Annotated in this window: 97 protein-coding genes and 2 pseudogenes (1 of these 99 only partly in view); 58 read left to right on the forward strand and 41 right to left on the reverse strand. The window is 69.9% G+C overall.

The window, feature by feature from the left end:
• Positions 1 to 137, reverse strand: the 5' end (the start) of a protein-coding gene (locus tag AB0B61_RS34185) for a carboxymuconolactone decarboxylase family protein (RefSeq protein ID WP_358440807.1). 349 nt of this gene lie to the left of the window's left edge; the window shows 137 of its 486 coding nt (coding positions 1-137); its start codon is at positions 135 to 137; the stop codon falls past the left edge of the window.
• Between the two features lie 197 nt (positions 138 to 334).
• On the opposite strand from AB0B61_RS34185, the gene AB0B61_RS34190 reads away from it, so the two are divergent.
• Together AB0B61_RS34190 and AB0B61_RS34195 are read left to right on the forward strand one after the other, a co-directional pair.
• Positions 335 to 1,261, forward strand: coding sequence for an RNA polymerase sigma-70 factor (locus AB0B61_RS34190; protein ID WP_358440810.1), 927 nt, complete (start codon positions 335 to 337; stop codon positions 1,259 to 1,261).
• Between the two features lie 30 nt (positions 1,262 to 1,291).
• On the forward strand, positions 1,292 to 1,738 hold the full coding sequence (locus tag AB0B61_RS34195) for a hypothetical protein (RefSeq protein ID WP_358440812.1): 447 nt from the start codon (positions 1,292 to 1,294) through the stop codon (positions 1,736 to 1,738).
• A 14-nt stretch (positions 1,739 to 1,752) separates the two neighbouring features.
• Here the strand turns inward: AB0B61_RS34195 and AB0B61_RS34200 are convergent, their stop codons facing one another.
• On the reverse strand, positions 1,753 to 2,286 hold the full coding sequence (locus AB0B61_RS34200) for a TetR/AcrR family transcriptional regulator (protein WP_358440815.1): 534 nt from the start codon (positions 2,284 to 2,286) through the stop codon (positions 1,753 to 1,755).
• On the reverse strand, positions 2,216 to 3,172 hold the full coding sequence (locus tag AB0B61_RS34205; RefSeq protein ID WP_358440817.1) for an NADP-dependent oxidoreductase: 957 nt from the start codon (positions 3,170 to 3,172) through the stop codon (positions 2,216 to 2,218). Before AB0B61_RS34205 ends, AB0B61_RS34200 begins: the two co-directional genes overlap by 71 nt.
• Before the next feature lie 28 nt (positions 3,173 to 3,200).
• Here AB0B61_RS34205 and AB0B61_RS34210 point away from each other — a divergent pair, with 28 nt between their 5' ends.
• Positions 3,201 to 3,434, forward strand: a complete 234-nt coding sequence (locus AB0B61_RS34210) for a hypothetical protein (protein WP_358440819.1) — start codon at positions 3,201 to 3,203, stop codon at positions 3,432 to 3,434.
• Between the two features lie 58 nt (positions 3,435 to 3,492).
• A complete protein-coding gene (locus tag AB0B61_RS34215) occupies positions 3,493 to 4,038 on the forward strand; it encodes a DinB family protein (protein ID WP_358440822.1) in 546 nt (181 codons plus the stop codon).
• 333 nt (positions 4,039 to 4,371) lie between these two features.
• On the opposite strand, the gene AB0B61_RS34220 is transcribed toward AB0B61_RS34215, so the two are convergent.
• Complete coding sequence (locus tag AB0B61_RS34220; protein WP_358440824.1) at positions 4,372 to 5,160, reverse strand: integrase; 789 nt, start codon at positions 5,158 to 5,160, stop codon at positions 4,372 to 4,374.
• Positions 5,161 to 5,307: 147 nt separating this feature from the next.
• On the opposite strand from AB0B61_RS34220, the gene AB0B61_RS34225 reads away from it, so the two are divergent.
• The 6 genes and pseudogenes from AB0B61_RS34225 to AB0B61_RS34250 all read left to right on the forward strand — a co-directional run bounded on the left by AB0B61_RS34225 (position 5,308) and on the right by AB0B61_RS34250 (position 7,304).
• Complete coding sequence (locus AB0B61_RS34225) at positions 5,308 to 5,685, forward strand: DUF2089 domain-containing protein (protein WP_358440827.1); 378 nt, start codon at positions 5,308 to 5,310, stop codon at positions 5,683 to 5,685.
• A complete protein-coding gene (locus tag AB0B61_RS34230) occupies positions 5,682 to 5,942 on the forward strand; it encodes a hypothetical protein (RefSeq protein ID WP_358440830.1) in 261 nt (86 codons plus the stop codon). The genes AB0B61_RS34225 and AB0B61_RS34230 overlap by 4 nt, the downstream gene beginning before the upstream one ends.
• Before the next feature lie 11 nt (positions 5,943 to 5,953).
• Positions 5,954 to 6,382 carry a hypothetical protein gene (locus AB0B61_RS34235; protein WP_358440833.1) on the forward strand — a complete coding sequence of 143 codons (429 nt, stop codon included), beginning with the start codon at positions 5,954 to 5,956 and terminating at the stop codon, positions 6,380 to 6,382.
• A 227-nt stretch (positions 6,383 to 6,609) separates the two neighbouring features.
• Positions 6,610 to 6,849 (forward strand): annotated as a pseudogene (locus AB0B61_RS34240) (ATP-binding cassette domain-containing protein); the annotation flags it as partial.
• A gap of 34 nt (positions 6,850 to 6,883) precedes the next feature.
• Positions 6,884 to 7,069: an ABC transporter permease gene (locus tag AB0B61_RS34245; protein WP_358441064.1), complete on the forward strand. Its 186-nt coding sequence runs from the start codon at positions 6,884 to 6,886 to the stop codon at positions 7,067 to 7,069.
• A 55-nt stretch (positions 7,070 to 7,124) separates the two neighbouring features.
• The gene (locus AB0B61_RS34250; RefSeq protein WP_358440835.1) at positions 7,125 to 7,304 is read left to right on the forward strand and encodes a DUF1707 domain-containing protein; all 180 of its coding nucleotides are present in this window, start codon (positions 7,125 to 7,127) and stop codon (positions 7,302 to 7,304) included.
• 7 nt (positions 7,305 to 7,311) lie between these two features.
• On the opposite strand, the gene AB0B61_RS34255 is transcribed toward AB0B61_RS34250, so the two are convergent.
• On the reverse strand, positions 7,312 to 7,941 hold the full coding sequence (locus tag AB0B61_RS34255) for a TetR/AcrR family transcriptional regulator (protein ID WP_358440838.1): 630 nt from the start codon (positions 7,939 to 7,941) through the stop codon (positions 7,312 to 7,314).
• Between the two features lie 80 nt (positions 7,942 to 8,021).
• Here AB0B61_RS34255 and AB0B61_RS34260 point away from each other — a divergent pair, with 80 nt between their 5' ends.
• The 3 genes from AB0B61_RS34260 to AB0B61_RS34270 all read left to right on the forward strand — a co-directional run bounded on the left by AB0B61_RS34260 (position 8,022) and on the right by AB0B61_RS34270 (position 10,517).
• Positions 8,022 to 8,690, forward strand: coding sequence for an alpha/beta fold hydrolase (locus tag AB0B61_RS34260; protein WP_358440841.1), 669 nt, complete (start codon positions 8,022 to 8,024; stop codon positions 8,688 to 8,690).
• Between the two features lie 90 nt (positions 8,691 to 8,780).
• Entirely contained in the window at positions 8,781 to 9,917 is a 1,137-nt protein-coding gene (locus AB0B61_RS34265; RefSeq protein ID WP_358440844.1) for an adenylyl-sulfate kinase, read from the forward strand.
• A 90-nt stretch (positions 9,918 to 10,007) separates the two neighbouring features.
• The gene (locus AB0B61_RS34270) at positions 10,008 to 10,517 is read left to right on the forward strand and encodes a hypothetical protein (RefSeq protein WP_358440846.1); all 510 of its coding nucleotides are present in this window, start codon (positions 10,008 to 10,010) and stop codon (positions 10,515 to 10,517) included.
• Here AB0B61_RS34270 and AB0B61_RS34275 read toward each other — a convergent pair.
• The gene (locus AB0B61_RS34275) at positions 10,502 to 11,329 is read right to left on the reverse strand and encodes a cupin domain-containing protein (protein ID WP_358440849.1); all 828 of its coding nucleotides are present in this window, start codon (positions 11,327 to 11,329) and stop codon (positions 10,502 to 10,504) included. The two genes, AB0B61_RS34270 and AB0B61_RS34275, sit on opposite strands and share 16 nt — an antisense overlap.
• Before the next feature lie 69 nt (positions 11,330 to 11,398).
• On the opposite strand from AB0B61_RS34275, the gene AB0B61_RS34280 reads away from it, so the two are divergent.
• The 6 genes from AB0B61_RS34280 to AB0B61_RS34305 all read left to right on the forward strand — a co-directional run bounded on the left by AB0B61_RS34280 (position 11,399) and on the right by AB0B61_RS34305 (position 19,505).
• Positions 11,399 to 11,977 (forward strand): helix-turn-helix domain-containing protein, encoded by a 579-nt coding sequence (locus AB0B61_RS34280; RefSeq protein WP_358440852.1) that lies wholly within the window; start codon positions 11,399 to 11,401, stop codon positions 11,975 to 11,977.
• A gap of 84 nt (positions 11,978 to 12,061) precedes the next feature.
• Entirely contained in the window at positions 12,062 to 13,453 is a 1,392-nt protein-coding gene (locus AB0B61_RS34285) for a selenium-binding protein SBP56-related protein (protein WP_358440855.1), read from the forward strand.
• Entirely contained in the window at positions 13,441 to 14,049 is a 609-nt protein-coding gene (locus AB0B61_RS34290; protein WP_358441061.1) for a hypothetical protein, read from the forward strand. The genes AB0B61_RS34285 and AB0B61_RS34290 overlap by 13 nt, the downstream gene beginning before the upstream one ends.
• A gap of 75 nt (positions 14,050 to 14,124) precedes the next feature.
• Positions 14,125 to 15,003 carry a sigma-70 family RNA polymerase sigma factor gene (locus tag AB0B61_RS34295; RefSeq protein WP_358440858.1) on the forward strand — a complete coding sequence of 293 codons (879 nt, stop codon included), beginning with the start codon at positions 14,125 to 14,127 and terminating at the stop codon, positions 15,001 to 15,003.
• An 84-nt stretch (positions 15,004 to 15,087) separates the two neighbouring features.
• Positions 15,088 to 16,287, forward strand: coding sequence for a sensor histidine kinase (locus AB0B61_RS34300; RefSeq protein ID WP_358440860.1), 1,200 nt, complete (start codon positions 15,088 to 15,090; stop codon positions 16,285 to 16,287).
• Positions 16,288 to 16,355: 68 nt separating this feature from the next.
• Positions 16,356 to 19,505: a BTAD domain-containing putative transcriptional regulator gene (locus AB0B61_RS34305; protein ID WP_358440862.1), complete on the forward strand. Its 3,150-nt coding sequence runs from the start codon at positions 16,356 to 16,358 to the stop codon at positions 19,503 to 19,505.
• Here AB0B61_RS34305 and AB0B61_RS34310 read toward each other — a convergent pair.
• Positions 19,489 to 20,250 (reverse strand): ABC transporter permease, encoded by a 762-nt coding sequence (locus AB0B61_RS34310; RefSeq protein ID WP_358440864.1) that lies wholly within the window; start codon positions 20,248 to 20,250, stop codon positions 19,489 to 19,491. The genes AB0B61_RS34305 and AB0B61_RS34310 overlap by 17 nt on opposite strands.
• Positions 20,247 to 21,191: an ATP-binding cassette domain-containing protein gene (locus AB0B61_RS34315; RefSeq protein WP_358440866.1), complete on the reverse strand. Its 945-nt coding sequence runs from the start codon at positions 21,189 to 21,191 to the stop codon at positions 20,247 to 20,249. The genes AB0B61_RS34310 and AB0B61_RS34315 overlap by 4 nt, the downstream gene beginning before the upstream one ends.
• A gap of 106 nt (positions 21,192 to 21,297) precedes the next feature.
• Between AB0B61_RS34315 and AB0B61_RS34320 the strand changes: the two genes are divergently transcribed.
• The 3 genes from AB0B61_RS34320 (at position 21,298) to AB0B61_RS34330 (ending at position 24,930) form a co-directional block, all read left to right on the forward strand.
• A complete protein-coding gene (locus AB0B61_RS34320; RefSeq protein ID WP_358440868.1) occupies positions 21,298 to 22,497 on the forward strand; it encodes a cytochrome P450 in 1,200 nt (399 codons plus the stop codon).
• Between the two features lie 110 nt (positions 22,498 to 22,607).
• Complete coding sequence (pstS, locus tag AB0B61_RS34325; protein ID WP_358440870.1) at positions 22,608 to 23,678, forward strand: phosphate ABC transporter substrate-binding protein PstS; 1,071 nt, start codon at positions 22,608 to 22,610, stop codon at positions 23,676 to 23,678.
• A gap of 37 nt (positions 23,679 to 23,715) precedes the next feature.
• Positions 23,716 to 24,930, forward strand: a complete 1,215-nt coding sequence (locus AB0B61_RS34330) for a hypothetical protein (protein WP_358440872.1) — start codon at positions 23,716 to 23,718, stop codon at positions 24,928 to 24,930.
• On the opposite strand, the gene AB0B61_RS34335 is transcribed toward AB0B61_RS34330, so the two are convergent.
• The gene (locus AB0B61_RS34335; RefSeq protein ID WP_358440874.1) at positions 24,878 to 25,597 is read right to left on the reverse strand and encodes a gamma-glutamyl-gamma-aminobutyrate hydrolase family protein; all 720 of its coding nucleotides are present in this window, start codon (positions 25,595 to 25,597) and stop codon (positions 24,878 to 24,880) included. The two genes, AB0B61_RS34330 and AB0B61_RS34335, sit on opposite strands and share 53 nt — an antisense overlap.
• A 70-nt stretch (positions 25,598 to 25,667) precedes the next feature.
• On the opposite strand from AB0B61_RS34335, the gene AB0B61_RS34340 reads away from it, so the two are divergent.
• Entirely contained in the window at positions 25,668 to 26,522 is an 855-nt protein-coding gene (locus AB0B61_RS34340) for a LysR family transcriptional regulator (RefSeq protein WP_358440876.1), read from the forward strand.
• 48 nt (positions 26,523 to 26,570) lie between these two features.
• A pseudogene (locus AB0B61_RS34345) lies at positions 26,571 to 26,705 on the forward strand (ATP-binding cassette domain-containing protein); the annotation flags it as partial.
• A gap of 262 nt (positions 26,706 to 26,967) precedes the next feature.
• Here the strand turns inward: AB0B61_RS34345 and AB0B61_RS34350 are convergent.
• The 4 genes from AB0B61_RS34350 to AB0B61_RS34365 form a co-directional block, all read right to left on the reverse strand.
• Positions 26,968 to 27,159 (reverse strand): hypothetical protein, encoded by a 192-nt coding sequence (locus tag AB0B61_RS34350; RefSeq protein ID WP_358440879.1) that lies wholly within the window; start codon positions 27,157 to 27,159, stop codon positions 26,968 to 26,970.
• A 388-nt stretch (positions 27,160 to 27,547) separates the two neighbouring features.
• Positions 27,548 to 28,894, reverse strand: a complete 1,347-nt coding sequence (locus AB0B61_RS34355; protein WP_358440882.1) for a serine hydrolase domain-containing protein — start codon at positions 28,892 to 28,894, stop codon at positions 27,548 to 27,550.
• An 18-nt stretch (positions 28,895 to 28,912) separates the two neighbouring features.
• A complete protein-coding gene (locus AB0B61_RS34360; protein ID WP_358440885.1) occupies positions 28,913 to 30,460 on the reverse strand; it encodes a hypothetical protein in 1,548 nt (515 codons plus the stop codon).
• 172 nt (positions 30,461 to 30,632) lie between these two features.
• Positions 30,633 to 30,995 (reverse strand): hypothetical protein, encoded by a 363-nt coding sequence (locus AB0B61_RS34365; RefSeq protein ID WP_358440888.1) that lies wholly within the window; start codon positions 30,993 to 30,995, stop codon positions 30,633 to 30,635.
• A 243-nt stretch (positions 30,996 to 31,238) separates the two neighbouring features.
• On the opposite strand from AB0B61_RS34365, the gene AB0B61_RS34370 reads away from it, so the two are divergent.
• The 5 genes from AB0B61_RS34370 (at position 31,239) to AB0B61_RS34390 (ending at position 35,991) form a co-directional block, all read left to right on the forward strand.
• Positions 31,239 to 31,442, forward strand: a complete 204-nt coding sequence (locus AB0B61_RS34370; protein WP_358440890.1) for a hypothetical protein — start codon at positions 31,239 to 31,241, stop codon at positions 31,440 to 31,442.
• Between the two features lie 258 nt (positions 31,443 to 31,700).
• Positions 31,701 to 32,132: a hypothetical protein gene (locus AB0B61_RS34375; RefSeq protein WP_358440893.1), complete on the forward strand. Its 432-nt coding sequence runs from the start codon at positions 31,701 to 31,703 to the stop codon at positions 32,130 to 32,132.
• 136 nt (positions 32,133 to 32,268) lie between these two features.
• Entirely contained in the window at positions 32,269 to 34,485 is a 2,217-nt protein-coding gene (locus AB0B61_RS34380; RefSeq protein ID WP_358440896.1) for an ATP-dependent RecD-like DNA helicase, read from the forward strand.
• Positions 34,486 to 34,645: 160 nt separating this feature from the next.
• Positions 34,646 to 35,827 (forward strand): Ig-like domain-containing protein, encoded by a 1,182-nt coding sequence (locus AB0B61_RS34385; protein ID WP_358440899.1) that lies wholly within the window; start codon positions 34,646 to 34,648, stop codon positions 35,825 to 35,827.
• Positions 35,803 to 35,991, forward strand: a complete 189-nt coding sequence (locus tag AB0B61_RS34390; RefSeq protein WP_358440902.1) for a hypothetical protein — start codon at positions 35,803 to 35,805, stop codon at positions 35,989 to 35,991. Before AB0B61_RS34385 ends, AB0B61_RS34390 begins: the two co-directional genes overlap by 25 nt.
• A gap of 98 nt (positions 35,992 to 36,089) precedes the next feature.
• Here AB0B61_RS34390 and AB0B61_RS34395 read toward each other — a convergent pair whose 3' ends face one another.
• Positions 36,090 to 36,869 carry a maleylpyruvate isomerase family mycothiol-dependent enzyme gene (locus AB0B61_RS34395; RefSeq protein ID WP_358440904.1) on the reverse strand — a complete coding sequence of 260 codons (780 nt, stop codon included), beginning with the start codon at positions 36,867 to 36,869 and terminating at the stop codon, positions 36,090 to 36,092.
• A 362-nt stretch (positions 36,870 to 37,231) separates the two neighbouring features.
• Here AB0B61_RS34395 and AB0B61_RS34400 point away from each other — a divergent pair, with 362 nt between their 5' ends.
• The 3 genes from AB0B61_RS34400 to AB0B61_RS34410 all read left to right on the forward strand — a co-directional run bounded on the left by AB0B61_RS34400 (position 37,232) and on the right by AB0B61_RS34410 (position 39,005).
• Entirely contained in the window at positions 37,232 to 37,750 is a 519-nt protein-coding gene (locus AB0B61_RS34400) for a hypothetical protein (protein ID WP_358440907.1), read from the forward strand.
• Between the two features lie 252 nt (positions 37,751 to 38,002).
• Positions 38,003 to 38,551 (forward strand): EF-hand domain-containing protein, encoded by a 549-nt coding sequence (locus AB0B61_RS34405; RefSeq protein ID WP_358440910.1) that lies wholly within the window; start codon positions 38,003 to 38,005, stop codon positions 38,549 to 38,551.
• Between the two features lie 10 nt (positions 38,552 to 38,561).
• Entirely contained in the window at positions 38,562 to 39,005 is a 444-nt protein-coding gene (locus AB0B61_RS34410) for a cupin domain-containing protein (RefSeq protein WP_358440912.1), read from the forward strand.
• A 25-nt stretch (positions 39,006 to 39,030) separates the two neighbouring features.
• Here the strand turns inward: AB0B61_RS34410 and AB0B61_RS34415 are convergent, their stop codons facing one another.
• Positions 39,031 to 39,756, reverse strand: a complete 726-nt coding sequence (locus tag AB0B61_RS34415; protein WP_358440915.1) for a TetR/AcrR family transcriptional regulator C-terminal domain-containing protein — start codon at positions 39,754 to 39,756, stop codon at positions 39,031 to 39,033.
• A 122-nt stretch (positions 39,757 to 39,878) separates the two neighbouring features.
• On the opposite strand from AB0B61_RS34415, the gene AB0B61_RS34420 reads away from it, so the two are divergent.
• Complete coding sequence (locus AB0B61_RS34420; protein ID WP_358440920.1) at positions 39,879 to 40,472, forward strand: NAD(P)H-dependent oxidoreductase; 594 nt, start codon at positions 39,879 to 39,881, stop codon at positions 40,470 to 40,472.
• 6 nt (positions 40,473 to 40,478) lie between these two features.
• On the forward strand, positions 40,479 to 42,017 hold the full coding sequence (locus AB0B61_RS34425; RefSeq protein ID WP_358440922.1) for an MDR family MFS transporter: 1,539 nt from the start codon (positions 40,479 to 40,481) through the stop codon (positions 42,015 to 42,017).
• A gap of 180 nt (positions 42,018 to 42,197) precedes the next feature.
• Here the strand turns inward: AB0B61_RS34425 and AB0B61_RS34430 are convergent, their stop codons facing one another.
• Complete coding sequence (locus tag AB0B61_RS34430) at positions 42,198 to 42,554, reverse strand: nuclear transport factor 2 family protein (protein ID WP_358440924.1); 357 nt, start codon at positions 42,552 to 42,554, stop codon at positions 42,198 to 42,200.
• 508 nt (positions 42,555 to 43,062) lie between these two features.
• Here AB0B61_RS34430 and AB0B61_RS34435 point away from each other — a divergent pair.
• On the forward strand, positions 43,063 to 43,986 hold the full coding sequence (locus AB0B61_RS34435; protein WP_358440926.1) for a TauD/TfdA family dioxygenase: 924 nt from the start codon (positions 43,063 to 43,065) through the stop codon (positions 43,984 to 43,986).
• Between the two features lie 21 nt (positions 43,987 to 44,007).
• On the opposite strand, the gene AB0B61_RS34440 is transcribed toward AB0B61_RS34435, so the two are convergent.
• Positions 44,008 to 45,249, reverse strand: coding sequence for a cytochrome P450 (locus AB0B61_RS34440; protein ID WP_358440928.1), 1,242 nt, complete (start codon positions 45,247 to 45,249; stop codon positions 44,008 to 44,010).
• A 39-nt stretch (positions 45,250 to 45,288) separates the two neighbouring features.
• Entirely contained in the window at positions 45,289 to 46,242 is a 954-nt protein-coding gene (locus tag AB0B61_RS34445; RefSeq protein ID WP_358440930.1) for a radical SAM protein, read from the reverse strand.
• 186 nt (positions 46,243 to 46,428) lie between these two features.
• Here AB0B61_RS34445 and AB0B61_RS34450 point away from each other — a divergent pair, with 186 nt between their 5' ends.
• The 3 genes from AB0B61_RS34450 to AB0B61_RS34460 all read left to right on the forward strand — a co-directional run bounded on the left by AB0B61_RS34450 (position 46,429) and on the right by AB0B61_RS34460 (position 47,678).
• The gene (locus AB0B61_RS34450; protein ID WP_358440933.1) at positions 46,429 to 46,752 is read left to right on the forward strand and encodes a multidrug efflux SMR transporter; all 324 of its coding nucleotides are present in this window, start codon (positions 46,429 to 46,431) and stop codon (positions 46,750 to 46,752) included.
• 81 nt (positions 46,753 to 46,833) lie between these two features.
• The gene (locus AB0B61_RS34455) at positions 46,834 to 47,388 is read left to right on the forward strand and encodes a GNAT family N-acetyltransferase (RefSeq protein ID WP_358440935.1); all 555 of its coding nucleotides are present in this window, start codon (positions 46,834 to 46,836) and stop codon (positions 47,386 to 47,388) included.
• Positions 47,376 to 47,678 carry a DUF952 domain-containing protein gene (locus AB0B61_RS34460; RefSeq protein ID WP_358440937.1) on the forward strand — a complete coding sequence of 101 codons (303 nt, stop codon included), beginning with the start codon at positions 47,376 to 47,378 and terminating at the stop codon, positions 47,676 to 47,678. The genes AB0B61_RS34455 and AB0B61_RS34460 overlap by 13 nt, the downstream gene beginning before the upstream one ends.
• Positions 47,679 to 47,900: 222 nt before the next feature.
• On the opposite strand, the gene AB0B61_RS34465 is transcribed toward AB0B61_RS34460, so the two are convergent.
• Both AB0B61_RS34465 and AB0B61_RS34470 read right to left on the reverse strand, forming a co-directional pair.
• Complete coding sequence (locus AB0B61_RS34465; RefSeq protein WP_358440940.1) at positions 47,901 to 49,961, reverse strand: S8 family serine peptidase; 2,061 nt, start codon at positions 49,959 to 49,961, stop codon at positions 47,901 to 47,903.
• Between the two features lie 146 nt (positions 49,962 to 50,107).
• Positions 50,108 to 51,742: a phospholipase A2 gene (locus AB0B61_RS34470; protein WP_358440943.1), complete on the reverse strand. Its 1,635-nt coding sequence runs from the start codon at positions 51,740 to 51,742 to the stop codon at positions 50,108 to 50,110.
• 545 nt (positions 51,743 to 52,287) lie between these two features.
• Between AB0B61_RS34470 and AB0B61_RS34475 the strand changes: the two genes are divergently transcribed.
• Positions 52,288 to 52,827, forward strand: coding sequence for a DUF1062 domain-containing protein (locus AB0B61_RS34475; protein ID WP_358440946.1), 540 nt, complete (start codon positions 52,288 to 52,290; stop codon positions 52,825 to 52,827).
• Between the two features lie 251 nt (positions 52,828 to 53,078).
• Here AB0B61_RS34475 and AB0B61_RS34480 read toward each other — a convergent pair whose 3' ends face one another.
• The 3 genes from AB0B61_RS34480 to AB0B61_RS34490 are packed head-to-tail and all read right to left on the reverse strand — an operon-like array spanning position 53,079 to position 55,605.
• On the reverse strand, positions 53,079 to 53,915 hold the full coding sequence (locus AB0B61_RS34480) for an ABC transporter permease (RefSeq protein WP_358440949.1): 837 nt from the start codon (positions 53,913 to 53,915) through the stop codon (positions 53,079 to 53,081).
• On the reverse strand, positions 53,915 to 54,673 hold the full coding sequence (locus AB0B61_RS34485; RefSeq protein ID WP_358440952.1) for an ABC transporter permease: 759 nt from the start codon (positions 54,671 to 54,673) through the stop codon (positions 53,915 to 53,917). Before AB0B61_RS34485 ends, AB0B61_RS34480 begins: the two co-directional genes overlap by 1 nt.
• Positions 54,673 to 55,605, reverse strand: a complete 933-nt coding sequence (locus tag AB0B61_RS34490; protein ID WP_358440955.1) for an ATP-binding cassette domain-containing protein — start codon at positions 55,603 to 55,605, stop codon at positions 54,673 to 54,675. Before AB0B61_RS34490 ends, AB0B61_RS34485 begins: the two co-directional genes overlap by 1 nt.
• A gap of 65 nt (positions 55,606 to 55,670) precedes the next feature.
• Between AB0B61_RS34490 and AB0B61_RS34495 the strand changes: the two genes are divergently transcribed.
• From AB0B61_RS34495 to AB0B61_RS34520, 6 genes are all read left to right on the forward strand, one after another.
• On the forward strand, positions 55,671 to 56,045 hold the full coding sequence (locus tag AB0B61_RS34495) for a nuclear transport factor 2 family protein (protein WP_358440957.1): 375 nt from the start codon (positions 55,671 to 55,673) through the stop codon (positions 56,043 to 56,045).
• 854 nt (positions 56,046 to 56,899) lie between these two features.
• The gene (locus tag AB0B61_RS34500) at positions 56,900 to 57,154 is read left to right on the forward strand and encodes a hypothetical protein (protein WP_225292743.1); all 255 of its coding nucleotides are present in this window, start codon (positions 56,900 to 56,902) and stop codon (positions 57,152 to 57,154) included.
• Between the two features lie 13 nt (positions 57,155 to 57,167).
• Positions 57,168 to 57,821, forward strand: coding sequence for a GNAT family N-acetyltransferase (locus AB0B61_RS34505; protein WP_358440960.1), 654 nt, complete (start codon positions 57,168 to 57,170; stop codon positions 57,819 to 57,821).
• A 718-nt stretch (positions 57,822 to 58,539) separates the two neighbouring features.
• Positions 58,540 to 60,243, forward strand: a complete 1,704-nt coding sequence (locus tag AB0B61_RS34510; protein WP_358440963.1) for an enoyl-CoA hydratase-related protein — start codon at positions 58,540 to 58,542, stop codon at positions 60,241 to 60,243.
• A gap of 16 nt (positions 60,244 to 60,259) precedes the next feature.
• Entirely contained in the window at positions 60,260 to 61,789 is a 1,530-nt protein-coding gene (locus AB0B61_RS34515) for a UDP-N-acetylglucosamine 1-carboxyvinyltransferase (RefSeq protein WP_358440965.1), read from the forward strand.
• A 71-nt stretch (positions 61,790 to 61,860) separates the two neighbouring features.
• Positions 61,861 to 62,871: a tyrosine-type recombinase/integrase gene (locus AB0B61_RS34520; protein ID WP_358440968.1), complete on the forward strand. Its 1,011-nt coding sequence runs from the start codon at positions 61,861 to 61,863 to the stop codon at positions 62,869 to 62,871.
• A 109-nt stretch (positions 62,872 to 62,980) separates the two neighbouring features.
• On the opposite strand, the gene AB0B61_RS34525 is transcribed toward AB0B61_RS34520, so the two are convergent.
• On the reverse strand, positions 62,981 to 63,673 hold the full coding sequence (locus tag AB0B61_RS34525) for a TetR/AcrR family transcriptional regulator C-terminal domain-containing protein (protein WP_358440971.1): 693 nt from the start codon (positions 63,671 to 63,673) through the stop codon (positions 62,981 to 62,983).
• Between the two features lie 53 nt (positions 63,674 to 63,726).
• Here AB0B61_RS34525 and AB0B61_RS34530 point away from each other — a divergent pair, with 53 nt between their 5' ends.
• Positions 63,727 to 64,941: an NAD(P)/FAD-dependent oxidoreductase gene (locus AB0B61_RS34530; protein ID WP_358440973.1), complete on the forward strand. Its 1,215-nt coding sequence runs from the start codon at positions 63,727 to 63,729 to the stop codon at positions 64,939 to 64,941.
• Positions 64,942 to 65,438: 497 nt separating this feature from the next.
• Here AB0B61_RS34530 and AB0B61_RS34535 read toward each other — a convergent pair whose 3' ends face one another.
• Positions 65,439 to 65,693 carry a helix-turn-helix transcriptional regulator gene (locus tag AB0B61_RS34535; protein ID WP_357645069.1) on the reverse strand — a complete coding sequence of 85 codons (255 nt, stop codon included), beginning with the start codon at positions 65,691 to 65,693 and terminating at the stop codon, positions 65,439 to 65,441.
• A 64-nt stretch (positions 65,694 to 65,757) separates the two neighbouring features.
• Here AB0B61_RS34535 and map point away from each other — a divergent pair, with 64 nt between their 5' ends.
• Positions 65,758 to 66,525: a type I methionyl aminopeptidase gene (gene map / locus AB0B61_RS34540; protein ID WP_358440976.1), complete on the forward strand. Its 768-nt coding sequence runs from the start codon at positions 65,758 to 65,760 to the stop codon at positions 66,523 to 66,525.
• Positions 66,526 to 66,820: 295 nt separating this feature from the next.
• Here map and AB0B61_RS34545 read toward each other — a convergent pair whose 3' ends face one another.
• The 5 genes from AB0B61_RS34545 to AB0B61_RS34565 form a co-directional block, all read right to left on the reverse strand.
• Complete coding sequence (locus tag AB0B61_RS34545; RefSeq protein WP_358440979.1) at positions 66,821 to 67,693, reverse strand: 5'/3'-nucleotidase SurE; 873 nt, start codon at positions 67,691 to 67,693, stop codon at positions 66,821 to 66,823.
• Positions 67,694 to 67,884: 191 nt separating this feature from the next.
• A complete protein-coding gene (locus tag AB0B61_RS34550) occupies positions 67,885 to 68,397 on the reverse strand; it encodes a GyrI-like domain-containing protein (RefSeq protein ID WP_358440982.1) in 513 nt (170 codons plus the stop codon).
• On the reverse strand, positions 68,394 to 69,275 hold the full coding sequence (locus tag AB0B61_RS34555) for a MerR family transcriptional regulator (RefSeq protein ID WP_358440985.1): 882 nt from the start codon (positions 69,273 to 69,275) through the stop codon (positions 68,394 to 68,396). The genes AB0B61_RS34550 and AB0B61_RS34555 overlap by 4 nt, the downstream gene beginning before the upstream one ends.
• Positions 69,276 to 69,328: 53 nt before the next feature.
• A complete protein-coding gene (locus AB0B61_RS34560; protein WP_358440987.1) occupies positions 69,329 to 69,628 on the reverse strand; it encodes a DUF6204 family protein in 300 nt (99 codons plus the stop codon).
• Between the two features lie 12 nt (positions 69,629 to 69,640).
• The gene (locus AB0B61_RS34565) at positions 69,641 to 70,279 is read right to left on the reverse strand and encodes a TetR/AcrR family transcriptional regulator (RefSeq protein WP_358440990.1); all 639 of its coding nucleotides are present in this window, start codon (positions 70,277 to 70,279) and stop codon (positions 69,641 to 69,643) included.
• Between the two features lie 74 nt (positions 70,280 to 70,353).
• Between AB0B61_RS34565 and AB0B61_RS34570 the strand changes: the two genes are divergently transcribed.
• Both AB0B61_RS34570 and AB0B61_RS34575 read left to right on the forward strand, forming a co-directional pair.
• Positions 70,354 to 71,133 (forward strand): ATP-binding cassette domain-containing protein, encoded by a 780-nt coding sequence (locus AB0B61_RS34570; RefSeq protein ID WP_358440993.1) that lies wholly within the window; start codon positions 70,354 to 70,356, stop codon positions 71,131 to 71,133.
• Between the two features lie 21 nt (positions 71,134 to 71,154).
• Entirely contained in the window at positions 71,155 to 71,907 is a 753-nt protein-coding gene (locus AB0B61_RS34575; protein WP_358440995.1) for an ABC transporter permease, read from the forward strand.
• A gap of 7 nt (positions 71,908 to 71,914) precedes the next feature.
• On the opposite strand, the gene AB0B61_RS34580 is transcribed toward AB0B61_RS34575, so the two are convergent.
• Complete coding sequence (locus AB0B61_RS34580) at positions 71,915 to 72,949, reverse strand: DUF4037 domain-containing protein (protein WP_358440998.1); 1,035 nt, start codon at positions 72,947 to 72,949, stop codon at positions 71,915 to 71,917.
• A 222-nt stretch (positions 72,950 to 73,171) separates the two neighbouring features.
• On the opposite strand from AB0B61_RS34580, the gene AB0B61_RS34585 reads away from it, so the two are divergent.
• Both AB0B61_RS34585 and AB0B61_RS34590 read left to right on the forward strand, forming a co-directional pair.
• Positions 73,172 to 74,245 carry a M4 family metallopeptidase gene (locus AB0B61_RS34585; RefSeq protein ID WP_358441001.1) on the forward strand — a complete coding sequence of 358 codons (1,074 nt, stop codon included), beginning with the start codon at positions 73,172 to 73,174 and terminating at the stop codon, positions 74,243 to 74,245.
• A gap of 121 nt (positions 74,246 to 74,366) precedes the next feature.
• Positions 74,367 to 74,630 (forward strand): protealysin inhibitor emfourin, encoded by a 264-nt coding sequence (locus AB0B61_RS34590; RefSeq protein WP_358441004.1) that lies wholly within the window; start codon positions 74,367 to 74,369, stop codon positions 74,628 to 74,630.
• A 59-nt stretch (positions 74,631 to 74,689) separates the two neighbouring features.
• On the opposite strand, the gene AB0B61_RS34595 is transcribed toward AB0B61_RS34590, so the two are convergent.
• From AB0B61_RS34595 to AB0B61_RS34605, 3 genes are all read right to left on the reverse strand, one after another.
• A complete protein-coding gene (locus AB0B61_RS34595) occupies positions 74,690 to 75,115 on the reverse strand; it encodes a GNAT family N-acetyltransferase (RefSeq protein ID WP_358441007.1) in 426 nt (141 codons plus the stop codon).
• A 423-nt stretch (positions 75,116 to 75,538) separates the two neighbouring features.
• On the reverse strand, positions 75,539 to 76,969 hold the full coding sequence (purB, locus tag AB0B61_RS34600; protein ID WP_358441009.1) for an adenylosuccinate lyase: 1,431 nt from the start codon (positions 76,967 to 76,969) through the stop codon (positions 75,539 to 75,541).
• 68 nt (positions 76,970 to 77,037) lie between these two features.
• Complete coding sequence (locus AB0B61_RS34605; protein WP_358441012.1) at positions 77,038 to 80,265, reverse strand: efflux RND transporter permease subunit; 3,228 nt, start codon at positions 80,263 to 80,265, stop codon at positions 77,038 to 77,040.
• Positions 80,266 to 80,362: 97 nt separating this feature from the next.
• On the opposite strand from AB0B61_RS34605, the gene AB0B61_RS34610 reads away from it, so the two are divergent.
• A complete protein-coding gene (locus AB0B61_RS34610; RefSeq protein ID WP_358441015.1) occupies positions 80,363 to 80,812 on the forward strand; it encodes a MarR family transcriptional regulator in 450 nt (149 codons plus the stop codon).
• Between the two features lie 78 nt (positions 80,813 to 80,890).
• On the opposite strand, the gene AB0B61_RS34615 is transcribed toward AB0B61_RS34610, so the two are convergent.
• The 6 genes from AB0B61_RS34615 to AB0B61_RS34640 form a co-directional block, all read right to left on the reverse strand.
• A complete protein-coding gene (locus AB0B61_RS34615; protein WP_358441018.1) occupies positions 80,891 to 83,182 on the reverse strand; it encodes an ATP-binding domain-containing protein in 2,292 nt (763 codons plus the stop codon).
• Between the two features lie 200 nt (positions 83,183 to 83,382).
• A complete protein-coding gene (locus tag AB0B61_RS34620; RefSeq protein ID WP_358441021.1) occupies positions 83,383 to 84,471 on the reverse strand; it encodes a mandelate racemase/muconate lactonizing enzyme family protein in 1,089 nt (362 codons plus the stop codon).
• A gap of 14 nt (positions 84,472 to 84,485) precedes the next feature.
• Positions 84,486 to 85,364: a carbohydrate ABC transporter permease gene (locus AB0B61_RS34625; RefSeq protein ID WP_358441024.1), complete on the reverse strand. Its 879-nt coding sequence runs from the start codon at positions 85,362 to 85,364 to the stop codon at positions 84,486 to 84,488.
• Positions 85,361 to 86,284: a sugar ABC transporter permease gene (locus AB0B61_RS34630; protein WP_358441027.1), complete on the reverse strand. Its 924-nt coding sequence runs from the start codon at positions 86,282 to 86,284 to the stop codon at positions 85,361 to 85,363. The genes AB0B61_RS34625 and AB0B61_RS34630 overlap by 4 nt, the downstream gene beginning before the upstream one ends.
• A complete protein-coding gene (locus tag AB0B61_RS34635) occupies positions 86,284 to 87,636 on the reverse strand; it encodes an extracellular solute-binding protein (RefSeq protein ID WP_358441029.1) in 1,353 nt (450 codons plus the stop codon). The genes AB0B61_RS34630 and AB0B61_RS34635 overlap by 1 nt, the downstream gene beginning before the upstream one ends.
• The gene (locus AB0B61_RS34640) at positions 87,623 to 88,912 is read right to left on the reverse strand and encodes an alpha-L-fucosidase (RefSeq protein WP_358441032.1); all 1,290 of its coding nucleotides are present in this window, start codon (positions 88,910 to 88,912) and stop codon (positions 87,623 to 87,625) included. The genes AB0B61_RS34635 and AB0B61_RS34640 overlap by 14 nt, the downstream gene beginning before the upstream one ends.
• A gap of 119 nt (positions 88,913 to 89,031) precedes the next feature.
• On the opposite strand from AB0B61_RS34640, the gene AB0B61_RS34645 reads away from it, so the two are divergent.
• On the forward strand, positions 89,032 to 89,733 hold the full coding sequence (locus AB0B61_RS34645; protein WP_358441035.1) for a GntR family transcriptional regulator: 702 nt from the start codon (positions 89,032 to 89,034) through the stop codon (positions 89,731 to 89,733).
• A 17-nt stretch (positions 89,734 to 89,750) separates the two neighbouring features.
• Here the strand turns inward: AB0B61_RS34645 and AB0B61_RS34650 are convergent, their stop codons facing one another.
• Entirely contained in the window at positions 89,751 to 90,647 is an 897-nt protein-coding gene (locus AB0B61_RS34650; protein WP_358441037.1) for a LysR substrate-binding domain-containing protein, read from the reverse strand.
• A gap of 139 nt (positions 90,648 to 90,786) precedes the next feature.
• On the opposite strand from AB0B61_RS34650, the gene AB0B61_RS34655 reads away from it, so the two are divergent.
• The 5 genes from AB0B61_RS34655 to AB0B61_RS34675 all read left to right on the forward strand — a co-directional run.
• The gene (locus AB0B61_RS34655; protein ID WP_358441040.1) at positions 90,787 to 92,148 is read left to right on the forward strand and encodes a VOC family protein; all 1,362 of its coding nucleotides are present in this window, start codon (positions 90,787 to 90,789) and stop codon (positions 92,146 to 92,148) included.
• Positions 92,149 to 92,190: 42 nt separating this feature from the next.
• Positions 92,191 to 93,774: an aldehyde dehydrogenase family protein gene (locus AB0B61_RS34660; protein WP_358441043.1), complete on the forward strand. Its 1,584-nt coding sequence runs from the start codon at positions 92,191 to 92,193 to the stop codon at positions 93,772 to 93,774.
• Positions 93,775 to 93,986: 212 nt separating this feature from the next.
• Positions 93,987 to 95,096: a hypothetical protein gene (locus AB0B61_RS34665; protein ID WP_358441045.1), complete on the forward strand. Its 1,110-nt coding sequence runs from the start codon at positions 93,987 to 93,989 to the stop codon at positions 95,094 to 95,096.
• 8 nt (positions 95,097 to 95,104) lie between these two features.
• Positions 95,105 to 95,884, forward strand: a complete 780-nt coding sequence (locus AB0B61_RS34670) for a TetR/AcrR family transcriptional regulator (protein WP_358441048.1) — start codon at positions 95,105 to 95,107, stop codon at positions 95,882 to 95,884.
• A 98-nt stretch (positions 95,885 to 95,982) separates the two neighbouring features.
• The coding region (locus AB0B61_RS34675; RefSeq protein WP_358441050.1) for a phosphotransferase at positions 95,983 to 96,439 on the forward strand (457 nt) is incomplete at its 3' end.

Genomic DNA, 96,439 nt, shown 5'->3' on the forward strand with positions numbered 1-96,439 from the left:
TGGCTGGCGCGCAGCATCACCAGGTCCTGGATGGACTGGGGGAGCGACGACTGCTGGATCGCCAGGGCGACGTTGTAGATCCGCTTGGCGATCTTGGCGCCGAGCTCGTTGGCCATCAGATCCATACGCTGTTCCATGATGTGGTCCTCATTCGTGGTGGTGCGGGCCGCGTCGATCGTTGGCGCGGCGTCCTGGCGAACAAGAGATCCCGGCGACCCGATCCTTGTGACAGCGCGGCGATGTGACGTGCATCACCGATCCCGGGTGTCACAAAGCGGTGGGGACCGGGATCTCATACGTGGCACGGTCGAGAACGAACAGGCAGGAACCAGCGATGAGCGAACGCAACGAGAAACCGACGGACACGGCAGGGCCCCTCGCTCGTGACAGCCACGTGGACCCCGCCACCGAGGCGTTCCTCACCCACCGCAACCTGCTCTTCACGGTCGCCTACGAGATGCTCGGCTCGGCCGCCGACGCCGAGGACGTGCTGCAGGAGACGTGGTTGCTGTGGGCGGGCGTCGACCTCGGCACGGTGCGGGATCAGCGCGCCTACCTGGTCCGGATCACCACCCGGCAGGCACTGAAACGGCTGCGTACGCTCGGCCGGCGCAAGGAGTCCTACGTCGGCCCCTGGCTGCCCGAGCCGCTGCTGACCGCGCCCGACATCGCCGAGGACGTCGAGTTGGCCGACAGCGTCTCGACGGCGATGCTGCTGGTGCTGGAGACGCTTCAGCCGACCGAGCGGGCGGTGTTCGTCCTGCGCGAGGTGTTCGATCTGGACTACGACGAGATCGCCGACGCCGTCGGCAAGAGCCCGGCCGCGGTCCGCCAGATCGCCCACCGGGCACGGGGACACGTCGCCGCGCGCCGGCCACGCGACGTCGTCTCCCCGACCGAGACCCGAGCGGCGATCAAGGCGTTCCAGAGGGCGATCGAAACAGGCGATCTGCAGCGCCTGCTCGACATCCTCGCGCCGGACGTCGTCCTCCTGGCAGATGGCGGCGGACTCAAGCAGGCCGCGCTGGCGCCCGTCGTGGGGGCCGACCAGGTGGCCCAGCTGCTGGGCAACCTCACCCCCGTGGCGTCGCTGCAGCCGGCACAGGTCAACGGCCACCCGGCACTGATCGTCCGGCTCGACGGCATGATCGACACCGTCGTGACGGTACGCATCGACGGCGGCCTCATCACCGGGCTCTACGCCGTACGCAATCCCGAGAAGCTGTCGCGCATGGAGTGGGAGACCACGGTGAGCCGCTGAGACCGGGAACGATGCCCTAGGCCATTCATAATGAGACATTCACATCTCATAACGAGTCGCACGCGACTGACCGGCTACGCGCAGAAGGCGGTGGCCGCCGCCGACCAAGTGATCCCGATCCCGGCGGCGGTGTCCACCACCGACGCGGTGGCGCTGCTCGACGAGGTGCTCGTGCGACGGCGGGCGATCCACTCGCTCGCCCTGGAATTCCAGGCGTTCGCCGCCGAGACCGGCCAGCGCTTCCTGGGCTCGCTGGAGCCGCTGCTGCGCCGTGCCATCGACGCGAGAGCGGTGCGCCCGGAGCTGGAGGTCCGGGATGTGGTGGCGGTCATCGTCATGACCATGGCCACCGTACATCCCGGGGATCCGGCGGGAGCCGGCCGCAGACGCTACTTCGCCCTGCTCACCGAGGGGTTGCGCCCCTCTCCGGTCGCCCTTCCCCCGCTCCCGTCACACGAGCCCGCCTGCGGGCAATGATCACGAACGCGGACCTACTCGGGCTTGCGTGCGCCGTTGAGGAAAATCGTCACAGCGGTCTCGGTGGCTTCCTCGGGTGTCATGGCCTGGCCGAGGGTCAGCCAGAGGGCACGTTCCATGATCGCGGAGAACATGGCCAGCACGGCGTCGGGGCGCAGGTCGTCGCGGAGCACCTTGTCGCTGATGCCGCGAGCGATGACCTCGCGGATGGGCCTGACCGTGCGCTCGATGGCGTCATGGTCGCAGAACTGGTCGGCCCGGCCGATCACCGCCGCGTATTTGGCGCCGTTACGCAGGTACACAGCGATGATCCTGGTGATCGCCCGGTCGGCCGGAAGCTCCTCGAGGTTCGCGGCCGCGAAGGCCGCCACGAGTTCGGCCATCCCGACCTCGGCCACACCGCGCAGCAGGGACTCCCGCGTCGGGAAATGCCGGTACAGCGTCGCGCGTCCCACACCGGCCTCGTCGGACTCGTCCCTAGGCGACCGTGAGCACGATCTTGCCTTGGATGTGCCCTCGGGCGGCGCGCTCGTGTGCCGCCCGGGCATCCGCGAGCGGGAACGTGCTGTCGATCGCGACGCGAACCGTGCCCGCGTCGAGCAAGCGTCCCAGTTCGGCGAGCTGCGCGCCGTTCGAGCGGACCTGGGTGCCCGAGACCGTGACGCCCAGCTTCGCGGTCTCCTCGTCATCGAAGTCGCCGGGGAGCACCGGGTACAATGCGCCGCCGCGCTTGAGCGTACGCAGGAAACGACTGCTGTCGCGACCACCGACGGCATCGAGCACGAGATCAAGGTCGTGTACGAGTTCCTCGGGACGGCTCTTGGTGTAGTCGATGAACTCGTCGGCGCCGAGCTCGCGCAGGAACGACTCATGCGCGCCCGATGCCACCGCGACAACGCGGGCACCTTTCCCCTTCGCCAGCTGCAGCGCGAAGTGCCCCACGCCGCCGGCGGCGCCGTTGATGAGCATCGTCGTCTCAGCGTTCAGTGTCATCGGGCGATGCGGCGCCGCTTGGAAGGGCGTGGGGTGATCGTGTCCGAGCTCGATCAGGAACTGCCACGCGGTGAGCCCGGCCATGGGCGCCCCGGCGGCGTGCACGTGATCGACGCGAGCCGGCTTGCGGGCGAGGTCCAGGGCGGGCGCGGCGACGTACTCGGCATACGCGCTGCCCTCCAGAGTGGGAAAGCGAAGGAGGCCGAAGACTTCGTCGCCGACGGAGAGGCCGTCGACATCCGCGGCCACGGCCGCGACGACGCCCGACACGTCCGTCCCCGGAATCATCGGCAAGCTCAGCTTCGGCCTCATCTCAGGAGGCACGTTGGACATTCCTTCGCGCACATACCAGTCGGGGGGATTGACGCCCACCGCGTGGACGCGAACGAGCACCTCACCCGGTTTCGGCTCGGGAACCGGCACCTGCTCGTAACGCAGCACCTCAGGATCACCGTGCTCGTGCAGCCGGATGGCCTTCATCATGTTCGTCGGCATTGCCGTCACCCTTCACAACAAATGGGATATCGTTCCGGAGCAGTGCTCCAAATATATCCGGGGCACTGCTCCGGTTGTCAATTCGGGAGGGAGGCATATGCGAGCCGACGCCAGGAAGAACCACGACCAGCTCCTCGCGGTCGCGCGTACCGTCGTGGCCGAGCAGGGCGCCGACGCATCGCTGCGCCGAGCTGCCGCATCGTGCTGAACGCGGCCGACGCCCGATGAGCAGCCCACAGTCCACCCGTCGACCCTGGAGAGAGCACATGTTCGAGATCGCGGAACTGCTGGCGGAGTACGACCGGGCTCGCGCCTACACCGACGAGCTCTGGCGCGACCTGACCGCCGAGGAACTGCACTGGCGGCCCGAGCAGAACTTCAGCCCCATCGGCTGGCACCTCGGCCACCAGGCCCACGTGGCCCATTTCATGGTCCGCAACCTCACCGCGGCCGAACCGAGCCCCGCACCTGACCTGGACGACCTCATGGACTCGGCCAACCCGGAAGCCAACCGGTTGCCCCTGCCCGACCCCCGGCGACTGGCCGACTTCCGGGCCACCGTCGGCGAACGGGTCCACGCCCGCATGGACGCCATCGGAGCCGGAGACGTCGGCGCCCCGGCCCAGCTCAAGATCATCGCGCAGTCCCTGCTCATGGCGATCATCAACCACGAGTACCAGCACGACCGCTGGATCGGCGAGGTTCGCAACCGCGACCTCGGCCACGCCCTGCCCGACGACCCCACCTCCGATCGCATCACCACCATCGACGGGTACCTGGTCGTGTGCGGATGGGACCCACTTGCGCCGTAAACAGACCGGCCGCCGTCTGGGCGCTTGCTCAGTTGATCGACGGCGGGTACGTCACCTCCAGCGAGTCTCCGAGCGCCAGCCGCCGCCACGCCGCGACGGCCTCCCAGATCCCGACCCGCACGGCGGGCAGCGTCGTGGTGGTGAGCACGTCCGGCCGGCCAGGCCCTTCGCGGGCATGCCCCGGGTCATGCGGTCGGCCTCGGCGCTGAGGAAGCCGAAGTCGACGACGTCGGCGACCAGGTCCCAGAATCCGTTCCGCAGGGGAAGGTAGCCCTCGATGAGGAAGTGCATCAGATCATGGGGAGGCTGGCCGCCGGTTTTCTGCCGTGACCCTCATGCCTGACCGAGGCCGGTGCAGTAGGTGATCGTCGCGTCGTCCGCCGCCACCGCGTGGCGCGTCTCCGCCTGCCGGACACGATGGATGATGTCGGCGGGCCCGCTCGACGCCAGTACGGCCATGACCCCCGGCCAGTCGGCGAGCTGGAAGGGGTCCACGATGCGGCTGGCTCCATTGCTGAGCAGGACGGCGCCGTTCAGCTCGGAGATCGGGCAGGTTCCGGTGATCGCCTCGTCCGCCGCGCGCGGGTCGTCCTTGGCCACCCAGAAGCCGCCCGGCTGGTTCCGGTGGGCACGCAGGTCTCGGAGGATGCGGTGGTATTCGTCGCTGCCCGCGGCGGCGGCCTTGAGCATGGGCTCGTACGACCGGCTGATGATCACCTCCCGGGGATCGGAGACGACGAGCGGCGGGCCGTCGGCTCTGTCGAGCACGAGGACCGCGTCACCGAGCACCAGGTACTCGATGAGGCCGCCGGACAGGCGCAGGACGGCCACGGCCGCCGACGGACTGATGGGGTCGGCGACGTCGCAGGTGTCGCGGTGATCGTCCGTCACCTGCTCGATGGCCTCGGCGAGCAGCGCCGGAAGGCCGCGGTCCCGCACGAGTGACACCAGGGTGAGGAGGCTGCCTCCCAGGCGGCCGGCGTACCAGGCCACGCCGTGCCGGCAGGTCGAGTCGCCGCCGGGGATGCCGGCGCCGTCGACCAGCACCGCTGCCGTCGGTACGGCGCCGGTGAAGTCCTCGTTCACGCGGCCGATCCGTGCCGCGGCGCTCGTCATTGTCACCCGCATGTCCTCGCGCCTCCCGCCGATGGGGCAAGGATCATAACAACCGCGGCCAGGGACGGGACGGGTGCCCGAAAGAAGCCAGGCCTTAAGAAAATTAAGATCAACATCTTGAAAGTTTAATATTCACCGGGTATGACTTTAGATATGGCAGAGCAGGCGATGGACTGGCAGGAACTCACGAACCTGACCCGGGGCCAGCCGTTCGTCGTCGAGCGGGTGCGCCTGGCGGACAACGGCATCGCGATCGAGGGCGATTTCGAGCTACCCCAGCTGGCTCAGCTCACCGTCGAGGACCAGGTCTTCGTCACGGCGTTCGTGCGGTGCCACGGGTCCATCAAGGAGATGGAACGGATCTTCGGGGTGAGCTACCCGACGATCAAAGCGCGACTGAAGCGGATCACGCAGCTGCTCGACTTCGTCGAGACCGATCCGGCGCCGTCGCGGGCCGACGTCATCGATCGGTTGCGGCGCGGCGAGATCACCGCACAGCAGGCATTGTCCGAATTGGAGGGGCCAACATGATGCCCCAGTTAGTGACCGTACGGGTCAAACGCCCGGACCGTCATGCCGTCCGGATCTGGGTTCCGGTGCTTCCCGTAGTGCTCGTGCTCTCACCGGTCGTGGCCTTGGCCCTCCTGGGGGGAGCCGTGGCCTGCCACATCTACCGCATCGACGTGGTGCGGGCACTCGGCACCGGCTGGCGCATCGTCTGCGCGTTGCCCGGCAGTCGGTTCGACGTCGAGTTCGACCGTACGGCCGTGCTGGTCGCCATCCGATAGGGGAGGTTCCGATGAACGAGCAGCGCAGGGACGTCCTCGGCATGCTGGCCGAGGGCAAGATCACCGCAGACGAGGCAGAGCGGCTCATCACCGCGCTCGAACGCGACCAGCCGCCGCCGATGGCGGCCAGTCCCGCCGCCCGGCCGCGGGGCAAGGCGAAGTACCTGCGGGTGGTGATGGAGTTCCTCGAGGAGAGCGGCGAGGCGGGGCGGCTCAACGTGCGGGTGCCGCTGCAACTGCTGCGGGCCGGCGTACAGCTGGCGGCGCTGATCCCGCCGCAGGTACTGGATCGGGCCAACACCGAACTGGACAGGTCGGGCGTGCCGCTCGACCTGAAGCAGCTCAAGCCCGAACAGCTCGAGGCGCTCGTGGAGCATCTCGACGAGACGATCGTGGAGATGGACATGGAGGATGGCCACTTGCGCGTCTACTGCGAGTAGGCGCCGTCCCGTTCGACGGACCCCCGAGAGGCCGTGCCCGCTACAGCGGAGCGCGGTTGAACGACCAACCTGTGATCTAGCCGCTCATCGGCGCGCCCCGGCCGTCGACGAAGACCCGGTGGAGTCCGCCGAGGCGTTCAACTGTGGATCAGCCGAGAACGGCTGACCGACGCCATCGATCGCACCCCGGGCGACAAACCATGACCAAACAGAGAACGGATATCCGGATGACAGCCGATCAGGTCCACGGGCCTGCGATCCATGTGCAGGGCCTGGAGAAGTCGTACAAGGAACTGCGGGTGTTACGTGGTGTGGACTTCGCGCTGGCGCGCGGCAGTATTTTCGCGCTGCTCGGCTCGAATGGGGCGGGCAAGACCACGGTGGTGAAGATCCTGTCCACGCTGCTCAGGGCGGATGCCGGGACGGCCCGGGTCAACGGTTTCGATGTGGCCGCGCGGGCTGTGGAGGTGCGGGAGTCCATCAGTCTCACCGACCGCCACCATGCCCGGCCCGCTGCGCGCCTTCGCCGAACACCAGCCGGTCACCTCCATCGTCAACGCCGTCCGCGACCTGTTCGCCCAGCAGCCGATCGGCGCCGACATCTGGATCGCCCTGGCCTGGTGCGTCGGCCTCCTCATCGTCGCCTACCTCTTCGCCATGGCCACCTATCGCCGCAGAATCGCCTAGCCAGCCGTCTCCTTTAGATCGACTAGATCGACCAGTCAACAATTGAGGAGGCCGGATGTCGGCAGATCCGCCCAGCTCACCCGCGCTGCGCGCGTCGGACGCGGACCGCGACCAGGTCATCGAGCTGCTGCGCGCCGCCGTCGCCGACGGCCGGCTCGGCCCGGTCGAGTTCGACGAGCGGCTGGAGGCGGCGCTGACCGCCCGTACCATCGACGCGCTGACCCCGCGCCGGTGACGCGCACTCACCTGAGGTGGGGCAGGCCGCAGGCGAGGTCGTGTTCCAGGGTGCGGGCGTAGGACTCGACGGTGGCGACGATGTCGACGGTGTCGGGGTCGAGCAGCCACTGGGTCTGCAATCCGTCGAGGGTCGCGATGATCTCGGTGGCCTTGGCCACCGGGTCGATGTCCGGGCGGGCGACGCCGTCGGCCTGGGCGGAGCGGATGTTGTCGGCCACGATGGCGCGCATCGCGCGGTAGCGTTCGACGAAATGTACGTGGCCGGGCGAGCCCGGCTCGAGGCTCTCGGCCACCAAGACCGTGAACAGTTTGGCCAGCCCGGCCCGCTGCTTGTTGCGGCGCGCGAACTCCGGCAGGGCCCGCAGCCGCCCGGAGGGCTCCATGCCGAGCAACTCCAGGGCGAACGCCTCGCTGTCCAGGTCGCGCCGCTCGATCACCGCCAGCAGCAGGCCCGCCTTGCTGCCGAAATGGTGCAGCAGACCGGGCTCGGTGATGCCGGCCCGGGCCGCGACGTCGGCGAGCGAGGTGCCGCGGAAACCGCCGCGGGCGAACATCTCGCCGGCCGCCGTGATGATCTCTTCCCGCCGCAGGCGAGCGCGTTCCTGCCTGCCGGGTCCTTGCCTGCTCGGGGTCACAGTGTTAAACCTAACCCAACTCACTTACCGAGTACTAGGTAAGTGAACCACCCCTCCGGTACGAGTAGCGAGGTACGACGATGCCGCCGAGACCCCACCGCATCCGGCCCCTACTGATCATCACCGTCGCCCTGCTGGGCGGGCTCTGCACCGGTTCGCCGGCCCAGGGCGCGCAGCGGGAGCCGGTCATCCTGGTCCACGGATGGAACGGCTCGCCCGCCGAGTTCGCCCAGATGCAGACGGCGCTGGAGCAGGCCGGCTACCCGACGTACGCGATCGACCTGCCCGGAGAGGAGAACCTGGCCAACGCCCAAGCCATCGCCACCCTCGTGGAGCAGGCACGGAGCGAACACGCCGGCAGCAAGGTCAGCCTCGTCGGGCACAGCATGGGAGGACTGGCCGCGCGGCACTACCTGAAGTCCCTCGGCGGCGCCGCCAAGACGCTCAGCTACGTCTCGATGGGCACCGGGCAGCTCGGCTACTGGCCCGCCTGCCTGCTGCCTGCCGGGCAGGGCGGGCAGATGTGCCCCACCAGCAGCTTCATCACCCAGCTCAACAGCGGCGACCCCACGCCGGATCCGGTCACGTACACGTTGCTGACGAGCTCGCTCGACGAGACGCGCAACGACGTCATCGCCGGCGTCTGGTGCCGGGCCGAATTCGCCGGCGTGCCGCATGCCGGCGAACCGGCGTCACCGGTGTTCATCAACGCCGTTCTCAGCGCCCTTGACGGGCGATGCCCGTCCTAGGTGCCTGTCCTAGGTGCCTGTCCTAGGTGCCCGTCGTAGAGGGCGAAATGCGATCGCCGAGCGCGCGTGCGGCCTACTACTGTCGCGCGGGTGGGAAGCGATCTTGTGCCCTTGCTGTGGCTGTGCGGGCCGTCAGGTGTCGGGAAATCCTCGCTCGGCTGGGAGGTGTTCGCCCAGCTGAGCCGGGACGGTGTCCGGGCGGCGTTCGTCGACGCCGACCAGATCAGCCTGTGCTATCCGCTCCCGGAGAGCGGCACCCATCGGATCCGGGCGCGGAGCCTGGCCGCGATGTGGCCCAACTTCCGGGAGCGGGGGGCGCAGTGCGTGGTCCTGTCGGGTTTCGTCGACACCGCTGAGGAGATTCGCGAGTACGCGGAGCGTCTCCCCGACGCCGCCTTCACCGTGTGCCGGCTGCGCGTGAGCACCGGGGAGCTCAAGGAGCGCTTTCTCGGGCGTGGGTGGCGTCCCGACCTGGTGGCGGGGGCCGTCGCCGAGGCGGAGTCGCTGGAGGGCAGCGACTTCGCCGACCTGTGCCTGGACACCGGCGGGCTTACCGTGCCCGAGGCGGCCCGGATGGTCCGCGAGCGAGCCGGTGGATGGCCGCGCCTCGGGTCGGATGCCGGCTTTGTTTCCCGCCCGGCCACACCGCTCTCCTCTGACCCGGTCCCGGTGCTGTGGTTCTCCGGCGCCACCGCGGTGGGGAAGTCGACCGTCGGTTATGAGGTCTTCTCGCAGATCGTCCGGACCGGCGTACGAGCCGCATATGTGGATCTGAAGCAGATCGGCATGGCAGGTCCCGCCGCGGACGACGACCCGGACGGCCATCGCCTCAAGGCGCGCAACCTCGCGGCCCTGTGGGGCGGATACCGCGCGGCCGAGGCCAGGTGCCTGGTCGTCTCCGGGCACGCCGACCGCGACGACACCGTCCGCGACTACGCCGACCTGCTTCCCGCAGCGGCGCTGACGGTGTGCCGTCTGCACGCCGGGCCCGCGAGGCTGGCCGAGCGCGTCATGCGGCGCGGCCGGGGAGGCGGGCCGGCGATACCAGGCGATGAGCTGAAGGGACTCGGCCCCGAGGCCCTGCACCGCGTCGCCGAACGGGCGGCATACGAGGCCGCGGCGCTCGACCGCGCCGGAGCCGGTGACCTGCGCATCGACACCGACGGCCGGTCGGCGCAAGAGGTGGCCGATGAGGTAAGGGCGCTCATCGGCGGCTGGCCGGCCTGAGCCGAGCCGAACCACTTGACATTCGCCACCTTCATAGGATAGTAGTGCTATCCAACATTAGATATCACGACTATCCAATGGAGAGACGCAATGGAGACGAGCATCGTCTTGGTGGTGGCCCTGCTGGGCTTCCGCGCGCTGGGGGCCTTCGGGGTCGGCCGGTTCGCCTCGTGGCCGGTCAGTGCGGCGCATGGGCTGGCCGTCATGCTCGTCATGACGGCCAGCGCGCACTTCGTCCCGGAAAGCGTCACGGTCATGCCCACCCACGCCGACCTCGTACGCATGGTGCCGCCCTTCGTGCCCTTCGCCGACGCGGTGGTCTACCTGACCGGCGTGCTGGAGCTCATGGGCGCGGTGGGTCTGATCATCACCAGGACGCGCTGGTCGGCCGGGATCGGGCTGATCGCCCTCTTCGTGCTGCTGCTGCCGGCCAACATCTACGCCGCGCTGGCCGACGTGCCCTTCAACGGCGGCGAGGCGTCCCCCTTGTGGCTGCGGATTCCCGAGCAGGTCCTGTACATCGCCGTCGCGCTCTGGGGCATCCGCTCGGCGCCCCGGGTGTGGCCGCTGCCGCTTCGCGTGGGTTACGGCACTTCGTAGGTGATGTCGTACTTGGCGGCGATGGAGTTGAGCTTGGCCGGGTCGAGCCTGCCGCCCGCGCTGACGTACGGTCTGGCCTCGATCAGGTCCTCGACGAAGTACTCCCAGCCGCCCGGCGACGAGATCTGGATGACCCGCGGGGGAGGGGTGGAGCCGCAGCGCAGCGCGTGCGGGACCCCGTGGGGCAGCAGGACGAACTGCCCCTTGCCCACCTCTTCCGTCCGGTCGTCGAACTCGACGATGAGCTCTCCGTCGAGTACGTAGATGCCCTCGTCGGCCTTGTGGTGGACATGGCGGGGAATGTCGTGAGCCACGACCATTTCCAGCAGTGACAGCGCGCCGCCGATGTCGGTGGCGCGGGCCTTGGCGGCGAACGCGGGCGGGACCTTGATGCGCCCCGGCCGCGCTTGGCCGGGTTGGAGGACGTAGAAGCGGTCCTTGTCGCCGTTCTCCTCGGCCACGTCCTGGACGTCGCCTTCCAAGCCGCCCGGCGTCGACAGTCGCAGCGCGTGGACCGGGGCCTCGGACAGGGTGCGCGTGGCATGGGTGACGCCGCGCGGCAGCAGGGCGCACATGCCCGCGCCGAGGCGGTGCGTCCGGCCGTCGAAGTCGATGCCCAGCTCCCCGTCGAGCACGTAGACGAACTCGTCGAAGGTGTCGTTGACATGCGAGGGGATGTCGCTGTGCCCCCGGCCCTCCATGAGGGAGAACCGGCCTTCGGTGTCAGCGGCCCCGGCCTTGACCGTCGTCCCCGGCGGTAACGGCAGGCGGGACTCTCCGGGCTTCAGGAGGATGAAACGATCTTTTGACATGAGATATCCTTTCCGGAGTCGGATTCGGAATCCGATTCCGCTTTAAGTCTAGACAGAGGACCGCCAGGGATGTCAAAACCCACCGCCCGCAAGCCCCGCACCGACGCCGAGCGCAACCGCGGCCGGGTGCTGGAGGTGGCCTGCGAGCTGTTCGCCGAACGCGGGGACGAGGTGCAGATGGCGGAGGTGGCCAAGGCCGCCGGGGTCGGCATCGGCACCGTCTACCGACATTTCCCGACTCGTCAGGCGTTGATCGAGGCGGTGACGGAGCAGCGGTTCGCCGAGATCCTGGCCTACGCGCGTACGCGATGCCTGCCCAACCCCGACACCCGGCAGGCCCTGAGCTGCTTCCTGACCCGCATCGGACAGGTGCACGACGAGGGCCGCGGAATCTCCAGCGCGATCGAGGCGGCGCTGGGCTCCACCGAGCCGCGCGGGCAGGTGGGCGAAGACCTCCTGGCCCTCGGCGGGGCGCTGCTCGAGCGCGGCCGGGCCGATGGCACGCTCCGCGCCGACGCCAAGCTCGAGGACCTCTACATGATCGCCGGGGCGGTGTCGGCGATCAGCCGCAACGCCGTGGGCGACTGGCGGCGCTTCATCGACATCGCCCTCGACGGCCTGCGAGACCCGGCCCGCGATCGACCCTGATCGGTACACCTGCTTGCGCGATCATTCCGAAAACGTGCCCAATACCCTGTTGACCTTGTAGGAAATTGGTGGATACGTGAAGGGATGAGCCTCTGGACCCCGGACCCCACGTTCTATCCTTCGCCCAGGGACGCGGCCGGCGCACCCGCCGAGAAACTCGCCTACGTCGCCGCCTTCGACCGGTCGGCGACCAGGCCGGACGCGCTGGCCGTACTCGACACCGATCCCGACTCGCCGCACTACGGCCAGGTGGTGGGCTGGAGCGACCTGCCCAACACCGGCGACGAGCTGCACCACTTCGGCTGGAACGCCTGCAGCACCGCCCTGTGCCCCAGCGCCCCGCACCCGCATGTCGAACGCCGCTACCTCATCGTGCCCGGCCTGCGCTCCTCACGCATCCACGTCTTCGACACCAAGGACCGCCTCAGCCCGGAACTGGTCAAGGTCATCGAGGCCGACGAACTGGCCAAGCGGGCCGGCTACTCCCGGCCCCACACCGTGCACTGCGGGCCCGGCGGGATCTACCTGTCCGCGCTCGGCGGCGCCAACGGCAACGACGGGCCCGGCGGGATCGCGCTGCTCGACCACACCACGTTCGAGGTGCTGGAGCGCTGGGAGCTCGAGCGGGGGCCGCAGTACCTCGCCTACGACTTCTGGTGGCACATCAACCATGACGTGCTGATCACCTCCGAGTGGGGCACACCGTCGATGGTCGAGAACGGCGTGGTGGGGGAATTGCTGCTCGGCCGCAAGTACGGCCATAAGCTGCACTTCTGGGACCTGCGCAAGCGCAAGCACGTCCAGGAGGTCGACCTGGGCGAGGAACACCAGATGGTCCTGGAGCTGCGCCCGGCGCACGACCCCACCCGCACCTACGGGTTCGCCGGGGTCGTCACCAGCACCGCGGACCTGTCGGCCTCGGTCTGGCTCTGGTTCCACGAGGACGGCCGCTGGCAGGCCCGCAAGGTGATCTCCATCCCCGCCGAGCCCGCCGGCGCCGACCTGCTGCCGCCCGTCCTGCGGCCCTTCGGCGCCGTGCCGCCCCTGGTCACCGACATCGACCTGTCGGTCGACGACCAGCGCCTGTACGTCTCCTGCTGGGGCACCGGCGAGATCAAGCAGTACGACGTGTCGGACCCGGTCAACCCCGTCGAGCTGGCCTCGCTCAGGATCGGCGGCATCGTCCGGCAGGCGCCCCACCCCGCCGAGCCGTCCCTGCCGCTGCGGGGCGGCCCGCAGATGGTCGAGATCAGCCGCGACGGCCGCCGCGTCTACCTCACCAACTCCCTGTACGGCGCCTGGGACGACCAGTTCTACCCCGAGGGCGTCGGCGCCTGGATGGCCAAGATCGACACCGAGTCCTTCACCTTCGACACCCGCTTCTTCCCGCACGGCGAGGCGTTCCGCGGCCTGCGCCCCCACCAGGTACGCCTGCAGGGCGGCGACGCCTCCTCCGACTCCTACTGCTACCCGTGACGATCGCCACCGTGCTCCTGCTGGGCGCCTTCCACGGCCTGAACCCGGCCATGGGCTGGCTCTTCGCCGTGGCCCGCGGCCTGCAGGAGCGCAGCAGGGACCTGCTGCTGCAGTCGCTGCCGGTCATCGCGCTGGGCCATCTGGGCTCGGTCGCCGTGGTCGCGCTCGTCGTCGGCGTCACCGGCTCGCTGGTCACCGGCCGGGTGCTGTCGATCGGCGGTGGGGTGGTGCTGGTCGGGTTCGGCCTGTGGCGGCTGCTGTCCACCCGGCATTTCCGCTGGGTGGGGATGCGGCTGTCGCTGTGGCAGCTGGCCGGCTGGTCGTTCCTGATGTCCTCGGCCCACGGCGCCGGGCTGATGCTCCTGCCCGTCTTCACCGGCCTGCACGCCCCCGGCCACGAGGGGCACGCCCTGACGGGCGGCCTGGCGGTGGCCGCGCTGCACACGCTGGCGATGTTCGCGGTGGCGGGCGTCATCGCCGTGGTGGTGTACGAGGTGGCCGGGCTCACGGTGCTGCGGCGGGCCTGGTTCAACCTGGACCGCATGTGGGCGCTGGCCCTCGTGGGCGCGGGGGTGATCAGCCTGGTCCAGGCGTAACCTCGGCGGGCGTCGTCACATCGGTGGTATCCGGTTGGTCAGTGCTATGACTTGCCTTGACGGAGGATTGTGACGATGAACGACGCAGAGTTTCTGGCCGGCCGGTTCGAGGAGCACCGCTCCCATCTGCGGGCCGTGGCCTACCGGATACTCGGGTCGCTGAGCGAGGCCGAGGACGCCGTACAGGAGGGGTGGATACGGCTCAGCCGCAGCGACACCAGCGAGGTGAACAATCTCGGCGGGTGGCTGACCACGGTCGTGGCCCGGGTGTGCCTGACCATGCTGAGCTCGCGCGAGCGGCGGCGCGAGGATTCCCTGGAGGAGCGCCTGCCCGACCCGGTCGTCAGCCCCGCGGAGGGCGTCGATCCCGAGCACGAGGCGCTGGTGGCCGACTCGGTCGGGCTGGCGTTGCTGGTGGTGCTGGAGTCGCTCGAGCCGGCCGAGCGGCTGGCGTTCGTGCTGCACGACATGTTCGCGGTGCCGTTCGAGGAGATCGCGCCGATCGTGGGGCGTACCCCGGCGGCGGCCAGGCAGCTGGCCAGCCGCGCCCGCCGCCGCGTGCGGGGCACGGCCCCGGTGCCCGATCCGGATCTGGGCCGGCAGCGCCAGGCCGTCGACGCCTTCCTGGCCGCCGCGCGCGATGGAGACTTCGAGGCGCTCCTGCGGGTGCTCGACCCGGATGTCGTGGTCCGCTCCGACCGCGGCGCGGCGGGGGGCGTGCTGGTGGCGCGCGGGGCGGCGGTGGTGGCCAAGCAGGCGATCATGTTCCGGCCGGTCGGCTCCGTGGGGCATCCGGTGCTGGTCAACGGGGCCGCCGGATCCGTCGCCACGGTCGGCGGCCGGGTGGTCTCGCTGGTCGCCTTCACCGTCAGCGGCGGCCTGATCGCCGAGGTCGTCATCCTGACCGACCCCGAGCGGCTGGCCCGGCTCGACCCGATGTCGGCGGCGGGCTGACCCAGGTGCTTCACGCCTTGCCGTGGTGATGTGGTCGGCTCGTCGCGGCCCTGACGCCGGCTCGTCGCGGATAACGTTGGCGTGATGGCCGGAACCCCGCCCCCGAACCCCGACGGCACGCCGGACGAGGCACCCGACGCGCCCGGTATCGGGGCGTTCCTGCCCTTCGTCCTGCTGGGCGCGGGCGCGGTCTGGGAGACCGTCGACGGCTCGCTGCGGCCGGGCTGGCTGTCGTGGGCGGGCCTGGCCGCCATGTCCGCCCTGTACGCACTGACGGTGATCACGGCCTTCCGGCGCCGCACGATGCCCGCCCGCATCGCGCTGGCCGGGCTGGCGGCCGTGGTCTTCGGGCTGTCGATCGTGCTGGGCGGCGCCTGGTACTACCTGTTCCCGCTGCTCGGCGTGGCGTGCGGCATCACCCTGCGCGGCAGGGCGGTGCGGATCGCCACGGCGGCGCTGCCCCTCGGCACGGCGCTGGTGGTGTGGGCCGGCGGCGGCACTCTGGAGTCGATCCTGGCGTTCTCGTGGGGGACCTTCAGCGCGGGCCTGGTCGTGGCCGTCATCCTGCACCTGCACATGGTCATCGGCGAGCTGAACCAGACCCGGCAGCGCCTGGCCGAGGCGGCCGTGGCCGAGGAGCGGCTGCGCTTCTCCCGCGACCTGCACGACCTGCTCGGGCACACCCTGTCGGTCATCGTGGTCAAGGCCGAGGCCGTGCGACGGCTGGCCCGCCGCGACCCCGGCCAGGCCGAACGCCAGGCCGCCGACATCGAGGCCGTCGGCCGGCAGGCGCTGACCGAGGTACGTGAGGCGGTCACCGGCTACCGGGCGGGCGGCCTGGCCGACGAGCTCGCCCACGCCCGCGACGCCCTGGCGGCGGCCGGTGTGCGGGCCCGCGTCCGCCGCACCGGGCCGCCACCGGCCGCGCGGGCCGAGGCGCTGCTGGGCTGGGTGGTGCGCGAGGGCGTCACCAACATCATCAGGCACAGCGGCGCCACCGAGGCCGAGATCGACCTGACCGGCCTGACCTTGACGATCCGCGACAACGGCACCGACGGCCCTCAGCCCACACAAAGCGGCAGCAGCCCCGACGGACCCGCAGCGAGCGGCAGCGGCACCGACGGACCGCGACCCGCGGAGAGCGGCGGTCCGCAGCCGGCCGGGAGCGGCAGCGGGCTACGCGGTCTGGCCGAGCGGCTCGGCCAGGCGGGCGGCAGCGTCGAGGCGGGCCCCCACCCGGGCGGCGGCTTCCAGCTCGTCGCCACCCTCCCGCCCGGCGTTTAGGGGGCTGCCGGTCCACCCGGGCCGGCACGTGGCGCGAGAGCGGCTCACAGTTCGGCACAATTGCCGATGTGAGAGTCGAATTGCTGGGACCGTTCGAGGTCCGGAACCGCGATGGGGCCGTGGTGGAGGTTCCTGGGGTTCGACTGCGCGCGCTGCTGGCCGCGCTCGCCCTCGAACCTGGCCGGATCGTCACCCGTGCGCGGCTGGTGGACTGGATCTGGGGGGAGCAGCCGCCCGCCGACGAGGTGAACGCCTTGCAGGCGCTGGTGTCCAGGCTGCGCAGGGTGTTGCCGGACGGTGCGATCGAGGCGGATTCCGGCGGATACCGGCTGGCCGTGGCTCCGGATGCCGTGGATGTGTCCCGGTTCGAGCAGCTGGTCGGCCAGGCCCGTGCCGCCGAGCCCGCGGCGCGGGCGGATCTGCTGCGCTCGGCCTTGGCCCTGTGGCGCGGCACGGCCATGGCCGACCTCGCGCTGCAGGGCAGCGACGCCTTCGACGCCGCGGTCACGCGGCTGGACGAGCTCTACGTCGCGGCGCTCGGGGACCGGGTGGATGCCGACATTCGTCTCGGCCGGGGCTCGGAGCTGGTCTCGGAGCTGACCGAGCTGGTCGCCACGTACCCGCTGCGGGAGGGGTTCGTGGCGGCGTTGATGCGAGCGCTCGCCGAGGCGGGGCGTGGAAGCGAGGCGTTGACCGTCTACCAGCGGACGCGCGAGCGGCTCGCCGAGGAGCTGGGCGTCGATCCGTCGGCCCAGCTCTCCGCGCTGCACACCGCGTTGCTCCGCGGCGAGCTGGGCGAGCGGGCGCAGAGCCACAAGACGAACCTGCGCGCCGAGCTGACGAGTTTCGTCGGCAAGAAGAACGACGTGTCCGCGGTCGCCGCCCTGGCCGTCAAGCACCGGCTGGTCACCTTGACGGGGGCGGGTGGCTCCGGCAAGACCAGGCTGGCCACCGAGACCGCGCGGACGATGCTCGCCGATCTGCCGGATGGGGCGTGGCTGGTCGAATTGGCCTCGGTGGGGGAAGGCGGGGATCTGGCGCAGGCCGCCCTCACCGCGATCGGCCTGCGTGACCAGGCGTTGCTCGGTGGCGGGCGGGGCGGGGAGCCGATGGATCGGCTCATCGCCGCGGTCCGGGAGCGCGCGATCTTGTTCATCCTGGACAACTGCGAGCACGTGATCGAGGCGGCCGCGGCGTTCGCCGACCGGCTGCTGGGGGAGTGCCGCAGGCTGCGGATCGTGGCCACGAGCAGGGAACCGCTCGGTATCACCGGGGAGGTGCTGTGGCAGGTCGAGCCGCTCGCGCTACCCGCCGGCGGAGCCGATCCCGCCGAGGCCGGGTCCTCGCCCGCGGTACGGCTGCTGCGTGACCGCGCGGATCTGGTGCGCAAGGACATCGGCTCCGACGCCGACACCGTCTCGGCCATGGCGCGGATCTGCCGGGCGCTCGACGGGATGCCGCTGGCGATCGAACTGGCCGCGGCCCGGCTGCGTACGATGTCCGTCGATCAGCTGGCGCGCCGGCTCGATGACCGGTTCCGGCTGCTGACCAGCGGCAGCCGTACGGTGCTTCCGCGGCACAAGACGCTGCGCGCGGTCGTGGACTGGAGCTGGGACCTGCTGAGCGAGACCGAGCGCGGCGTGCTGCGGCGGCTGTCGGTGTTCTCCGGCGGGGTGAGCCTGGAAGCGGCCGAACGGGTGTGCGGGGAGGAGCCGTCGGACGGGGAGCCGGTGTTCGACGTGCTGACCGCGTTGATCGACAAATCGCTGCTGCTCGCCGACGGCGGGGGCGCGCCGCGTTACCGGATGCTCAACACCATCAGGGAGTACGCGGCGCAGCGGCTCGCCGAAGCCGGGGAGAGCGAGCCGGCCCGCCGGGCGCACCTGGCCTACTTCACCGAGCTGGCCGAGACGGCCGAGCCGCACCTGCGCCGGGGCGAGCAGGTGGAGTGGCTGTCCAGGCTCGGGGCCGAGCACGACAACATCGGTACGGCCCTGCGCGGGGCGATCACCGAAGGCTGGGCTCAGGAGGCGATGCGGCTGGCCGCGGCCGTGGGCTGGTATTGGTACCTCAGCGGGCACCGGGCCGAGGGCGCCGAGCTGAGCGTCGCGGCGGCCTCGCTGCCCGGCGAGGTGTCCGATGAGGTGCGGGCGCTGGCATACCTCAACGTGACGATCTTCGTGACCGCCGGGGTCAGCGGCGATCAGTATCAGGCGCGGGACTGGATCCAGGAGGCGCACCGGCTGGCCAAGCGCAGTGGGTCTTCTCACCCGCTGCTGGGGTTCGTCGAGCTGCTGGAGCGGATGCTGCGGGGCCCGGCGGAGTTCATGCCCGCGTTCGAGCCGCTCATCGCCGGCGCCGATCCGTGGGTGCGCGCGCAGGCCAGGCTCACGCGTGGCCGGCTCCGGCTCACGCTCGGCGGCGATGAGACCGACGTGGACCTCGACGCCGAGATCGCTCTTGCCGAGTTCCGTACGCTGGGTGACCGGATGGGGATCTCGCTCGCGCTGACCTTCCTGGCCGATCGGCTCGCCATGCGCGGCGAGTTCGCGCGCGCGTGCGAGCACTACGAAGAGGCGGCTGTGGCCCTGATGGAGGTGGGCGCGACCGAGGACGTGGTCGGCCTGCGGGCGCGGCAGGCTCAGCTGTACTGGCTGCTCGGCGACGAGCGATCCAGCGCCGCCGCCATGGCCGAGGCGCAGCGGATCGCCGACCGGATCGTCTGGCCGGACGCGCTGGTCGAGCTGGCGCTCGCGCAGGCGCAGCTGGCGCGCTTGCGCGGCGAGCCGGACCAGGCGCACGAGCACCTGGACACGGTGCGGGCGGTGCTGGGCGAGGCGGACATGGCCGACTCCGTCCGTGTCCACACCATGGACCTGTACGGCTACCTCACCGAGGATCTCGGCAAGGCCCGCGCGTATCGGGCCGAGGCGTTGCGCACGGCCATGGCCATCGAGCACACCCATCCCCCCACGATCGCCCAGGTGCTGATCGGGATCGCGGATCTCGCGCTGCGCCAGGGACACTACGAGCAGGCCGTACGGCTGCTCGGGGCGAGCGACGGCGTGCGCGGCACGCCGGACCGTTCGCAACCGGACGCCTCCAGGATCGCCGCGCAGGCGCGCGATCGCCTCGGCGAAACCGTGTTCGCCGAGGCGGCCCGGGCCGGGCAGCGGCAGGACTGGCGCGAGCTGGCCGAGATCACGCTCGCTTCGTGAACGTCGCACGAGCCCACAGGTAGCCGGCCAGCGACAGCCCGGCGCACCAGGCGACCGCCGTGATGGCCGTGCCGGTCGAGGGCGCGCCGGTCAGGAATCCGCGCAGGGTTTCGATGATCGAGGTGAACGGCTGGTACTCGGCGAATTCCCGCGCGCCCGGTCCCATCGTGTCGGCCGGCACGAACGCGCTGCTCAAGAAGGGAAGGAGCATCAGCGGGACGCCGAAGATGCCCGCGCTCTCCGGTGACTTCGCGGCCAGTCCGGCCGCGACGGTCAGCCAGCCGATCGCCAGCACCGTCAACGCGATGATGGCGATCGCGCCGAGCCATTGGGGGAAACTCGCCGCCGGCCGGAATCCCATCGCCAGCGCGACCCCGATGATGATCGCGATGGCCACCAGGGTCCGCAGCATGATCTCGAACACGTGCGCGTTCAGCACCGCGGCCCGTGAGACGTGCATGACGCGCAGCCGGTTGATGAATCCGGTCGTCATGTCGGAGTTCACCGCGGTCGCGGTGGGGCCGATGCCGTGGCCGATGGTCATGATGATCAGCCCGGGCGTGGCGTAGTTGACATAGTCGGTACCGACGCTGAACGCGCCGCCGAGTACGTAGACCATGAGGAACACCACGAAGATCGGCACGATGATGGCGTTGAACAGCGCCAGCGGATTGCGCATCGTGTGCCGGAAGTTACGGCGCAGCATGGTCCGGGAGTCGGCCAGGGAAGCTGAGATGGCGTTCATCGTCCGCTGACCTCCGTGTTCCCGTGACCGGTCAGGGCGAGAAAGACGTCATCCAGGTCCGGCGTATGCACCGACAATTCCTCGACCTCCAGGGAATGCGCATCCAGCCGATCGATCAGCGCGCGCAATGACCGCACCCCGCCATCGCCGGGAACCCGCAAGGTCAGCTCGTCGTCGTGCCTGGTGGACTCGTGCAGGACCCGCGCCGCGACGTCGAGCGCGTGCCGATCGGTGAACCGCAGCCGGACATGGCTGCCGGGAATGCGGCGCTTGAGCTCATCGGCGGTGCCCTCGGCGACCAGCCGGCCCTGATCGAGTACGGCGATACGGTCGGCGAGCTGGTCGGCCTCCTCCAGATACTGGGTGGTGAGGAAGATGGTCGTCCCCTCGGCGACCAGTTCCCGGATGATCTCCCACATGGTGCGGCGGCTGCGCGGATCGAGTCCCGTCGTGGGCTCGTCCAGGAAGATGATCTGCGGGTCGCCGACCAGTGTCATGGCGAGGTCCAGTTTGCGGCGCATGCCGCCGGAGTAGGACACCACCAGCTTGCTCGCCGCTTCGACCAGATCGAATCTCTCCAGCAACCGGCCGGCGACGCGTTTGCCCTCCGCCTTGGGCAGGTGCAGGAGGTCGGCCATCATCAGCAGGTTCTCCTCGCCGGTGAGCAGGTCGTCCACCGAGGCGAACTGCCCGGTGACCCCGATCGCCGCGCGCACCGCCTTGGTCTCCGTCGCCACGTCGTGCCCGGCGACGACCACCTTGCCGGCGTCGGGGGTCAGCAGCGTGGTCAGGACGTTCACCGTTGTGGTCTTGCCGGCGCCGTTGGGCCCGAGCAGGGCGAAGATCGTGCCGGTCCGGACATTCAGGTCGATGCCGTCGAGCACGGTCTTGTCTTTGTATGCCTTGCGCAGCCCCGAGGCCGCGATGGCTGAACCGTTCATGGGCCCTACCCTCGCCGACCGCTCTGATATCGGGCCGTCGCCGTCCTGACGGCCGTGTCAGCACGGTGACGGCCCCGTATCAGAGCGGTCGGCGAGAGTGGACGCCATGGAACACACCGTTACCGCGATGCCCACGACGCGTCAGCCCGGCTGTCCCTTCGACCCGCCCAAGGAGCTCCTCGAGGCCCGCGAGCAGAGCCCGATCAGCCGCTTCCCCTTCCCCGACGGGCACCAGGGCTGGCTGATCACCGGCTACGACCTGGTCCGGTCGGTGCTGGCCGACCCGCGCTTCAGCTCCCGCAAGGAGTTCATGAGCCACCACCCGACCATCGACTACGGCGACATCCAGGTGCCCCCGGCGCCGCCCGGCGAGTTCCTGCTCATGGACGATCCGCAGCACAGCCGCTACCGCAAGCCGCTGGTGGGCAAGTTCACCGTCCGGCGGATGCGGCTGCTGACCGAGCGCGTCGAGCAGGTCACCGCCGAGCACCTGGACGCGATGGAGAAGGCCGGGCCGACGGCGGACCTGGTGACCGCGTTCGCCAAGCCCATCCCGGCCATCGTCATCTGCGAGCTGCTGGGCGTGCCGTACGAGGACCGAGGCTCCTTCCAGGACAACATCGACAAGTTCCTCGGCGGAGAGGTCGGCGACGAGGAACTGATCGCCGCCTACACCGCGACCCAGACCTACCTCGCCGAGCTGGTCGCCGCCAAGCGCGCCAACCCGACCGACGACGTGCTCAGCGACCTGCTCGACAGCGATCTGACCGACGAGGAGCTGCAGGGCATGGCCCTGATCCTGCTGTCGGCCGGGTTCGACACCACCGCCAACATGCTGGCTCTGGGCACCTTCGCGCTGCTGCGCAACCCGGAGCAGCTGGCCGCGCTGCGCGCCGACCCGGCGCTCACCGACCAGGCCGTGGAGGAGCTGCTGCGGTATCTGAGCGTCGCCAAGCAGTTCTACCGGGTCGCGCTGGAGGACGTCGAGCTGGGCGGCCACACCATCACGGCGGGCACCACCGTCATCCTGTCCCTCAACACCGCCAACCGCGACCCCGAGCGCTTCACCGATCCCCACACCCTCGACCTGCGCAGGCAGGACGGCGGGCACCTGGCCTTCAGCCACGGCATCCACCAGTGCCTGGGCCAGCAGCTGGCCCGCGTGGAGATGCGGGTCGCCTTCCCCGCGCTGGTCAACCGCTTCCCCACGCTGCGCCTGGCCGTACCGGCCGAACAGGTCGCCCTGCGCCCGGAGGCCGCCGACATCTACGGGGTCAAGAGCCTGCCGGTCACCTGGGACGCGTGACTGCCGGCAGTTCGATCCTGAACGCGGCCGCGACTGAAATGACCGTTTTGTGGCAATGAGTTTGACGGTTTGTGAACTATGAGGCCGCCACCACTTCATACCTTGAAGTGATGGAAAGGCTGACAGGGATTATCAGGGCGGCTGTGTTCGTCGCCCTGACCTTGGCCGCTTCAGCCGCCGGCCTGACCGGCACCGCGATATTGACCAGCGACGAAGCGCCCCCAAGTCTCCCGATCACCGCGTCGATCTCCGGCTCCGGCTCCAGCGCGCAGAAAGGCGCGATGGACGCCTGGCGGGCCGACTTCCAAGGGCTCCACCCCGACCTGCGAGTGGACTACAACGCCAACGGCTCCGGAGCCGGCATCCGCGACTTCATCACGGGCGTCACCGCCTTCGCCGGCTCCGACGTCGCGATGCACCCCGCCGAACAACAGCTGGCCGACAGACGCTGCCGCAGCCGCGCGGTCCACCTGCCCATGGTGGTGGGCCCCATCGCCCTGGCCTACAACCTGCCGTTCTCGCCCGATCTGAAGCTCTCGCCCACCACCCTGACCAGCATCTTCAGCGGCCGGATCACCCGATGGGACGCCACGGAGATCGCCGCCGACAACCGGGGCGCGGACCTGCCGCACACCGCCATCCGGCTCTTCCATCGCTCCGACGACTCGGGCACGACCTACAACTTCACCGCCTATCTCAAGGAGGCGGGCCGCTGGCCGTACGAGCCGTCCAGGAAGTTCTCCGTCACCGGGCAGGGCGTGACCGGCTCGGCGGGCATCACCCAGGCCATCCAGCGCACCGAGGGCTCCATCGGGTACGTCGAGTACGCCTTCGCCAGCGACGCCGGCCTGCGCACGGCCGAGATACGCAACGCCTCCGGCCAATTCGTCACCCTCTCGCCCCAAAGCGCCACCAAGGCCCTGGAAGGCGCCCGGATCACCGGCCACAACGGCGATCTGATCGTCAAGTTCGACTACCTGGCCAAGAACAAGGACGCCTACCCCATCGTCCTGATCACCTACGAGATCGTCTGCTCCCAGAACTCCGACCCACTGGTGCGGACCTTCCTCAGCTACACCGCCGGCAACGCCGGCCAGTCCTACCTGTCCCTGTACGGCTACGCCCCGCTCCCGCACGATCTCCTGGCCAAGGTACGTGCCCAGCTCGGCGTCACCACCTGAACGGGAACCCCCGGCCGCTCACCGGTGTAGGAAAGACGTGAGCACCATCACCAGACGCCAAGCCCTGGCGCTCGGCGCGGCGGCCACCGTATCGGCCTGCGCCACCACCCAGCCGCCCCTCAAGGCGGCGCCCCCCGCCCCGCGCGGCAGGCTGCTCGCCGAGACCGCCGCCGGGCTGTCCCTGGTCGAGCTGTCCACCGGCGCGGTGACGGCCACCTACCCCGGCGCGGTGCCCGGCCCCCGCTGGCTGCGCCTCTATCAGACCGACCACGACCGGCTGCGCACCTACGACGCCGCCACGGGCCACCTCCTCGAGCAGCGCGACCTGGCCGGCGCCCCGGGCCGGCGCATCAAGGCCGTCTCCGGCCGGGTCGTCGCCATCGGCCCCGAACCCGGCCCCCGCAGCCGTACCACCATCACCCTGACCGGCGCCGCCGGCAACCGGACGCTGCGGCTGGAGGGCAACATCGAACCGGAGGCCTTCTCCGGCGACGGCCAGGTCATGTACGTCCTGGACCACCTGCCGCCCGAACACCCCGACCGCTACCGCGTCCGCATGTACGACCTGGCCACCGGCCGGATGACGCCGCTGCTGACCCGCGCCAAGCAGCCCGTGCCGCTGTCGAAGGAGGAGGAGATGCGCGGCAAGGGCCGCCAGGCCGTCCACGACCCGGACCTGGCCACCCTCTACACCCTCTACACCCACCAGGACGAACACCTGCACACCCGCGACCTGATCGCCGGCCACGACCTGAGCCCCGGCGTGCACGCCTTCGTCCACGTCCTCAGCCTGGACCAGCGCTGGGCCTACTGCCTGGACCTGCCCGAACCGTTCGGCCTCGGCCCGCCACTGGCCCACGCGATGGCGCTGGACACCCAGGCCCGGCGGCTGTACGTCTTCGACGCCTCCACCGGCCGGGCCGTGGTCGCCTCCACCGACGACCTGACGATCAAGCGCAGTGCCCTGCTGGGCCGGCTGGGCGACGGCGAGGCGTACGCGGTGGCGGCGGATGGCCGCGCCTATCTGGCGGCGGGCAAGCGGCTGCTGTCGGCCGACGGCGAGAGCCTGGCCCCCGCCGGCGCATGGGACCTGCCCGGCCAGGCACACGGCCTGGCCTGGCTGAACGGCGAACTGCTGGCCGGCGCGGGGGAGCAGGTCCTGCGCCTGGAGCCGCGCACCGGCGCGCGGCTGGGCGCCATCACCCTGCCCGGCCTGCGTGAGGTACGGCACGCCGAGCCGTCGTACGGCTGACCGCGGCGGCGAAGGCGGAGATGACCGGGTGCGGGCGGCTGCCGTCGCCGGACAGCTCCGGCTGGAACAACGTGGCCAGGTAGAACGGGTGGCCGGGCAGCTCGGCCACCCGCACCATGCCGTCGTCGGCGTGCCCGGAGAAGACCAGCCCGTGCTCGACGAGCTTGTGCTTGTACGCCTCGTTGAGGCCGTAGGAGCAGCTGTAGGCCTCCATGGTGATGGAGGAGCCGATGATCTGCTCGATCAGCGAGCCGGGCCTCAGCCGTACCAGGCCCTCATGGCCGGCCAGGGAGCACTCCAGCGGCAGCAGCAGGAACTCACGCGCGTCCGGCTCGTTCTCAGCGTGCGCCACGTCGAGCCCGCACACGCCACGCGCGTACTCCAGCAGCATGTGCTGAAAGCCGCCGCAGGTGCCCAGCACGGGGATGCCGCGCTCGCGCGCGGTGCGCGCGGCGCTGATCACGCCTTCCTCACTGAGGTACGGGCTGCCGGGCACGATCCAGATGCCGTCGAAGCGTTCGAGGGCGTCGTCGTGGGCGTCGGTGGAGGGGATCCAGTACGGGTCGAGCGCGATGCCGTCACGCTCACGCAGCGCCTGGATGATCAGCGGGATGCGGGCGTGCGCGCGCACGCTGGGCGAGCGGTCTCCGACCAGGGCGATTTTCATGCCTCCATGGTGCGGCGGACCACCGCTTAAGCACCAACGATGATATCTGCACATGCTATAAGAAACACTGATGGACCCTCATCTGCTGCGTACGTTCGTGACCGTCACCGAGGCGGGCTCCTTCTCAGCGGCGGCCGAGCAGCTCGGCTACACCCAGTCGGCCATCTCCCAGCAGATCGCCGCGCTGGAAACCGACCTGGGCCTGCCGCTGCTGCACCGCCGCCCGGTCGCGCCCACCGAGGCCGGCCTGCGCCTGCTGGAGCACGCCGGGCCGCTGCTGCTGCGCATCCGCGCCGCGCGAGCCGACGTGCTGCGCACCGCCGCACTGCCCGCCCACCGCCTGACCCTGGCCGCCACGCCCCTGGCGCTCAACTCGGTCCTGGCCCTGCGACTGGCGGCCGCGCGGGCGGCGCAGCCGCGGCTGCGGGTGACGGTACGCACCTGCGGCAGGGACGAGGTGGCCAGGCAGGTGGCGGACGGCAGGGCCGAGGCGGGCCTGGTCGACGGGATCACCGCGCCGAACGACCCGCTGCGCCTGCCCGAGGTCGGCCCGATGACCACGGTGGGCGTGGCCGAGGAGGGCCTGGTCGTGGCGCTGCCCGGCGACCACCCCCTGGCGGGCCGGGCGGGGCTGCGGCTGGCCGACCTGGTCGACGCGCACTGGCTGCAGACGACGTTGTGCCCGCTGGAGCGGCTGCGCGACCTGCTGGGCGACGGCTTCCGGCCCGCGCTCGACTACACCGGCGACGACGTGCACACCGTGCTCAACCTGGTCGCCGCCGGCCACGGCCTGACGCTGCTGCCCGCCTCCGCCGGCCGCGGTGTGCCGCTGGTGGCTCCCCGCCTGGTGCACCGCGTCGAACTGCTGCACGCCACCCTGCCGCCGGGCCCCGCCGCCGACCTGGCGGCACGCCTGTCACCGTGACAGCGATCTGTGCGCGAGCTGTCAGCGCCGCCGCCCACGATGGCGGTCATGAACGCATTCGAAGCCGAAGGGCTGGTCAAACGCTTCGGCACGACCACCGCCCTGGCCGGCATCAACCTATCGGCCCGCCGGGGCACCGTCCTGGGCGTGCTGGGCCCCAACGGCGCCGGCAAGACCACCACGGAATTGTGACTCTACCGATACGCGGGGAACGGCTCAATATGCCTCTTGACCTGGGGCTGAGCTAGCTAGGTCGAATGAGTGATGCTGCCCGACGCACGGACCTTGAACGGCCACGCCTACGACGTAGCCACGCCGCACCCTGGCCTGATCATTCCGTCTGCGTCGTCCCGCTACAGCAACAGCATGGCGAGACCGGAGGGTCAAGCCCGTCTTCGCGTGTACGTTAGCCGGTCGCCGTTCCTCGGTCATTGGATGTCAATGGTCACAGACGGGCTTGACCCGGGGGGCTTGGCGCGGGATCGGCGGGCCGCTCGTCGGGCCACAGCGCCTCGGCCAGCTCCTCGACGGTGACGGGTGCGCCCGGCCGCCAGCGCCAGACGTACCAGCAGCAGGCGCAGCCGGGCGCCGCCGATGGCGGCGGCCTCGACTTCCAGCGGCCCCAAGATTGCCACACGCACAGCACCATGCTGCCACCCACCGTCACCTCACCGCGGCGGCTCCGGGCACGAACCCGCCCGCTTGACCGCCTCCCAGGAGGGGCGGCCCCGGGTGGGCGGACCATCGGGGGCGGTCTCGATCGGGCAGACCGTCCGGGCGGGTAGACCGTCCGGGCGAGGGGACCGTCCAAGCCGCCCCGGGCGGGCGGACCATCCGGGCGGCCTCGATTGGGCGGACTGTCCGGTCCGCCCCGGTCCGTGAGGACCTTCCGGACGGCCCCGGTCCGTGCACCCGCCCGTGCACCCGCCCGTGCGGCCCTCCGGGCGGGCCGAACGAGCTGGAGCGTCCGCCCGCGCGGGCGTGGAAAGCGGTCAAGCGTGGGAAGCCGTCAAGCGTGGAAGCGGTCAGGCGTGCCAGTCCGTCACGCCGCCCGGGACGGGCGCCTGCGGGTCGTACGGCTCGCGGGTGAAGACGAAGGTGTTGATGTCGAGGTGATCGGCCCCCACCCGCAGCGTCTCACCGGCGTAGTAGCCGTCGAGCCCCAGCCAGGTCCCGTCGTCCTGCGGCACGAACCGGGAGGCCCGCCCCGCCCCGCCCACCGGCGTCAGCGCCAGCCCGCCGTCAGGCAGCAGCCGCAGCCCGTACGGCTTGGGGCCCCAGTGCCACAGCCCGGTCAGCGCCAGCAGCGCGGGGTCGGCGGAGGAGGGCCGCCACTGCTGCGGCAGGCGGGGTTCGTGTTCGTCGAGGATGTCCAGCAGGTCGGTGGTCAGGGTGTAGCTGAGGCCGCTGGTGGTGTTGGCCAGGAACAGCACGCCCACCTGGTCGGCCGGGTCGGCCCACACGGTGGCCAGGAAGCCGGGCATGGACCCGGTGTGGCCGGCCAGGCGGCGTCCGGCGTGCCGGGTCAGCTGCAGGCCGAGCCCGTAGCCGGAGGTCCAGGCGTCGCCGTCGTCGACGGTGGCGGGCTCGCGCATCTCGGCCAGGGTGGCGGGGGACAGGACGCCGCCGGTGTCGCCGGCGACGAAGGCCGCCCAGCGGGCCAGGTCGGCGGTCGTGGACCACAGCTGACCGGCGGGCCCCATGGCGGCGTGGTCGTGTTCGGGTTCGGCCAGCACCACGTCGGCCCACGGGTGGACGGCGTAGCCGGTGGCGTGCGGGGCGCGCGGCCGTTCGGTGGTGGCCGACAGGCCGAGCGGCTGGAGGACCTCCTGCTGGACGGCGCGCAGCCAGGGCATGCCGCGCAGCCGGGCGATCAGCTCGCCGAGCAGGCCGTAGCCGATGTTGGAGTAGTGGAAGCGGCGGCCGGGCCGGTGCTTGGCGTGCTGCGGCCCGAGCAGGGCGAGCAGCTGGTCGGGCGGCAGGCCGGGGGTGCGTTCCCACCAGCCGGTGGGCGGTTCGGCGGTCAGGCCGGCGGTGTGGGAGAGCAGCTGGGCGATGCTCACCTCGCCGAACGGAGTGCCGGGCAGGTGTTTGGCCAGGGGGTCGAGCAGGTCGAGGCGGCCTTCGTCACGCAGCCGCATGACGACGACGGCGACCATGCTCTTGGTGATCGAGCCGAGCCGGTATTGGGTGCCGTCGGTGGGGGGCGGCCCGCCGTCGGCGCCGGGGCCGGTGAAGCCGCGAGCGCCGAACCAGGCCAGCCTCCCCTCCCGTACGATCGCGGCCGTCAGTGACGGCACCCTGCACTCGGCCTGTTCGACGGCCAGCCTGCGCAGCAGCGCCCGCGCCGTCGTCTCACCCACCTGACTCATGGGCGCCAAGCCTAGTGCTCAGATGGGCAGCAGTTCCGGCCCGATCAGCTCGCCCTGGTGTGGCTGAGGGTGGGCTTGGTCGTGGTAGTAGTGGCCGGCGTACCAGACGACGACGTTGGTGGCGTCGATGCTCTCGCTGTTGAGGAAGCGCCCGATGGCGGCCCGGTCGCGCGGGCCGGGGTTGCCGTCGTCGAGCTCGGTGGCACGCTGGCGCAGGAACCACAGGTCCGACACCCCGTAGGCGTCGGCGGTGTCGTCGAAGGGCCCGGGATGGATCTGGTAGCCGCGCCCTGAGGACTTGTCGCGTACCTGCCAGTAGCGGCCGGGGGCGCGGCGGCGGGTGGTCTCGCGGACGATCGGTACCGGCTCGGGGCTGATCGGCCCCTGGTCGATCTGCTCGACGATGTCGTTGGCGGAGCCTTCGATGTCGAAGTCGAAGCGCCAGTAGGCGTGGTGGCGGTGCACCATGCAGGTCATCGGGTTGGCGGTGGCGGCGAAGCCGAAGCGGGGCCTGATGGTGCCGTCGTCGCCGAGCCGCCAGTCGCTGGCGTAGCGGTACCAGCCGGCCTGCAGCTCGCTGACGATGCGCAGCTCCTCGCCGTCGTGGTGGAAGGCGACGCCCTGGAAGCCGCCGGCGTCGGTGTCGGGCCGTTCCAGGATGGTACGCGGCGGGCTGTCGCACAGCCGCCAGCCCCATCCGACCGGGTCGGTGCCGGTGGCCGAGAAGCGGGTCTCGGAGGAGGCGTCGTCACGGAAGGTGGTGCCCTGCTCGTATTCGACGTTCAGGACGGGTACGTGCGCCTGGCGCAGCACCAGCCGGCCCCGGTAGCGCACCTCGCGCAACTCCACGCCCGATCCGGCGCCCGGGTTCTGCGGGGCCGAGGCGCGCGGCCGCACGACCAGCAGGTTCCACAGCTCGCTGGCGCCGCGCAGGACGCGTACCCGCACCTGGTCGGGACCGCCGTGGTCGGCCAGGGGGGTGACGCCTTCGGGCACGGTGTGCTCGCAGTCGTGGTGCATGCGCACGTCGATGCCCGCCGGGGTCCAGTCGACGGTGCGGGCGGCGGTGTCGACGGCGACGATGCGGTGGCGTACCCCGGTGGGCTCGCCGGGGGTGTAGATGCCCAGGGTGGGACGGCGCACGGTGGTGCCGTCGGGGTTCTCCAGGTCGGCCAGGGGCGGCATGGGCCGGTAGACGATCACGTTGTCGCCCGCCGGGAAGTGGGGGTCGGCGCGCAGGACGTCGGCGGCCGCGAGCAGCTCGTCGTGGCTGGGCGGCGGCCGGTGGGCGCTGGGCCGGATCTCGGCGTGCTCCGGCCGGTCCAGGGTGCCGCGCAGCTCGACGGCGCGATTGCCCGCCGGGTCGAAGACGGTGGCGCGGAAGGGGGCGTTCTGGCCCGGGTCGTGGCCGAGCGCCGGAGCCTGGCCGATGATCAGCCCGTCGGCGTCGGCGACCTCCAGCGCGGACAGGACGCCGGGGTGGGCCGCCACGGCCTCGCGCAGTCGCCCGGCGCTCAGCCCGGCGCGGGGGACCGCTTCGATGGTGACGCGTACGTCATCGCTCATGCATGGCTTCCTACAGGGCGGCGGGCGCGGCTGGAAGGCCCAGATGTTCTCACGCCCGTGCGGGCGTGCGGTCGAAGGCGCCTGCACGGACATTTCCCCTGCGGACGTGCGGATGGGCGGGCATGAGGACGGCCCCGGTCGGCGAGCGACCGGGGCCGGGTGGTGCGGGAGGTCAGTCGGCGCAGATGGCGAAGACGCTGATGCCGACGTCGTTGTAGCCGATCTGGCGGCCCAGGGCGATCCAGCCGCGCCCGTCATCGGTGGGGAAGGAGCCGACGAGGATCGCCCCGTTGCCGCGGGCCTCGGCGCCTCCGCCCAGGACCTTCTTGGCGCCGGGGCAGTAGAGGGTACGGCGCTGGAAGTTGGGCACGTTCGCGTTGGGCAGCGTCACCAGCTGGTATCCGGGCGGCAGCGCGGAGGCGTGGTGGGCCTGGACCGCGGGTGCGGTGGTGGCGTTGGCTGCGGTGACGACGGTGGCTGTCGCCACGCAGACGCCGGTGAGGAGGACGGCCAGGGCGAGGGACTTCTTGTGCATCGCTCTCCTAACGTTGTTCCCTTGATCACCCCGCTCCGCCCGCGGGCAGCACGAACCCGCGGTCGAAGTGGGGTGATCCGGGAGCCAGGGCCTACACGAAGAGTATCCATACCACTACCGTGAGTGTCGATGGGTAATCATGTTCGAGATGCGGACCATCAACATGCAGCCACATGCCTGCATGTCGGCGATGGCCTGATGTTACGCTCAAAAGTGATCACTCCTCTGCGAAAGAAGGCCGCCATGAGTGACATACGGTTCCCGCTCACGCTGCGCGTCACCGTCAGCGGGACGACACCGGACGAGATCAGGGAGAAGGCCAGGACCCAGGCCCTGGACTTCTTCGGCCCCGACTCCGAACTGGACGTCATCAGCGCGGAGGCCGAGTCCGACACGGAGCACGGCACCGGCTACCGGGCGGTCGTCGTCTTCCGGCGCGTCGCCTGATGAGAGCAGTAGATGCGCATCAACGGTCAAGCCATCGCCAACAGCGATAGTAGTGGAATAAATAATATACGCGTCGAGACCAAAATGCGCCGGTCAACATCCCCAGCACCCCCGCAAGAAATCCACATCAAATGTTTCATGTTCCGGAAAAAGGGCCCGGCCGCCGCTCAATAAATCTTGATGCACGTCTTGACTATTGCCGCGCGCGCCATGTCACGATGGAGGAGCAAGCGAGAGACACACAATGGGGGTGGTCTCGTGCTCAAAGAAATATTCGTTACCGGGGCCCTGGTGGCGACCGCCATCGTCCCTTCGGCCGCCGCACTGGCCCAGCCTGACAAGGCCCGCGCGCTCGGCAACGCCGCCGCATCCACCTCGCTCACCCACTGCACTTCGGCAAGCACCGGCAAGCCGTGCAAATGGCTGGAAGGAAAGTACAAGAAGTGCCTGTGGTGCAAGTCGAAGAAGGGCGGATACACGCGTAGTTACTGCGAGGACAAGAGCTCGGGATCCCCGGGGAACATGGGCTCGCCAGGAAAGGCGCCCGAGAAACCGAAGCAAGAGGGAATCCTCTGCAAGGGAGATCTCGACGACGCCGGCACCTCCTGCACAAGGTGCGTCAACCTCAAGACCGGAAAGATATTCTCCACCACCTGCAAGGGAGAAAAGCCAGGAGACCCGGCTCCCTAGTTCCCGTCCCTGAAGAGGATCCTTGGGCATAGGCGTCGCGACGCGCGGCCCCTATGCCCGCACAGGCACGAGGCCACCCGTCCCTTGCCCTATTCTTGGGCCGGAGAACGCCCAGGGACAGGGAGAGACTTCTTCGGTGAAGCAAGGTCCAGCCAATCTCCCCGCCACCCACCTCGACGCCGTGCTCGAACGCTTCACCTACGGCCCGAACGAGGAGAGCGGCTACTCGATCGCGCGGGTGGCGACCGAGCGGTCGGGCGCCGAACTGCTGACGGTGGTGGGACCGCTGCTGGGCGCGCAGGTGGGGGAGTCGCTGCGGCTGAGCGGCCGCTGGACCTCCCACCCCAAGTACGGCAAGCAGTTCGAGGTCTGGTCCTACACCACCGTGCTGCCGGCCACCATCCAGGGCATCCGCCGCTACCTGGGCTCCGGCCTGATCAAGGGCATCGGCCCGAAGATGGCCGAAAGGATCGTCGACCACTTCGGCACCGACACCCTCGAGGTGATCGAGCAGACGCCCGAGCGACTGGTCGAAGTGCCGGGCCTGGGACCCAAGCGGACCAAGCTGATCGCCGCCGCCTGGGAGGAACAGAAGATCATCAAAGAGGTGATGATCTTCCTTCAGGGTGTCGGCGTGTCCACCTCGATCGCGGTGCGCATCTTCAAGCAGTACGGCGAGAGCTCCATCTCCGTGGTCAAGAGCCGCCCGTACCAGCTGGCCGACGACGTGTGGGGCATCGGCTTCAAGACCGCCGACACCATCGCCCAGGCGGTCGGCATCCCGCACGACAGCCCCGAACGCGTCAAGGCCGGGCTGCGCTACACCCTGTCCCAGGCGGCCGACGACGGCCACTGCTACCTGCCCGCGCCCAACCTCGTCGGCGACGCCGTCAAGATCCTGGAGGTGCCCGCCGACCTGGTCGCCGGCTGCCTGGAGGAGCTGGTCGCCGAGGAGGGCGTGGTACGCGAGCAGATCCCGGCCGGCGACACCATCGTGCCGGCGGTCTACCTGGTGCCCTTCCACCGGGCCGAGCTGTCGCTTGCCTCGGCGCTGCTGTCGCTGCTGCGCGGCGGCCATGACCGGCTGGCCGCCTTCGCCGAGGTCGACTGGGAGCGGGCCGAGCAGTGGCTGCGCGGCCAGAGCGGCGCGGAGCTGGCCGCCGAGCAGCGCCAGGCCGTACGGCTGGCGCTGACGGAGAAGGTCGCGGTGCTGACCGGCGGGCCGGGCTGCGGCAAGAGCTTCACCGTGCGCTCCATCGTGACGCTGGCCCGCGCCAGACGGGCCAAGGTGATCCTGGCCGCGCCCACCGGCCGGGCCGCCAAAAGGCTCGCCGAGCTGACCGGCCATGAGGCGACCACCGTTCACCGGCTGCTGCAGCTGCGGCCCGGCGGGGATGCCACCTTCGACCGCGACAACCCCCTGGACGCCGACCTGGTCGTCGTCGACGAGGCCTCCATGCTCGACCTGCTGCTGGCCAACAAGCTCGTCAAGGCGGTCGCGCCCGGCACGCACCTGCTGTTCGTGGGGGATGTGGACCAGCTGCCCTCGGTCGGCGCGGGTGAGGTGCTGAAGGACCTGCTGGCCGCCGAGGACATCCCCCGCGTACGGCTGACGCAGATCTTCCGCCAGGCGCAGGAGTCGGGCGTGGTGGTCAACGCCCACCGCGTCAACACCGGCCTGCACCCGAAGCTGGAGGGCATGACGGACTTCTTCCTGTTCCCGTGCGAGGAACCGGAGGAGATCGCGGCGCTGACGGTCGATGTGGTGGCCCGGCGCATCCCGCGCAAGTTCGGCCTCAACGCCCGCCGCGACATCCAGGTGCTGGCCCCCATGCACCGCGGCGCCGCCGGGGCCGGCGCGCTCAACATCGCGCTGCAGGAGGCCCTGACCCCCTCGCGCGAGGACCTGCCCGAACGCCGCTACGGCGGGCGCGTCTTCCGCGTCGGCGACAAGGTCACCCAGCTGCGCAACAACTACGACAAAGGCGCGGCGGGGGTCTTCAACGGCACCGTCGGCATCGTCGTCGACATCCGTCCCGACGAGCAGAAGCTGATCGTCTCCACCGATGAGGACGAGCAGGTCGACTACGCCTTCGACGAACTGGACGAGCTGGCCCACGCCTACGCCGTCTCCATCCACCGCTCCCAGGGCAGCGAGTACCCGGCCGTGGTCATCCCCCTGGCCACCAGCGCCTGGATGATGCTGCAGCGCAACCTGCTCTACACCGCGATCACCCGGGCCAAGCGGCTGGTCGTCATCGTCGGGTCCCGGCGCGCGCTGGCGCAGGCCGTACGGACCAAGGGGGCCGGGCGGCGCCACACCAGCCTGACCCACCGCCTGGCCCAGCACTGAGGATTTCGCCTCATTACTCCTGTTGCGCCCGGCTGACCTGGGGTTCCCAGCAACAAGTGATTTAAATGTTACCGAACTATCCCAAACTCCTCCGCGTCTTACATGCAGGAGCATTAAGGTCTTTGACATTGAGTTTGCTGTTATGGGGGAGAGGACTGACTTGAACGTCAAGCCCGGTTGGAGGACGCCCGTCACGGGCATGGCCCTGCTCGCGGCCGCGGCACTGACCGCGTCCTGCTCGAGCGCTCCCCCCGCTCCGGGCAACGCCGACGCGGCCAAGGCGACCACCTCCGCGACCCCGGAAGCGCCGACGATCAAGATCTCACCCGCCGAGGGCAGCTCGAAGATCAGCCCCGACAAGAAGATCGTCGTGACCGCCGCCGGCGGCACCCTGGAAGAGGTCACGGCCGAAGGCGGCGGCAAGAGCGTCGAGGGCACCTTCAACGCCGACAAGACCAAATGGGTCTCCAAGGGCGCCCTGCTGCCCTCCAGCTCCTACAACGTCAGCGCCAAGGCCGGCGTGACCAGCGCCGCCAGCACCTTCAAGACGCTCAAGCCCGAGCGCGAACTGCAGGTCGCCGACGTCACGCCGAGCGCCAAGGGGGAGACGGTCGGCGTGGGGGCGCCGATCATCGTCACCTTCAACCAGCCCGTCAGCGAGAAGGCCACCGTCGAACGCGCCCTGGAGGTCGAGGCGCAAAAGCCCGTCGACGGCGCCTGGCGCTGGATCAACGACACCACCGTCATCTACCGCACCGCCAAGTACTGGCCCGCCCACCAGAAGGTGACCTTCAACGCCCGCCTTACCGGCGTCAAGGGCGGCAAGGGCATGTACGGCGTCAAGGACTCCGCCACCACCTTGAAGATCGGCGCCCGCGTGATCAGCAAGGTCGACACCAAGAAGCACATGATGTACGTCTACCGCGACGGCAAGCGCGTGCAGACGATGCGCATCAGCGCCGGCATGGCCACCACCCGCGAGTACACCACCACCTCCGGCGTCCACCTGACCATGGAGCGCGGCAACCCGGTCCGCATGATCTCGCCCGGCCGCAAGAAGGGCGACCCCGGCTACTACGACGTCATGATCAACCACGCCGTGCGGATCTCCAACTCCGGCGAGTACGTCCACGCCAAGGACAACGTCTGGGCCCAGGGCCGCTCCAACGTCAGCCACGGCTGCATCAACTCCCGCCCCGACCAGGCCCTGTGGTTCTACAACCACTTCCAGCGCGGTGACGTCGTCGACATCAAGGGCACCACCCGTGACCTGGAGTGGAACAACGGCTGGGGCTTCTGGCAGCTGCCCTTCTCCAAGTGGAAGAAGGGCAGCGCCCTGTAGGCAGGCCGCGCTACTACGAACGCCGCGGGCTGATCGCCCAACCGGCGCGCAGCCCCGGCGGGCACCGCACCCCGGACCTGCGCGAGCGCGCCCGAACAAAGATCGCTGAGGTGGACGCGCGGATCGCCGACCTGGCCACGAGCCGTACCTCTGAGGAGAACTGAGGGCGCCTGCGGAGCACGGTCGTGTTCTCCCAGCGCGGCGCGGTGAGCGTGGTCGAGGCAACGTACGTGGTCCTGAATGGATGGCAGCCAAACGGGGGTCAGCCGTTGGTGACCCAGTCCATGTGTTCGATCCAGTGGTCGAGCAGCGCCCGATCCCCCTGCGATTCCAGCGTCGGAGCCATATCCAGGGGGCGACGCCTGCTGATCACGAGCAGGAGCTCGACGGCTGGGCCGCGTACCACGACGTCCGCCTTGGTGTGCGCGCGCTCCAGCACGATCATGTCCGGTTCCCGGCGTACCACCCATTCCCCCGGCGCGTCGGTTGCGTGGAAACGCAGAATCTGACCGCCTCCGCGCATCGCATCGGCGAAGCCCGGCCTGTTCTCCCAATAGCCGCGGGAAGTCATCATCTCCAGCCAGTCATCGATGGCCGCAACGGCGAGCTCCGAGGCCAACTCGTACCGCATGCCGAGCGCCGCGGCCGCGTCCGCGCGATGCACGCACGCCTCGCCGAACAGCCGACGTGACCAGAACCGCACGCCGGCGGTGCCGCCCGACGGATCCCACACCGGTGTGTCATCGGCGACCGATGCGAACGCCTGTCTCGCCTCGGCCGTGCCGTCGCTCAGCCAGGCGCGCCACTGGCCCGAATCGGTCGGACCCGGAACGTAGCCGGCGTACGCCCTGCTCGGCTCGGTCATCTGCTCGCCCACGAGCATCGCCACCATACGCTGTGTCCCGCCGACATGGCCGACAAGATCGGCCAGCGTCCACTTCGGACATGTCGGCACCGGGGCCGCCGCATCCCTGCCGTGCACCCAATCGGCGAACGCACTCGTCTGCTCGACAACGGCCTTCACATACGCGGGTGTTTCCATCGTGCACCTCCAGGTGGCCTGTAGGCGGCGTTCAGGACGAACCGCGCCCGGCGCTCGCGGGTGATCTCTTTCGTTGACTGACCAAAGCATAAGAGAACAAGCCTTGGCGGGACATTGTCCGGACATTGTCCAGGCTTTGGAGGGGCGGCAAAATAAAGGCGGCGGTGGTTATGCAGCTAACGCGGGAGGTCTGGCCGGCTGTCCTCCCGCGCCGCAGAACAGAAGGTGAGCCATACCCGGTGATGCAGGAACAGGTGAGAGGGGATGGTGCCATGGAACCGGGTTACGTCCTGGCCGGCTATCGGGTCGCTACACGCGCTGATCGGCGAGATCGGCGGGAGAGCTGCCTTCCTGGTCCTTGTGTGCTGTCGCTGAGCGGCTGCGTGGTGGACCTGGTGCCAGTAGATGCCAGTGGTTGGGATGACTGGTTCGCCAGTCCCCACGAGGCTGAGGTCGCCCGAGATCAGGCCGGCAGGTCGGGGTTGCACGTGCTCGGGGTCGGATTCGCCGCCACCGATGTTCGCGGGCTGCTGGCCGATATGGCCGACGGCGGCTGGGACGCCTCGGCCGGCAGCCTCCCGGAACGGCTGACCCGGCGTGAGAACCTCCCCGACTCCGGCCACCGGCGACTGGGTTTCGAACTGGTCGGTTTCGACAGCGGAAGCTGGCACACCTGGATCTGCATCGGAAACCTCGTCACCGACGTCCACCAGGCCACGGGCGTCCAGCCCGGACCCAGTGGGCTGATCCAGGACGAGCAAGACGCGCGCCGGGCCGCTCAATGGCTCACCGACTCAGGCCTCGGCGATCCCAAGGTGTTCCTGTGGGCGGCCGCACTTCTCACGGACACCCCGCGAGCGACCCTCCAGAGCGAGGAATAGCACCCGGTCGCAAGCGCAAGACCGGCCTGATCACAAGCGATCTCTCAACAGATGTGACGGCAACTCCGGCTCACCATTTCCGAGAACACGGACAGCAGCCATCGCTACGCAGAGCCACCCTGCGCCCGGTCGGCCCGACCCGAGCGGTGGGCCGGAAGGGCCGCCGCCCGTCGATCGCAAAGAGTGATTGTTCATAACTTTGAGTAGTGTTACAGTGCGGATGCCGGTTCACCGCCTCCCCGAAGGAGCGCCATGTCCGTGCCCGACGTTCTCGCCCGGAAATTCGACAAGAGATTCACCTTGTACGACGCCGACGGTGACGGTGTGCTCACCAGGGACGACTTTCAGATCGCGGCCACGAGATTCCTGGCGGCCTTCGGCGTGCCGCCCGACTCCGCCAAAGGCAGGGACGTGGTGGCCGCCTACGCCAGCATGTGGAACGCCCTGATCCACAGTGCCGACGACGACAGCGACGGACACCTGTCGCGCGCGGAGTTCGTCGCCTACCTGGCCGGCCAGGAGTTCCGCACCAGCGGCTACGCGGCGACCGCCGGCCGGATCGCCGAGTCCGTCCTGACCGTCTGCGATACCGACGGCGACGGCCGCATCTCCTATGAGGAGTTCGCCGCCATCCCCGGCATCTGCGCTCTGCCCGACGCCGAGCGGCGCGAGGTCTTCGATCGGCTCGACACCGACGGCAGCGGGCATCTCGACATCGGCGAGATCCACGCCGCGCAGCGCGACTTCTACGACAGCACCGACCCGGGCGCGCCCGGCAACCTGATCTTCGGCCGACTCTGAGGAGCCACAGGTGGAGCACCCCCCGCAGCCGGACGGCCACTGCCGTGTCATTCGTTCCGCTTTGATGTACGAGGGCAAGCAGCATCTGCAGTTCTTCGCCGGTATCGCCGCCGAGACCGTGGGCGCGCGCAACATCTGCATGCACCTGCAGACGATCCCTCCCTCGGGCAGCGGCCGGGCCCACAAGCACGACCATCACGAGACCGCCATCTACGTCATCAAGGGCGCGGTAGGCGCCTGGTACGGCGAGAACCTGGAGCATTACCTGCAAGCGCGCCAAGGGGAGTTCATCTACATCCCCGCGAGCATGCCGCACATGCCGGTCAACCTCAGTGACAGCCAGCCCGCCGAAGTCGTCCTGGCCCGCACCGATCCGCGCGAGCAGGAGAGCACGATCCTGCTGCCCGACCTGGAGAGCCGCCGGCCCCCTGCCGACGACCTCGGGGCCGGCTGAGCGGCGGGTCCGCCCCGAGGGCCTTTCAGATGGCCAGGGTGGCGGCGATGCCGTTGAGGACGAAGGTGAGGCCGGTTTCGAACTGCCACTGCGCGTCGTCCTTGCGGGTGGCGGCGTGCAGGTAGCGCTTGAAGGTGGGATAGCGGCCGGTGCGCATGTGCCAGATCATCTGCGGCGCGAGTTCGGAACGCAGTTCGTCGCCGTCGGACCAGCCCTGCTCGTGCATGAGGGTCCGTACGGCGCTCTCGTCGGTCAAGGCGCCGTGAACGTAGGCGTCCACGGCGCGAAAGACGCTCATCATCGCGTCGTCGTCCAGGCCCAGGCCATCCAGCGCTGACAGGGCCTGCTCGGCGAGGCTCATCCTGTTGGGCGTCAGGGAGAGCCTGGCCTGCGGGGGCAGCTGGGCCAGCCACAGGTGGCGGAGCATGAGGTCACGGGTGCGCAGCGCCAGGGTCCGCATGCTCTGGCGCCACTCCTGGCCGGCGGGCAGCTGAAAGCCGGCGTAGACGTGGTCGACCATCAGCTCCAGCAGGTCGTCCTTGCCCGAGACGTGGCGGTAGGGCGCCATGGGGGCGACGCCCAGTTCGGTGGCCAGGCGGCGCATGGTGATGGCCTCCAGGCCTTCGGCGTCGGCGATCTGGACCGCGGTCGTGGCGATGCGCTGCGGGGAGAGCGTCTGGCGCTGCGCGGGGGCGGGGCGTTCCAGGCGCTCCCACAGTGACGCGCGCGGCTTGTCGTTCTCGGTGGCCATGGTGTGCGGCTTCCCTCCAGCTTGTCGTGCGATACAACGTATCAAGAGTAGACAACGTACACATCGCTGTGTACGTTGTATCTCGCTCGGATACGTCGTACACACAAGGAAGTGACCCTCTCATGAACGACAACCCCCTGAAGATCGCGGTCATCCTCGGCAGCACCCGCGAGGGCCGATTCGGCACGGGCGTGGCCGCCTGGGTCGTCGACCACATCGCCCAGCGCGCCGACATGAGCGCCGACCTCGTCGATCTGGTCGAAACCCCGCTGCCGACCGTTTTCCCCGTGCTCGGGCAGCCGCCGGCCGCCCAGGAGGACAAGGATCTGCTCGCGGCCGTATCACCACGGCTGGCGGCGGCCGACGCCTTCGTCATCGTCACCCCGGAGTACAACCACAGCTTCCCCGCGGCGCTGAAGAACGCCATCGACTGGCACTCGCGGCAATGGCACGCCAAGCCGGTCGGCTTCGTCTCCTACGGCGCCTTCTCCGCCGGGCTGCGCGCGGTCGAGCAGCTGCGCCTGGTGCTGGCCGAGCTGCACGCGGTCACCATCCGCGACGGCGTCGGCTTCCAGCGGGCCTGGGAGCAGTTCGACGGGGAGGGCAAGGCCGTCGATCCGGCCGCCGACGCCGCCGCCAAGACCATGCTCGACCAGCTCGCCTGGTGGGCGCACGCCCTGCGCGAGGCCAAGGCCGTCCGCCCCTACGCCGCCTGAACCCCGATGAACGACCGCCTGCCCTACCTCGCGGTGTTCGGCCTGTTGCTCGGCATGTTCCTGGCGATGCTGGACGGCCTGATCGTGGGCACCGCGCTGCCCACGATCGTGGGCGACCTCGGCGGCCTGGACCACCTGCCCTGGGTGGTGACCGCCTACATGCTCGCCGGCGCGGCCACCACCCCGATCTGGGGCAAACTCGGCGACCTGTACGGCCGCAAGGCCACCTTCGTCACCGCGATCGCGCTCTTCCAGGCCGGCTCCGCCCTGTCGGGCCTGGCCCAGGACATGGGGCAGCTCATCGCCTTCCGCGCCGTCCAGGGCCTGGGCGCGGGCGGGCTGATGGTCGGCGCGCTGGCCATCATCGGCGTGCTCGTCCCGCCACGTCACAGCGGCCGCCTGCAGTCGATGATCGGCCTCATCATGCCGATCGCCTACGTCGGCGGCCCGCTCGTCGGCGGGCTGCTCACCGACTACCTGAGCTGGCGCTGGACCTTCTACGTCAACCTGCCCCTCGGCGCGCTCGCGCTGCTGATCATCGCCACCCGCATCCACCTGCCCTCCATCGAGCGCGTGAGAGTCCGCATCGATTACGGGGGCGCGGCCCTGCTCACCACCGCCATCGTGGCCCTGACCCTGCTGAGCACCTGGGGCGGAAGCGCCTACTCCTGGTTCTCACCCCAGATCCTCGCCCTCGCCGCGGCCGGCGTTCTCGCCTTGGCCGCATTCGTGGCCGTCGAACGGCGCGCCGCCGAACCGGTCATCCCGCCCCGCCTGTTCCACGACCGCGACTTCACCCTCGCCCAGATCCTCAGTTTCCTGGTCGGCGCGATCATGCTCAGCGTGACCACCTACCTGCCGCAGTACCTGCAGTTCGTCCAGGGATCCTCGCCCGCGGCCAGCGGCATGCTGCTGCTGCCCCTGATGTTCGGCATGCTCGGCGCGCAACTGATCACCGGCCGTCTGATCAGCCGAAACGGCCGCTACCGCCGCTATCCGATCCTCGGCGGCGCACTGACGGTCGCGGGGGCCCTGGCCCTGCTGCTGCTCGACGTCGGCACTGCGGCCTCGGCGGCCTCGGCGCTCAGCCTGGTCATCGGGGCCGGGATGGGGCTGGTGATGCAGAGTACGACGCTGATCACGATGAACAGCGCCGGCCCCCGGGACATGGGCGCCGCCAGCGGGACGCTCACCCTGCTGCGCACCATCGGCGGTTCGCTGGGCATCGCGCTGCTGGGCGGCCTGTACGCGGGCACCATGCGGGCCGATCTCAGCGCCCGCCTCGGCCCGGCGGCGGCCGAACGGCTGACCACCGGCGGCGAACTCACGCCGCAGTTGCTGCCCGGCCTGCCCGCTCTGGCTGGCGAGGCCGTCCGGCAGGCCGTCACCAGTGGCTTGCACGCCGTCCTCATCGGCGCCGCCGTGCTCGCGCTGATCGCCTTCGCGGCGTCCTGGCTCGTGCGCGAAACCCCGCTCCGCGACCACGCCCCAGCCCCGGGGGAGAGCGGTGAGGCGGCCAGCCTGTCCGCCGGAAAGGCGACATGAGCGAGGCGGCCCTGTGACAACCTGTTCTCACGCAGGTGGGAGCAGGGGCGCGTTCTGGGAAATGTTCGTGGGACCAATCGACATGGGCGAACGTCACAAGATGTGACGCTGACCCGGTTCTGTTCCCCCCACCGGCATGCCATGTTCGGTTCGTCCTCGCGGCTCACCGAAGTCTGAAGATCAGTCCACTGCGGTTGCCTGCGACCACACGGCCTGCCAGCGTCCCTCGCGCAGCTCATAGCAATCGGTATGCCAGCAGGTCAGGAACAGAAAGTCTCCATGATCTGCGGAAACGCCGATCCGCGCCCGGTAGCGCACAATGGCCAACTGGTCGCTGCTGCGAACGACGATGTCCGAGACGGCCTCGAATACCTGGTAGCGAAGGTGTCCAGAGGCGATGTCGCCCAGGTACTCCTCCTTCGACAGCGCAATGCCCCGCGGAGTGATCAGCTGATAGTCATCCGCGTGCAGGACGTCCGCAGCCGCCATGTCTCTGGTGACCAGCGAACGCAGGCGCTGCCGCTCGATGTCACGCATCGTCTCGGCTTCTGGCCTCATTCCGCCTCGTCTCTCCGGCTTGTCGGCCGTCTCCTCATCGAACGATCAAGATCCTATGGTCATGCGGCAGGCTGACGAGACAGCGTAGACCGCGCGGTGCTCGTCGATGGTCGGGTCGCGGGCCTCAGGCTCCTAAGGTCGCCCACTCCCGGACCCCTCACCCCACCCCACTTCAAGATCGTGAACGCTGGAGATCCGAGGGTTGGCCGTACCTCCTACGACCCGCGGACGGCACAGGACATCATCGAGACCGGACTGCTGACCCGCCCGGAAGCACTGCCGATTCTGTCTCCCGCCGCTGAGGACGCCTGAGCAACCCGCCCCCCTCAATTACGTAGAGCTACCTTGCGTCCGGTCGGGCCGACCCGAGCGGTGGGCCCTTCCGCTGTGGGTGAAGCGGTTGCGCCGTGGGCGATGAGGGGCTGCCGCGCACGAGGAAGGACGGCAGGGTGAGTCCAAGACCACGACGAGCGCAGAGGTGGACACCATGGCGATCGCGCAAGTGCTGGGGCCCGGCCGGTGGCTGGCGGCGGAGGTCCGCGACAGCGACACCTGGAGGCTTCCGCTCAGCGAGGAGCATCGGCTCGAGGTGCTCGAAGCCGTACGGGCGGTGGAGACGGTCGGGACGCCGCTGCGGCAGATCACCCCGGACGGCTTCGCGCTGCCCACGCTCGGGCCGCTGCTGCGGCGAGTGCGTGAAGAGGTCGTGGACGGTCACGGGTTCGCCCTGCTCCAGGGGGTGCCCGTCGGCCAGATGAGCGAGCGGCAGCGCGAGATCGCCGGGCTCGGCCTCGGCTGCCACATCGGCTCGATCGCCTCGCAGGGACCCGGCCCGGTGCCGCTGGTGCACGTACGAGACACCGGCGCCGACCCCTCCCAGCCACGTACCCGCAGCTACCAGCACAGCGGGCGGCTCGGCTTCCACAGCGACCCCACCGACGTCGTCGCCCTGCTGTGCCTGCGCCCGGCCAGGTCGGGCGGCCTCAGCGCCCTCGTCAGCTCCGTGGCGGTGCACAACGAGGTCGTCCGGACCCGCCCCGACCTGGCCGAGGTGCTGTACCAGCCGTGGTGGCACGACCGGCGCACCGGCGATGGCCCCGACAGCTTCTACACCAAGCCGCTGTGCACGCCACGCCAGGACGGCAGGGTGTCGATCTCCTACGGGCCCGACTACATGCGCTCGGCCCAGCGCGGCGCCTGCGTGCCGCCGTTGACCCCGGCGCAGGGGGAGGCGATGGACCTGCTCGACCGGCTGACCCACGACTCCCGGTTCGTGCTCACCATGGACCTGCGCGAGGGCGACATGCAGTTGCTCAACAACCACGTCGTCCTGCACGGCCGCACCGCCTACCAGGACCATCCCGAGCCGGATCGCCGCCACCTCATCCGCCTGTGGTTCATCACCGGCTGAGAGGCCGGGGCAGGCCGCTCGTCACCAGGTGACCCACACGTCCTGCAGCCCCCCGGACAGCAGCCCCGTACGCAGGCGCAGATCACCGGGAGCATCGCGCAGCCCCAGCCCGGGCAGCCGCCGGGCCAGCGTGCCGAGCACGACCTGCAGCTCCATCCGGGCCAGCGGCTGGCCGAGGCAGAAGTGCGGCCCCGCGCCGAACGCCAGATGCTGGCCGGCGTTGTCGCGGCGCGCGTCGAAGTGGTCGGGATCGGGGAACTTGCGCGGATCCCGGTTGGCCGCGGGCCGGCACGGGATCAGCGTCGTGCCCGCGCCGACCTTCACCCCGCCGAAGTCGGCCTCCTCGGTCGCCACCCGCGGCATGCCGATCACGCTGAGCGTGGTGTCCAGCCGCAGGACCTCCTCGACCGTGCCCGGGATCAGCTCCGGGTCCTCGACCACCGCCGCGTAGGGCTCCGGCTCCGACAGCAGCATCGCCACCATGATCCCGATCATGTTCGACGTCGTCTCGTGCCCGGCCAGCAGCAGCGCCTGCACGGTCGCGATCAGCTCCTCATGGCTGAGCCGCCCGTCCTGGCTGTCGGAGATCTGTGTGAGCTCGCTGAGCATGTCATCGCCCGGCGCCGCACGCTTGTCATCCACCAGATCCGACACATACGCCCCGAACTCCTCATACGCCTTCTCCACCTCCGACTGCTCGTAGCGGGTCAGCGTCAGCATCACCTGCGACCAGTGCGCGAACTTGTCCTGATCCTCACTCGGCGCCCCCACCAGGGCGCAGATGACCCGCACCGGCAGCGGCAGGCCCAGCTCGCGCGACAGGTTCGCCGGAGATCCGCCGGCCAGCATGCCGTCCACCAGCTCATCGGCCATCCGCTGCACCCGCGGCCGCCACCCCTCGATCTTGCGGATGGTGAACGAAGGGGTCAGCAGCCGCCGCCACCGCCGGTGCCCGGTCCCGGCGATCATGCTCCCGCTCGCCATGCCGCGGGCGAAGATCCCGCCGTCGGCGGTGGTGGACACCCGCGCGGCCCCGGCGCCGCCGCGGCTGAAGCGCGGGTCGGTCAGCAGCGTGCGCACATCGTCGTAGCGGGTCACCAGCTCGGCGGTGTCGCCGCTGGGCAGCTGTACGTGCGCCACGGGGCAGCCGCCCTGCAGCTGGGCCCACTCCTGCGGCGGCCGCAGGGCCTCGGTCCGGTCGAAGGGATAACGGGAGACGGGTTCGGCGGTCATGGTGGCGCCCTCCTGCTGACTGATGGACACCCAAGATTCTAAGGCGACAGCCTTAAATCTTGACAGTAGTCAGACCAGTGCCAGCTGCGGGAACCGCGGCTCACGTTCCGGCGGCTCCGGCGGCCCCGACCGCATGCCGTACACCCGGCACAACTGCCCGATCTGCCCCGTGATCCGCTCCTCGTAATCGGCCGCCGGCAGCCCCGCCGCGTCGTACAACTCCTCATAGCGCTCCACCAGATGCGGGTGCGCCTCACCCAGCCACTCCAGATACCACTGCCGCGTCCCCGGCGGCAGCCGCAACACCACCGGCTCCACCACCCCGGCCCCCGTGGCCGCGATCCGGCGTACCGTCGCCGCCAGCTGATCGGCCCCGTCACTGAGCAACGGCAGCACCGGAGCCATCAGCACCCGGCACGACACCCCCGCCTCCACCAGCGCCGACACCAGCTCCAGCCGCGCCTGCGCACCCACCGCGCCCGGCTCCACACCCCGCCGGATCCGCTCGTCGACGAACGCGATCGAGACCGCCACCTGCGCCCCCGCCCGCGCCAGCACAGCGGCATCCCGCAACACCAGCGGACTCTTGGTGTAGACGGTGAACGGCACCGCCGCCTCACCCAGCGCCTGCACGATGCCCGGCATCAACCGGTAAGTCGCCTCCGCCTGCTGGTAACAGTCACCACTGACCCCGACCGCCAGCGCCTCACCATCCCAGCGCGCCAGCTCCGCCCGCAACCGCGTCACCGCGTTGGGCTTGACCACGATCCGCGTGTCGAAATCCCGCCCCGCGTCCAACCCCAGCCGCCGATGACCCGCCCGAGCGCCACAACCCCGGCAGGCATGGGCGCAGCCACGATAGGGGGAGACGGCCCACCGCTGGGCGATGCCCGCGCTCTGCGGCACCCGCTCGATCATCGTGCGGGCCTGCGTCTCGTAGAAGCCGTCACGCAGCACCGCCCGCCGCTCGATCAGCGGACGATCGTCTGCGGCCTCAACAAGCGAAAGCGCGTCCCAACCCACGGCCCCAGTGGAACACGCATTCGACTCCCTTTTCAAGCGCTTCCGCCTCTCCGGGCAGCGTTCGACACAGGCCGCCTCGCTCAGGACACTCGTCTTCATGGCCTCGGCAACGACCCGCGGCGCCTCCAGCACCACACACGATCACGCCGAGGCCGTCTCACTACCGCTCACGGGGAGGGTTTCACCATGGCCTGGCTGCTGCTCGCGTTCGCCATCGCCGCCGAGGTCATCGCGACCACCGCGCTCAAACTCAGCAACGGCCTGTCCCACCTCGGCTGGGCCGCCATCGTCGCCATCGGCTACCTCATCTCCTTCGTCCTGCTGGCCCGCGCCCTCAAGACGCAGCTCGAAGTCGGCACCGCCTACGCCGTGTGGTCCGGCGCCGGCACCGCCGCCATCGTCCTCATCGGCGCCGCCTTCCTGGGGGAGACCCTCACCCCGCTCAAGATCGGCGGCATCCTGCTCATCATCGGCGGCGTCATCGTCCTCAACCTCGCCGGCGCCCACTGACCCCCTACCCGCCTCACGCCCGCCTGCCAGCTCGGCGAAAACGTCTCGCGCCACCGAAGACGGGTTATCTACACTGCCCCCGTGCTCAAACCCCACTACCCGATCCTCACCGACCGCCTCCTGCTGCGCCCCTTCACCCCCGACGACCTCCACCCGCTGCACGCCTACGAGTCCCGGCCCGACGTCGCCCGCTACCTCTACTGGCAACCCCGCGACCTCGACACCGTACGCACCTTCCTCGACAAGAAGATCACCCGCGTCGCCCTCCTGGACGAAGGAGACGCCCTCGACCTCGCCATCACCCTGCGCGACAGCGGCCGGCTCATCGGCAACGGCGTCCTGATCTGGACCAGCAAACAACACCGCCAAGGCGAGATCGGCTACATCCTGCACCCCGACCACCACCGCCGCGGCTACGCCCCCGAAGCCGCCCGCGAACTGCTCCGCCTCGGCTTCGAAGAACTCGGCCTGCACCGCATCGTCGGCCGCCTCGACGCCCGCAACACCGCCTCCGGCCGCGTCCTGGAAAAACTCGGCATGCGCCGCGAAGCCCACCTCATCGACAACGAGCAAGTCAAAGGCGAATGGGCCTCCGAGGTCATCTATGCCATGCTCGACTCCGAATGGACACCATAAACATCCTCCACCTCGCCCTGGCCGCCGACTGGGCCGACGCCCAGCCGGCGGGGGAGTACCGCGTCTCCACCCTCGGCCGCACCCTCGACCAAGAAGGCTTCATCCACTGCAGCCGCGACCTCGGCCAACTCCACGGCGTGCACGCCGCCTTCTACAGCCACATCACCCAGCCGCTGGTCATCCTCCACATCGACCCCGCCGGACTCGACATCCGCCTCGAAAACGGCTTCCCCCACCTGTACGGCCCACTGCCGCTCAGCTCGGTCACCGCCGTACACCCCTACGCCTGACCTTCCAGACTCGGGGGCGAGCGTCTTGACCATCGCCGCACCGGCGCCGTGCCACGTCACCGGGGTTTGTCCGCAAGGGTGGACCAGCTGGACCTAGGTACAACGGACCCGCCGGCACCACAGGGTCCAGGCTCCTGACGCAACCGCTCCGCGCAACGCATCGAGAACAGCCAGAACGGCTGCCCGCGACAGAGATCACGAACAGCCGTCCCGCAACTGCCACTACAGCGTCAGGGTCCATCCGTTGATGAAGCCCTTGTCGCCCTTGGCGAGATCTTCCGCACGCAGTTTCCAGGTGCCGTTGGCCGCTGAAGCGCTGGCGTTCACCCAATAACTCTCGTTGATATTGTCCGTGCCGTCCTTGGCATCGGCGGCGCGCAGCGGATACACCTTGCCGTCCGGCGCGATCAGGTCGAGCTTCAGGTCACCACGCCAGGTGTGGTCGATCTCGACGTGCACCCGGGAGCGGGTGGGGGCGTTGCCGTTGATCCAGGCCAGGACGATCCCGGATTCGGCGACACCGGGATCGGGGATGGCGGTGTCGTCCCAGTTGCCGAAGCACGGCAGCCGGATCGACCAGCCGTCGATGAAACCGGTGTCCAGATACTCGACGTCCTGCACGCGCAGCTTCCACGTACCGCTGGCCGGGGACGCGCTGGCATTGACCTGATAGGTCTCATGCAGGATGTCGGCGCTGTCATTGGGGTCATTGGCCTGCAGCGGATAGACCTTGCCATCCGGGGCCAGCAGGTCGATCTTCAACTCCCCACGCCAGGAGTGGTGGATGTCGACGTACACCTCGGTGGTGGCGGGCGCGCTGCCGAGCAGACCGGCGACCGCGATGGACGACGTCACGGTCCCGTGGTCGGGGATCGCGGTGTCCTTCATGTTCTCGTAGTACGGCACGGGCCAGGCACCGGCATCAGGAGTCTTGCCGAGCACGGCGGCGTCGACCTGGATACGGGGAGTGGTCACGCCGTTATAGGCGATGGCCTTACCGGTGGTCTTCAAAGCCGCTTCGAGCGTGGCCAGCGGCGCGTCGGGCATCGCCTGGCGCAACACGGCCAAAGCGCCCGTGACGTGCGGAGCCGCCATCGAGGTGCCGTTCAAGGACGCCCACTTGTTACCGGGCACCGAGGAGACGATGGACACACCAGGAGCGAACAGGTCCAGCAGCGCGCCACGGTTACTGAAAGCGGCCACACCGTCCTGGTCGGTGGTGGCACCGACGGTGATGGCCGAGGACACGCAAGCCGGCGCCGCCACGGCGGTGCCGAAGCCATCGTTACCGGCCGCCACCACAGTGGCCACACCGGCGGTACGCAGACCGTCGATGATCGCCTTGCGCGGGTCGCCGTCACAGGCGGCGGTGTACTGGCCACCACCCAGACTGAGGTTGGCCGCCACCAGCGGCACCCCCTCATCCTTCAGCTCCAGCACCTTCTCCAAACCGGCCAGCTGAGCGCTGGTGAAGCTGAGCACGCACGGCGCCGCACCCGCCCCGCACAGGTCTTCGGAGGTGAACTTGCTGAACACCTGGATGGCGACGACCTCGGCGCCGGGCGCCACACCGGCCGGCGGAGCGCCGGTCACGCCCGTGCCGTCACCGACCGCGATGCCGGCCACATGAGTGCCATGGTCGCAGTCCAGCGCGACATCGGCGCAGGGGCCCTGGTCGGCGTCAGCGGCGCCAGGCCCTTCCTGCTCAGCGGTGCCGTCAGGACACAGGCTGGTGGCGGAGTAGTCGGCGTCGATGGGGGAGAAGCAGGCCTCTTCCAGCACCCGGTCCTTCAGGAAGGGATGATTGACCGCCACACCGGTGTCCAGCACGGCCACCACGCTGCCGGCGCCCGTCTTGCCCGCGGCCCTGGTCTTGTCCGCGCCGATCAGCGGGACACTCTCGGCCAGCACCGGCCGCACCGGCTTGTCCTCGGTCACACTCACCACACTGGGCAGCTTGGCCAGCCGGTCCAGCCCGGCCTGGTCGACATGCAGAGTGATCAGCGGGAAGCGCGACAGCTGCTGAACCACCTGGCCGCTGGAAGCCGCGTCCGGCATGTCGGCGCGCGTCTTGCTGACGACGTTCACCCGGATCTTGCCCGCCGCCGCCACCCGCGCGCTGAGCTGAGGCTCGATATAGGGGGCTGCCGAAGCGCCCTGCTGAGCGGTCGAAGGGGCCGTAGCGGGAGTCGTGGACGGGGCCTCTACCGCGTAGGCCGGGCCGGTCGCGAGCACCGTGGTCGCCAGCGCCGCGATGACACAGGATAAGACTCGTAATTTCATGACGTACCGCGCCTTACATGAAGGAGGTGCAGGGAGACGACGCCGGCATGAGGGGTGGCCGGACGGCGGCCGAAGCCGCCATCCGGCCGGGGGAAAGTCCCCCGAAAAGGTCAGAGCTCAGGAGTCACGTCGAGCTCGAGCGGTTATCAGGGATTGCCGTACCTCTTGACGAACTGGTAGTACGTCCAGGCCCATGCCCGGCAGTCGGGCCGGAACAGGATGAAGTAGCCGCCGCACACCTTGTCGCGCATGGTGATGTAGAACCGGTTGTCCACATCAAGCTTTTTCGCACGGGTGTTGTCGAGGTAGTACCTGTAGTGCTTCTTCCTGTTGGCGATCAGGCCATACCCATAGTCGTGGGAGTCACAGGCCGGCCGCATATCGAAGTTATGCGGCTTGTCCGGAGAACTTGTGCAGTGGTCATAGACGATGCCCCGGACCTTGAAACCGCTGGCGGTCCGCTTCCAGTCGGGCTTGCGCCACTTGCCGCCGTGCCAGGCCCAGGCCGAGCAGCCCGACTTGGTGTACCACATCCAGGTCGCGGCCGTGCTGCACTTTGCCGGGTAGGACTGCGGCAGGTCGATGCCGTCCGGCGGGAAGTCACTGGCCGGCGGCTCGGTGGCGTTGGGGTCGTCGAGGCCGGCCGCGCCCGTGGTCGTCCCGCCGTTGGCCGGCATGTCGGTGCCGGTGGCGGTCACCTGGGGAGCGGCGACGCCCGCCGGGAAGGACAGCTGCCAGCCGCCGTTGGTGACGGAATCGATCGACGACAGGCGTCCCACCGCGTCGTAGGCGTAGGTCCCCTGGGTGGCGCCGACACTGGGGTCGGTCACGGTGCGCAGCAGGCCGTTCGGGTCGTAGGAGTAGCTGGCCTCGGTCTGCGGCGTCTCGGTTCCGTAGGTGACCGCGACGTTCTTGAGCCGGCCCGCGAAGTCGCCGTTGGAGGTGCTGGTGGCCGTGGTGGCCGTGGCGTAGGTGAACTTGGTGACCGACGCCGGATCCGACACGCCGGCCGGCTCCTTCACGGTGCTGACCCGGCCCTGGGCGTCATAGGTGATCGAGGACTTGCCGAACGCGGTGCTGCCCACGTCGGTCACCCGCCAGGGGTCGGCGCTCGGCGCCCCGGCCGGCCGCGACCAGGTGTAGGTGAGCTGGAGGTCGGCGGCGCTGATGGGGGTGCCGTCGGCGTTGGTGAAGCCGTCGTCGCCCGCCTCCTGGGCACCCACATCCGACACGAGCGTCTCGACCGTCGTGGTACGCATCGCGCCCACGTTCACGTCCCACTTGGAGGTCTCAGTGATCTTCGATCCACTGTCGGCCTGGTATGTCTGGATACCGCCACCGTCAGGGAAGGACACACTGCTCTTCAAGGGGTAGCGGGTCGAGGTCCCGTCATCGAGTTCCGTGACGACAAGAGTGCCGTTCTGGTTCTCCAGCTTCCGGTTGATCTGACCACCGGCGAACTCCGCCTGCCAACTCGGCCCGAAAACACCCAGCTCAGGACGGGTAGCCGGAGCCGACTGCGGCCGAGCCAGATCGCCGCCCGCCAAAGCCACACCGTGCTTACGGCTGATCGCGCCCGCCGACACATCCAGCTCGGTGAGCTTGAAGGTCTGGGTGTCAGCGGAGTACTGACCGGGACCGATCTCCTGCACGTCGGCAGGCGGCGGGTCAGCGAGCACAGCGGCCGAGGCATTCGAGGCGACCGTGGCGGCGGAGACCTCCGGGGCGAGGAAGGGGATCAGCATCGCCGTGACGGCGACGGGAAGCGCTAATCGGCGCAAGTGATGCCTCCAGGTATAGCGAGAAAGTGATTTGATCACCTGGAGGATAAGCTCTGGTAAATCGCTTTGACAAGAGATTGACAATTTCACGGTACAATGTTAAATCGCCAGTGCAACCCCGCCTCGGATGCGAATTGTTTATGAGTTTCCGCAGGTCAGATACTCTGTGTAGTGAGCTTATGGCGAATTTATGGCGATCGTGTGGAGCCTTCGACAATAATGGCCCGACGGCCTGGCATGAAAGCATATTCAGCCATTCACGAGTACGGGACCACAGTAAAGCGACCGCCGCCGGACAGACGAGCCGGCTCGATCTGGAACCCCGCACTCTCCCGCTCACGGCGGTCGCGAAAACGAGTGGACCTCGCAAGCGGTGATCGCCTAGCGTGGGCTCCCACCCCAACGTGAGGACTTCGCGCGCATGACGCCGCCTGCTCTTTAGACCTGACACTCACCCGCGCATCGGTCGCCGACGACGCCGTCGGCTCTGTTTCCATGCTCTTCGTCAGGTCTTCAGAGAGATCATGTCTTCACATCCCCATATCGTGCTGCCCTGGGCCGTGCGACGCACCCGCCTGCCCCTGCTCGCCCTGCGCTGCGTGGCCTGCCCCTCCGGCCACGCCACCACCGGCAACGGCAGATTCCGCGTCAACGCCAACGGCAAACTTCTCGACGTCTGGCTCCTGGTCGACTGCCTCTCCTGCGACCGGACCAGCAAGCTCACCGTCCACGATCGCGTCCCGGTCCACGCCCTGCCCGCCGACCTCCTGGCCGGTTACACGGCCAACTCGCCTTCCCTCCTCGCCGATACCCTCCTCAACCCGCTGATCGCCCGGCGCAACCGGTTCACCCTCGATTGGGACGGGTGCTGGGAACTCCACGCACCTCCCGTCCCCGAAGATCCGTGGCCCCTCCAGATCACGGTCACCTTCGACGATCCCGTACCAGTGCGCCCCGAACGGCTCATCGCTCAGGGACTGGGCATCAGCCGGGCTGAGATCGCCCGCAGAGTCAAGATCGACATCCCGCTGAACCGCAGGACGAAACTGGACTTCTCGTTCGTCCTGGTGTGGTCGGTTCAATAGACGCTGCCCGGCCAAGGCAGAACAACACGGCTGTGCCGTGCTCTGCCTTGGCCGGGCCGGTGTTCTTGGCGACCGGAGCACCGGTGCCGGGGGAGCCGACACCAGGCGACCATCAGAACACCCACCGGGCTCTACCCCGGCCGCCGCAGCGGCCCGCCCCGGTCAGCCTGCCGCTCGATGCGCAACTGCTCCACGGGACCCGCGAAGCCCTGAACCCCACCCCTACACGCACAAACCCGCCGCACACACCCCTACGCGCACAACACCCGCTGAATCCGCGCCGCCGCGAACCACAACCCCGCCACCGCCATCACCACCAGATAACCCGCATGCCCCAGCAACCCCCACTCCGGCACACCCGAAGCCAGACCCCGCACCAACTCCACCGCGTGATACAGCGGCGTCACCCGCACCACCACCTCCAACACCCCCGGATAATCCGCCACGGGGGAGAAGGTGCCGGAAAACAGGAACAACGAGAACTGCGCCGCCGTCATCAGATCGAAATCCTGCCAGCCACGCAGCACCGTCGACACCGCCATCCCCAGCGCGCCGAACGACACCCCCACCAACATCGTCGCCGGAAACGCCGCCAGCGCCCACACCGGCTCGGCCAGCCCCAGCACCACCATCACCACCAGGAACAACACCGTATAAACAGAACTGCGCACCATCGCCCAGCTCAACTCACCCAGCGCCACCTCGATCGGCCGCACCGGCGTCGCCAAAACCGCCTCGAACGTCTTCGTATAACGCATCTTGAAGAAGAAGTTGAACGTCGTCTCCGACAACGCCCCGTTCATCGCCGACACCGCCAGCATCGCCGGCGCCACGAACACCGCATAGGACACCACCCGGCCATCACCGAGCGGGATCCGGCCCACCAGCGCACCCACACCCACACCGATCGACAGCAGATACAGCAGCGGCTCGAAGAACCCCGACACCAGAACCAGCCAGTACGAAGCACCCGAACGCAACGCGCCCACATTGCGGCCCACCACCGCACCCACCCGGCCCGCCGACACACGACCCGCCGAAACCCGGCCGGACACCAGCCGCCGCGCCACCGCCAACGTCACCATCATCAGTCCTGAAGTCGCTTACGGAACGCGTAACCCGCCCACCACAGCCCGCCCACCGCGAACACCACCAAACACCCGGCATGCGCCCACACCGGCCACGGGGGAGCGGACCCCGACGTCGCCGCCCGCGCCAGCTCCACCCCATGCCACAACGGCGACGCATAAGCCACCGGCCGCACCAGCGCCGGCAACTGCTCCACCGGGAAGAACACCCCCGCGAACAACGTCGAGGGCAACATCACGAACCGGAACAGCAACGCGAAATAACTCTCATGATCGATCGTCGCCGAGAACGCCGTCACCGGCGCCGCCACAGCCACCGCCAGCAACGCCGCCACCAGCGGCGTCAGCACCACCCACGGCGAGGACAACGCCCCGAACGCCCCCACCACCAGCAGGAACACCACCACCGCGATCTCGACCCTGAACACGATGTACAGCAGCCAGCCACCGACCATGTCCCACACCGACACCCGCGTCGCGAACATCGCATGCGCCCCGCGATTCCACCGGAACTCCCCGAACACCGCATACGTACACTCGCCGACCGCCATCTGGAACGCCGTCGACGCCAGCACCCCCGGCACGATCCACTCCACATACGGCACGCCGCCCACCTCACCGACGTAACCGCCCACCCCCAGCCCGATACTGGCCAAAAACAGCACCGGCAACACGAACGACGAGAACAACGACGCCCGCCACAACCGCTTGTACAGCGTCAGATGCCGCTCCAGCACCGCCACCGTCGGATGCGCCATCACTCCACCAACGTCCGGCCCGTCAGATGAAGGAACACATCCTCCAGCGACGAACGGCGCACCAGCACACTGGAGGGCACCAGCCCACGCCGATGCACCTCCGACACCGCCGCGTCACCATCCTTGGCATACACCAAGATCCGATCCGGCAGCACATCCACCCGATCACCGATCCCGGCCAGCGGCGCCACGAAATCCGCCAGCTCCTGCCCGCCGAAGCGCACCTCCACCACCTCGGGCGAGGAATGAGCCTCGATCAGCGAACGCGGCGACCCCTCCGCCACGATCCGGCCACCGTCCATCACCACCAGCCGATCGCACAACTGCTCGGCCTCATCCATGTAGTGCGTGGTCAGCACCAGCGTCACACCCCGCTGCTTCAACCGGAACAACCGCTCCCACAGCAGATGACGCGCCTGCGGATCCAGCCCCGTCGTCGGCTCGTCCAGCAGCACCAGATCCGGCTCGTTCACCATCGCCCGCGCGATCGTCAGCCGCCGCTTCATCCCGCCCGACAGCGGCTCCACCCGGCTCGAGGCCCGATCACTGAGCTGCGCGAACTCCAGCATCTCCTCGGCCCGCGCCCGCGCCTGCGCCCGCGACAACCCGAAATAACGGGCATACGTCGTCAAATTCTCGCGAACCGTCAGGTCGGGATCCAAGTTGTCCAGCTGCGGGCACACACCCAGCCGCCCCCGAATCCGCGGCCCCTCCCGCACCGGATCCAGCCCGAAGATCCGCAGCTCACCCGCCGACGGCATCGACACGCAACTGATCATCCGCATCGTCGACGACTTACCCGCCCCATTGGGACCCAGGAACCCGAACGCCTCACCAGGCGCCACGTCGATATCGATCCCGTCGACCGCGACGAAATCCCCAAACCGCTTCACGAGCCCACGCGCGCGGACCAGCGACTGCTCACCAGACACGAGCTCAGACCCTAACCAACGCCACCGACAGAATCGACCGGTTAAACGCCGCCACACTGAGACCCATGAACACCCGAGCAGCCGCCCAGCGCTTCGCCGACACCTGGCAACACGGCTGGACCCACCACGACACCGACCACATCGCCCCCCTCTACCACCACGACGCGGTCCACACCTCCATGCCCTTCCGGCCACCACACCGGGGGAGAGGCGCCATAGCGGACTACATCCGCTGGTCCTTCAGCACCGAAACCGCACCACACGTCACCTTCGCCACCCCCATCGTGGACGGCGACCAGGCGGTCATCGAATTCCGCGTCCACGCCACCGACGACGGCACGCCCATCACCCTCGCGGGCTGCGTCATCGCCCGCTTCGACTCCGACGGCCTCGCCGTACAGACCCGCGACTACTGGCACACCACACAAGGCCACGTATGACCCCGCGCAAAGAGCGGTCGGCCCACATACGCGACAAAACCACCACAACCTGGGCCGGAGACCCACCCGGCACCCGCACAACACCGGGCACCGGCACAAAAACGATCAGCCCGCCACCCGCGCCCGCACCGGACCGGCGACAGGAGCCAGGGAAGGCGCGGGAGCCACCGGGGGAGCGGCCGGCACAACCGGGGCCGAAGGACGCGTCATCTGCTGCGTCCGCTCCATCTCGGCCCGCCGCTCGGCGCAACCACCTCCGCAGTAACCGTTCGTCACAATAAGACGACCCCGCAGTGTCGTATAGGACTCCCGGCCCGTAGCGGGCAGAACTCCCTGACACACCGGACATAACACCGACTGGTTCCCCACGTGCTGCTCCTCTCGCGGCGCGATAGCAGATTTCCCACCCTAAGGCGATCCAGCCAGCAAGGACAGTGAATCAACCGAAGGTCAACCTACCGGTCAGAGCATTCGGCCTCACGCACCGTAATGATCAAGAGCCGCGCCGGCCCACCGGAGGCGGCCGTCACCTCCTGTAACACCCCCTGGCCAGGCCCCGACCGCCACCCATCGGCGGGGCGGCGGCCAGGGTGACCAACGTCACTATGCGCATACGCCGATCCACCCCGAGTCAGGACCCCTCTCGAAGAGCCCTACTTGACATAATGTTCATTATCAAGCAACCGGACATGTCCCGAACAAGGCATCTTTTCGCCACCTACGCTGATCAACATGAACATAGGACCCCGGGAGTTGCTCGTCTTCGCCGTGATCGTGATCGCGATCATCGCCTTCCTCGTCATCCGGGCGTCTTCTCGCCGCTGATCTCCGGCGGGCGGCGTTACGATCGAGAGATGCACAGCCTGGCGATCTCCACCGCGGGTCTCGTCGCGCTCACCGCCGTCGTCACCGCCCTGGCCATCTACCTGATCATCCTGGCCGTCCGGCTGACCAGGAACCCCCGCAACCGCCCCACCCCCAGCCCCGACCTCGTCGACCAGGCGCGCGAGATGAAGGCTCTCGGCCAGCTCCAGGAGGCCGTCTTCCTCGTACGCGGCGAGACCGGCATGAGCCAGCGCGCCGCCGCCCGCTTCGTCAACCGCCTCTAAATCACCCGAAAATATGCGATACCGGACAGAAGGTGGATTCTGTCTGGTATCGCATACACGCGTTGGCCCCGGATCAGTAGCGGCTTTCCCGTCTCGAACGACCTGCTCGGGTTCCACGTCGTCTCACGCGATCCGCTCCCGAAGGAATTCAGTGATCCCCCAACGCAGCACACCGGCTCCCACCCAGAGACTCACCTTCCGCGAAATGACCGTTGACGACCTCGACGACATGGCCTCACTCCTGGGCGATCCCGAGGTCATGCGGTATTACCCGCGGCCCAGGACTCGCGACGAAGCCTTGGGCTGGATCGAATGGAGCCGGCGTCTCTACGCGGCACACGGCCACGGATTGTGGCTGATCACGCTTCAGGACACCGGCGAGTTCGTCGGCAACTGCGGCCTGACCGTACAGAACGTCGAGGGAGCCATCCAGGTCGAGATCGGCTATCTCGTCCGAGCCGATCTCCAGGGCAACGGCTACGCCACCGAAGCCGCGACCGCCTGCTGCGACCACGCTCGGGACGTCCTTCGCCTCGATCGGCTGATCGCGATCATCAACCCCGGCAACAGGCCGTCTCAACGCGTCGCGGAGAAGCTCGGCCTCGCTCTTGAACGCTCGGCGACCTGGAATGACCAAAAGGTGAGCATCTACGCGGGGACCATCTAGCCGGTCGTCTGAGACAGGACAAGCGCGCAGTGGTGCGCCAGTAGGCGGCGGAACCGGCGCCCAGGCAAGCACCTGCCGCGCCGCCCGCGCGATCTCGTCCCACGGCGCTACCGGGTCCTGGCGCCCCAGTTGAGGGCCGAGCGGTCCTTGCCCAGTCCGATCACCGTCAGCTGCCACCGGGTATGAGCGGGCGGGAGCGGTAGGCCGTCGCCGCATCCGACGTCCAGGGCGTGCGCGCAGCCGGTACGCGGGGCGAGGCGTTGGTGGTGGACGTTGTGGTTCGCGTCGGGCGCCGGTCGCGGTGGCCGGTGAAGTTGGGCCCCTTTTGTGATGGGACAGAAAGCCGGCGCGGAAGGGGCGGAATCCTCGAGTGGTGCCGCAAGTGTCAGGCGCTCTGGGGCGTGGTTTCGGTCGCGTGGTGAGCTCGGCTGTCGGGGTGTGTCAGGGGGTTTCGGGGCCTCTCCCCCACATTCGATTCCGACAAATCTATCCATTTGGGGCTGGTCCGGGCGGATTTTTGCGGAGATGTGTCATAAGCACTTGCTGGTTCGTGTCAGCATCGAAGGCATGTACGGGCTATATGGGACTGCCGTAAACATCTGGGACCGGTGGGGTCACCCGCGCCCAGGTGTGCCCGGTTGAGCCGGCCCCTCTCCCTCGGGCCCGCGCAGGGCGAGCCCCGTCACCCTCGAACGACCCGCCTGAAAGAAGCTCTCCGTTGCGTATTCTGCTGCTCTGCTCCTCCTTCAACGGCCTGACCCAGCGCGCCTGGCTGGAACTGCGCCGGGCCGGTCACGACGTCACCGTCGAGCTGGCCGTCTCGGAGCAGGTGATGCTCGAGGCGGCCCAGCTGGCCAAACCTGACCTGATCATCTGCCCGTTCCTGAAGGAGAAGGTCCCGGCCCTGCTGTGGCAGAACCACCGGACGATCATCATTCACCCCGGGCCGCCCGGCGACCGGGGTCCGTCCTCGCTGGACTGGGCGATCGCCGATGCCGAGCCGGAGTGGGGCGTGACGGCGTTGCAGGCGGTGGAGGAGATGGACGCGGGGCCGATCTGGGGGTTTCGGACGTTCGCGATGCCGGCCGAGCCGCCGCGTAAGTCCGCGCTCTACAACGGGCCGGTGGCCGATGCGGCGGTGGAGCTGGTGGTGGAGGTGGCGGCCAAGGCGATGGACGCGGCGTTCGCACCGGTGCCGCTGGATTACCGTTCGCCGCTGGTGCGGGGGCGGTTGCGGCCGGCGATGCGGCATGGCGACCGGGAGTTCTCCTGGTCGGAGCCGACGGACGCGGTGCTGCGCCGGGTGCGTTCGGCTGATGGGGCGCCGGGCGGGCGGGTGCTGCTGGAGGGGCGGTTGATGCGGGTGTTCGATGTGTATCGGGGTCCGGTGGTGGTGGGGACGCCGGGGTCGGTGGTGGCGCGGCGTGAGGGCGCGGTGCTGGTGCATACCGGTGATGGGACAGTGTGGGTGGGGCATCTGCGGGCGGAGGAGCCGGGGGCGATCAAGTTGCCGGCGGCGATGGTGCTGGGTGATCGGGTGGCGGGGTTGGAGGAGCGGCCGGGTTACAGCGAGGTGACCTATGACCGTAGTGACGCGGTGGGGGTGGTGAGTTTCGACTTCTACAACGGCGCGATGTCGACCGAGCAGTGCCGGCGGCTGGCGTCGGCGTTGCGGTACGCGGCGGCGCAGGATACGCGGGTGCTGGTGGTGCGGGGTGGTGAGGTGTTCTCCAACGGCATCCATCTGAATGTGATCGAGGCGGCGCGTCATCCGGAGCTGGAGGCGTGGATGAACATCAACGCGATCAACCAGGTGTGTCGTGAGGTGATCGCGTGTACGGGGCAGCTGGTGGTGACGTCGGTGGGCGGTAACGCGGGTGCGGGTGGCGTGATGATGGGGCTGGGCGCGGATCGGGTGCTGGTGCGTGAGGGTGTGGTGTTGAATCCGCACTATCGGACGATGGGGTTGTTCGGGTCGGAGTTCTGGACGTATGTGCTGCCTCGGCGGGTGGGTGCGTCAGTGGCGGGGCGGTTGACGGGTGAGGCGTTGCCGGTGGGTGCGGCGCAGGCGGTGGAGCTGGGGCTGGCTGATCGGATGATGGCGGGCTCGCGGCTGGAGTTCGAGCGGTCGGTGCTGGAGTACGCCGAGCGGCTGGCGGCCGGGGATGATTATGAGCGGCTGCTGGGGATCAAGCGGGAGGTGCGGGAGGCCGATGAGCGGCGTAAGCCGTTGGAGGCTTATCGGGTGGAGGAGCTGGCGGAGATGAGCCGGGACATGTTCGATGACCGCAATGGGTTCCGGCAGGCGCGTCAGGCGTTCGTGCACAAGCGTAAGGTGGTGGCGACGCCGGATCATCTGGCGGTGCATCGGGAGTTGTCCGGCGCGTCGGCGGGGTCGGGTGCGGCCACATCTCATATGTGAGATATGTTGTCGTGTTATGACTGATGATTATCTCGTGCGGATCGGCCGGCTGATTCGCGACGCGCGCCAGCACCGTGGGTGGACGCAGCTGCAGCTGGCGGATGCTTTGGCGACGAGCCAGAGCGCGGTGAACCGGATCGAGCGCGGTAACCAGAACATCAGTCTTGAGATGATCGCCCGGATCGGTGAGGCGCTCGACAGTGAGATCGTGTCGCTGGGCTATGCCGGGCCGATGCATCTGCGGGTCGTGGGCGGGCGGCGCCTGTCGGGCAGCATCGATGTCAAGACCTCCAAGAACGCGTGCGTGGCGCTGCTGTGCGCGTCGCTGCTGACCTCGGGGCGGACGATTCTGCGCAAGGTGGCGCGGATCGAGGAGGTCTACCGGATCCTGGAGGTGCTCGCCTCGATCGGGGTGCGGGCGCGGTGGATCAACGAGGGCAGTGACCTGGAGATCGTGCCTCCGGCTCGGCTGGAGCTGGAGTCGATGGACACCGAGGCGGCGCGGCGTACCAGGAGCGTGATCATGTTCCTGGGGCCGTTGATGCATCGTACGGACCAGTTCAGGATTCCGTACGCGGGCGGCTGCGACCTGGGGACCCGTACGGTGCAGCCGCACATGTCGGCGTTGCGGCACTTCGGGCTGGACATCACGGCGACGGGCGGTTTCTACCACGCGCGGGTGGATCGGGGGGTGTCGCCGTCGCGGGCGATCGTGCTGACCGAGCGGGGTGACACCGTGACGGAGAACGCGCTGCTGGCGGCGGCGCGTCACGACGGTGTGACGGTGATCCGTAACGCCTCCTCCAACTATATGGTGCAGGACCTGTGCTTCTTCCTGGAGGAGCTGGGTGTGCGGGTGGAGGGTGTCGGCACGACGACGCTGACGGTGCACGGGGTGGCCTCGATCGATCGGGATGTCGACTACTCCCCCTCTGAGGACCCGGTGGAGGCGATGAGCCTGCTGGCGGCGGCGGTGGTGACGCAGTCGGAGCTGACGATCTGCCGGGTGCCGGTGGAGTTCCTGGAGATCGAGCTGGCGGTGCTGGAGGAGATGGGCCTCGATCACGATCGGGGTGCCGAATACGCGGCGGCCAACGGGCGGACGCGGCTGGTGGATCTGACGGTGCGGCCTTCGAAGCTGGTCTCCCCCATCGACAAGATCCATCCGATGCCGTTCCCGGGGCTGAACATCGACAATGTGCCGTTCTTCGCGGCGATCGCGGCGACGGCGCAGGGTTCGACGCTGATCCATGACTGGGTGTACGACAACCGGGCGATCTATCTGACGGAGCTGACGCGGCTGGGGGCGTCGGTGAAGTTGCTGGATCCGCATCGGGTGCTGGTGGAGGGTCCGACGCGCTGGCGCAGCGCGGAGATGATGTGCCCGCCGGCGCTGCGGCCGGCGGTGGTGGTGCTGCTGGCGATGATGGCGGGCGAGGGCACGTCGGTGCTGCGCAATGTGTACGTCATCAACCGGGGGTATGAGGATCTGGCCGAGCGGCTGAACGCGCTGGGGGCGCGGATCGAGACCTTCCGCGACATCTGATTTTCTGTCGGTGTGGCCCGCTACCGTCTGCCTGTGTGGATCTTCGTTGGATCTTGCGGTGAGGGGGGACGGTGCGGCCTGCTGAGCTGGATCGGCTGACGGTGGTGGAGGCGGCTGACCGCTATGTGGAGCTGGTGCGGGCCAAGACGTTGACGGGGGCGTTGTCGCGGGCGACGGCGGAGCTGTATGCGCGTGATGTGGCGACGCTGGTGGCGCTGGCCGGGGAGTCGACGGTGCTGGACGATCTGTCGGGCGAGGACGTCGATGCGATCTTGCTGGCGTTCGCGCGTAAGCCGGACGGCCGGCGTTCGGTGGGTGGCGGGGGGCAGAGTCCGTCGTCGCAGGCGCGGTTTCGGCGTTCGATCTCGGCGTTGTTCAAGTACGCGTCGCTGGCGGGCTGGGTGCAGGTCAATCCGATGGCGTTGTCGACGGTGACGGCCAGGGAGCGGGGCGGGTTGCGGCCCGAGCGGCGGGCGTTGACGCGGGAGCAGGCGCAGGGGTTGATCGGGGCGGCGCGGTCGGCGGGTGAGGCGCCGGTGGCGGGGCGGCGTGATCAGCGGACGGAGTTGCGTGATGCGTTGATCGTGTTGCTGTTGTCGACGCTGGGGCCGCGGGTGTCGGAGCTGGTGCGGGCCAATGTCGAGGATTTCTATACCAATGACGGGATGCGTTATTGGCGGATCTTCGGTAAGGGGGGCCGCACTCGGGATGTGCCGCTCCCCCGCGATGTGGCGTTGGCGTTGGAGGCTTATCTGGCGCGGGAGCGGGCGGCGTTGCCGGACAAGGCGTTGTTGTTGTCGTGGCGGGGGCGGCGGCTGGCGCGTGGTGATGTGCAGGCGGTGATCGATCGGGTGCAGCGGCGGGTGGCGGCCGAGCAGCGCCGGTCGGTGACGCCGCATGGGTTGCGGCATACGACGGCGACGCATCTTTTGGCGGACGCGGTGGACATGGACGCGGTGCGGCGGGTGCTGGGGCACAGTGATCTGTCGACGCTGGGGCGCTACCGCGATGAGTTGCCGGGTGAGCTGGAGGGGGCGATGCGGGCGCATCCGTTGTTGAAGCGGGCCGACCCGGATCGGTGAGCGGGCCCGCTGTCGCGGGTGATGTGGTGCTATGGGCCGGTCGAGCGGGTGGGTGCGCGGTCTGGCGGTGTCGTGCGGGGGCATGGATGTGGCCGGGAAGTCCTGAGTGTCACGCCGGCGGCCGGGCGAGTTTGGCGGCCACGGCGTCGAGGACCCAGTCCAGGCCGGTCGCGAAGGACTCCTCGGCGTCCACCTCCGTGCCGTCGTAGACGGCCTTGGCCAGCGCCGGGAAGCGGCCCGTGTCCAGCATCTTCTTCAGGTGCGGGCCGGAGGCGCGCTGCCAGTCGCGCTTGGACAGGCCTGTGGCGCGTTCGGCCCGCAGGTTGGCGATCTCGCGCCTGATCGCGCCGGTGAAGTAGGCGCCGACGGTCTCGACGGCGCGCCTGACGGTGTCGATGTCGGCGAGGCCGTCGAGGGCGGCCAGCGTGGTCTCGGTCACGGCGAGGGCGTTGGGGCCCAGGGTCGGACGGCCGCCGAGCAGGTCGGCCAGCCATGGGTGACGGAGGGCGGCCTGCCTGGTGCGGTGGGCGTGGCCGCGCAGCGCCTCCCGCCACTCACCGGGCCGCTCCTGGGGGAGGATCTCGGCGTGGACCTCGTCCACCATGAGGTCGAACAGTTCCTCTTTGGTGGAGATGTATCCGTACAGCCGCATCGGGCCGGCGTCCAGCCGGGCGGCGACCTTGCGCAACGACACCGCTTCCAGCCCGCCCTCGTCGGCCAGCGCGATGGCGGCGGCGACGATGCGCTCCCGGTCGAGCGGGGCGGGGCGCGTCGGCGGCTCAGGCCGGTCCCACACAGTCATGGTTACATCGTAGTGTTGCGATACAGTGTATTGGTGAAATACGGTATATCGACATGAGACATCGTATCGCTGTTGTTGGGGGCGGCCCCGCCGGCCTTACCTTCGCCCGCGTCCTGCACCGCCACGGTCACCCCGTCACCGTCCTCGAACGCGATCCCGCCCCCGACGCCCGTCCCCCTGGGGGCACGCTGGACCTGCACGAAGGACTGGGACAACGCGCGCTGGACAAGGCGGGGCTGCTGGCGGAGTACCACGCGCTGTCGCGTCCCGAGGGGCAGGCCATGCGCATCCTGGACACCGACGGGACCGTCCTGCGCGACTGGCGACCCCGTCCGGACGAGCGGGCCCACCCCGAGATCGACCGCGGGCAACTGCGTGACCTGCTGCTCGGCCCCCTGGACGTCCAGTGGGGGCGGGGCGTGACGGAGGTGGTGCCGGGGACCCGGGACGGCGCGCTGGTCCATTTCGCGGACGGACGGCAGGAGACGTTCGACCTCGTGATCGGCGCGGACGGCGCCTGGTCCCGGGTCCGCCCGGCACTCTCCTCCGCGACACCGCACTACACCGGCGTCACCTCGGTCGAGACCTCCCTGGACGACGTCGACACCCGCCACCCCGACCTCGCCCGGCTGGTCGGCGACGGTTCCACGGCCGTGTACGGCGTGAACCGCAGCCTCGTCGCCCAGCGCAACAGCGGCGGCCACGTCAAGGTGTACGCCAAGTTCCGCGCGCCGCTGGACTGGTACACGGACCCGGACCGGTTTATGGGCCTGGACCGGCGCGCGGATCTGGACGCGGGCGCGGATCTGGGGCCGGGCGCGGGCCTGGACCCGGATCAGGGCCTGGATCTGGCCGACGTCGAGGCTGTGCGATCAAGCCTGCTGGCCCTGTTCGACGGCTGGGCCGCTCCCGTCCTCGACCTCCTGCGCCACGGCGCCGCTTTCGTCCACCGCCCCTTCTACGTCCTGCCCGTGTCCCACACCTGGGCCCACGTCCCCGGAGTGACGCTCCTGGGCGACGCCGCCCACCTGATGCCCCCCTTGGGTGTGGGTGCGAACCTCGCGATGCTGGAAGGCGCCGAACTCGCCGAGTCCGTCGCCGCCGCCCCCGGCCCTGGCGATCTGGACGAGGCCGTCCGCGCCTTCGAGGAGCAGATGTGGGCACGGGCCGGCGAGTGGGCGAAGATCACGGCGGCCGGTCTGGAACGCCTCGTGAGCCCGGACCCCGCCCAAGCCCTCGCCCTCTTCGCCGAAGTCCAGCCATCCTGACCGCTTAGCGCGAGAGCATCGGCGGCTCGGGCCGCTGTTGCGCGCCTCCATCAACGGGTGTGGCGGGCCGCTGTCCTGCGACACCGCCCACCACCGCCGGCCGACCTACCGCACCGCCGCACGTCGTCGAGATCGACATCCACCGGCTGCGCCGGCGGGTTGTCGCCGCCGGGGGCAGACGTCACCCCTCCGCCGGTCTCGTCAACGCCGACGTCTCCCTATCGAAGCCGTTCCATCGCAACCGTCCGCCGCCGCGGCCACGCCTCCATCGCGGCCACGCCCCTATCGAAGCCTTCCCCGCCGTCACGCCTCCACCGAGGCCACCCGGCTGTACGTCCTGCTCGACGGCGAGATCGCTGAGGCTGAAATCCGCCTCGGCGCCGACGGCTGTCCGCCGGTTCCTCGCTTTCGGTTCCGCCCGGCTCGGGCGGGATCGGGCCGGTTCGTGGGCGGGTGTGGCGGCGGTGATCAGCTGGGCGGGCCCGGTTTCGTCTGCCTCAGGCGGGTGTGGCGGGGGTGAGTCGCAGGGCGAGGTGGTCGAGGGAGACACCGAGGACGTCGGCCAGGGCGGCGATGGTGAAGAAGGCGGGCGTGGGGATGCGGCCGGTCTCGATCTTGCGGAGGGTCTCGGCGGACATGCCGGCCGCGGCGGCGACCTCGACGATGCTGCGGTCGCCGCGCACGTCGCGCAGCAGCAGGCCGAGCTGCTCGCCGCGCCGTCGCTCTTCGGGGGTCAGCGAGGGTCGGACCATGGGTCCAAGTCTACAGCCGGGAGACGAATACCAACGCGATACAAATACCGGTATAGTTATCGACATGGTGGAGATCAAGACATCGGCGGAGATCGACGCGATGCGCGAGGCGGGCCGCGTGGTGGCGCGGGCGCTGCAGGCGATCGTCAAGCATGCCGCGGTGGGAGTACGGGTCGACGAGCTGGACGAGCTGGCGGCCACCGTCATCGCCGAGGCGGGCGCCAAGCCCGCGTTCCTGGACTATCACCCGCCGTTCGCGCCGACGCCCTACCCGGCGGTCATCTGCGCGTCGATCAACGACGTGATCGTGCACGGCATCCCGGACCGTTACCGGCTCAAGGACGGCGACCTGGTCAGCATCGACTGCGGCGCCTACCTCGACGGGTGGGCGGGCGACTCGGCGGTCAGCTTCGTGGTGGGGCTGCCGCGCGCCCGTGACGTGGCGCTCATCGAGGCGACGCAGGAGGCGTTGCGGGCGGGTATCGCCGCGATGCGGCCGGGCAACCGGATCGGCGACATCGGGCACGCCATCTCCTCGGTCGCGGTGGCGGGCGGCTATGGCGTGCCGATCGACTTCGGGGGGCACGGGATCGGGCGGCGGATGCACGAGGACCCGCACGTGGCCAACCATGGGCGGCCGGGCCGCGGGCTGGTGCTGCGGCCGGGCTTGGTGCTGGCGATCGAGCCGATGTTCACCGCGGGCGGCGACGGCCGCTACCTCACGGCCTCCGACGGGTGGGCGTTGCGGACCGTTGACGGCTCGCGCGCCTCCCATAGCGAGCACTCGGTGGCGATCACCGACGATGGGCCGGTCATCCTCACCGAGGTTTAGGAGCCTTTGGGGCCGAACCGAGGTTCAGGAGCCGGGGTTGAGGGGGCCGAGGTTCAGGAGCCGCCTAGCCATGCCGCCTAGCCATGCCGTGCTGCTCCGTCGTGCTGACCGCTCGCGCGCTGCCGTGGTGCGGCTGTCCTGTCCCGCTCACCGCTCCGCTCGTTGCTCACCGCGGAGTTGGAGCCGTGCTCACCGCAGGGTTGGGAAGCCGTGTGGCGTGGTCGGTTGTGGGCCCGTGGTGGTCTTTCCTGTGCCGCGGGCCCGCAACGTTCCGGAACGTGCTCCGGGCTCAGTGTCAGGGGGTCAGGGCGTTGAGGCGGAAGCGGATGCTGGTGGTGGCGGCCGGTCCCGCTTCCCAGCTGCCGTCCAGCGGGGTGATGGTGACGTTGCCGGCGGCCAGCAGGGTGCGGTCGGCGTCGGTCACCGGGTCGGGGGCGGCGGCCGGCAGGGGCAGGATGCGGTAGCAGGTGGCGCACGCGGCCGAATCGAGGGTGTAGTCGGTGGAGAAGGGCAGTGAGGTCCCCAGCTTGGCGACGGTGACCTTGCCGTTGGGGGTGACGGGGTAGTTGACGTTCAGGGCGGTGCGGGCGGGCAGGACGGCGCCGTGTGAGGTCGCCGCCAGCCGGTCGACGAGTTTGACGGCGAAGGCGATCGACTGGTCGGCGCTGGGGAAGGAGCCGCCGCTCCTGGCGACGCTGACCGCAACGGCCGGGATGCCGCCGGTGATGGCGGTGATCGTCGCGGCGACGGTGCCGGAGTAGTTGGCGGTCGCGGCGACGTTCTCGCCCGGGTTGGGGCCCGACACCACCAGGTCCGGCGGGTTGCCGGCGAACACGACGCGCGTCCCGAACGCGACCGCGTCGCTGGGGCTGCCTCCGATGGCCCAGACGCCGGGCTCCTTCTGGGTGGCCTGCAAGGTGGTGCCGAACCTGGCGTTGATCGCGGTGCCGGTGATGCTGACATCGCTGTCGGGGGCGACGACCGTCACCTCGTGGCCCGCGTCGATCAGCTTCTGGCGCAGTCCTTGCAGGTAGACCGAGGTGTAGCCGTCGTCGTTGGTGAGCAGGATGCGCAGGTGGCGCGGCTCGTGCGCCTGGGCCGGGGCGGGGTTCGCCACTCCCAGGAAGGCGAGTAACAGCAGGGGGATGAGGGCGATGCGCTTGAACACGGTCTGTCTCCTTGCCGGCTCTTACCTTCGCGCCCGACGCGGCCGCGGTGGCGACCGGCCTGACCCCGCTCGGCCAGTGTGTCCGCGGTGACGCTCGGGATGGGGTGACGCTTCGGAATGTAAGAGGCGGCGCGGTGGCGGGGGAAGATCGTGCGACCCCAGATGAACCCCTGATTAACGGGTGAGGCGGTTCATGCCGGGCGGACGGGCTGGCGCAGCAGCGTGCGCGGGTCGGGGTCGTCGAAGGCCGTCAGGTACACCTCGTGGTGCGGTCCGTTGGCCACCAGCCCGTGCTCGTCCATGAACTCCTCCATCGCCTTCAGCGTCACGGGCTCCTCGCTGAAGGGGCCGTGGTGCAGCATCTGCACGCACTGTCCCTCGGTGAAGACGGCCACCCGTACGCGGTCGACGGCCGCGCCGCTCGCGCGTACGGCCTCGCGGGCCTGCTCCAGCCGTCCGGGCTCGGGTGTGGCGGGCAGGGGCAGCAGCAGGTGCCAGCGCCACTGCTCGCGCGGTACCTCCAGCCCCGGCCGTTCGTCCTCCACCCACCACAGGCCCTCCAGCGGCCCGGCGGTGCCGCCCATCGCGCCGGCGACGGCGTGGAGGGCGCCGATCGCGGACAGGTGCTCGGCTCCGCCGGGTTCGCCCAGGCCGGTGACGTTCAGGCAGGTGACGGGGCCTTGGGTGGTCAGTTCGGCTGTCATGACTCGTCCTCCAAAGGGATCATCAGGTGGGTGATCAGCTGGTCGGGAGGGGTGCGGGCCGGGTCGGACACGTACACCTCGCGGATCGGGCCGCGCATGGGGTGGCGGCGTTCGGCGCACCAGGCCAGGACGGCGTGGGCGGTCAGGGAGATCTGGTCGTAGGGGCCGAGGTGGGTGGCGGCGGCGAAGGTGCCGCCGGGCAGTACGTCCACCTGCGCTCCCCCGCCGGCCTGCCAGCCGTCGGCCAGGACGAGCGCGGCGGTGACGTCGAACTCGTCGGTCAGGTCGACGGGGAACAGGCCGATCAGGCGCGGGCCGCCGACCGCGCCCATGTCGGTGCCGCCCGTATCGGTGCCCGTATCGGTGCCTGTGTCGGGTCGGGTCGCCGGCCCGTGCGGCAGGCCGGCTGTCAGGCGTGACATCGCGGCGCTGGTGGCGCGGCCGATGTCGGCGGGGCCGGTGGCGCGTTCGCGGATGAGCGCGACGCGGTGGGCCGGTTCGGTGAGGATGCGGACCTGGGTGGCGGGCAGGCCGTGGGTCATGACGCGTTCCAGGGAGGCCAGTGTGCGCCGCCGCCGGGCCAGTTCGGCTTCCAGTGAGCCGTGTACGGACTCCAGGGCGCCTTCGGTGCCGGCCAGGACCTGGCCCACGACGGGCAGCGGGACGTCGAGCGATCGCAGCAGCCCGATCGACATCGCGGTGCGGGCCTGCGCGGCGCGGTAGTAGCGGTAGCCGGTGGTGGCGTCCACGCAGGCGGGTCGCAGCAGCCCGATCTCGTCGTAGTGCCGCAGCTGCTTCACGCTCAGCCGGGTGAGCCGGGCGAACTGCCCGATCGGCAGGAGGTCGTCGTCCACGTCCCCCAGCATGGTGCCTGCCACTGCGGGAGAGTCCAGCTGGGGCTTGTGCCTGAGGGTGACCTGGGGCCGGGGGTTCAGCCCGTCCTCGTCCTCGGGCGCCCCTTGCGTCGGATCTTGATGTCGCGCATGTCGGTCACCGCGACGCGCAGCACGCGGTAGGAGTAGCCGTGGCCGTCCAGGGCCGCCATCGCGGCCGCGGTGGCCTCGTGCTCGCCGTCGTCGGGGCCCGCGGGGATCTGGCAGCGGAAGGTGAAGGCCGACACGCTCTGGTCGTGGGTGAAGGTCCCGGCCTCGGTGAAGGCGGCGCCTCCAGCGGCCCGTACGGCCTCACGCGCGGCCTCGTCCAGGCCCTCGAACGTGCCTCGGATCGTCACTCTGAACAATGGTCAGTCCTTACGTGTGGCGTAGGTGAGCAGGCGGTCTCCGAGCAGGTCCTCGTAGACGTCGATGAGGTCGAGCACGGCTGCGGCGATCGTGTCGGCGCTCTGCCCGGCGGTGGTGCGCTCGCCGATCTCGGCGTACACCAGGGCGTGGAAGACGCCGATGTGCCAGGCCACCATGCGGGGCAGCGGGTCGCCGGGCGCGGCGCCGCTCTCCTCGGCCAGGAGGGCGGCCAGTTCGTCGGTCATCTGCCGGCCGAGGTCGCCCAGGCGGGCGGTGAGGGTGGGGGCGGCGCGCATCATGTCGAAGACGCGGCCGAAGCCGTCGCTCAGGCCGAGTGTGCGTTCGCGCCGTCGTACCTCCTGGCGCAGGTGCTCCAGCACGGCGGGGACGGCGGCCTGCCCGGCGGGGCGGCGGCGCACGATGTCGGCCAGGCGCTGGGGCGAGGCCTCCTCGGGCGGCAGGACGAGGTCCTCCTTGGCCGGGAAGTAGTTGTAGACGGTGTTGACGGACACCTCCGCCGCCGCGGCGACCTCGGCGATGGTGACGTGGTCGAAGCCGCGTTCGACGAACAGGGTGGTGGCCACGTCGCGGATGCGGTGGCGGGTCTGCTGCTTCTTGCGTTCCCGCAAGCCCTCGGTCATGCCGAATAGCTTAACTCAACTCCAAACTTTAAGTCGATTGCAATTTTGGAGTGGAGTGTGGTTCTATCTGCGGCATGCCTGAACCAGCCATCCACGTCCGGGGCCTGATGCGTACCTTCACCCTGGCCCAAGGCCCCGTCCACGCCGTACGCGGCATCGACCTGACCGTGGAGCGCGGCGAGATCCTCGGCTTCCTCGGCCCGAACGGCGCCGGAAAGACCACCACCGTGCGCATGCTCACCACCCTCCTGCCGCCCAGCGGCGGCCACGCCGAGGTGGCCGGGCGTGACCTGCTCGCCGACCCCGCCGGGGTGCGCCGCCGCATCGGCTACGTCGCCCAGTCCGGCGGCCTCGACCCCGGCTGCGGCGTGCGCGAGGAGCTCATCACCCAGGGCCGGCTGCACCGCCTGACCAGGAGGCAGGCCGGGGAGCGGGCCGAGGAGCTGGCCGGCGACCTGGCTCTGACGGAGCTGATGGACCGGCCGACCGCCGCCCTGTCCGGTGGCCAGCGCCGCCGGCTGGAGATCGCGCTCGGCCTGGTCAACCGGCCTGAGGTGCTCTTCCTCGACGAACCCAGCACCGGGCTGGACCCCGGCAGCCGCGCCGAGCTGTGGGAGCTGATCCGCCGCATCCGCGCCGGCCACGGCACCACGGTCTTCCTGACCACCCACTACCTCGACGAGGCCGACGCGCTCGCCGACCGCATCGTCGTCGTGGACGCCGGAGCGGTCGTCGCCGAAGGCACCCCCGCCGAGCTCAAGTCCCGCCACACCGGCGATCCGGCCGCCAGCCTCCAGGACGCCTTCCTGGCCATCACCGGCCGCACCACCGCCGGCGAACCCCTGTCCATCTAGACCCACAGGAACACAGACCCCATGACCCTGCTCACCGACACCGGCATCATCTTCGGCCGCTACCTGCGCGCCACGCTGCGCTCCACGACCAGCCTGTTGTTCGGCATGCTGCAGCCGCTGCTGTTCCTGGCGCTGTTCGGCCCGCTGCTGACCAGGTTCGACCTCGGCGTGGGCGGATCGTCCTGGCAGGCGCTGGTGCCCGGCGTGCTCGTCCAGCTCGCCCTGCTCGGCGGCTCGTTCGTCGGGCTCGGCCTGCTGGTGGAGCGCAACCTCGGCGTCATCGACCGCATGCGCGTCACCCCGGTCAGCCCCCTGGCCCTGCTCTTGGGCCGTACGCTGCGCGACGTCGTGCAACTGCTCGCCCAGTCGATCCTGCTCGTCGGGCTCGGAGTGGCCTTCGGGCTGCGCGCCCCGCTGGCCGGGATCGTGCTGGGCCTGGCCTTCGTCGCCGTCCTGGCCGCCGCCCTGTCGGCCCTGTCCTACGGGCTGGCCATGAACGTCGCCACGCCGCCGGAGTTCGCGGCCATCGCCAACACCGTGGGCATGCCGCTCATGCTGCTGTCAGGCCTGCTGCTGCCGATGAGCCTGGCGCCGGGCTGGCTGGAGGCCGCCTCCCGCGTCGTGCCGTTGCGCTACACCGTCGAGGCGGTACGGCAGGTCTTCCAGGGCCACTACGCCAACGCCACCGTCCTGACCGGCGCCGCCGTCACCGCCGGCCTGGCGGCCGTGTGCGTGGTCGGCGGCGCCCGCCTGTTCGGCCGTACGCGGGCCTGACCAGCGCTCAGGCGCCCAGGCCGAGTGCCGCCGCGGTCACCGCCCGGGCCCGGCGCGGCTCCAGCAGCAGGTCCACCGAATCCGACAGCTGGTCCACGCACCCCACCACCGGCAGCCCCCTGATCACCGGGTCCGACACCGATCCCAGCAACGCCTGGACGAACCGGTCGCCGCCGATGACCCGGAAGGGCCGGTCGTGGAAGTCCCGTACGCGCTCGTCCAGCGGCTCGGCCAGCGCCAGCCGGTTCTGCAGCGCCGCCAGCCGGCCGTAGGCGGCGGCCAGCCCGTCCTCCCGCTCCCGCCATGACCGGGCGGCCAGCGCCAGCCCCAGCGACTCCCCCAGCTCCGTCGAGCCGGGCATCCGCGCCAGGGCGCTGCCCAGCCATTTGGCGTAGGGCGGATAGCGGCGGCGCAGCAGCAGCGCCAGCCGCATCACCTCCCGGCTCAGCCGTGCCCCCACGACGGCTGAGCCGAGCTCATCCCCCACCTCTCCCGACCGGCCGGGGAACGGCTCCTCCTGGGCGATGCGCCGCCACTGGCAGGCCAGGACGTAGCGCCACACATCGCCCGGATACCAGCGCAGCGCCGCCCGAGCCTCCTCCAGCCCGCCCAGCCCGTCATGGAACACCTCCCCCGACGTCACCTCCGCCAGGCTCTGCCAGGGCACCGACAGCCAGTCCAGCAGCGCCACCCCCCGCCGCGGGTCGAAGCCCAGCCGCCCCACCAGCCACTCCTCCAGATCGGCGACCACCACGCCCGGCCGGCGGGCGCCGTGATAGTCGAACACCGTCTCCAGTCCCCGAAACCGTTCGGGAAGCCCGGCCAGCACCTGCGCCTCCACCTGCTCCACTCGCTGCGGCTCCACGAACACCAGCACCCGCGGGCCCCAGTCGTGATCGGCGGAGCGGCCGGTATCGAACGCCAGCACCTCCGACCCCGGCCCGATCAACGCGGCACTGTGCGGCACCCGCTCCACCAGCGGCGCCACCACCTCGGCATAAAAGGCTCGGGACAACTCGATACCAGGCACAAAATCGGACATCACACTGTCAACTGTGCCTGACGGCCTGCCGAACCTCATCCGATTTTCCGGCCGCCCCGAACCCCGCCTCGAACCACCGCCCGAACCCCGGCCCGAACCACCGCCCGAACCCCGGCCCGTACGCCGCCTAGGGATAGCCCTGAGACCGCCACCGATGCGCCCCGCACCAGGCCCCGCTTACGTGGAAACGTCAGAATCCGTTCCCGCCAAAAGGGCTCAGCCATGGCATATCGCTGCTCCTTCGTCCCGCCCCACGTCCTCGACCACATCGCCAAGGTCCAGGCGCAGCAGAGCGCCGAACCCTCACCCGCCCAGCGCTCAGCCGTCGTCTCCGCCCAGTTCCGCCGCGGCCGGCGCAGCACCGAGGCCCTGCCCCTGGCCCAGCAGCGTCTGACCGCCGAACCCGAAAGCGTCCCCCCGGGCCTGACCGTCCCCAAACCAGGCACCGCCGGACGCCTCGTCTACGACGACCTCAACCAGTGGACCTTCGACGTCACCTTCATCCGCGGCGAAGGAGACCCCGCCGTCGGCGCCCAGAACGCCAACGACGCCTACGACCACCTCGGCACCGTACGCACCTACTACAAGGACCAGCTCGGCCGCGAGTCCATCGACAACGCCGGGCTCAACCTCGTCGCCAACGTCAACTTCGGCATCGGCTTCGACAACGCCTTCTGGGACGACGCCGGCCTGCGCATGGTGTTCGGCAACGGCAGCGGCCAGGTCTTCAAGGACCTGACCGCCAGCATGGACGTGTGCGCCCACGAGCTCACCCACGGCGTCACCCAGTTCAGCGCCAACCTCAACTACACCAACGACCAGAGCGGCGCCCTGAACGAATCCTTCAGCGACATGCTCGGCACCGCCATCGACGCCTTCGCCAACGGCCAGGACGCCCACACCCACAACTGGCTCATCGGCGACGAGATCATGGCCGACGACCTGTACGGCGAAGCGCTGCGCAACATGGCCGAGCCCGGCACCGCCTTCGACAACCCGCTGATGGGCCGCGACCCGCAACCACGCGACATGTCCGGCTACTTCGAACCCGCCGACCCCCACATCATGTCCGGCATCACCAACCGCTGGTTCTACCTCATCAGCCAGGACCTCGGCCTCGACGCCGCCACCGTGATCATGTACCAGACGCTGCAGAACCTGTGGCCCAACGCCAAGTTCGCCGACGCCGCCACCGTCGCCGTCGCCCAGGCCCGCATCCTGGCCCGCGCCGGCCTCGTCCCGCGCCAGTCCCCCCAGACCGTCCGCGGCGCCGCCAGGCAGCAGGGATTCTGGTAACCCGCTCCGAGGCTCTCCGCACGGGCCCGGCGAGGAGGCTCGGCCGCGAGGGTTCCGCGGCCAAGCCCGCCCCGGACCCGTGCGGAGCCCCGTACCGTAGGGTGAAACCGGAGGGACGCCCATGCGTGTCACGCTCGAAACCAGCGGCGGCTTCACCGGCCTGCGCCGCACCGCCACCCTCGACACCGACCTGGACGAGAGCCTCGACGACCTGCTGCGCCACCTCGCCTCCGCCTCCGCCGAGCCGTCCGGATCGTCCCAGCCCCGCTACCGGCTGACCGTCCACCGTCCCACCGGCGACCAGGTCACCGAGCTGACCGAGTCCCAGGTGCCCGCCGCCCTGCGCCCCCTGCTCACCGAGATGCTCCGCCACGCCCGCCCGTAAAGGCGTACAAACCCGCCGTTCCGGTACGGCACAACGGCCGCAGGCGGCGCGCCAAGGCCCTACACCACCTGGGACGCCATGAGCGCGCGGCGCCGGTAGCCGATCCGCTCGTACACCCCGATCGCCGCCCGGTTGTCCGCGTCCACCATCAGCGCCGCCCGGCCCCGCGCCGCCACCATCTCGCCCGAGACCCACCGGCACAGCCGATACGCCAGCCCTCGCCCGCGAAAGCGGGCCGCCGTCGCCACTCCCGCCAGGAAGCCGACCGAGGGGGCGCTCCACGCCTCGGCCGCGACCGCCGCCAGCCCGTCGCCGGTCTGTACGCCGGCCCATCGCCGCACTCCGGGCACGCCCGGCACCGCGTACGAATCCGGCGCGGCGTCCGCCAGTAACCCGGCCACCTCCGCGTCCATCTCCGGCCCCAGCCACCCGGCCCCGTCCGCGCCGCCCGCCGCGTCCCCCGCGCCGCCCGCACCGTCGCCCAAGACCGGGACCTGGACCGGGGTCGAGGTCGAGGTCGGGACCGGGGTCGGGGAGGGGGTCAGGGAGGGAGCCGGAGAGGGAGGGAGCCGGAGAGGGAGGGCCGGGCAGGCTCATCCACCAGAACGTGCCCGCCGCCTCCAGCTCCGCCAGCCTCGCCGTCACCTCACCCACCAGCCCGGCCTCACCCACCGGCCGATACGACGGCCCCATCTCGCCCAGCGCGTGCCGTACCAGCCGCGTCGCACACGCCGCGCCGCCCCACACCGCCAGCCGGTCCCGGCGCGAGAGCCCGGGCGAAGCCGCCACCACCGCCTCACCCGCCGCCCACACCCGCACGCCGCCCGACAGCCCCTGCGCCGCCCACATCAGCAGATCGTCATCCCCGCACGCCGAGCGCACCTCATCCAGCCGCGAAAGCTCAACGATCACAGAATCGAGCCCGGCTGGTAGGCGGCCGCCTCGGGGTAGGCGGCCACGACCTCGCCCACCGAGCGCGACACCGCCGCCACCTGCTCGGCCGCCGCCCCGGTGAAGGACACCCGGTCGGCCAGCAGCGCCGCCAGGCCCGCACGGTCCAGCGGGAAACGCTCATCGGCCGCCAGCCGGTCCAGCAGCTCGTTGGCCGCGCCTTGCGAGCGCATCGCCAGCGCCGAGGCCACCGCGTGCTCCTTGATCAGCTCGTGTGCCTGCTCGCGGCCCACCCCGGCGCGGACCGCCGCCATGAGCATCTTCGTGGTCGCCAGGAACGGCAGGTAGCGGTCCAGCTCCGCCGAGATGACCGCCGGGAAGGCCCCGAACTCGTCCAGGACCGTCAGCATCGTCTCCACCAGCCCGTCGAAGGCGAAGAACGCGTCCGGCAGCGCCACCCGGCGCACCACCGAGCACGACACGTCGCCTTCGTTCCACTGGTCGCCGGCCAGTTCCGCCACCATCGAGGCGTAACCGCGCAGCACCACCGTCAGGCCGTTCACCCGTTCGCACGAGCGGGTGTTCATCTTGTGCGGCATCGCCGACGAACCGACCTGGCCCTCCTTGAAGCCCTCCGTCACCAGCTCATGGCCGGCCATCAGCCGGATCGTCTTGGCCAGCGACGACGGGGAGGCGGCCAGCTGTACCAGGGCCGAGACGACCTCGAAGTCCAGCGAGCGCGGATAGACCTGTCCCACGCTGGTGAAACGCCGCTCGAATCCCAGATGCGCGGCCACCCGCCCCTCCAGCTCCGCGAGCTTGCCGCGGTCGCCGTCGAGCAGGTCCAGCATGTCCTGGGCGGTGCCCACCGGTCCCTTGATGCCGCGCAGCGGGTAGCGGGCGATCAGCTCCTCCAGCCGGCCGAAGGCCACCAGCAGCTCATCGGCCGCCGAGGCGAACCGCTTGCCCAGCGTCGTGGCCTGCGCCGCCACGTTGTGCGAGCGGCCCGCCACCACCGTCGCCTCATGCTCCTCGGCCAGCCGCGCCAGCCGGGCCAGCAACGCCACCACCCGCTCGCGTACCAGCAGGAGGCTGTCGCGTATCTGCAGCTGCTCGACGTTCTCCGTCAGGTCGCGCGAGGTCATGCCCTTGTGCACCTGCTCGTGCCCGGCCAGCGCGTTGAACTCCTCGATGCGCGCCTTCACGTCGTGGCGCGTCACCCGCTCCCGCGCGGCGATGGAGGCAAGATCGACCTGCTCGACCACTTTGTCGTAGTCGGCGACCGCGTCCTGCGGGACCGTGACCCCGAGCTCCGCCTGCGCCCGCAGCACCGCCAGCCACAACCGCCGCTCGGCGATCACTTTGTACTCGGGGGACCACAACCGGGCCAGCTCCGGGGAGGCATAGCGGGCGGCCAGGACGTCAGGGATACGCGGCTTGGAAGTCACGTCGGACAAGTCTATTCACACGGCTCCGCCCGCACGGCACCAGGCCGTACGGGCGGAGCACCCCTGCTTTACGGGGTCGGAGCCAATACCTTCGCCTCTTCCTGCTTCGGCTCGGCCGGCTTGCGCCGCAGCCGCTCCTTGGCCCGCTCCACCATCGTGTACAGGGTCGGAACCAGCACGAGCGTCAGCAGGGTCGAGGTGATCAGCCCGCCGATGACCACGACCGCCAGCGGCTGGGAGATGAACCCGCCCTGCCCCGTCACGCCCAGCGCCATCGGCGTCAGCGCGCAGATCGTGGCCACCGCCGTCATCAGGATCGGCCGCAGCCTGCGCCGGCCGCCCTCGATCACCGCCTCGACGATCCCCAGGCCCTGGGCCCGGTACTGGTTGATCAGGTCGATCAGCACGATCGCGTTGGTCACCACGATCCCGATCAGCATCAGCATGCCGATCAGCGCCGGCACGCCCATCGCCGTGTTGGTGGCCACCAGCAGCCCGATCGCGCCCGTCGCGGCGAACGGGATCGACACCAGCAAGATCAGCGGCTGCACGAAGCTGCGGAACGTCGCGACCATGATCATGAACACGATCGCGATCGCCGCCAGCATCGCCAGGCCCAGATCCGCGAACGCGTCCTGCTGGTCCGCCGACGCGCCGCCGATCTCGTAGGAGGCGCCCGAGGCGAGCGTCACCCCGTCCAGCTTCGTCGTCAGCGCCTGCGTCACGCTGCCCAGGTCCGAACCCGTCGCCTTGGCCGACACCGTCGCCGAGCGCTCGCCGTCGATCCGCGTCACCTGCGTCGGCCCGGCCACCTGCTTGACATCCGCCACCGACGACAGCTTCACCAGGCCCGTCGCCGTGGCCAGCTTCAGCTTCTCGATCTCCTTGATGTCCTCGGGAGCCTCACCCACGCGCAGCACCAGGTCACTGGCCCGCCCGTCCATGGTCAGCTGGCCCAGCGGCGCGCCGCGGAACGCCTGCGCCACCGACTGCCCGATCTGCGCCTCCGACAGCCCCTTGGCGGCCGCCTTCTCCTTGTCGACCCGTACCTCGATCCGCGGGGCGCTGGCCTCCAGGTTCGACGACACATCGCGCAGGCCCGAGACCTGGCCCATCGCCGTCTTGACCGCGTCGGCCGCGGTTCGCAGCGTCTCGGCGTCGGCAGCCTGCACGACCACGTCGATGGAGTCGGAGGAGAATCCGCCGCCGCCCGAGCCGCCGACCGTCACCTCACCGATGTCTGACAGGCCGGTCAGCTTGTCGCGCAGCGCCTGCTCCACCGCCGGGGTGTCGGCGCCGTCCTTCAGCGTCAGCGAGTAGGAGGCGCGATCCGCGCCGCCACCGGCGCCGCCGCGCATCGCGTTGCCGCCGCCGACGTTCACCTGGTACGTCTCCACGCCGTCCAGGCCGGCCAGGACGCCCTCCACCTTCTTGGCGGCGGCGTCCGTGGTGGCCAGGTCCGTGCCGACGGGCATCTTCTGCGACACCGAGATCGTGTTCTGGCCGGCCGAGTCCAGGAAGTTGGTCTGCAGCCTGCCCGCCAGTCCCAGCGTGCCGACCATCACCGCCAGCCCGATCAGGATCGTCACCAGCTTGAAGCGCGTCGCGAAACGCAGCACCGGCAGATAGGCGCGCTGCAGGGGGCTGCGCAGCTCCTTGGCCTCGGCCGCCTCCCGCTGTGCCCGCGCCTCCTCCGGCCTGAGCACCGGCGCCTTGAGGAACCAGTACGCCATCACCGGCACCACCGTCAGCGACACCACCAGCGAGGCCAGCAACGCCACCGCCACCGTGACCGCGAACGGGCCGAACAACTCACCCACCATGCCGCCGACCACCGCGATCGGCGCGAACACCGCCACCGTCGTCAGCGTCGAGGCCGTCACCGCGCCCGACACCTCGCGTACCGCCGACAAGATCGCCGACAGTTTCGCCTCGCCGTACCCCAGATGGCGCTTGATGTTCTCCAGCACCACGATCGAGTCGTCGACCACCCGGCCGACCGCGATCGTCAGCGCGCCGAGGGTCAGCATGTTCAGCGAATAGTCGCCCGCCCACAGCGCGATCAGCGCGATCACCACCGACAGCGGGATCGACACCGCCGTCACCAGCGTCGAGCGCACCGACAGCAGGAACACCAAGATGACCAGCACCGCGAACACCAGGCCCAGCAGGCCCTCGGTGGTCAAGCTCTCGATCGACTGCTGCACGTAGGGGGCCTGGTCGAAGACCACCCCGACGGCCGTCTCCGACGAATCGCCCAGCGCCCTGCCCAGCTCGGGCAGCTTCTCGCGGATCGCGTTCGAGATCGACACCGCGTTGCCGTCGGGCATCATCGTCACCGACACGCCCAGGCTGGTGCGGCCGTCGGTACGGGTGATCGTCGTCGCCTCGGCCAGGCCGCGGGTGATGTCGGCCACCGAACCCAGCTTCACCGGCTTGGGCTGCGCGATGACGGCCGTCTGCGCCGGACGGCCGCCCGGCTGCTGCTGCCCGCCCGGCCGGCCCTGCTGCGGCTGCGCCTGCGGCTGGGCCTGGGCCGGGCTGGCCTGCGGCTGGGCCGGGGTCAGGTACAGGTCCTTCAGCTTGTCGATCGAATCGACCCGCTCGCCCACCTGCACCGTCAGCGATGAGGAGCCGGAGTTCAGCGTGCCCGCCGGGATCGGCGTCCCGTTGGCCTTCAGCACGTCCGGGATCTGCGCCGCCGACACCCCCGCCAGCGCCATCTTCTTCAGGTCCGGCTTGATCGTGACGACCTCGTCACGGGTGCCCGTGACCGTCGCCTCCCGTACCCCCTCCACGGCCTGCAACTCCGGCACCATGATCTGGCGCAGCTTGTCGGCCATCGCCCGCTCGTCGCCGCCGTCGCCCACCGCCAGCACCAGCACCGGAATGTCATCGGTGTTACCCGCGACCACCTGCGGATCCACACCGGAGGGCAACTGCGGCTGCACCCGGCTGACCGCCTGCTGCATCTTGCCGATCGAGGCCTCGATGTCGGTGCCGAAGGCGAAGGCCACCTGAACCTGGGTCATGCCCTCCTTGGAGGTGGAGGTCATCTGCTCCATGCCGGGAATGCCCTGGAAGGAGTCCTCCAGCGGCTTGGTCACCTGGTCTTCCACGATCTCGGGCGAAGCCCCGGGATAGGACGCGATCACGAACGCGCCGGGAAACGACAGCGACGGCAGCAACTGCTGCTTGAGCTGCGGGATCGTGAACGCGCCGAACGCGGTGATCACGATCGACAGTAAGATCACGAGGCTGCGGTTGGCAAGACTCAACCGGGCGAATGCGGTCATGAGCGTCCCTTCAGAATTCGCCCCAGACTAACACTTCGCCTTGTACGAATATTTAACCTGCCTTGGCTTTCCTGATAACATTCTCAGGAAGCGAGAGGTGAGTGTGGACGACGAACGCGAAGACCTGATCCGCCGGATCACCGAGACCCAGCGCGGCCTCGGGCGGGCCCTCAGCCAGACCCAGTCCGCCTTATTCACCTCCAACCTCACCATGCGCCAACTCAAGGTCGTCATGCTGCTGTCGCACACCGGCTCGGCCTCCGGCCAGGAGCTCGCCCACGACCTCGGCGTCGGCCTGGGCACCGTGACCGGCATCGTCGACCGGCTGGTCAGCCATGGGCTGGTCAGCCGGCGCGAAGACCCCCACGATCGCCGCGTGCGCCGGGTCGAGCTGACGGAGGCGGGCGCCAAACTCCTGGCCGAGATCAACGACGTCGGCCTCGACCACTACCGGCGCATCATGGATCACCTCGACATCGAGACCCTGCGCCGCCTGCTGCAGGTGACCACCCGCGTCCGCGAGGTCGCCGACCAGCTCTACCCGTGACTCTCCGTGCGCGCCTCGGGTCTAAATGAGGGTATTTATTCGATTATGTGTTTGGGTTTTTGCCCCGCCCGAGCGCCTTTACAAAGTAGATTTTTCGGACATGTCGGATAGGGCCGGTGGCAGGTCGTTCTCGTGGGCGATCGTCAGGCGGCGGGTGGCCCTGGTCACCGCCACATACAGGTCCTGGCCGCCCATCGGCGACTGCGCCATGATGGCCGCCGGCTCCACCACGATGACCGAGTCGAACTCCAGCCCCTTGCACTGGGTCACCGTCAGCACCACCACGGGCGCCTGCAGATCGCCGCCGTCCGGGAACAGCGCCGCCACCCGCTCATGTCCGGCGTCCGGGGTCAGGACGGCCAGGCGGCCCTCACCGATCAGCGCCAGCTCCTCGGTCACCAGCGCGGGCAGCCCGGCCAGGCCCGTACGGACCGCGCGCGGCTCGGCCTCCCCGTCCCTGACCGACTCCGGCACGCTCTGGGAGGGATCCACCACGCGCAGGACGTCGGCCGCCACCCGCATGATCTCCGCCGGAGTCCGGTAGTTGACCAGCAGCCGCTCCTCCCGCCAGCGGCCCCGCAGATAAGGGTCCAGCACCTCGCCCCAGGAGCGCGCGCCCGCCGCCGAACCCGTCTGCGCGATGTCGCCCACCACCGTCAGCGAACGGGCCGGCACCCGGCGAATGACCATCCGCCACGCCATCGCCGACAGCTCCTGCGCCTCGTCCACGATCACGTGGCCGTAAGCCCACTGGCGGTCGGCCGCGGCCCGCTCGGCGGTGCTCAGCTCCAGGCCGGTGTCGGCATGGCGATCGGCCAGGACGTCGGCCCGGTCGAAGATGCCCTCCTCCAGCAGGCCGGTGCTCTCCAGCACCTCCTGGGCGTAGCGCTCCTGCTCCTGCCACTCGTCCTCGGCATCGCGCGAGGCCGACCGGTCGGCCGAGTCGTCCTGGCCCAGCAGCTCGGCCGCCTCATCCAGCAGCGGGACGTCACCGATCGTCCACGGCGCGCCGGCCGCCCGCACCAGCTCCTGCCACTCCAGCCCCGGAGGTGAGACCTGCCACAGCGTCTCCGGGGAGGCCAGCAACTCTCCGATCAGGCGCTGCGGCGTCAGCTCCGGCCACAACGCCTCCACCGCCTGGTGTACCGGAGGCTCCTGCCACAGCCGCGCGGAGGCCAGCGCGAGATCGACCTCGTCCAGATCGCGCTCCAGATCCAGCGGCTCGGCCAGCTCCGGATCCTCGAACTCCATCTCCGCCAGCCGCAACGCCTCCTCCACCGCCCGCGCCTCGGCCCGCGCCAGCTCTTTCAGCAGCTCGGTGACGAACAGCTTGCGCGCCATGTTGTGCGGCAACCGCACCGCCCGCGCCCGCTCCCGCAACGCCGCGCACACCCCGCGCGGCACCCGCAGCACCCGGCCGTCCAGCAGCACCTCCAGATCGCCCTCGGGCAGGCGCTGCCGCTCACGCACCGCCGCCGCCACCACCTCGGCCATCCGCGTGTCGCCCTTGACCACCGCCGCCTGCGGCCCGTCGACGTCGACCGCGCGCACCCCGGGGAACAACTCCCCCACCGTCGACATCACCACCTGCGTCTCGCCCAGCGCCGGCAGCACCTGGCCGATGTAGCGCAGGAACATCGGATTGGGCCCCACCACCAGCACACCCCGCCGCTCCAGCGTGTCGCGGTGGGTGTAGAGGAGGTAGGCGGCGCGATGCAGCGCCGCGACCGTCTTGCCGGTGCCGGGGCCGCCCTGCACCACCAGCGCCCCCTGCAGGGAGGCGCGGATCACCCGGTCCTGCTCGGTCTGGATGGTGGCCACCACATCACCCATCCGGCCCGTGCGGCCCCGGCGCAGCGCCGCAAGCAGCGCCGCCTCGCCGACCAGCGTGCGGCGCTCGCCCTCGCTCATCCGCTCCAGGTCGAACACCTCGTCATCCAGGCCCACCACCGTGCGCTCGCGGGTGTGCAGGTGACGACGGCGCAGCAGGGCGCCGGGATCGCTGGCCGTGGCCACGTAGAACGGGCGGGCCGCCGGGGCGCGCCAGTCGACCAGCACCGACTCGTGCTCCTCATCGCGCAGCCCGATCCGGCCGATGTAGGTGGTCTCGCCGCCGCTCTCGTCGATCCGGCCGAAGCACAGCCCGCGCTCGACCCCCTCCAGCTGCGCCAGCCGCCGCGCCTGCTCCGACGCGCTCACCTCACGCTCGACCCTGGCCTGACGGGTGCCCAGCGCGCCGCCCCGGCCGTACACCTCACGCAGCACCGCCCGCGCCCGCTCCCGCGCCGCGTCGAGTCTGCCGTAGAGCATGGACACGGTCCCCTGCTCGACGTCAAGGGCTTCCGCGAGAGCATCTTGACGATTAGCCATTCGCTGGTATACTCCTAACGGGAGGCTTGTATGTAGCCCATTGGCTGAAGTGCCAAGTAAGTGAGCGTACCGCCCCTTTCTCCTTCCCGCAACCGCCTGCGCGCACGCGCACGCCGCCTCGCACGAAAGCCCACACGCCGGTGGTACCCGCCGCCCGCGGCGACAGGTGCCACCGAGGCCTGCCCGATATCTCGTCTCGTTCAGGCGACGCGATGGTCGTCGAGGGCGTCGAGATTCCAGTCGATCCCGATGCCGGGGACGTCGGGCGGTGCCACATGGCCGTCCTCGATCACCAGAGGGCTACGGGTGATCGCCCCCAACTGCGGGATGTGCTCGACGTACATGCCGTTCGGCACGGCGGCGGCCAGGCTGACGTGCAGTTCCATCAGGAAGTGGGGGCTGAGGGCGACGTTGAACGCCTCGGCGGCGTGGGCGACCTTCAGCCAGGGGGTGATCCCGCCGATGCGCGCCACGTCGACCTGCACGATACCGACCGCGCCCGCGGCCAGGTAGTCGCCGAAACGCTGCAGGGAGTAGAGGGATTCGCCGACCGCGACCGGCACCGAGGTGGAGGCGGCCAGTCTGCGGTGCCCGTTGAGGTCGTCGGCCGGCAGCGGCTCCTCGAACCAGGCGATGCCGAGCGGCTCGTAGGTCCGGGCGCGCCGGATCGCCTCGGCGGAGGTGAAGGCCTGGTTGGCGTCGACCATGACCTCCAAGCCCGGCCCCACCGCCTCGCGGACGGCCGCCAGGCGCTCGGCGTCCTCGGCGAGCGACGGCCTGCCCACCTTGACCTTCACCCCGCGCATCCCGGCCGTGGCCGCCCGCTTCGCGCCCTCCACCAGGTCCTCCACCGGCAGGTGCAGCCAGCCGCCCTCGGTGTCGTAGACGGGCAGCCGCTCGTGCGCGCCGCCCGCCATCCGCCACAGCGACTCACCGCTGCGGAGGCCGCGCAGGTCCCACAGCGCGGTGTCGACGGCGGCGAAGGCCAGTGAGGTGATGGCCCCGACGGTGGTCGCGCGCGTCTGGTCGAGCATGTGCCGCCACAGCGCCTCGACCGGCCGGGCGTCGCGGCCCAGCAGGGCCGGGACCAGGTGGTCGGTGATGAGGGACATCACGGCCCGCCCGCCGGTCCCGATCGTGTAGGAGTAGCCGGTGCCGGACAGGCCGTCGCAGGTGTGCACGGTGACGAGCACCGTCTCCTGCTTGACGAAGGACTGCATCGCGTCGACGCGGACGGCCGCCGGTTGCAGGTCGACCATCTGGACGTCGATGCGTTCGATTCGGGGCATGTCATGTGCTTTCTTCACTTGAGCGCACCCAGGGTGATGCCGCTCGTGACGTAGCGCTGGAAGATCAGGAAGAGGATGACGATCGGGAACGTCGCGATGACCAGGCCGGCGAAGAAGGCGCCCTGGTCGCTGACGAACTGGCCCTGGAAGGAGAGCAGGCCGACCGACAGGGTGCGGTTCTGCGGGCGGGTCAGCAGGACGACTCCGAACTGGACCTCGCTCCACACGAAGATGAGCCCGAGCAGCGTGACCGAGACGAAACCGCCCTTGCTGATGGGCAGGACCACGCGCAGCAGCGCGGCCAGCTCCCCGTAACCGTCGATCTTGGCTGCTTCGAGCAGTTCGCGCGGTACGGCGGCGAACACCGAGCGCATGATGAGGGCGATGGTGGGCGTCATGAACGCCGCGTAGACCAGCGAGACGCCCGCCACGCTGTTGAGCATCTGGTATCTGCCCAGCAGTTCGAAGGTCGGGATCAGCGCGACGACCAGCGGGACGCTCAGGGCCAGCACCATGACGCGGCTGACCGTGTTCGACAGGCGCCTGCTCGCGCGGGCCAGGCCGTAGCCGGCCAGGCTGCCGCAGGTCACGCCGATGGCCAGGCTGCAGGCCGCCACCAGCACGCTGTTGATGATGTACGTCGACAGCGGCGCGCCGCCGACCACGCCCCGCCAGGCGTCGGCGTAGTTCGACAGCACCCACTGGCCGCCCAGCCCCAGCGGGTGGGCGTAGATGTCGCTGGTCGGGTGCAGCGACAGCAGCAGCATCGACACGAACGGCACGACCGTGATCGCCGTCCAGACCAGCAGGAGGGTGTAGCCGACGTACCACAGGGGGCCGTGCCGCCAGAGCGCTCGCCGCCGCACGGCCGGCCGTGTCTGCGGCGCCGTCATCGCGCGTCCAGGCTCTGCTGGCGGAAGATCCGCATGACCATGATCCCGATGACGGCGACGATCAGCGTCGTGATGACCGCGGTGGCCGAGCCGTAGCCGTAGTCCTGGTCGACGAAGGACTGCTTGTAGACCAGTACGGGGAGGATGCTGGTGGAGTTACCCGGGCCGCCCCGGGTCATCGCGTAGATGATGCCGAAGGCGTTGAAGGAGAACACCGAGGTCAGCGTCGTGATCGTGCCCAGCATCGGCACGATGTTCGGCAACGTGATCCGGAAAAGCCGGCCGGCCGCCCCGACGCCGTCGAGCGTGGCCGCCTCGTGCACCTCCTCGGGGATGGTCTCCATCGCGCCCAGCAGGATCAGCATCGCGTACCCGGTCTGCGTCCACACCGCGACGAAGATCGCCGCGTACAGTGCCGTCGAGGACGACGCCAGCCAGGCGTGATCGTCTCCGAGCCCGAGCAGGCCGAGCAGGGAATTCACCACGCCGGTCGCGGGCTGGAAGGCGTTGGACCAGAAGATGCCCGCGATGCTGACCGGGATGATCACCGGCAGGAACCAGACGACCTTGAAGACGCGGGCGCCGGGGACCTTGCGGCTGATCGCGTTGGCCAGCAGAGTGCCGAAGGTCACCGTGCACACCACGGTCGCGATGAAGAACTGCAGGCTGGTCCCGATCGACTCCCAGACCAGCGCATCGCGCAGCAGCCGCCGGTAGTTGTCCAGGCCGTGGTAGGCGACCGCGCCGATGCCGTCCCAGCTGCCGAGGCTGATGCGCACCGATCCGGCGATCGGGTAGGCGACGAGCACGAGCAGCAGCGTCAAGGCCGGGGCCATCACCGCGATCGGGAAGATCCGTGCCCTGCGGCGGGGCGGCCGCGCCGTGGCGGTCGTCGCCAGGACGACTTTGTCGGCGCTCATCAGTCCGATGCTCCCGACACCTTGCCGGACTGCAGGTCCTCCAGCGCCGACTGATACTGCTGCGCCGCCTGCCGCGGGGTCAGCTTGCCGGCCACGAGCTTCTGCAGCACCGGCACCGAGAACGCCTGCCCGAGGGTGGAGGGCACGGTGGAGTCCCAGATGTTGACCAGTCCGACGGACTGCGACAGCTCGAACTGCTGCTGCACCAGGTCGCCGAGGTTGGACAGGCTGGAGGCGGGGATCGAGCTGAACACCGGCAGCGAGCCGGTGGCGGCGACGACGCTGACCTGGTACTTGTCGGTCATGAAGAACTGAAGGAACTTCTTGGCCAGCTCCGGGTTGGCCGCCTTGACCGGCACGACCAGGGTGTCGCCGTTGAAGGCGTCGAAGGGCGTCTTGCGGCCCGGGGTGAGCGAAGGCAGCAGGAACCAGCCCATCTCGAACGACGGCTTGGCCTCCTTCAGGCTCGCGTGGGTGTAGTTGCCGCCCTGCAGCATCGCGAGTTTCCCGCTGGTGAACAGCCCCTGGGCCTGGTCGGTGTCCATGCCGAGCATCCCGTTCTGGTAGATGCCCTTGTTCTGCCAGTCCTGGATCGTCTGGAGCACCTTGACGAAGCCGGGGTCGGTGTACTTGACGTTCGTGGGGGATCCGGGCTTGAAGTTGGTGAGCAGGGCGTCGTAGTCGCCGGGCGGTAGCGCGGTGGGCAGCAGCGCGTCCAGGGTGTGCCCCAGGTCGTACGGGCTCGAACCGCCCACGCCGAATCCCTGGTAACCGGCGGCCTTGACCTTGCCCACCATGGACTCGAAGTCGGCGACGGAGGCGACCTGGTGGTCGGCCGGTTCGGGGATGCCGGCCTTGGCGAAGGCCGCCTTGTTGTAGTAGACGGGGTTGATCAGCAGTTGCTCGTACAGGACGCCGTAGTGCCGGCCGTTGGTGGTGTAGTAGTCGACCTGGCTCTTGGAGTATTTGTCCGCCAGGCCGGCGGCCTTCCAGACCTCGTCCAGCGGGGTCAGCTGCTTGTTCTTCAGCAGCGCCGACCAGACACCCGTGCTGCGCTGGAGGTAGCCGATGTCGGGGGTGCCGGTCGAGCTGAGCAGGGCCACGTTGGGGCCGCGGGAGCTGCCGGAGTCGACGCCCTCGAAGGTGACCACCGTGCCCGGGTTGGCCTTCTCGAAGTCCTTGCCGACCTGCTGCATGGCGCTGGCCAGCGGTCCGGTGGGGATCTGGACCCGCAGCGTCTTGCCGTCGCCGCCGCCTGGTCCGGTGCCGGTGCCGCACGCCAGGACGGAGGCCGCGAGCACGACGCCCGCGAGGAGCGGCCTGGCTGCCCGGACAGTTCTAGACAGTGGCATGGGAGTCGTCCTTCCAGGGCGCTGACAGCTCTATGGCGATGACGTCGATGAGCGCGCCGGTCGGCGGCGGCACGGTGATGAACAGTTCGCCGAGCGGCTCGTCGTCGGCGCCGTTGGCCTTGTGCACTTCCTCGTTGAGGCTGTACGGCAGCGGTTGCTCGGTGCCGAGCAGGCGGACGCCGACGACCGAGCCGATGGGAACGTTCCTGACGACGAGCACGTCCTTGGGTTGCAGCAGCAGGTGGAGGTAGATGGTGTTGCCGCGCTGGGTGGCCGGGCCGTGGAAGTCGAGGCGCTGCGGCGCGGGCGCGGCCCCGACGATGCTCTCGCCGTGGCCGGCCAGCCAGCCGCCGAGCTGCTTGAGCGTGGCGACCTCGGTCGGCACGAGCGAGCCGTCACCTCGCGGCCCGATGTTGAGCAGGAGGTTGCCGCCCCGGGATGCGACCTCGCTCAGGTAGGAGGCCAGCAGCCGCGGGCTCTTGTACTCCAGGTCGTCGGGCCGGTAGGCCCAGCTCTCGCTCATGGTGAGACACAGCTCCCACGGCCCGCCCGGCGGCCGTCGCGGCATGCCCTGCTCGGGGGTCGCGTAGTCGCCCTGGCCCGGCAGCCGGTCATTGATGATCACATCCGGTTGCAGGGATTTGATCAGCTCGCGGAGCTCGGCGGCGTGCCACTCCTGCGCCGTGCGCTCCCACTCCCCGTCGAACCACAGCAGGTCGATCGGCCCGTACTCGGTGAGCAGTTCGGTGAGCTGTCCCTTGACGTAGCCGAGGTAGCGCGCCCACTGCTGCGGGGCGGGCCGCCGGTAACGCTCGTGCGGATAGGGACGATCGGCGTCGGTGAAGGCCGGGTAGTCGGGATGGTTCCAGTCGAGCAGCGAGTAGTAGACGCCGACCCGCAGCCCCTCGGCGCGCAGGGCGTCGAAGAACTCCCGGGTGAGGTCTCGCCCGTACGGCGAGGCCGCGATGGAGAACTCCGACTGCCTCGTGTGGTACATCGAATACCCGGCGTGATGGCGGACGGTGAAGACCACGTAGCGGGCCCCCGCGTCGCGGGCCAGCCGCGCCACGCCGCGCGGATCCCAGCGCCGCGGGTCGAACGTGGCCGCGCTCGCCTGGTACTGCGCGATGGTCATGTCGGCTTCGGGTTCTGTCCGGCCCGGAAGAATCGAATGGCCGACCAGGGGCCAGCCGATCTCCACGCCTTGCTGACTCGCATGGTCCCAGTGCACGAACAGGCCGAAACCCGCCTCGCCGAACCAGTCGGGAATGGTCACGAGCTCATCCTTCTGCGTCGGGCAGCATGCCCAGATCGGATACGATACGATTTGCATGAGGATGCAGGGCGTTTCGGGCATGTGTCAACCACGAATAGGGAAGTTCATTTGGAGGGGAGATGAGCGACTCGACGCCGGTGACGGGCGCGTCCGGCGGCTCGGGTTCCGACGAGCCGGCCAAGGTCAGCGTCCGCGAATCGGTCTTCCAGGCGCTGAAGGCCCGGCTCATGGATCACGATCTGGAGCCCGGGGCCAAGCTGTCGATCGACGGGCTCGCCCGCGAACTCGACGTGTCGCAGACGCCGGTCCGCGAAGCGCTCGCGCGCTGCGAGTCAGAAGGGCTCGTCGTGCGCCGGCCGAACACGGGCTACCTGGTGGCTCCCCTGCTCGACCGGGCCGCCCTTGACGACCTGTACGACGTTCGCCTGCTCCTGGAGCCATCGGCCGCCGCGCGCGCCGCACGCTACGCCACCGCCGCCGAGGTGGCCGCCATGCGGGCGTCGCTGGAGCAGATGATGTCACCGCTGGTCGGCGACACCTACGAGGCCTACCGCGGCTTCGCGGAACTGGACGCCCTGTTCCACAACGCCATCGCCGAGGCCAGCCGCAGCCCGCTCATCGCCGACACGCTGCGCAGGTTCCGCGCGCACACGCATGGTTACCGCCTCTACTTCCGCCACGGGATCGCCACGCACGCCGCCGACGAGCACCGCGCGGTGCTCGACGCCATCCGCCGCAACGATCCCGAGGCGGCGGCGAGCGCCATGACCGCCCACCTGGAGGCCTCACGCTCACGCCTGACGAGCGCCTACGAAACCTGACCCCGCCAGATGGAACCTCACCCGTGGTTCGGGCGCGGCCCGGCCGCCTGCCGCAGGGTCTCCAGCGCGTCGGCCAGCAGGGGGTTGCCGTTGGCCTCCCGGTGCAGGGCGAGCACGGTGCGGTGGGCGGCGGGCAGGTCCAGGCGCGTGGCCACGACGCGTTCGTCGGGGACATGGCCCAGGGCGGGCACCACCGCCACACCCAGCCGGGCGGCCACCAGGTGGCGGACCACGTCATAGTTGTTGCTGCGGAAGGTGACCGCGGGCACGAATCCGGCCGCCGCGCACAGCCGGGCCAGGGACAGGGCGCCGCCGGTGCCTTCGCGGCTGGTGATCCAGCGTTCCCCGGCCAGCTCCGACAGCTGCGTGCCCGGGGCGTGCTCGCGGGGGCGTAGCAGGAGCAGGTCCTCGCGCAGGAGGTGGTGGGCGGCCAGGCCGGCGGGCCACTGCCGCGGGGTGAGGCCGTACTCGTAGACCAGCGCCAGGTCCAGGGCTCCGTCGATCACCCGCGGGATCAGCTCCTCGGGCTCACCCTCCTCCAGGAGGATCTCCGCGCGAGGGTAGCGGCGGGTGAAGGCCGACAGGGTGGGCGGCACCAGCCGTACGCTGGCCGTGGGGAAGCTGCCCAGCCGCAGCCGGCCGGTGGTGCCGGCGGCCAGTTCGCGCACCTCGTAGCCGAAGTCCTCCAACGTGGCCAGCACCCGCTGGCTCAGCTCGACCAGCCGGTGCGCCGCGGCGGTGGTGCGCACGCCGCGCGCCTCGCGCTCGAACAGCTCCAGCCCGGTGTCCTTCTCCAGCGCCGCGATCTGCTGCGACACCGCCGAGGCCGTGTAGCCGAGCTCGCGCGCCGCCAGCGCGAACGATCCGGTCCGGCACACCTCTCGCAGGGTGACCAGATGCAGGGGTTTGATCATGCCGACTCCGCGCCGCCAGTAGAGCACCCTAAGCAGAGCTTGGGCTTTGGCAGGAAATCTATCGGTCTGCTGGGGCTTGGATTCACCCGGAATCACCTCCATCGTGGACAAAGCCATCCGGACCTGGAGGAGATAACGCATGGTCATGGTCTCTCAAGGGCGGCTGCGCGCGGCGTTCGCGCGGCGCCTGTCGGAGATGTACGGGCGGGAGGTGCCCGCCTACCGGACGCTGGTGGAGGTCTCCCAGAAGGTCAACGACGGCGTATTGCGGCGGGCGGGGGCCGGCGCCGAGCGGCTGGGCTCCATCGAGCGCGTCACCGCCGAACGCCACGGCGCCATCCGCGTCGGCACCCCGGCCGAACTGCGGCAGGTCTCGCGGATCTTCGGGGCGATGGGGATGTACCCGGTCGGGTTCTACGACCTGCGCGAGGCCGCCGCCAGCGCCGTGCCCGTGATCTCGACCGCCTTCCGCCCCATCGCCGCCGACGAGCTGGCCGGCGATCCCTTCCGGGTCTTCACCTCGATGCTCACACCGGCCGACCCCCGCTTCTTCGACCCGGATCTGCGCGAGCGGCTGGAGAGGTTCCTGGCCGCGCGGCAGCTGTTCCCGCCGGAGCTGCTCGAGCTGGCCGATCGGGCCGCACACGAGCGCGAACTGCCGCAGGAGCAGGCCGTACGCTTCACGCACCTGGCCGTCCAGGCGTTCGCCCTGGGCCAGGAGCCGATCGACCAGGCCTGGTACGAGACCCTGGAACGGGTCTCGGCGGTCGCGGCCGACATCGGCGGCGTGCGCAGCACCCACATCAACCACCTGACGCCGCGCGTACTCGATATCGACGATCTATACGTGCGGATGACCGAACGCGGCATCACCATGATCGACCAGATCCAGGGGCCGCCACGCTGGTCCGGTCCGGACGTGCTGCTGCGCCAGACCTCCTTTCGCGCCCTGGCCGAACCGCGCGCGCTGCGCCGGCCTGACGGCCGCCTCACCACAGGATCGCTGCGGGTGCGCTTCGGCGAGGTGGAGGCACGCGGGATCGCGCTCACCCGCGCCGGCCGCGCACGCTACGACGACCTACAGGCCAGAGCCGACGGCGTCCCCGCCCGGTCTGTCTGGAAGCGGGAGTTCCCCGCGACGGAGCGGGATCTGGCGGTCGAGCGGCTGGCGTTCTTCACCTATCGGCCGGTGCCGCAACGCCCGCGTGACGGGCGGCGGCCCGGCACCGCTCTCGCCGACCTGATCGACCACGGCTGGGTAGGCGCCGAGCCCATCGTCTACGAGGACTTCCTGCCCCGCTCGGCGGCCGGGATCTTCCAGTCCAACCTCACCGGGCAGGGCGTCAGGGACGACGGCCGCGCCGCCGCCGACTACGACGGCGACTGGCTCTCCGGCGCCATCGGGGCCGAGGTGCTGGACCCGTTCACCCTGTACGAGAGCCAGCAACGGCGATCCCTGCAGGACACCGCCCACGCGCTCGGCCTGCCTGAGATCACCTGAGCCCGGACCTACTACCGCGACCACCGCGACGGAGAGCCGTTCATGACCACGACCACCCTGCCCGCCACCGGCGTCCTGCGGCGACGCGCCCTCGACATCCTGGCCCGCCTGGACGTCACCCTGGACGAGGGCGACGACCTTCGCGCCCGCACGCCGATCACCGGCGAGACCCTTCTCGACCTCAGAGCCGCCACGCCCGCCGACGCCGACGAGGCGATCGGGGCCGCGCACGAGGCGTTCCTGGCCTGGCGCACGGTGCCCGCGCCCCGCCGCGGCGAGGTGGTACGCAGGCTCGCCGAGCTCCTGCGCCGACACCGCGACGACCTGGCCGACCTCGTCACCATCGAAGCGGGCAAGATCCGTTCGGAGGCGCTCGGCGAGGTCCAGGAGATGATCGACATCTGCGAGTTCGCGGTGGGCCTGTCGCGCCAGCTCTACGGACGCACCATCGCCTCCGAACGGCCGGGCCACCGGCTGTCGGAGACCTGGCACCCGCTGGGCGTCGTCGGCGTGATCTCCGCGTTCAACTTCCCGGCGGCCGTGTGGGCGTGGAACACCGCCGTGGCACTGGTCTGCGGCGACACCGTCGTCTGGAAGCCTTCGGAACTGACGCCGCTCACCTCCCTGGCCTGCGACCGGCTGCTGGCCGTGGCGGCGGCCGATGGCGGCCTACCCCGCGACGTGCACCGGCTGCTGCTCGGCGAGCGCGCCATCGGGGAGCGGCTGGCCGACGACCGGCGGGTGGCGCTGGTCAGCGCCACCGGCTCGGTCCGCATGGGGCGCCAGGTCGGGCCGCGGGTCGCCGCCCGCTTCGGCCGTTCGCTGCTGGAGCTGGGCGGCAACAACGCCGCCGTGGTCACCCCGTCGGCCGACCTCGACCTGGCCGCCTCCGCCATCGTGTTCGCCGCGGCCGGTACCGCCGGGCAGCGCTGCACCACCCTGCGCCGGCTCATCGCGCACACCGACATCGCCGAAGAGCTGATCGACCGGCTCACCAGCGCCTACGGAAAGCTGCCCATCGGCGACCCGTTCGACGACACCACCCTGGTCGGGCCGCTCATCTCCGCTCAGGCGCATGAGGCGATGCGGCAGGCGCTGAGCGCCGCACGGTCCGAGGGCGGCGAGATCCTGACCGGCGGCGGACGCCGGCTCGCCGACGCCGCCCCCGCCGCCTACTACGCCGAGCCCGCCATCGTCCGCATCGACGGACGGTCAGGCACCGACAGGCGATCGGGCACCGACGCGCGATCGGGCATCGGCGCACAGTCGGGCATCGTCCGGCAGGAGACCTTCGCGCCGATCCTGTACGTGCAGACCTACCGGACGCTGAACCAGGCCATCGCCCTGAACAACGACGTGCCCCAAGGACTGTCCTCCAGCATCTTCACCCGGGACCTGCGAGAGGCCGAGCGGTTCCTGGCCGCCGACGGCTCCGACTGCGGCATCGTCAACGTCAACATCGGCACCTCCGGCGCGGAGATCGGCGGGGCCTTCGGCGGCGAGAAGGAGACCGGCGGCGGGCGCGAGTCCGGCTCGGACTCCTGGCGCGCCTACATGCGGCGGGCGACCGGCACCGTCAACTACTCCGACCAGCTGACCCTCGCCCAGAACGTGAGCTTCCTCTGACGCCTGCGCCACAACTCACGCCGCTGCCCATGGCACGACCCGAACCAGCGACCCGAACCAGCAGATCAGACCAGCGGTTCTGATCGCTGGACCGGCCGAGTTAGACCGGCCGAGCGGGTCAGCGGGTCAGCGAGTCAGACCAGCGGTCCGGTCCGGAGCGTGGCAGCCTGTCGCGTTGATTGTTTGTACAAACGATCGATAGAATAGCGTGCATGGTGGAGCTTCCGGCAGTACCGGCTCGTCGTGTGCGTACCGTGCTCGGGGATGTCGACCCCTCGGCGCTCGGGCACACGCAGCCACACGAACACGTCCTGAGCGACATGTCGGCCATCATCCAGCCCTGGGGCCTGCGGCCGGTGTCCGGCGACGGCGGCGGGAGCGGCATCGGCAGGGAGCTCCCGGCGTCGGTGCGCGCCCGGATCGCCGAGCCCGTCCGGCTGGACAACTACGACTGGATCCGGCGTACGGTCCTCAACCTGGACAACCTTCGGCTGCACTCCGAGCAGGACGCCACCGAGGAGCTGGTCCTCTACCGCACGGCCGGCGGCGGCGCCGTGGTGGACTCCTCCTCGGTGGGGCTCGGCCGCGACCCGCTCGGGCTGGCCCGGGTCTCGCGTGCCAGCGGGGTGCACATCGTGATGGGCAGCGGCTACTACTGCCGCGACTACCATCCGGCGGGGCTGGCCGACGCCTCGGTGGAGGAGATCAGCGCGGAGATCGTCGCGGACGTGCGCGACGGCGCGGGCGACACCGGCGTCCGCGCCGGGCTCATCGGCGAGATCGGCCTGAGCTGGCCGGTGCATCCCACCGAGGACAAGGTGCTGCGCGCCGCCTGCGACGCGCAGGTGGCGACCGGGGCGCCACTGCAGATCCATCCCGGGCGCCATCCCGAGGCACCGCTGCGGGCCATGCGGGCGGTCGTGGCGGCGGGCGGCGATCCGGCCCGCGTGATCATGTCCCATCTCGACCGTACGCTGTGGCGGCCCGATGACCTGCTGGAGCTCGCGGGCACGGGCTGCTATCTGGAGCTCGACCTGTTCGGCCAGGAGTCCAGCTACTACGCCTTCAACCCCGACGCGCGCCGGCCCAACGACCGTACCCGGGTCGAATGGCTGCGGAAACTGATCGAGGCCGGCTACGGCGAGCGCCTGCTGATCGCGCAGGACATCTGCCAGAAGGTCTACCTGCGCCGCTACGGCGGCCCCGGCTACACCCACATCCTCGACAGCGCCATTCCGCTGATGCGCCGCATGGGGATGAGCGAGAGCGAGATCATCATGGTGACCGTCGCCAACCCCGCGACCGTCCTGGCTATGGGATAGTCGGCGCCATGGCCACCACCAACCAGACGGGCAACCAGACGGGCAACCAGACGGGCGGCACCCGGCAGACGAAGGGCGGCCGGATGAAGGCGACGTCCTCGCGGCGGGCGCAGTCGGCCCGTACGGAGCTACGGCTGCTGCGTACCGCCTGCTGGCTGTTCTCCGAGCGAGGCTTCCACGGCACGGGCATCCGCGACATCTCCGTGGCCGCGGAGGTCGCCGTGTCGGCGATGTACTACTACGCCTCCTCCAAGGACGAGTTGCTGGAGGCGGTCACACGCCGGGTCATGGAGGTGCTGGCGGCCGGCAGCGAGGAGACGGTCCGCGACATCGACGACCCCGCCGAGCGGCTGGTCGCGCTCATCGCCGTGCACGTCGCCTTCCACGCGCGCAACCCTCGTGCCGCCAAGGTGGCCGACCACGAGTTCCAGGCGCTGAGCGGGCAGGCCCGGCGCGACATCCTGCGGTTGCGTGACGCCTACGAGAAGGTGTGGGCCGACACTCTGGAGGCCGGTGTCCGTGACGGTGTCTTCAAGGACCGCGGCAGCGTCGCGCGGCTGGCGTTGCTGCAGATGGCGACCGGGATCGCGCACTGGTACCGCCCGGGCGGGGAGCTGGACATCGCGCAGCTGTGCGAGCGGTTCGCCGACATGGGGCTCGCGCTGATGGGCGCCGACCGCGACGGGCGGCCGCTGGAGGTGCGCGACCTGACCATCCCCGACTCCGATCTGCTGCTGGAGCGGGTCGAGCTGGCGATCGAGCCGCGCCGCAAGCCGAGCGGAGCGTGACCTGCGGGCCCGCGAGCGCGCGGGCCCGTCAGTGTCTTGACATCGCCGCCAATTTGAGCGATCGTTCGACAACATACGGCCTTGAGGGGGAGAGCGACGTGACGCGTACGCACCATGAGGACGGGCGGCGGGCCACGTCGTCCCCGCGTTCGGACGGCGCGCCGGACCCGCGTTCGGGCGAGAAGCTGGACCCGCGTTCAAGCGGCGCACTGGACCTGAGGTCGGGTGAGGAGCTGGACCCGAGCTCGGCAAGCGAACCGGACCCGCGTTCGGACGGCGAGCTGGAGCAGGCCGCCGCGCTCGCCCGCGACCTCTACGGCCTGGAGGGCAGGCTGACGCCGCTGCCGGGAGAGAAGGACCGCAACTTCCAGGTCAGCACCGCCGACGGCGAGCGCTACGTCCTCAAGCTGCACGCGCCGGACACCGACCCCGCCGAGCTCGACCTGCAGGACGCCGTGCTGCGGCACCTGGCCGGACAGGCCGGCGCGCCGCCGGCCCCGCGCGTGGTGGCGACCCTGGACGGACGCCGATCGGCCGCCGCCCCGTGGGCCGACG

It is taken from the genome of Nonomuraea sp. NPDC049158, from assembly GCF_040648335.1.
Lineage (GTDB): Bacteria > Actinomycetota > Actinomycetes > Streptosporangiales > Streptosporangiaceae > Nonomuraea.

Coding starts and splice junctions, on each gene's coding strand:
- AB0B61_RS34190 (WP_358440810.1), top strand. CDS start 335: ATGAGCGAACGCAACGAGAAACCGACGGACACGGCAGGGCCCCTCGCT.
- AB0B61_RS34195 (WP_358440812.1), top strand. CDS start 1,292: ATGAGACATTCACATCTCATAACGAGTCGCACGCGACTGACCGGCTAC.
- AB0B61_RS34200 (WP_358440815.1), bottom strand. CDS start 2,286: ATGCCCGGGCGGCACACGAGCGCGCCGCCCGAGGGCACATCCAAGGCA.
- AB0B61_RS34210 (WP_358440819.1), top strand. CDS start 3,201: ATGGCCTTCATCATGTTCGTCGGCATTGCCGTCACCCTTCACAACAAA.
- AB0B61_RS34215 (WP_358440822.1), top strand. CDS start 3,493: ATGTTCGAGATCGCGGAACTGCTGGCGGAGTACGACCGGGCTCGCGCC.
- AB0B61_RS34225 (WP_358440827.1), top strand. CDS start 5,308: ATGGCAGAGCAGGCGATGGACTGGCAGGAACTCACGAACCTGACCCGG.
- AB0B61_RS34230 (WP_358440830.1), top strand. CDS start 5,682: ATGATGCCCCAGTTAGTGACCGTACGGGTCAAACGCCCGGACCGTCAT.
- AB0B61_RS34235 (WP_358440833.1), top strand. CDS start 5,954: ATGAACGAGCAGCGCAGGGACGTCCTCGGCATGCTGGCCGAGGGCAAG.
- AB0B61_RS34245 (WP_358441064.1), top strand. CDS start 6,884: ATGCCCGGCCCGCTGCGCGCCTTCGCCGAACACCAGCCGGTCACCTCC.
- AB0B61_RS34250 (WP_358440835.1), top strand. CDS start 7,125: ATGTCGGCAGATCCGCCCAGCTCACCCGCGCTGCGCGCGTCGGACGCG.
- AB0B61_RS34260 (WP_358440841.1), top strand. CDS start 8,022: ATGCCGCCGAGACCCCACCGCATCCGGCCCCTACTGATCATCACCGTC.
- AB0B61_RS34270 (WP_358440846.1), top strand. CDS start 10,008: ATGGAGACGAGCATCGTCTTGGTGGTGGCCCTGCTGGGCTTCCGCGCG.
- AB0B61_RS34275 (WP_358440849.1), bottom strand. CDS start 11,329: ATGTCAAAAGATCGTTTCATCCTCCTGAAGCCCGGAGAGTCCCGCCTG.
- AB0B61_RS34280 (WP_358440852.1), top strand. CDS start 11,399: ATGTCAAAACCCACCGCCCGCAAGCCCCGCACCGACGCCGAGCGCAAC.
- AB0B61_RS34285 (WP_358440855.1), top strand. CDS start 12,062: ATGAGCCTCTGGACCCCGGACCCCACGTTCTATCCTTCGCCCAGGGAC.
- AB0B61_RS34295 (WP_358440858.1), top strand. CDS start 14,125: ATGAACGACGCAGAGTTTCTGGCCGGCCGGTTCGAGGAGCACCGCTCC.
- AB0B61_RS34300 (WP_358440860.1), top strand. CDS start 15,088: ATGGCCGGAACCCCGCCCCCGAACCCCGACGGCACGCCGGACGAGGCA.
- AB0B61_RS34310 (WP_358440864.1), bottom strand. CDS start 20,250: ATGAACGCCATCTCAGCTTCCCTGGCCGACTCCCGGACCATGCTGCGC.
- AB0B61_RS34315 (WP_358440866.1), bottom strand. CDS start 21,191: ATGAACGGTTCAGCCATCGCGGCCTCGGGGCTGCGCAAGGCATACAAA.
- AB0B61_RS34320 (WP_358440868.1), top strand. CDS start 21,298: ATGGAACACACCGTTACCGCGATGCCCACGACGCGTCAGCCCGGCTGT.
- pstS (WP_358440870.1), top strand. CDS start 22,608: ATGGAAAGGCTGACAGGGATTATCAGGGCGGCTGTGTTCGTCGCCCTG.
- AB0B61_RS34335 (WP_358440874.1), bottom strand. CDS start 25,597: ATGAAAATCGCCCTGGTCGGAGACCGCTCGCCCAGCGTGCGCGCGCAC.
- AB0B61_RS34340 (WP_358440876.1), top strand. CDS start 25,668: ATGGACCCTCATCTGCTGCGTACGTTCGTGACCGTCACCGAGGCGGGC.
- AB0B61_RS34355 (WP_358440882.1), bottom strand. CDS start 28,894: ATGAGTCAGGTGGGTGAGACGACGGCGCGGGCGCTGCTGCGCAGGCTG.
- AB0B61_RS34360 (WP_358440885.1), bottom strand. CDS start 30,460: ATGAGCGATGACGTACGCGTCACCATCGAAGCGGTCCCCCGCGCCGGG.
- AB0B61_RS34365 (WP_358440888.1), bottom strand. CDS start 30,995: ATGCACAAGAAGTCCCTCGCCCTGGCCGTCCTCCTCACCGGCGTCTGC.
- AB0B61_RS34370 (WP_358440890.1), top strand. CDS start 31,239: ATGAGTGACATACGGTTCCCGCTCACGCTGCGCGTCACCGTCAGCGGG.
- AB0B61_RS34395 (WP_358440904.1), bottom strand. CDS start 36,869: ATGGAAACACCCGCGTATGTGAAGGCCGTTGTCGAGCAGACGAGTGCG.
- AB0B61_RS34405 (WP_358440910.1), top strand. CDS start 38,003: ATGTCCGTGCCCGACGTTCTCGCCCGGAAATTCGACAAGAGATTCACC.
- AB0B61_RS34415 (WP_358440915.1), bottom strand. CDS start 39,756: ATGGCCACCGAGAACGACAAGCCGCGCGCGTCACTGTGGGAGCGCCTG.
- AB0B61_RS34420 (WP_358440920.1), top strand. CDS start 39,879: ATGAACGACAACCCCCTGAAGATCGCGGTCATCCTCGGCAGCACCCGC.
- AB0B61_RS34425 (WP_358440922.1), top strand. CDS start 40,479: ATGAACGACCGCCTGCCCTACCTCGCGGTGTTCGGCCTGTTGCTCGGC.
- AB0B61_RS34430 (WP_358440924.1), bottom strand. CDS start 42,554: ATGCGTGACATCGAGCGGCAGCGCCTGCGTTCGCTGGTCACCAGAGAC.
- AB0B61_RS34435 (WP_358440926.1), top strand. CDS start 43,063: ATGGCGATCGCGCAAGTGCTGGGGCCCGGCCGGTGGCTGGCGGCGGAG.
- AB0B61_RS34450 (WP_358440933.1), top strand. CDS start 46,429: ATGGCCTGGCTGCTGCTCGCGTTCGCCATCGCCGCCGAGGTCATCGCG.
- AB0B61_RS34460 (WP_358440937.1), top strand. CDS start 47,376: ATGGACACCATAAACATCCTCCACCTCGCCCTGGCCGCCGACTGGGCC.
- AB0B61_RS34465 (WP_358440940.1), bottom strand. CDS start 49,961: ATGAAATTACGAGTCTTATCCTGTGTCATCGCGGCGCTGGCGACCACG.
- AB0B61_RS34480 (WP_358440949.1), bottom strand. CDS start 53,915: ATGATGGTGACGTTGGCGGTGGCGCGGCGGCTGGTGTCCGGCCGGGTT.
- AB0B61_RS34485 (WP_358440952.1), bottom strand. CDS start 54,673: ATGGCGCATCCGACGGTGGCGGTGCTGGAGCGGCATCTGACGCTGTAC.
- AB0B61_RS34495 (WP_358440957.1), top strand. CDS start 55,671: ATGAACACCCGAGCAGCCGCCCAGCGCTTCGCCGACACCTGGCAACAC.
- AB0B61_RS34500 (WP_225292743.1), top strand. CDS start 56,900: ATGCACAGCCTGGCGATCTCCACCGCGGGTCTCGTCGCGCTCACCGCC.
- AB0B61_RS34505 (WP_358440960.1), top strand. CDS start 57,168: ATGCGATACCGGACAGAAGGTGGATTCTGTCTGGTATCGCATACACGC.
- AB0B61_RS34515 (WP_358440965.1), top strand. CDS start 60,260: ATGACTGATGATTATCTCGTGCGGATCGGCCGGCTGATTCGCGACGCG.
- AB0B61_RS34525 (WP_358440971.1), bottom strand. CDS start 63,673: ATGACTGTGTGGGACCGGCCTGAGCCGCCGACGCGCCCCGCCCCGCTC.
- AB0B61_RS34530 (WP_358440973.1), top strand. CDS start 63,727: ATGAGACATCGTATCGCTGTTGTTGGGGGCGGCCCCGCCGGCCTTACC.
- AB0B61_RS34535 (WP_357645069.1), bottom strand. CDS start 65,693: ATGGTCCGACCCTCGCTGACCCCCGAAGAGCGACGGCGCGGCGAGCAG.
- map (WP_358440976.1), top strand. CDS start 65,758: ATGGTGGAGATCAAGACATCGGCGGAGATCGACGCGATGCGCGAGGCG.
- AB0B61_RS34550 (WP_358440982.1), bottom strand. CDS start 68,397: ATGACAGCCGAACTGACCACCCAAGGCCCCGTCACCTGCCTGAACGTC.
- AB0B61_RS34565 (WP_358440990.1), bottom strand. CDS start 70,279: ATGACCGAGGGCTTGCGGGAACGCAAGAAGCAGCAGACCCGCCACCGC.
- AB0B61_RS34570 (WP_358440993.1), top strand. CDS start 70,354: ATGCCTGAACCAGCCATCCACGTCCGGGGCCTGATGCGTACCTTCACC.
- AB0B61_RS34575 (WP_358440995.1), top strand. CDS start 71,155: ATGACCCTGCTCACCGACACCGGCATCATCTTCGGCCGCTACCTGCGC.
- AB0B61_RS34580 (WP_358440998.1), bottom strand. CDS start 72,949: ATGTCCGATTTTGTGCCTGGTATCGAGTTGTCCCGAGCCTTTTATGCC.
- AB0B61_RS34585 (WP_358441001.1), top strand. CDS start 73,172: ATGGCATATCGCTGCTCCTTCGTCCCGCCCCACGTCCTCGACCACATC.
- AB0B61_RS34590 (WP_358441004.1), top strand. CDS start 74,367: ATGCGTGTCACGCTCGAAACCAGCGGCGGCTTCACCGGCCTGCGCCGC.
- AB0B61_RS34605 (WP_358441012.1), bottom strand. CDS start 80,265: ATGACCGCATTCGCCCGGTTGAGTCTTGCCAACCGCAGCCTCGTGATC.
- AB0B61_RS34615 (WP_358441018.1), bottom strand. CDS start 83,182: ATGGCTAATCGTCAAGATGCTCTCGCGGAAGCCCTTGACGTCGAGCAG.
- AB0B61_RS34620 (WP_358441021.1), bottom strand. CDS start 84,471: ATGCCCCGAATCGAACGCATCGACGTCCAGATGGTCGACCTGCAACCG.
- AB0B61_RS34625 (WP_358441024.1), bottom strand. CDS start 85,364: ATGACGGCGCCGCAGACACGGCCGGCCGTGCGGCGGCGAGCGCTCTGG.
- AB0B61_RS34630 (WP_358441027.1), bottom strand. CDS start 86,284: ATGAGCGCCGACAAAGTCGTCCTGGCGACGACCGCCACGGCGCGGCCG.
- AB0B61_RS34635 (WP_358441029.1), bottom strand. CDS start 87,636: ATGCCACTGTCTAGAACTGTCCGGGCAGCCAGGCCGCTCCTCGCGGGC.
- AB0B61_RS34645 (WP_358441035.1), top strand. CDS start 89,032: ATGAGCGACTCGACGCCGGTGACGGGCGCGTCCGGCGGCTCGGGTTCC.
- AB0B61_RS34650 (WP_358441037.1), bottom strand. CDS start 90,647: ATGATCAAACCCCTGCATCTGGTCACCCTGCGAGAGGTGTGCCGGACC.
- AB0B61_RS34655 (WP_358441040.1), top strand. CDS start 90,787: ATGGTCATGGTCTCTCAAGGGCGGCTGCGCGCGGCGTTCGCGCGGCGC.
- AB0B61_RS34660 (WP_358441043.1), top strand. CDS start 92,191: ATGACCACGACCACCCTGCCCGCCACCGGCGTCCTGCGGCGACGCGCC.
- AB0B61_RS34665 (WP_358441045.1), top strand. CDS start 93,987: ATGGTGGAGCTTCCGGCAGTACCGGCTCGTCGTGTGCGTACCGTGCTC.
- AB0B61_RS34670 (WP_358441048.1), top strand. CDS start 95,105: ATGGCCACCACCAACCAGACGGGCAACCAGACGGGCAACCAGACGGGC.